The 114238-nt window shown below is 58.5% G+C and carries 114 protein-coding genes, 2 tRNA genes, 3 rRNA genes and 2 pseudogenes (2 of these 121 only partly in view); 93 read left to right on the top strand and 28 right to left on the bottom strand.

The window, feature by feature from the left end; all coding sequences use genetic code 11:
• Positions 1–137: the beginning of a TraB/GumN family protein gene (locus tag IPP35_07910; protein MBL0059020.1), read on the bottom strand. 892 nt of this gene lie to the left of the window's left edge; only the first 137 of its 1029 coding nucleotides appear in the window; the start codon lies at positions 135–137; its stop codon lies off the left edge, out of view.
• Between the two features lie 156 nt (positions 138–293).
• Between IPP35_07910 and IPP35_07915 the strand changes: the two genes are divergently transcribed.
• Both IPP35_07915 and IPP35_07920 read left to right on the top strand, forming a co-directional pair.
• Positions 294–479 carry a LysR family transcriptional regulator gene (locus IPP35_07915; protein ID MBL0059021.1) on the top strand — a complete coding sequence of 62 codons (186 nt, stop codon included), beginning with the start codon at positions 294–296 and terminating at the stop codon, positions 477–479.
• 21 nt (positions 480–500) lie between these two features.
• Positions 501–749 carry a hypothetical protein gene (locus IPP35_07920; GenBank protein MBL0059022.1) on the top strand — a complete coding sequence of 83 codons (249 nt, stop codon included), beginning with the start codon at positions 501–503 and terminating at the stop codon, positions 747–749.
• Positions 750–799: 50 nt separating this feature from the next.
• Here IPP35_07920 and IPP35_07925 read toward each other — a convergent pair whose 3' ends face one another.
• Positions 800–1267 (bottom strand): hypothetical protein, encoded by a 468-nt coding sequence (locus tag IPP35_07925; GenBank protein ID MBL0059023.1) that lies wholly within the window; start codon positions 1265–1267, stop codon positions 800–802.
• Positions 1268–1275: 8 nt separating this feature from the next.
• Positions 1276–3993 (bottom strand): hypothetical protein, encoded by a 2718-nt coding sequence (locus IPP35_07930; GenBank protein ID MBL0059024.1) that lies wholly within the window; start codon positions 3991–3993, stop codon positions 1276–1278.
• A gap of 177 nt (positions 3994–4170) precedes the next feature.
• Between IPP35_07930 and IPP35_07935 the strand changes: the two genes are divergently transcribed.
• Positions 4171–4503 (top strand): hypothetical protein, encoded by a 333-nt coding sequence (locus IPP35_07935; protein ID MBL0059025.1) that lies wholly within the window; start codon positions 4171–4173, stop codon positions 4501–4503.
• 1363 nt (positions 4504–5866) lie between these two features.
• On the opposite strand, the gene IPP35_07940 is transcribed toward IPP35_07935, so the two are convergent.
• Positions 5867–7360, bottom strand: a complete 1494-nt coding sequence (locus IPP35_07940; protein ID MBL0059026.1) for a recombinase family protein — start codon at positions 7358–7360, stop codon at positions 5867–5869.
• 2558 nt (positions 7361–9918) lie between these two features.
• On the opposite strand from IPP35_07940, the gene IPP35_07945 reads away from it, so the two are divergent.
• Together IPP35_07945 and IPP35_07950 are read left to right on the top strand one after the other, a co-directional pair.
• A complete protein-coding gene (locus IPP35_07945; GenBank protein ID MBL0059027.1) occupies positions 9919–10602 on the top strand; it encodes a hypothetical protein in 684 nt (227 codons plus the stop codon).
• A 237-nt stretch (positions 10603–10839) separates the two neighbouring features.
• Positions 10840–12102: a hypothetical protein gene (locus IPP35_07950; GenBank protein MBL0059028.1), complete on the top strand. Its 1263-nt coding sequence runs from the start codon at positions 10840–10842 to the stop codon at positions 12100–12102.
• A 373-nt stretch (positions 12103–12475) separates the two neighbouring features.
• Here IPP35_07950 and IPP35_07955 read toward each other — a convergent pair whose 3' ends face one another.
• Positions 12476–12775 carry a hypothetical protein gene (locus tag IPP35_07955; protein MBL0059029.1) on the bottom strand — a complete coding sequence of 100 codons (300 nt, stop codon included), beginning with the start codon at positions 12773–12775 and terminating at the stop codon, positions 12476–12478.
• A gap of 365 nt (positions 12776–13140) precedes the next feature.
• Here IPP35_07955 and IPP35_07960 point away from each other — a divergent pair, with 365 nt between their 5' ends.
• The 24 genes and pseudogenes from IPP35_07960 (at position 13141) to IPP35_08075 (ending at position 33645) form a co-directional block, all read left to right on the top strand.
• A complete protein-coding gene (locus tag IPP35_07960) occupies positions 13141–14076 on the top strand; it encodes a nucleotide-binding protein (GenBank protein ID MBL0059030.1) in 936 nt (311 codons plus the stop codon).
• Positions 14077–14089: 13 nt separating this feature from the next.
• Positions 14090–14782: an adenylate/guanylate cyclase domain-containing protein gene (locus IPP35_07965; GenBank protein ID MBL0059031.1), complete on the top strand. Its 693-nt coding sequence runs from the start codon at positions 14090–14092 to the stop codon at positions 14780–14782.
• A gap of 127 nt (positions 14783–14909) precedes the next feature.
• Positions 14910–15158 (top strand): hypothetical protein, encoded by a 249-nt coding sequence (locus tag IPP35_07970; protein ID MBL0059032.1) that lies wholly within the window; start codon positions 14910–14912, stop codon positions 15156–15158.
• A gap of 179 nt (positions 15159–15337) precedes the next feature.
• Positions 15338–15898, top strand: a complete 561-nt coding sequence (locus IPP35_07975; GenBank protein ID MBL0059033.1) for a DUF4410 domain-containing protein — start codon at positions 15338–15340, stop codon at positions 15896–15898.
• A gap of 103 nt (positions 15899–16001) precedes the next feature.
• The gene (locus IPP35_07980) at positions 16002–16775 is read left to right on the top strand and encodes a 1-acyl-sn-glycerol-3-phosphate acyltransferase (protein ID MBL0059034.1); all 774 of its coding nucleotides are present in this window, start codon (positions 16002–16004) and stop codon (positions 16773–16775) included.
• Positions 16768–17316: a hypothetical protein gene (locus tag IPP35_07985; GenBank protein MBL0059035.1), complete on the top strand. Its 549-nt coding sequence runs from the start codon at positions 16768–16770 to the stop codon at positions 17314–17316. The genes IPP35_07980 and IPP35_07985 overlap by 8 nt, the downstream gene beginning before the upstream one ends.
• Entirely contained in the window at positions 17313–17915 is a 603-nt protein-coding gene (locus IPP35_07990; protein ID MBL0059036.1) for a hypothetical protein, read from the top strand. Before IPP35_07985 ends, IPP35_07990 begins: the two co-directional genes overlap by 4 nt.
• A 318-nt stretch (positions 17916–18233) precedes the next feature.
• Positions 18234–19664, top strand: coding sequence for an acyl-CoA synthetase (locus tag IPP35_07995; protein MBL0059037.1), 1431 nt, complete (start codon positions 18234–18236; stop codon positions 19662–19664).
• The gene (locus IPP35_08000; GenBank protein ID MBL0059038.1) at positions 19649–20407 is read left to right on the top strand and encodes a glycosyltransferase family 2 protein; all 759 of its coding nucleotides are present in this window, start codon (positions 19649–19651) and stop codon (positions 20405–20407) included. The genes IPP35_07995 and IPP35_08000 overlap by 16 nt, the downstream gene beginning before the upstream one ends.
• Positions 20392–21324 carry a lipid A biosynthesis acyltransferase gene (locus tag IPP35_08005; protein ID MBL0059039.1) on the top strand — a complete coding sequence of 311 codons (933 nt, stop codon included), beginning with the start codon at positions 20392–20394 and terminating at the stop codon, positions 21322–21324. Before IPP35_08000 ends, IPP35_08005 begins: the two co-directional genes overlap by 16 nt.
• Entirely contained in the window at positions 21308–22822 is a 1515-nt protein-coding gene (locus IPP35_08010) for an aromatic amino acid lyase (protein ID MBL0059040.1), read from the top strand. Before IPP35_08005 ends, IPP35_08010 begins: the two co-directional genes overlap by 17 nt.
• Positions 22819–23334, top strand: coding sequence for an acyl-CoA thioesterase (locus IPP35_08015; GenBank protein ID MBL0059041.1), 516 nt, complete (start codon positions 22819–22821; stop codon positions 23332–23334). The genes IPP35_08010 and IPP35_08015 overlap by 4 nt, the downstream gene beginning before the upstream one ends.
• A 35-nt stretch (positions 23335–23369) precedes the next feature.
• On the top strand, positions 23370–24005 hold the full coding sequence (locus IPP35_08020; protein MBL0059042.1) for a hypothetical protein: 636 nt from the start codon (positions 23370–23372) through the stop codon (positions 24003–24005).
• Positions 24002–26329 carry an MMPL family transporter gene (locus IPP35_08025; protein MBL0059043.1) on the top strand — a complete coding sequence of 776 codons (2328 nt, stop codon included), beginning with the start codon at positions 24002–24004 and terminating at the stop codon, positions 26327–26329. Before IPP35_08020 ends, IPP35_08025 begins: the two co-directional genes overlap by 4 nt.
• Positions 26322–27520 (top strand): annotated as a pseudogene (locus tag IPP35_08030) (beta-ketoacyl-[acyl-carrier-protein] synthase family protein). Before IPP35_08025 ends, IPP35_08030 begins: the two are co-directional and overlap by 8 nt.
• Positions 27521–27681: 161 nt before the next feature.
• Positions 27682–28260 carry a beta-ketoacyl synthase chain length factor gene (locus IPP35_08035; GenBank protein ID MBL0059044.1) on the top strand — a complete coding sequence of 193 codons (579 nt, stop codon included), beginning with the start codon at positions 27682–27684 and terminating at the stop codon, positions 28258–28260.
• Positions 28242–28706: a hypothetical protein gene (locus tag IPP35_08040; GenBank protein MBL0059045.1), complete on the top strand. Its 465-nt coding sequence runs from the start codon at positions 28242–28244 to the stop codon at positions 28704–28706. The genes IPP35_08035 and IPP35_08040 overlap by 19 nt, the downstream gene beginning before the upstream one ends.
• Complete coding sequence (fabG, locus tag IPP35_08045; GenBank protein ID MBL0059046.1) at positions 28703–29428, top strand: 3-oxoacyl-ACP reductase FabG; 726 nt, start codon at positions 28703–28705, stop codon at positions 29426–29428. Before IPP35_08040 ends, fabG begins: the two co-directional genes overlap by 4 nt.
• A complete protein-coding gene (locus IPP35_08050; protein MBL0059047.1) occupies positions 29425–30717 on the top strand; it encodes a beta-ketoacyl-ACP synthase in 1293 nt (430 codons plus the stop codon). Before fabG ends, IPP35_08050 begins: the two co-directional genes overlap by 4 nt.
• Before the next feature lie 10 nt (positions 30718–30727).
• Positions 30728–31114, top strand: coding sequence for a hypothetical protein (locus tag IPP35_08055; protein MBL0059048.1), 387 nt, complete (start codon positions 30728–30730; stop codon positions 31112–31114).
• A 72-nt stretch (positions 31115–31186) separates the two neighbouring features.
• Positions 31187–32212 (top strand): class I SAM-dependent methyltransferase, encoded by a 1026-nt coding sequence (locus IPP35_08060; protein MBL0059049.1) that lies wholly within the window; start codon positions 31187–31189, stop codon positions 32210–32212.
• Between the two features lie 44 nt (positions 32213–32256).
• Positions 32257–32796 (top strand): DUF4823 domain-containing protein, encoded by a 540-nt coding sequence (locus tag IPP35_08065; GenBank protein MBL0059050.1) that lies wholly within the window; start codon positions 32257–32259, stop codon positions 32794–32796.
• Between the two features lie 17 nt (positions 32797–32813).
• Entirely contained in the window at positions 32814–32960 is a 147-nt protein-coding gene (locus tag IPP35_08070) for a hypothetical protein (GenBank protein MBL0059051.1), read from the top strand.
• Between the two features lie 343 nt (positions 32961–33303).
• Positions 33304–33645 (top strand): hypothetical protein, encoded by a 342-nt coding sequence (locus tag IPP35_08075; GenBank protein MBL0059052.1) that lies wholly within the window; start codon positions 33304–33306, stop codon positions 33643–33645.
• Between the two features lie 294 nt (positions 33646–33939).
• On the opposite strand, the gene IPP35_08080 is transcribed toward IPP35_08075, so the two are convergent.
• The 7 genes from IPP35_08080 to IPP35_08110 all read right to left on the bottom strand — a co-directional run bounded on the left by IPP35_08080 (position 33940) and on the right by IPP35_08110 (position 40469).
• Complete coding sequence (locus tag IPP35_08080) at positions 33940–34860, bottom strand: ATP-dependent Clp protease proteolytic subunit (GenBank protein ID MBL0059053.1); 921 nt, start codon at positions 34858–34860, stop codon at positions 33940–33942.
• Positions 34853–35038 (bottom strand): hypothetical protein, encoded by a 186-nt coding sequence (locus IPP35_08085; GenBank protein MBL0059054.1) that lies wholly within the window; start codon positions 35036–35038, stop codon positions 34853–34855. Before IPP35_08085 ends, IPP35_08080 begins: the two co-directional genes overlap by 8 nt.
• Positions 35039–35121: 83 nt before the next feature.
• Complete coding sequence (locus IPP35_08090; GenBank protein MBL0059055.1) at positions 35122–35964, bottom strand: hypothetical protein; 843 nt, start codon at positions 35962–35964, stop codon at positions 35122–35124.
• A 143-nt stretch (positions 35965–36107) separates the two neighbouring features.
• Entirely contained in the window at positions 36108–36575 is a 468-nt protein-coding gene (locus tag IPP35_08095; GenBank protein ID MBL0059056.1) for a hypothetical protein, read from the bottom strand.
• Between the two features lie 8 nt (positions 36576–36583).
• The gene (locus IPP35_08100) at positions 36584–38200 is read right to left on the bottom strand and encodes a hypothetical protein (GenBank protein MBL0059057.1); all 1617 of its coding nucleotides are present in this window, start codon (positions 38198–38200) and stop codon (positions 36584–36586) included.
• Positions 38201–38211: 11 nt separating this feature from the next.
• Positions 38212–39072 (bottom strand): hypothetical protein, encoded by an 861-nt coding sequence (locus tag IPP35_08105; protein ID MBL0059058.1) that lies wholly within the window; start codon positions 39070–39072, stop codon positions 38212–38214.
• Positions 39073–39650: 578 nt separating this feature from the next.
• Positions 39651–40469 carry a hypothetical protein gene (locus tag IPP35_08110; protein MBL0059059.1) on the bottom strand — a complete coding sequence of 273 codons (819 nt, stop codon included), beginning with the start codon at positions 40467–40469 and terminating at the stop codon, positions 39651–39653.
• Positions 40470–40549: 80 nt separating this feature from the next.
• Here IPP35_08110 and IPP35_08115 point away from each other — a divergent pair, with 80 nt between their 5' ends.
• On the top strand, positions 40550–40711 hold the full coding sequence (locus IPP35_08115; GenBank protein MBL0059060.1) for a hypothetical protein: 162 nt from the start codon (positions 40550–40552) through the stop codon (positions 40709–40711).
• Positions 40712–40881: 170 nt separating this feature from the next.
• Here the strand turns inward: IPP35_08115 and IPP35_08120 are convergent, their stop codons facing one another.
• Positions 40882–41052 carry a hypothetical protein gene (locus IPP35_08120; GenBank protein MBL0059061.1) on the bottom strand — a complete coding sequence of 57 codons (171 nt, stop codon included), beginning with the start codon at positions 41050–41052 and terminating at the stop codon, positions 40882–40884.
• A 149-nt stretch (positions 41053–41201) separates the two neighbouring features.
• Between IPP35_08120 and IPP35_08125 the strand changes: the two genes are divergently transcribed.
• The 13 genes from IPP35_08125 (at position 41202) to IPP35_08185 (ending at position 54607) form a co-directional block, all read left to right on the top strand.
• Complete coding sequence (locus IPP35_08125) at positions 41202–42623, top strand: hypothetical protein (GenBank protein ID MBL0059062.1); 1422 nt, start codon at positions 41202–41204, stop codon at positions 42621–42623.
• Positions 42624–42967: 344 nt separating this feature from the next.
• The gene (locus tag IPP35_08130; protein ID MBL0059063.1) at positions 42968–45094 is read left to right on the top strand and encodes a chemotaxis protein CheW; all 2127 of its coding nucleotides are present in this window, start codon (positions 42968–42970) and stop codon (positions 45092–45094) included.
• Positions 45091–45561, top strand: coding sequence for a chemotaxis protein CheW (locus tag IPP35_08135; GenBank protein ID MBL0059064.1), 471 nt, complete (start codon positions 45091–45093; stop codon positions 45559–45561). The genes IPP35_08130 and IPP35_08135 overlap by 4 nt, the downstream gene beginning before the upstream one ends.
• A 575-nt stretch (positions 45562–46136) precedes the next feature.
• The gene (locus IPP35_08140; GenBank protein MBL0059065.1) at positions 46137–47030 is read left to right on the top strand and encodes a hypothetical protein; all 894 of its coding nucleotides are present in this window, start codon (positions 46137–46139) and stop codon (positions 47028–47030) included.
• Positions 47027–47869 (top strand): protein-glutamate O-methyltransferase CheR, encoded by an 843-nt coding sequence (locus tag IPP35_08145; protein MBL0059066.1) that lies wholly within the window; start codon positions 47027–47029, stop codon positions 47867–47869. Before IPP35_08140 ends, IPP35_08145 begins: the two co-directional genes overlap by 4 nt.
• Entirely contained in the window at positions 47860–48243 is a 384-nt protein-coding gene (locus tag IPP35_08150) for a response regulator (GenBank protein MBL0059067.1), read from the top strand. The genes IPP35_08145 and IPP35_08150 overlap by 10 nt, the downstream gene beginning before the upstream one ends.
• Positions 48236–48670, top strand: a complete 435-nt coding sequence (locus IPP35_08155) for a chemotaxis protein CheX (GenBank protein ID MBL0059068.1) — start codon at positions 48236–48238, stop codon at positions 48668–48670. The genes IPP35_08150 and IPP35_08155 overlap by 8 nt, the downstream gene beginning before the upstream one ends.
• Before the next feature lie 6 nt (positions 48671–48676).
• On the top strand, positions 48677–49723 hold the full coding sequence (locus IPP35_08160) for a chemotaxis response regulator protein-glutamate methylesterase (GenBank protein MBL0059069.1): 1047 nt from the start codon (positions 48677–48679) through the stop codon (positions 49721–49723).
• Positions 49720–51021, top strand: coding sequence for a hypothetical protein (locus IPP35_08165; GenBank protein MBL0059070.1), 1302 nt, complete (start codon positions 49720–49722; stop codon positions 51019–51021). Before IPP35_08160 ends, IPP35_08165 begins: the two co-directional genes overlap by 4 nt.
• Positions 51008–51397: an Hpt domain-containing protein gene (locus IPP35_08170; protein ID MBL0059071.1), complete on the top strand. Its 390-nt coding sequence runs from the start codon at positions 51008–51010 to the stop codon at positions 51395–51397. The genes IPP35_08165 and IPP35_08170 overlap by 14 nt, the downstream gene beginning before the upstream one ends.
• 2 nt (positions 51398–51399) lie before the next feature.
• The gene (locus tag IPP35_08175; protein ID MBL0059072.1) at positions 51400–51762 is read left to right on the top strand and encodes a response regulator; all 363 of its coding nucleotides are present in this window, start codon (positions 51400–51402) and stop codon (positions 51760–51762) included.
• Positions 51759–52679: a protein-glutamate O-methyltransferase CheR gene (locus IPP35_08180; protein ID MBL0059073.1), complete on the top strand. Its 921-nt coding sequence runs from the start codon at positions 51759–51761 to the stop codon at positions 52677–52679. Before IPP35_08175 ends, IPP35_08180 begins: the two co-directional genes overlap by 4 nt.
• On the top strand, positions 52676–54607 hold the full coding sequence (locus tag IPP35_08185) for a response regulator (protein MBL0059074.1): 1932 nt from the start codon (positions 52676–52678) through the stop codon (positions 54605–54607). The genes IPP35_08180 and IPP35_08185 overlap by 4 nt, the downstream gene beginning before the upstream one ends.
• On the opposite strand, the gene tadA is transcribed toward IPP35_08185, so the two are convergent.
• Both tadA and IPP35_08195 read right to left on the bottom strand, forming a co-directional pair.
• Positions 54601–56748, bottom strand: coding sequence for a Flp pilus assembly complex ATPase component TadA (gene tadA / locus IPP35_08190; GenBank protein MBL0059075.1), 2148 nt, complete (start codon positions 56746–56748; stop codon positions 54601–54603). The genes IPP35_08185 and tadA overlap by 7 nt on opposite strands.
• Positions 56749–56799: 51 nt before the next feature.
• Positions 56800–57153, bottom strand: a complete 354-nt coding sequence (locus tag IPP35_08195) for a response regulator (GenBank protein MBL0059076.1) — start codon at positions 57151–57153, stop codon at positions 56800–56802.
• A 125-nt stretch (positions 57154–57278) separates the two neighbouring features.
• Between IPP35_08195 and IPP35_08200 the strand changes: the two genes are divergently transcribed.
• Complete coding sequence (locus IPP35_08200) at positions 57279–59201, top strand: DUF4105 domain-containing protein (protein MBL0059077.1); 1923 nt, start codon at positions 57279–57281, stop codon at positions 59199–59201.
• Here the strand turns inward: IPP35_08200 and IPP35_08205 are convergent.
• The gene (locus tag IPP35_08205) at positions 59179–60027 is read right to left on the bottom strand and encodes an alpha/beta hydrolase (GenBank protein MBL0059078.1); all 849 of its coding nucleotides are present in this window, start codon (positions 60025–60027) and stop codon (positions 59179–59181) included. The genes IPP35_08200 and IPP35_08205 overlap by 23 nt on opposite strands.
• A 103-nt stretch (positions 60028–60130) precedes the next feature.
• On the opposite strand from IPP35_08205, the gene IPP35_08210 reads away from it, so the two are divergent.
• Complete coding sequence (locus IPP35_08210; GenBank protein ID MBL0059079.1) at positions 60131–60604, top strand: DUF3015 family protein; 474 nt, start codon at positions 60131–60133, stop codon at positions 60602–60604.
• 12 nt (positions 60605–60616) lie between these two features.
• A complete protein-coding gene (locus IPP35_08215; GenBank protein ID MBL0059080.1) occupies positions 60617–61108 on the top strand; it encodes a DUF3015 family protein in 492 nt (163 codons plus the stop codon).
• A 147-nt stretch (positions 61109–61255) separates the two neighbouring features.
• Here IPP35_08215 and IPP35_08220 read toward each other — a convergent pair whose 3' ends face one another.
• The 7 genes from IPP35_08220 to rplU form a co-directional block, all read right to left on the bottom strand.
• Positions 61256–61771 carry a Spy/CpxP family protein refolding chaperone gene (locus IPP35_08220; GenBank protein MBL0059081.1) on the bottom strand — a complete coding sequence of 172 codons (516 nt, stop codon included), beginning with the start codon at positions 61769–61771 and terminating at the stop codon, positions 61256–61258.
• Positions 61772–61782: 11 nt separating this feature from the next.
• A complete protein-coding gene (locus tag IPP35_08225) occupies positions 61783–62202 on the bottom strand; it encodes a zf-HC2 domain-containing protein (protein MBL0059082.1) in 420 nt (139 codons plus the stop codon).
• Entirely contained in the window at positions 62199–62786 is a 588-nt protein-coding gene (locus IPP35_08230; protein ID MBL0059083.1) for an RNA polymerase sigma factor, read from the bottom strand. Before IPP35_08230 ends, IPP35_08225 begins: the two co-directional genes overlap by 4 nt.
• A 304-nt stretch (positions 62787–63090) precedes the next feature.
• Complete coding sequence (proB, locus tag IPP35_08235) at positions 63091–64182, bottom strand: glutamate 5-kinase (GenBank protein ID MBL0059084.1); 1092 nt, start codon at positions 64180–64182, stop codon at positions 63091–63093.
• A 7-nt stretch (positions 64183–64189) separates the two neighbouring features.
• Entirely contained in the window at positions 64190–65455 is a 1266-nt protein-coding gene (gene obgE / locus IPP35_08240; protein ID MBL0059085.1) for a GTPase ObgE, read from the bottom strand.
• Positions 65456–65608: 153 nt separating this feature from the next.
• Positions 65609–65896, bottom strand: coding sequence for a 50S ribosomal protein L27 (gene rpmA / locus IPP35_08245; GenBank protein MBL0059086.1), 288 nt, complete (start codon positions 65894–65896; stop codon positions 65609–65611).
• 1 nt (position 65897) lies between these two features.
• Complete coding sequence (gene rplU / locus IPP35_08250; protein ID MBL0059087.1) at positions 65898–66233, bottom strand: 50S ribosomal protein L21; 336 nt, start codon at positions 66231–66233, stop codon at positions 65898–65900.
• Between the two features lie 174 nt (positions 66234–66407).
• On the opposite strand from rplU, the gene IPP35_08255 reads away from it, so the two are divergent.
• The 6 genes from IPP35_08255 to IPP35_08280 all read left to right on the top strand — a co-directional run bounded on the left by IPP35_08255 (position 66408) and on the right by IPP35_08280 (position 73099).
• Positions 66408–67052 (top strand): radical SAM protein, encoded by a 645-nt coding sequence (locus IPP35_08255; GenBank protein ID MBL0059088.1) that lies wholly within the window; start codon positions 66408–66410, stop codon positions 67050–67052.
• Positions 67053–67220: 168 nt separating this feature from the next.
• Positions 67221–68165, top strand: coding sequence for a hypothetical protein (locus IPP35_08260; protein ID MBL0059089.1), 945 nt, complete (start codon positions 67221–67223; stop codon positions 68163–68165).
• A 226-nt stretch (positions 68166–68391) separates the two neighbouring features.
• Complete coding sequence (locus IPP35_08265) at positions 68392–68649, top strand: glycogen-binding domain-containing protein (GenBank protein ID MBL0059090.1); 258 nt, start codon at positions 68392–68394, stop codon at positions 68647–68649.
• Positions 68639–70576, top strand: coding sequence for a hypothetical protein (locus tag IPP35_08270; GenBank protein ID MBL0059091.1), 1938 nt, complete (start codon positions 68639–68641; stop codon positions 70574–70576). Before IPP35_08265 ends, IPP35_08270 begins: the two co-directional genes overlap by 11 nt.
• A 16-nt stretch (positions 70577–70592) precedes the next feature.
• On the top strand, positions 70593–72182 hold the full coding sequence (locus tag IPP35_08275) for a Do family serine endopeptidase (protein MBL0059092.1): 1590 nt from the start codon (positions 70593–70595) through the stop codon (positions 72180–72182).
• A complete protein-coding gene (locus tag IPP35_08280; GenBank protein MBL0059093.1) occupies positions 72179–73099 on the top strand; it encodes a response regulator in 921 nt (306 codons plus the stop codon). The genes IPP35_08275 and IPP35_08280 overlap by 4 nt, the downstream gene beginning before the upstream one ends.
• Before the next feature lie 86 nt (positions 73100–73185).
• On the opposite strand, the gene IPP35_08285 is transcribed toward IPP35_08280, so the two are convergent.
• A complete protein-coding gene (locus tag IPP35_08285) occupies positions 73186–74154 on the bottom strand; it encodes a hypothetical protein (protein MBL0059094.1) in 969 nt (322 codons plus the stop codon).
• 12 nt (positions 74155–74166) lie between these two features.
• Positions 74167–75459: a hypothetical protein gene (locus tag IPP35_08290; protein MBL0059095.1), complete on the bottom strand. Its 1293-nt coding sequence runs from the start codon at positions 75457–75459 to the stop codon at positions 74167–74169.
• A gap of 134 nt (positions 75460–75593) precedes the next feature.
• Between IPP35_08290 and IPP35_08295 the strand changes: the two genes are divergently transcribed.
• From IPP35_08295 to IPP35_08315, 5 genes are read left to right on the top strand one after another with little or no spacing between them, the layout of a single operon-like run.
• Complete coding sequence (locus tag IPP35_08295; GenBank protein ID MBL0059096.1) at positions 75594–76058, top strand: prepilin-type N-terminal cleavage/methylation domain-containing protein; 465 nt, start codon at positions 75594–75596, stop codon at positions 76056–76058.
• 47 nt (positions 76059–76105) lie between these two features.
• Positions 76106–77062 carry an RNA 2',3'-cyclic phosphodiesterase gene (gene thpR / locus IPP35_08300; GenBank protein ID MBL0059097.1) on the top strand — a complete coding sequence of 319 codons (957 nt, stop codon included), beginning with the start codon at positions 76106–76108 and terminating at the stop codon, positions 77060–77062.
• A complete protein-coding gene (gene mltG, locus IPP35_08305) occupies positions 77059–78114 on the top strand; it encodes an endolytic transglycosylase MltG (GenBank protein ID MBL0059098.1) in 1056 nt (351 codons plus the stop codon). Before thpR ends, mltG begins: the two co-directional genes overlap by 4 nt.
• Positions 78115–78132: 18 nt before the next feature.
• A complete protein-coding gene (locus tag IPP35_08310) occupies positions 78133–78936 on the top strand; it encodes a GNAT family N-acetyltransferase (GenBank protein ID MBL0059099.1) in 804 nt (267 codons plus the stop codon).
• A gap of 55 nt (positions 78937–78991) precedes the next feature.
• Positions 78992–79900 (top strand): sugar kinase, encoded by a 909-nt coding sequence (locus tag IPP35_08315; protein MBL0059100.1) that lies wholly within the window; start codon positions 78992–78994, stop codon positions 79898–79900.
• Here IPP35_08315 and IPP35_08320 read toward each other — a convergent pair.
• Together IPP35_08320 and IPP35_08325 are read right to left on the bottom strand one after the other, a co-directional pair.
• Positions 79897–80319 carry a hypothetical protein gene (locus IPP35_08320; protein MBL0059101.1) on the bottom strand — a complete coding sequence of 141 codons (423 nt, stop codon included), beginning with the start codon at positions 80317–80319 and terminating at the stop codon, positions 79897–79899. The genes IPP35_08315 and IPP35_08320 overlap by 4 nt on opposite strands.
• Positions 80309–81349 carry a hypothetical protein gene (locus IPP35_08325; GenBank protein MBL0059102.1) on the bottom strand — a complete coding sequence of 347 codons (1041 nt, stop codon included), beginning with the start codon at positions 81347–81349 and terminating at the stop codon, positions 80309–80311. Before IPP35_08325 ends, IPP35_08320 begins: the two co-directional genes overlap by 11 nt.
• 119 nt (positions 81350–81468) lie before the next feature.
• Between IPP35_08325 and IPP35_08330 the strand changes: the two genes are divergently transcribed.
• Positions 81469–81636, top strand: coding sequence for a hypothetical protein (locus tag IPP35_08330; protein MBL0059103.1), 168 nt, complete (start codon positions 81469–81471; stop codon positions 81634–81636).
• 248 nt (positions 81637–81884) lie between these two features.
• Positions 81885–83681 (top strand): hypothetical protein, encoded by a 1797-nt coding sequence (locus IPP35_08335; GenBank protein MBL0059104.1) that lies wholly within the window; start codon positions 81885–81887, stop codon positions 83679–83681.
• A gap of 42 nt (positions 83682–83723) precedes the next feature.
• On the opposite strand, the gene rfbC is transcribed toward IPP35_08335, so the two are convergent.
• Entirely contained in the window at positions 83724–84311 is a 588-nt protein-coding gene (gene rfbC, locus IPP35_08340; GenBank protein ID MBL0059105.1) for a dTDP-4-dehydrorhamnose 3,5-epimerase, read from the bottom strand.
• Between the two features lie 497 nt (positions 84312–84808).
• On the opposite strand from rfbC, the gene IPP35_08345 reads away from it, so the two are divergent.
• The 34 genes and pseudogenes from IPP35_08345 to secY all read left to right on the top strand — a co-directional run.
• A 16S ribosomal RNA gene (locus IPP35_08345) occupies positions 84809–86344 on the top strand.
• A gap of 105 nt (positions 86345–86449) precedes the next feature.
• Positions 86450–86523: transfer RNA gene (locus IPP35_08350), tRNA-Ile, on the top strand.
• A 108-nt stretch (positions 86524–86631) separates the two neighbouring features.
• A tRNA-Ala gene (locus tag IPP35_08355) sits at positions 86632–86704 on the top strand.
• A 188-nt stretch (positions 86705–86892) separates the two neighbouring features.
• Positions 86893–90267 (top strand): 23S ribosomal RNA (locus IPP35_08360).
• 162 nt (positions 90268–90429) lie between these two features.
• Positions 90430–90546 (top strand): 5S ribosomal RNA (gene rrf / locus IPP35_08365).
• The 16S, 23S and 5S rRNA genes sit together here with 2 tRNA genes alongside, the layout of an rRNA operon.
• Positions 90547–90794: 248 nt before the next feature.
• The gene (locus tag IPP35_08370; protein MBL0059106.1) at positions 90795–91334 is read left to right on the top strand and encodes a 50S ribosomal protein L10; all 540 of its coding nucleotides are present in this window, start codon (positions 90795–90797) and stop codon (positions 91332–91334) included.
• 61 nt (positions 91335–91395) lie between these two features.
• Positions 91396–91782 (top strand): 50S ribosomal protein L7/L12, encoded by a 387-nt coding sequence (gene rplL, locus IPP35_08375; GenBank protein MBL0059107.1) that lies wholly within the window; start codon positions 91396–91398, stop codon positions 91780–91782.
• A gap of 73 nt (positions 91783–91855) precedes the next feature.
• Positions 91856–95656, top strand: coding sequence for a DNA-directed RNA polymerase subunit beta (gene rpoB, locus IPP35_08380; GenBank protein ID MBL0059108.1), 3801 nt, complete (start codon positions 91856–91858; stop codon positions 95654–95656).
• Positions 95657–95659: 3 nt separating this feature from the next.
• Entirely contained in the window at positions 95660–99814 is a 4155-nt protein-coding gene (rpoC, locus tag IPP35_08385) for a DNA-directed RNA polymerase subunit beta' (GenBank protein ID MBL0059109.1), read from the top strand.
• Positions 99815–99823: 9 nt separating this feature from the next.
• Positions 99824–100210: a 30S ribosomal protein S12 gene (locus IPP35_08390; protein ID MBL0059110.1), complete on the top strand. Its 387-nt coding sequence runs from the start codon at positions 99824–99826 to the stop codon at positions 100208–100210.
• A 16-nt stretch (positions 100211–100226) separates the two neighbouring features.
• A complete protein-coding gene (gene rpsG / locus IPP35_08395) occupies positions 100227–100706 on the top strand; it encodes a 30S ribosomal protein S7 (GenBank protein ID MBL0059111.1) in 480 nt (159 codons plus the stop codon).
• A gap of 38 nt (positions 100707–100744) precedes the next feature.
• A complete protein-coding gene (fusA, locus tag IPP35_08400) occupies positions 100745–102841 on the top strand; it encodes an elongation factor G (GenBank protein ID MBL0059112.1) in 2097 nt (698 codons plus the stop codon).
• Between the two features lie 44 nt (positions 102842–102885).
• A pseudogene (gene tuf, locus IPP35_08405) lies at positions 102886–104084 on the top strand (elongation factor Tu).
• A 118-nt stretch (positions 104085–104202) separates the two neighbouring features.
• A complete protein-coding gene (gene rpsJ / locus IPP35_08410) occupies positions 104203–104529 on the top strand; it encodes a 30S ribosomal protein S10 (protein MBL0059113.1) in 327 nt (108 codons plus the stop codon).
• A gap of 32 nt (positions 104530–104561) precedes the next feature.
• Entirely contained in the window at positions 104562–105329 is a 768-nt protein-coding gene (gene rplC / locus IPP35_08415) for a 50S ribosomal protein L3 (GenBank protein MBL0059114.1), read from the top strand.
• Between the two features lie 9 nt (positions 105330–105338).
• Positions 105339–105989 carry a 50S ribosomal protein L4 gene (rplD, locus tag IPP35_08420; GenBank protein MBL0059115.1) on the top strand — a complete coding sequence of 217 codons (651 nt, stop codon included), beginning with the start codon at positions 105339–105341 and terminating at the stop codon, positions 105987–105989.
• A complete protein-coding gene (gene rplW, locus IPP35_08425) occupies positions 105986–106279 on the top strand; it encodes a 50S ribosomal protein L23 (GenBank protein MBL0059116.1) in 294 nt (97 codons plus the stop codon). The genes rplD and rplW overlap by 4 nt, the downstream gene beginning before the upstream one ends.
• 4 nt (positions 106280–106283) lie before the next feature.
• Positions 106284–107123, top strand: a complete 840-nt coding sequence (gene rplB, locus IPP35_08430; GenBank protein MBL0059117.1) for a 50S ribosomal protein L2 — start codon at positions 106284–106286, stop codon at positions 107121–107123.
• Positions 107124–107132: 9 nt separating this feature from the next.
• Positions 107133–107420, top strand: coding sequence for a 30S ribosomal protein S19 (gene rpsS / locus IPP35_08435; GenBank protein ID MBL0059118.1), 288 nt, complete (start codon positions 107133–107135; stop codon positions 107418–107420).
• 146 nt (positions 107421–107566) lie between these two features.
• On the top strand, positions 107567–107755 hold the full coding sequence (locus IPP35_08440; GenBank protein MBL0059119.1) for a hypothetical protein: 189 nt from the start codon (positions 107567–107569) through the stop codon (positions 107753–107755).
• Positions 107756–107831: 76 nt separating this feature from the next.
• Positions 107832–108668, top strand: coding sequence for a 30S ribosomal protein S3 (gene rpsC, locus IPP35_08445; protein ID MBL0059120.1), 837 nt, complete (start codon positions 107832–107834; stop codon positions 108666–108668).
• 2 nt (positions 108669–108670) lie between these two features.
• Positions 108671–109084, top strand: coding sequence for a 50S ribosomal protein L16 (gene rplP, locus IPP35_08450; GenBank protein MBL0059121.1), 414 nt, complete (start codon positions 108671–108673; stop codon positions 109082–109084).
• A 10-nt stretch (positions 109085–109094) separates the two neighbouring features.
• The gene (gene rpmC, locus IPP35_08455; protein MBL0059122.1) at positions 109095–109301 is read left to right on the top strand and encodes a 50S ribosomal protein L29; all 207 of its coding nucleotides are present in this window, start codon (positions 109095–109097) and stop codon (positions 109299–109301) included.
• An 11-nt stretch (positions 109302–109312) separates the two neighbouring features.
• Positions 109313–109606, top strand: coding sequence for a 30S ribosomal protein S17 (rpsQ, locus tag IPP35_08460; GenBank protein ID MBL0059123.1), 294 nt, complete (start codon positions 109313–109315; stop codon positions 109604–109606).
• Entirely contained in the window at positions 109603–109971 is a 369-nt protein-coding gene (gene rplN / locus IPP35_08465) for a 50S ribosomal protein L14 (GenBank protein ID MBL0059124.1), read from the top strand. Before rpsQ ends, rplN begins: the two co-directional genes overlap by 4 nt.
• Before the next feature lie 2 nt (positions 109972–109973).
• Complete coding sequence (locus IPP35_08470) at positions 109974–110291, top strand: 50S ribosomal protein L24 (GenBank protein MBL0059125.1); 318 nt, start codon at positions 109974–109976, stop codon at positions 110289–110291.
• Between the two features lie 111 nt (positions 110292–110402).
• Positions 110403–110993 (top strand): 50S ribosomal protein L5, encoded by a 591-nt coding sequence (gene rplE / locus IPP35_08475; protein ID MBL0059126.1) that lies wholly within the window; start codon positions 110403–110405, stop codon positions 110991–110993.
• 15 nt (positions 110994–111008) lie between these two features.
• On the top strand, positions 111009–111194 hold the full coding sequence (locus IPP35_08480) for a type Z 30S ribosomal protein S14 (GenBank protein ID MBL0059127.1): 186 nt from the start codon (positions 111009–111011) through the stop codon (positions 111192–111194).
• Between the two features lie 25 nt (positions 111195–111219).
• Complete coding sequence (rpsH, locus tag IPP35_08485; GenBank protein ID MBL0059128.1) at positions 111220–111615, top strand: 30S ribosomal protein S8; 396 nt, start codon at positions 111220–111222, stop codon at positions 111613–111615.
• A gap of 18 nt (positions 111616–111633) precedes the next feature.
• Positions 111634–112218, top strand: coding sequence for a 50S ribosomal protein L6 (gene rplF / locus IPP35_08490; protein MBL0059129.1), 585 nt, complete (start codon positions 111634–111636; stop codon positions 112216–112218).
• A complete protein-coding gene (locus tag IPP35_08495) occupies positions 112215–112580 on the top strand; it encodes a 50S ribosomal protein L18 (GenBank protein ID MBL0059130.1) in 366 nt (121 codons plus the stop codon). Before rplF ends, IPP35_08495 begins: the two co-directional genes overlap by 4 nt.
• A 24-nt stretch (positions 112581–112604) precedes the next feature.
• Complete coding sequence (gene rpsE, locus IPP35_08500; protein ID MBL0059131.1) at positions 112605–113135, top strand: 30S ribosomal protein S5; 531 nt, start codon at positions 112605–112607, stop codon at positions 113133–113135.
• A 22-nt stretch (positions 113136–113157) separates the two neighbouring features.
• Positions 113158–113637, top strand: coding sequence for a 50S ribosomal protein L15 (rplO, locus tag IPP35_08505; protein ID MBL0059132.1), 480 nt, complete (start codon positions 113158–113160; stop codon positions 113635–113637).
• 51 nt (positions 113638–113688) lie between these two features.
• A protein-coding gene (gene secY, locus IPP35_08510) for a preprotein translocase subunit SecY (protein MBL0059133.1) crosses the window boundary here: on the top strand, positions 113689–114238 show its start. Its footprint extends 788 nt past the window's final position; 550 of the gene's 1338 nt are visible here — the first part of the coding sequence; its start codon is at positions 113689–113691; its stop codon lies off the right edge, out of view.

The raw sequence follows: 114238 nt of genomic DNA on the forward strand, positions 1-114238 counted from the left end.
ACCAGGGCGGCGCGATACGTGAGGGACCTCGGGATCAGTTCCCCCAGGGATCGGGGGAAGAAAGGAACCTCCTGGCTGAATGACGGGGTTTTCGGTTCGCTGTCATCATGGGTGGGGTGGCTGGAATCGTGTGCCATGATCGTTCTCCTTTGAGACCGAGGTCCAAGAAGATCGAGTCGCCCATGATGTCGGAGGGAGGATGCTTTCGTCCCTGCCTCCATTGTAAGGGAGAAACATAGATAAATCAAACTAATAATATTGATAACTGATATAAAAACTGATAATCTATTGGCATGGAGATCCAACAGATGCGAGCGTTCTTGGCGGTGGCGAGCGGGGGCGGGTATTCCCGCGCAGCGGAGACCGTTCATCGGACGCAACCGGCGGTGACGGCGTCGGTGAAGGCGCTGGAACGGGAGCTGGGGATCGCGTTATTCGAGCGGCGCGGCCTTGTTGGCCGAGGCGGGCCCGGCCTATGAAGTTGGATTGGAGGCCGGGGGATGGGAGGCTATCAAGACCTACGCGGCGGGGGGGGCGTGGCGGTGGTTCCGGAACTGTGCCGGACAAAGGATGATCGCCGTCGCCTGGCCGTGCGAAGCACGGGGGACGTGTTCGGCCGGGACAGTTACGGAGTGGTCACCCGGCGGGGGATGGCGTTACCTCCCGCCGCTCGGGAACTTATTCGGTTGGTGGACCCGGGGTTTCCCGAGCTGGCGCCCAGGGGGGGGCAAGGCTTAGCTGGCCTATAGGAAAGCTCATCGCTTGGATCGAGGTTTGACGCGGACAATTTGAAACTATTCTAAACTTGGTTAAAGATTGTCTGGCAACCCGCCACCTCACCCTCCCACCAAGAACCACAAACCCAATCGGCACCCAAGTCCCGGTGGATGTCCAGTGGCTCATCAATTGTGAACTCAATAACTTTTTTAGCTCCTTTCTCCTCTGCTTGTATAATCGCGGCGGACGGAAGCCGGAGGAAATAATTTGAACCGCTACAGAATCCCAGAATAATCCCCTTTTTGGGATGGATCAGAGCGGGAGAGCCAAAGACAAGGCAACGAGAATCTTGGGGCAATGAAGCATTGATCACATCCCAAAGTCGTTGGACAACATCTGGATGGGAACCTTGTTTTAAATAGGGGTCATTTGAACTCCCGGGATTTGCCACCATGGGTATTTCAGGGGAGACGCCCTCTTTTAAAAAGGCAAGGGCTTTGAGATTTAGTGGATGGAAGGGATCCAGAGGCAACAAAATATTTTTGGTCATATCATCCTCTAGCGAGATGGAACCAGGTAGTCCCCGTTCTGCCGATAACCTGCAACTCGAAGTCGTCGAAGTTCTCTTGCAAACATGGATTCTCCAAAGGAATTCGTAAGAGTGACCGAGGTTTGGGGTGAGGCCAGGTAAAACCGTGCGCGACGATCAATCCCCCCTTGAATCCAAGCATCATTCACCTCAGGCGTCCAGCCCTTTCGGAGATTAAGGACCCTGTGCCCTGGAAATGCCTCTGCAACGGCAGTATCGGTGATGTTTCCAATCGTTATTATGTCTTTTGATTCATAGGCGGTTTTGTAAGCACGCCACCCAACATTTGCATCGGAAATGGATTTGAATTTGATAACCGAGGAAAGTTCATTCTTAGAACGGAAGGCGGAGGACAAAGCCCTGGGGCTACTTGGAAACGGCAAATGCCTAAAACCTTGAGTTGATCCAATTCGTTCAGGAACTAAAATGTGACCGCTCTCGCCCAAGTTCAAATTCCATCTATCCAACCCTTTTCGTATGGGTGGCAAGAACAAATTACGACCCTGCGCCCAAAGGTTTTTGGCACCGGAAATTAGTTTTGAATTAATAACATCGTCGGTAGAATTTACTTTTGGCGAGGCGTTGATCCTCATTCCGGCAATGAATGAACCGACAAATCCCCCGACCTGGGCGGATTCCTCGGGCACTCCCAACCCTTCCAACCCCGCTTGGACCGCCCATTGAGAAATCACTATTCCACCAGTAACAAGGGGTGCCGTTAAGGCGAAGTACCCAGCGAACGCAATCCCCACCAATTGGCACCCCAACAGGGCGGATTTGGAACCGTGATAGCCGACAGTGCCTATCACCTGGGTCAGGGCGGGATTAGTTTCGGAGAGGGATCCCAGGGTGGTGAAGATCGCCGCGTCCGCGCTCCGGGCTAAGTCCCTTCGCGTTGAACTGATGGGGTAGGTTAGAACCTCGTGCGCCATCGCCGCGAGATCGGTGACCATGGTGCGAGGCGCGGCCACGGTTAGGCGCGTGGCGGCATTGGATAGTGTGGAGGCGAAAGCCTGGGCCTCCTTTGCGCTCATTAGCCCCTGGGCCGCCATTTCCTCGAGGGCGTTAAACCCGGCGTCCCGATGGGTATCAATGTTTTGTTTGGCTTGGCTCATGTGCGCCCGTTTTAGAAATTCTTCGGATAACGGGTCCACTGGAACACCGGTTTGTTTTAGGTCGGCCTTGGGCGAAAGGTTCTTCATGGCCACGGTCAGGCCCCGGAGGGACTGCTGGAACTTTTTGAAGCTTTCCCCGGCCTGGGTTACCTCTTCCGTCTTTTGGGTGAGGTCACCCTGTTTGGATTCTAAGGTGGTTTGGATATCTTGCGCCTTTCCGTAGTCCCGAGCATTGAGGGCGGTTTGGACCGCCGCCTCGCTTTCCTTTACGGATTTCGAGGCTTGCTCCAATGCCTTCACCGAACCCTTCGGTTCAAAGCGGGATGGGAATGAGGTATCGGTCTGTTTTTCGATGTTGTTCATGAGCGCGTTGGCGGCACCCACGCTCTGCTCCACATCCTGGGCCGCCTTGGACGCCTGGGAAGTTATCCGGTTCGATTCCTCACGGCTGTCCTGTACGCTTTGTTCCAATTGTCCAACGTTTATGGGGGGGCGGCCCTGTTCCAGGTGAACCTTTTTGTCGCCACTTTGGATAAGGGCGCTATTGAGCCGCAGGATCCCCGCTTGCAAGGTGAATGTGGCATGGGAGAGAGTGGCGGGGCTTTCCAGCCCGAAACCCTGGGCCATGTCTTTCTCCAAGTGGATTTGGCCCCCCGGGAACTCGAAACGGCCGGACGCGCCTTCGGGCGTCGTTACCGTCCCCTTAAACGTCATGTTCCCTGGCTGGATGACCCCCAGCCCTTGGATTTTAAGAGGGGCTGTGACCGTCAGACGAGCGTTAGTTTCAAGGCGGGAGAAATCCACGCCCACGGGCGTGATCTTGTCTTTCTCCCCCACGAATGAGACCGGCAGGAGGGTGCCGTCCACCCGTTTGATGGGACCAAAGCTCTTCTCCCCGGCGGTCCCGGAAATCAGAGTCAAATTCTCTCCCTCCGCCTTGAACCGGGAACCCGGTTCCCAGCTCATGCCAAAAGCGTGGGTCTGGCCGCCATGGGTTTCAAATACCCCGTTGGGCTTTGCCTGGAGGTTGGTGAATTGTTGAGCCACTTTCTCCTGACTGGGCGATATCTTTAGCGTTTCCGTCGGCTTAAAAAACTTAACGACGGCCTGCCCGATGGCTTTGAACGGGGCCGCGAGGGCCTTGGCCACCACCTTCAAGACACCCTCCACCTTCGCTAGGAACCCCTGAGGCCGGGCCATGGCTTGCGCCTGCTTAACGACCTGGGGGACTTCGCGCTTTAAATCAAGTTTGACGGGCTCGAATTTGATGTTAGGTTTGAAAACGGGTTTGACCTCCGCAGGAACGAAAGGGACCGTTTGCGGTGCCATGGAGCGCAAGGCCAAGACGGTATTCAGGTTTCGGACTTGGAAGTCCAGACGTTGAGAAGGGGAATGGGTGTTGGGGCGGTTATAAGAGTCGTTGTAGTCCCGGGGTTGATAGGCGCGGGAACGGTCGTTATTCCCAGCGGCAACGGGAGAGGCGACAGAGGCGAATCCAAGGGCAAGGGCTAGGGAGATGGAAATACTTTTTGATAGCGCGGAGTCAGAGTGGGAAGAGAGGGGTCGGCGCATGGTAAAACTCCCGAAGAATTAAGAAGGTAAGTGTATGGGATTGTAGCACGGCCACTTTAAATGTCAATCACAAAGATAATGAGGCGGCAAAGGATGAGCACGCACGAGAAAAGCTGAGATGACTCTGGCTAGGGCGTTTGGATGCCGCCGCCGGGTGTTGGGTGGGGAAGGAGCATTGTGAACAGTAATCCTCTCCGCCCCGCGACGATGGCCGCGGGAAGTAAGGTGGTGTTTCCCTGGGGGGTGTGGGGGGCCACCGGCCAGGCAGACCCCCATAATCCCCCCGCGGACAGCCACGGGGTTTGTGGCTGGCCGTGGGGGGAGGGGGGGCGGTTTGCCTGGAGCGCCGCCAGCGGTGCCGTGCGGGCCGAAGTGCGGCCTGCGCGGCGGCGCAATGGGGCGGCGCTTGCGGTGGCCACCGTTGAGCACGGGTTTTTTGTGACCCCGAGTAGCGAGGCTCTGAACGATAAACAGGCGGGGCGGTGGCGGTGTTTGCCACCGCGGCAGTAGGCGGGGGAGCGGGCCCACGCGCGCGGCGCGACGGCGAAGTGTGCCGTGCCTTGGACACAAGGCTGGGCCCGCGAGTGGATTGTCAATTCGTCCCCGGGGACGAATATATAAGTGCCCTCGGCTGGTTTTCCTACCTTTTGCGCGCGCCAGGACGAGGAGGCCGAGGGCCAACCCTTAAGACTTGTTAGGTTTCCCGAGCCCCGGAGCGGAGGGCGGACCCCTCGCCAGTGGGCAGTGGCCCCGCGCCACACAGACCCAGCGCACAACGGCCAATCAGCGACAGCCCCCACGTGCGGGGCCGCGGACTGCACCTCGGAGCCCGGGGTGAGGCGAACCTCCCGGAGCGGAAGGCGGCACGGTCGCGGGGGCGACGGAGCGGAGCGGCGGCGGCGCGAAGGGCCGACGCGGCGGAGCGGCCCCGGGGGAGAGCGAACCCACCGGAGCGGCGGCTGGGGTTCTCTCCCTCTGGGAGCGAATCAACCGCCAGCGTGGCGGGGCGAGGCGAAGCCGAGCGGCTTTTAAACGCCGGAGCAGGCCCCGAATATATCTCCCAGGGCCGGGACAGACGAACCAATTGGGCGGGGGTGGAGCGAACCTAACGGAGCGCGGGCGGTTCAGTCGCGGGGGCGACGGAGCGGACTGGCCCCGCGCACGTGACCGAGCCGTGGGAGGCGAGGAAATGGTTGGAGGCCGCTAGGCCGGAAACCACGACTAGTGCGGGGCCGGGGAGCGACCGGGTTTGGGCGGGATGGGGCTTTTCGGCGGGAACAGCGAGGGGCGGTGTTTTCGCGGGACCAGCTGGGGGGCTCTTCTTTTCCCGGCGGGACATCAAGGGATTTCCCCGGAGGAACGGGAGCGATTCACTCTTTGGGGCAACGGATCGGAAGTTTGAAAGGTTGAAACGGCGGAGCGATCCCCGACCGACGTTGTGCCGAAGCGGGCGACGTTTCCGCATTCCACCTTGGCGACGAACCAAATGAAGCGGGCTCTTTGCTGAACGTGGGAAAGTGGGCGGGATTGGATTGTTGAAGCGGGACAGTGAACGGACCAGAGGATGGGCCCCGCATGGGGGACTGTGTCCCCGCTGTGTCTCTCTACTAACGCGGACAAATAGAACGGCCCTGCCGGGCGCCGCGATAGCGGTCAACGGTCAAAAAAACGAACGGCAAAGGCGCGGCACCACCTGCCGCAGTGGATGGGAGAGCATCGCACCCCCTCTACACATGCGTCAGGGGGGAGGCCATTCACGGCCTCCCCCCTCCATTCGCAACAGGTCGATCGATCCCCAACAAGGAAGGCCGCACGTTGTAGTCGCCGGTCAGGCGATAGTTTTGCCAATAGTCGTGGGCGATATTTGGGATTGTTATATCGATGGTTGGCGGCCGACTGGAGCCACTCCACTTTTTGCATTCGTTCCAACTTCAAGGTAGGGCCTGTCTCTAATTTCGAGACAGGCCTTTCTGTTTTGCGGGCGGGCGAACAAACGGCGGGCGGCGGGCACGGAGAGGCGGCGGCATCGAGCGAAGAATCTCCCGGTTTTCCGTCGGAATCGGAGACACTTGAACCGAACCGTGATCGTATCCTTGGAATAATAGATTTTCTCCACCCCTCGGCGAACGGCCAAGGCTTTTTCAATTCCGGTTTTGCGCGCGCAATTTTCTATATGCCGTTGGAGTGAATTTTGGAGCATTTCAGGGGTGAGCCGGTCCAAATCGTGGGGCGGTTCGACCCCGGTTAGCTCGGGCTGTTCGGGGGCGTTTTTGAGGGAAAAAAGCATTTGGCGGAGATGGACGGGGTCTTTGGAAAGTCTTAAAAGGTGCTGGTGGATCACATGTTCCAGCCTGGCCGCGCTGATCTGCCTTGAGGAACAGGCGTTCCATCCTTTGTGGCGCGTGGCGGTGCACCGGTAGTAAAAATATCGATGTTTTTCATTTGGCCCCTTTTTGTCCGTAAAAGTGGGGCTCATGATGGAATGGCACTCCCGGCATTCAATTATTCCGGCATAGGGAAGATGATGGTAAGTCGGGTTGGCCTGCCGTTCTTTGAATGGCGATTCTTTCTGAATCGTCCTGACGAGGTTAAAAAGGTCCTCTGAAATAATGGCTTCGTGCCGACCAGGCAGGATGGTTCCCTTGTAAGGAACCTTTCCGGCCGCCGCAGGGCTTTGGAGCACCGCACACACAAAAGAATCGGAAAGTTTTCTGTCATGCCATTTGTCACGCAGGGCGGCGGCTACCTGCTGAACGGATCGCGTCTCCGCAAATCTTTCAAAGATAAACCGAACCACCGGCGCGCTCCGTGGGTTCAACACAAGGTGCCCTTTTTCCTTAAGATATCCGTAGGGCGGGCGGCCACCGTTGTATAGCCCGCGCTTGGCCCGCTGGGCAAACTTGTCTCGAATTCGCTCGGAAGCAAGCTCCCGTTCGAATTGAGCAAAAGTCAGCATGATATTTCTTAACAGTCGCCCAGCGGGGGTGGCGGTGTCAAACCGCTCCGTCACTGAAATATACCCCGTATTGTGCGCTTCAAATAATTCGATCAACTGGTAAAAATCGCGTGGAGAACGGGTGAGGCGGTCGATTTTATAGGTGATCACCATATCCAGCTTGCCGGCTTGAACGTCGGAGATAATTTGTTGGAGGCCGGGACGGGCAGTGTTCGCTCCGGTAAACCCCGGATCAGAATACACCTGAGCCACTGAAAAGCCTTCCTGGCTTGTGATAAACGAGCGAATTCTGTCTTCCTGAGCATCGCATGAGTTAAACTCAACCTCGGCTTGTTGGTCAGTAGAAACGCGGGTGTAAATAGCGCACCGAGTGGTTTTTGTTTTAGGCGTGTCTATGGAGTTCGGTTTCATGTAACGGTCTCCTATTGTGGAATCAGCGGTATTTGTGACGTTCAAACTTTGCCAATTCAAGCTCATTCAATAACCGCAAAAGGGCATCGGCCAGTTGGGGGTCTGATTTCGCGATTTGGGATAACAGATCCATAACGGTCTCCTCCGGGCGGATCGGCAAACCTTTGGGCGTTCGAATTGGCACACCGGATCATCCTTTCTGAACTATGCTTAACGAAAGGCTCGTTTGTATAATACTAGTATAGCCCCAGTAATGCCCTATGTCAAATGAATGTTTTCTTGTAATCTCCCTTTATGGCATCCACGAAAAGCAAGACGAAATCAAAAGGCGGTTGGGGATATTACAAACGTCTAAAACACCCCATGAAAGTAGTGGTCGTCTTTATTTCCGAAGAGGCCCATGCCCGATTAAAAAGAAAAGCCTTTCTTGAGGAAAGAACATTGCAAAAGGTGGCTCGGAGGCTTATTGAAGAGGGAGTAAAGAACGTCCTTCTGGCTGGAAAGGGGAAGAAGGAAGACTAAAAAACCATTTAGCCTGCGCAATATTTTGCTCGTCATTTTTTGAAAATATTTATTCAGCCGCGATGATGGGCCGGTGTTCGGCCCGTTGGCGCGGCTGAATTATTTATTTGACACCTCCTCAGGGCCGGGAGGCGGGCCGACGAATGGCTGTGGGGACTTTTGTCGTAATGGCGCGAGGAGACTTTTCGGGCATTGGTTACTGAGGGCGCTCCTCATGGCTGTGTTGTTGGCGGATCTCCCCTTCACGGCGGGGAGGGGAGGAAGGGGTGGGGAACACATCAGGGGTATCCCTTGCCCCGCCGGGGCGAGGGAGTGGGAAAGGGAGTGGGGTACCCCCCGAGAGGGGGCGCGCGCGGTGTTGGAATTGAAAAAGCCTTGGCCGTTCGCCGAGGGGTGGAGAAAATCTATTATTCCAAGGATACGATCACGGTTCGGTTCAAGTGTGTCTCCGATTCCGACGGAAAACCGGGAGATTCTTCGCTCGATGCCGCCGCCTCTCCGTGCCCGCCGCCCGCCGTTTGTTCGCCCGCCCGCAAAACAGAAAGGCCTGTCTCGAAATTAGAGACAGGCCCTACCTTGAAGTTGGAACGAATGCAAAAAGTGGAGCATACAGTTAGGCCGCCAACTCTCAACCTACTGCTGGCCAACATAGCACATGATTACTGGGAAAACTATCGCCTGACTGGCGACTACAACCTGCGGCCCTCCTAATGGGGATCGTACGACCTGTTGCGAATGGAGGGGGGAGGCCTCGAATGGCCTCCCCCCTGACGCTTGTGTAGAGGGGGGTGCGATGCTCTCCCATCCACTGCGGCAGGTGGTGCCGCGCCTTTGCCGTTCGATTTTTTTGACCGTTGACCGCTATCGCGGCGCCCGGCGGGGCCACTCCAATTCATCGTTCCGGTAGAGAGAGAAGAGACACAGCCTACAGCGCTGGGCCACCGCTCGCGGGCGCAAGCCCGCGCCCGCTCGTCCGTCCCGCTTCGACAACCGTGCCCTTCCCTTCGTCCCCGGCGTTTAGCCAATCGCGCAGTTCCTCCCCCGGTTGACCGGTCCGACCATGTCGTTTGCTTCGGTTCGGTGCGATTGCCAATCGTCCGGCCCAGTTCCGCTTCCGTCCCTTGGTCGGCGGGAAAAGAAACAGCCCCCCGCTGGTCCCGCGAAAAACAGAGCCCCCGCTGTTCCCGCCGAAAAGCCGCTCGGCCGCGCCGCCACGAAAAGCACGCGGCGGCCCCGCCTCGCCCCGCTGTGCTGGCGGTTGAATCGTTCCCCGACGCGACTGAACCCACGCGGCCCGCTCCAACAGAATCGCCGTCCCCCGGGTCGCTCCCCGGCCCCGCACAAAAAACGGGCGCGGGACCAGTCCGCTCCGTCGCCCCCGCGACTGAACCGCCCGCGCTCCGTTAGGTTCGCTCCACCCCCGCCCAATTGGTTCGTCCCTCCCGGCCCTGGGAGATATATTCGGGACCTGCTCCGGCGTTTAAAGCCGCTCGGCTTCGCCTCGCCCCGCCACGCTGGCGGTTGATTCGCTCCCAGAGGGAGAGAACCCCAGCCGCCGCTCCGGTGGGTTCGCTCTCCCCCGGGGCCGCTCCGCCGCGTCGGCCCTTCGCGCCGCCGCCGCTCCGCTCCGTCGCCCCCGGGACCGTGCCGCCTTCCGCTCCGGGAGGTTCGCCTCACCCCGGGCTCCGAGGTGCTGTCCGCGGCCCCGCACTTGGGGGCTGTCGCTGATTGGCCGTTGTGCGCTGGGTCTGTGTGGCGCGGGGCCACTGCCCACTGGCGAGGGGTCCGCCCTCCGCTCCGGGGCTCGGGAAACCTACCAAGTCTTAAGGGTTGGCCCTCGGCCTCCTCGTCCTGGCGCGCGCACGCTTTTGACGATGCTTGTCTGCCCACAAAGCCCGACACGTGGAACGTGGCGGGTTTGTGGTGCTTTCGGCAGTTGTTCGAATGCCATTCTTGGTCCTCCGGATCGGTCCTCAATTTCATAAACTTACGGTGCCGTCAAAAAAGCAATATTGAAAGAGGAATCAGCCCCGCCAATGAAAAACGTCCCAGTCGTCGGCAAATCCATTGACTCCAACGAGTATGAGCGCCTTATCAATGACCTTCGCACCATCTGGGAAACAGGGAAAACCAGAGCCAAACGAGCAATTGTGAAGGAGGCTCTTCGAGCCTATTGGGAAATGGGGGGAAGGATCGAGCAGGAACAACTGACGGAAAATGCGGGCTATGCAAGGTCGGTCATGCAACGGCTGGCCAAGGACATCAAAACCGATATGACCACCCTCTACCGGTGTGTCCAGTTCCACGAGACATACAAGACCGTCCCGGAGACCGAAGTCCTTGCCTGGGCTCACTACCGGGTCCTACTGACGATCAAAGATCCCAAAGAGCGGGAATATTACACGGTCCAAGCGGAAAAAAACGATTGGACCCGGGACCAGCTACTGAGGGCCGTTCAGGGTGACAGATACGGAGAAGGAAAGAAGGGAAAAAAGGCGAAGCAACTCCCCCGCCCAATCGGCGCAACATACGTTTTCAAGGCGATAGTGTTGGACGTCGTTGATGGCGATACTTTGGTCCTCGATGTGGATTGTGGCTTCGAGATCAAAAGAAGGAACGGATCCGCCTGGCGGGAATCGACTGCCCGGAGATCACCACGGAGGAAGGCCGCGAAGCCGCCGAATACGTCCGCACCCAACTGTCCCGCGTCCCCTTCGTGATGCTCCGCACCACCAAGGTGGACATCAACGGCCGATTCCTCGGCCACATCTTCTATTCGCTGGATGAGACGATGGACAAAGACGACATTTACCGTGAAGGTGTGATGCTAAACCAAGAGCTATTGGACAAAGGATTTGCGAGGATATATTAAGTTTTATGGGCCTCCCCAATGGCAAAGTCTATTTCTCTTGCCTGAGGTGCTTTTTCAGGAATTCTAAAAAGGAGCGTATTTGTCAGTGCGCCCGATTTCGCTGTTCGACAAATCATTTCTGCAATCATTGAACGCCTCGGAGGCAATGTGGTTTGATCACCTCTTCCTGGCTAACATATGCCCTATTTTCTATGTCGAAACGCTTGCGGATTTGGAGAAAGAGCCTGGTGGGGGGAGAACCCCTGAGAACGAAGTTCGGATAATTTCCGATAAATTCCCTGAAATGCATGGGGCCCCAAATATTCATCACCGCTCTTTGGTCATCAATGATTTGATGGGACACGCCATATCAATGAGTGGGAGCATTTATGTGGCGGGGGGAAAAGTTGGTCGAGTAGATGCGAAAGCAGTTACCATGTTTGAACATTTTCCGGAGGCAACTGCATTCAGCCGTTGGCAGGACGGCAACTTTTTGGAAGTGGAAAGGACCTTTGCAAGGGTTTGGCGTGAGCAAATGGCGAATCTCGAACTAAAGAGCCTGCTCCCTTTGATCAAAAAATTACAGATTGAAGCGAAGAGCTGCAGGTCTTTGAAAGAATCGTGCGATTTGGCTCGTCTCTTTATCGAAGACCCCGCCAATAAACTTACGTGTATGAAACTGATCATTTTCTTTCAAAAGCTGGAACAGGATTTGGCTACAAGAATATTTCAGAGATGGGAGTCGGGTGGTAGTCCACCAATAAGCCAGTTTGCTCCCTATGCGGCCTATGTTTTAATGGTAGACCTTTTTTTCCTAATTTCTCTCGCCGCCAGTCAGATATCTGTAGATAGGCCATCAAATAGGATGGATATCGGTTATTTGTTCTACCTGCCTTTTGCAATGATGTTCGTTTCTTCAGATCGTTTGCATCAAAGGTGTGCCCCATTGTTTTTGAGGGACGATCAGTCGTTTGTCTGGGGGCTCGATCTAAAAAGAGATCTGGGCGCAGTTAATTCCTATTTCATGAAGTTACCTGATAATGAAAAGGAAAAGGGAGTGATGTCATTCGCTCCGATTCCCCCTAAAGGCTTATGTCCCTTGGTTGACTCTCTGTATGACAAATATTTGATAAAGGATTGGAGAAACGTTCTTGGGAATTCACTGATAAATAAAAAGGAAAATGGAAAGGAAGTGGCAAAGAGGATCCATTCTCTGGTGGATGCTATTCAGGATGCCCCTCATGACCCCTCATTGCATTTATCGGAGGAACCTGACTGTTTGATAATAAAAAGGAAAGTCCATAAAGAGAGGGCCGGGTGGTTCCAACTACCCAAAGATATGGCTCCTAGTAAAGGGGAAAATTCTTAAACCTCTTTGACGCGAGAGCGTAGGGGGAGGGGGATTTTGTAAAGGTGGCGTTGGTTCGGGGGGAAAGACCTATGTCCCCGACAGGGGCTTCAGGGATAACGATTGATGTGGTGGGCAATCGCGTGGCGGCCTAGGTGGGAGTTCCGATGGAGAAGTTTCGGAGCCCTGGGAAAAGCACGGCGGAGGGGGTGCGTGGCCGGTTGTTGCTGGCGAATATAGGGGTGACGGCGCTGGGGAAGACAATGGTTGAAATAGTGGATTACCTTTGAATCAGTCAGCTGGCGGTGAGCCAACTGTATCGTTGCGGAGAGGCCTGGGCCAAATAGAATGAGGCTGTTTGGAGAGCCATCGCAACGGAATAGTTATATATTTATCAGGACGTCCCCAATGGCCGCGTCGCGGGTTGGTAGGCAATGGCGTCCCCAGCGAAGCTGACCATGAAATCCCGGAGCGCACCGTAACCCAAAGGCCCGCCCAGTCTCACCCGGCGGGAAAGTTCGTCCTCCATACCCTGCACCACGGGCGACCAGTAAACCGGTTTCAAAACAAGATCCTCGTTCGCCGCGCCCGCGTTGGCAAACCGTCGCCGAATGTCCGCGATCATCCCGTCGGCGAAGTCCGCCGGAGTATTCCCCACGCCGTGAATAATGGCCACCGCGATCTTCTGTCCCATAATGCGCGAACCCTACAAAATCCCCGCTTGACCGTGCCCGGCTCGTGCGATAGAATCCCCGCATCTCCCAAGACAAAACAGAGGCCCCATGCGCAAGATCAAACGATACGGCTGGCTCCCGGATTTACCCGACCAACGCGACTTCCTTTTCGCCGCCCCGCCGATCAAATTGCCGAAGAAGGTTGACCTCCGCCCCCAGTGTCCGCCCGTTTATGATCAAGGCCAGCTCGGTAGTTGCACCGCCAACGCCATAGGTGTCTCCCATCAGTTCGGTCAGATGCGGCAGGGCGGAGGACAACCAATTAATGCGACAAATGCAACGTCCGCTTTTCTGGATTAGTCGGTAGACTGGGCCTTCTCGAAATATGCCAATAAAAAGCAATCTTGCGATACTTCGACGGTTTAAGGGTAGGGGCGGCGTTCTCCGTAGGGCTGAAGCCTTCCGAAGGCAAGTTCTCCTATCGGGAGAAATCAAAGCGGCGAGAGAAATCGCCATGTGCGCCAATCTCCAATCCCTTTCTCCAGGGAATGAGATCATGACACAGGGCGGGCAGGACAATGAAATTTATTTTGTCCTCAGTGGTTCGGTGGAAGTTCTTGTGAATGGTCGTCAGGTTGGAATTCGAAAAGCCGATGAGCATGTTGGGGAGATGGCGCTTATCGATATAACCGCAACTCGAAGCGCAACTGTCAAGACAATTGAACAGACCGTCGTTGCGAGGGTTTCTGAGAAAAAATTTTCACGGATTGCAAATAAATATCCCGGTGTGTGGAGGCAACTGGCTGTGGTTGTTGCCAAGCGGTTAAGAGAGAGGAACAAGTTCCATACTCCGCCGCGGAACGAACCTGTTGTTTTCATTGGGTCGTCGTCTGGGAAGGGCCTCCCCGTCGCCCAGACCATTAGCAAATATCTGCAACGATGCCCTATTGTGGTGCACCTGTGGACGAATGGTGTGTTTGAAGCATCAAAGACAACAATTGAGGATTTGATGCGGACAGCACGTGAGACGGATTTTTCCGTTCTCGTATTCACCCCTGATGATGTCACTAGAAGCCGTGGGGTTTCTCTGGGTGCGCCGCGCGACAATGTAATTTTTGAAACAGGACTATTCATGGGCTCGTTGGGCCGAGAGCGGACGTACATTGTTACTCCGAAGGAAACGAACTTGAAGCTTCCAACGGACATTTTAGGCCTCTCGCGTTTGACGTATGAATTGCGGAGGGGCAGGAGTATGGCCCGGAACCTACAGCCTGTATTAAGGAAACTGAAAGCTCTCATTCGGAAATTTGGCCCCATATGATAAAGGAGCCTATATGAATACCGGTGATATTTTGAAAGAAGTGGACGAGATCTTAAGTAGCAAGTGGGCAATCAGGGAAGGTAGAAAGGTGCCTGAGGCATCTGATATCCAATTGGGGAATGATGCCATAACGCTGGCAGGGACTGTGTTGTATGCAGACATGAGTGACTCAACAGAATTAGTGAACGGTTATAAACCCTGGTTTGCGGCCGAGATTTACAAGTCGTATCTGGTAGGCGCCTGCCGGATTATCCGTGCGAATGGAGGGGAGATCACCGCTTTTGATGGCGATCGGGTGATGGGCGTCTTTGTCGGAGACCAGAAGAATACATCAGCGGCGAAGGCTGCCCTAAAAATTAACTTCATCGTTAGGAAAATTAATGATGCGATCAAGGCGAAGTTCCCAACCACCTCTTTTATACTCCGCCAAAAGATTGGCATTGATACAAGCGACCTCTTTGTGGTGAGAACCGGTATCCGCAATTCAAATGATCTCGTATGGGTGGGGCGCGCGGCGAATTTCGCCGCAAAAATGTGTTCCATTAATGAGGCTGGGTTTCCCACATTCATTACGGAACAGGTATTCAACAAATTGGCTGATGAAACAAAATTCAGTGGAAATCCCAGGCGGGCCATGTGGGAGAAACAAATTTGGCAGGAGTTTGGGATCGTGATTTACCGTTCAAACTGGTGGTGGAAGCCTTAAATCTTAGCATCCATTAAGGTGGTAGCGTCGGCGCTCTTCTTCAGCGTTTGGAAAAAGGGGACGGAGTTTCTTTATTGACTTTCGCTCGCGCCCATTGCACGCTTGCCTGGTAGTCAAAAAGACAATTATGTCCCCAACATTTTCCTGTCCGGATATTTCCACGGACGAAGGCCGCGAAGCCGCCGAATACGTCCGAAACCAGCTCGCCCGCGTCCCCTTCGTGATGCTCCGCACCACCAAGGTGGACATCAACGGCCGCTTCCTCGGCCACATCTTCTATTCGCTGGATGAAACCATGGACAAAGACGACATTTATCGTCAAGGTGTGATGTTGAACCAGGAGCTATTGGACAAAGAATTTGCGAAGTTATATTAGGTTGACATTCTCGGGGTGCCTCCCCGCGCGAACCAAAAGCGCTTTGACAGCATGACGGAAGGGGGTGTGTAGTGGGACATTGTATGCCGGGGATGCGACGTCCCCCTTACGAATTTGTTACGCTGGCGTTGAAAATGCCTTGTTCAGGAAGCCTTAAACAAACTGAGGAGATATTATTTATGATTCAACGTAAAATACTTGGAATCGGATTAATTGTTGGAATGCTCGGGGGTTTTCTCACTGTCACTGGGTGTGGAAAGGTTCATGTTCGAAAAGCAGTCTGGTCTTCTGATCTTCATCTTTACGACAAAGTCTATATTACGGACGTCAAGGTCTACTCTGAGGAAGAATCGGCCAAAGGCAACAAAGATCTCCTTGCTAAAATCGAGGAATGGAAAACTTATGCCCGAAGTGAGATGGAATCCTATGTTAAAAATAGCCGATACCAGCTCTTGCTTACTCCCCCGACTGAGAAAGACAGGGTGTTGTTGGTGAAGCTGGACATAAAGGTAACCTATGGGAACAAGGCGTTGCGGTATTGGGTGGGGTTCGGGGCCGGGTCTGGAGGAGTGGATTCTCGTTTAACGGTCACGGATAGCCGTACCGGTGAAAAAAAGTTTGAGGTGACTGGAGATAGCGATCTCAGCGTTGGCGCTTTTGGGGGAAACATGGAGGCCGTTTTAAAGAGCAATATTAAAAGCTTGATAGAACAATACCCAAAGAGACCTTTGGCAGAATAATCCCTAAAGGTTTCTCGCCATAAGACCCAGAAAAGGATCAAAGGGGGCGGATCGGTTTATTGGATGATGCGGCGGGTGGGCCCAGGAGTGGATCGGAAACCCTATGAAAGCTTGCTGGCGGAAACGATGGTTGATTTTGGTCCACCTGCTTGGGTTTGGCTTGTTCGGCTTATCCTCCATTATCAGTGGGTGGACCCTGTTTCCGGTTCTGGCACTTTGGCCGGGGTCCGCCAATGATCGAAGAGACCGAGTCCAGCGGGTCATCCACATTTTCTTTCGATGTTTCATCGACCTTTTAGAATGGTCGGGCGGGATGAAACCCCACAAAGCGACCGGGTTTGGCTCCCGAACCGGCCCCCAGGTGGTGGTCGCCAACCATCCGACGCTACTTGATATTGTGTTCCTCTTGGCACATATGCCCCAGGGAGACTGTGTGGTGAAAAAGGAACTGGGGAATAATCCCCTGATCGCGCCCATCCTCTGGGCGGCAGGGTACATTCGAAACGCGGACGGACAGGAAGCGCTTCAGGAAGCGGTCACACGTCTCCAGGCCGGCCGCCGCGTCATTTGGTTTCCGGAAGGAACCCGTTCTCCCGAGAACGGACTGGGCCCCTTTCACCGGGGGTTCGCCCACGCAGCTCTGCGCGCCGGTTGTCCTGTGGTTCCCGTCGTGATACAATGCCGGCCACGCGCCCTCGGACGGAGGCATCAACCGATATATGATATTCCTTCCGAACCCTTTCGGTTGACCCTCCGGATGGGGGATCCTATATGGACTCCCAGGGAACAGAACCCAAGCCGATCCCCGGCCGTCACTGCCCGCGCGATATCGTTGGAAGCGGAAGATTACTTCAGGAGTGAATTGACGCATGCCTGACACAAAACTTGAGCAGGAAATTAAGGAGCTCATCGTCAGTTCCCTGGCGCTGGAAGACACTACACCCAAAGATATCAAAACCGATCAACCGCTTTTTGTGGAAGGGTTAGGGCTTGATTCCATTGACGCCCTGGAGCTGGCCATGGCCCTTTCAAAGAAATACAAGATTCAAATGGACGGGGGGACCCAGGGGTATCGAAAACATTTCGCCTCGGTGGCCTCCCCTGGCCGCCTTCGTTGCCCAGAAAAGGAAAAGCCAATAAATATGCCCACAAAAGAGGACGTCGCCCAACGCATCGAGTCCATTTTTGTGAATGACTTTGGAGTCAAGAAGAATGCCATCCGGCCGACGGCGCGGCTGTATCAGGACCTAGGGCTTGATTCCATTGACGCCATTGATCTGGTGGTCAAGTTGGAAATGGAGACCAAGCTTCGGTTGAAAGCGCCGGATTTGCGGTCCATCAAAACATTTCAGGATGTGGTGGATATTGTGACTGACCGTCTCAAAAATCAAAACCTAAAAAATGAGGTGAAATCATGAACCAATGGCGAACAATCACAGCGTTATTTATGGGCGTCGTCTTGTTTTCGCAAAGCGCTTCCGCCGTTCAGTCTTTTACTGTCGTTGAGAAAACCAAGGCCCCTTCCCTTGATCTTTATAAAGATTGGCGCGCGGAGGCAATAACCAACACTCCCATGGGAGAAGACGAAAAGAAACCCCTGCTCTCTTCCTCCGAAAAGGCGGATTGGGAAAAACGTTTAAAGTCGGCGGAAAACAAACGGACGGGCCTGATCACGGGCGGCGTCATCGGCATCGCTGTGGGGGTGGGATTCACCATCAGTGGCTTGAAAGATATTAACGACGCGGGGAACACGCCGGGATGCACAAAAGACGGATTCGACATCCTTTGCGCCGATGCCGAAAGCACGAATGCCGCGCAGGATAAACTTGACGACGGGCGGATGAAACTACTCGCCAGCATCATTTTTGAAGGGATTGGAATTGGATTTGGAGCCTGGGGAATTGCCACTTCGCCAAAAGTCAACCGATTGCGTCGGGAAGGGAAAGAGAAGGGATTTGTGATGGAATTTTCTCCTGTCGGGGATGGTGGAAAGCTCGCCTATTTCCGAAAGTTTTAATAGGGGGCGGACCAGAGCGTGGGACGTTCGGGCACCTTCCTCCCTCTACACCGCCTCCTGGCGGTCGGACATGGTCCCGAAACGGTAGCGGCCTACGATCAAGGGCAGCCGGTTTTATGGAAGGAATTAGAGCGTCGCGCCGACGCTGTGTGCCGACACGTCAGGCGCGAACAAGGGAAGCGTTGGGGGCTTGCTTGCGATTCAGCCGTCTCCTTTGCCGTGGGTCTCCTCGGACTTTGGCGGGGGGGAGTCCTTCCTGTTCTTTCACCGTCGAGCCGAGCGACTCCAGGAATGTTCGGAAAGGGTATCCGGGGGATTTTGACCGACGCGCGAGGCCGGTTCCCAGGCGCCGTCATCCTCCAGGACTTAAAAGGCGGGACACGCCGACCCACGGCCTCTTTCCGGACCAGGCGGGAAACGGGGGTAGAACTTAGGACATCCGGTTCCACGGGAATCCGAAAAAGGGTCTTTAAACCATTGACTGTTTTGGAGGCGGAACTCTCGGTTCTGGAGTCCACTTTCGGAAACGAGCTTCATGGAGCGGGCATTGTCGCCACGGTGTCCCCGCACCACATTTACGGGCTTCTTTTTCGCATCCTTTGGCCTCTCTGCGCCGGCCGGCCATTTTTGGGGGAGACGCCCTTGCTCTGGGACGATGTTCTGGAGGCCAAATCCGTTTTTGAAAAATGGTTATTGGTCTCCTCCCCCGCTCACTTGGCTCGGGTGGAATCACTGAGTTCCGACGCCGCCTCCGGTTGTCGCGCTGTTTTCTCCTCCGGCGGGGCCTTGACGCCCCTCGAGGCGCGTCAAGCTACCAAACGCCTGGGAACCTCGGTGACGGAGGTGTTTGGTTCGACAGAAACGGGGGGAATCGGCTGGCGAAGGCAACCCGGACGGAAGGATTCCACGCATTGGACGCCCCTGGAGGGAGTTCAGGTGAACGAAACGCCTGCGGGACTGCTTCAGGTCAGTTCCCCCTGGAGCGGAGGCGTGTGTCTTACAGGCGATCGTGGCACCGTTGGCTCGGATGGGCGTTTTCTCCATCAGGGCCGCGCCGACCAAATCGTCAAGATTGCGGAAAAGAGGGTGTCTTTGACTGAAGTCGAAAAACGGCTCATGGAACATCCCTGGATTGACAGAGCCGTCGCTCTCTGCGCCAAGCCAGGGGCCACCCCCCGCGCTTTAAACGCGGGGGTCAGTCTCTCTCCATCGGGACGAAACGCTTTGGCCCGAGAGGGTCGTTCACGGTTTTCTTCCACGCTCCGATCGGCCCTGCGTCGCCGATTGGACGACGCGGCGGTGCCAAAGTATTTTCGTTTTTTGGATAGGCTCCCCATGGACGCGCAGGGGAAGGTATCGAAGGAGGCCGTGGAAAGGTTATTCCTCGTCGCGTATAACCCCGCCTGCACGGGTCCCCTGAAACTTAAGACGTCGACCGTCGGATCCCGTCGCGAGGTGAACTGTCGCGTTCCCAAGGAACTGGGGTATTTTGAAGGCCATTTTCCGCGTTTTCCCGTGGTTCCGGGAGTGGTGGAACTGCAATGGGTCATGGACGAAGCCTCCCGGTGGAAAGGGAAGCTCCCTCCGCTGAAGGCCGTGGAGGGTCTCAAATTTAAACAGTTTCTTGAACCAGGCCAAACTTTTCGCATCACTCTGGATTGGAAAGAGACGGCCGGGGGGCCGGTGCTTTCTTTCTCCCTGGCGGAGGGTAACGTTCTCTTCGCGGAAGGCCGTTGCCGGTTTTCGTGAGCGGTCCGCGACACTGCATTGTTATCCCCGTTTACAACCATGGGGAAGCCTTGGCCAGAGTGTTGGACGGTTTATCCCCGGCCGGTTTGACGTGTTTCCTGGTGGACGATGGAAGCGACGACGCGACCCGGTCCCTCCTGGCCGGTCTCCCCGGGCGATTCCCCTGGGTGGTCCTTGTGACCCTTCCCCGGAACCAGGGCAAAGGGGCGGCCGTTAAAGAAGGGTTGCGCCGGGCGGCGGAGGCCGGATACACCCACGCGGTGCAAATGGATGCGGACGGCCAGCATGACCCCGGCGATGTGCCCCGCTTTGTGGAGACATCTCTCCTCCATCCGGAGGCGCTGGTCTTGGGGTATCCCCTGTTCGGGCCGGACGCTCCCCGTGGCCGGTTGTATGGGCGGTGGGTGTGCAAGCTTTGGGTATGGTTGGAGACGCTTTCTTTCTCCATCCGAGACCCCCTGGTCGGGTTCCGGTGTTATCCGTTGACCCCGATCCTGGATATGATGCGGAGCGAACATTTGGGGAACAGGATGGATTTCGATCCGGAGGCGGCGGTGCGCTTGTCGTGGCGCGGTGTGCCCATCGTGTCCATTCCGACCCGTGTCCGCTACCCGGTAGGCGGCGTGTCTCATTTCCGACTCTGGGCCGACAACTGGGACATTACTCGTATGAACACACGGCTCTTTTTTGGTCTCTTGTTTCGCGGACCATCGCTATTAATACGAAAATGCCGGAAAAAGTGACAGCGGGCCATCGTCCGGCGTGGCTGGCCGTGGCCGAGACGGGGTCCCGTTGGGGCATGGGGATCACGGCCTGGGTGCGGCAGGTGTTGGGATATCGGGTGGCGAGGGAAATGTTGCGCCCCATCGTTCTCTATTATCTGCTTCGGCGGAAAGCTGTCCGGCGATGGTCAAGGGCTTACTTAACCCGCGCCCTGGGTCGTCCGGCCGGGTTTCGTGATGTTTTTCGCCAGGGGCTTTCCTTTGCCACCGCGATCTTGGACCGTCTGGATTTTTGGCGAGGACGTTGGGACGCCTATCACTTCGACATTCACGTCCCGGAAGATGTGGCCGCGATCGGGCGACAGGGAAAGGGCGTGGTTTTTTTAAGCGCGCACCTGGGCAGTCACGATGCCCTGCGGGCTTTGATTAACCGATGGGGATGGAAACTAAACGTTGTCATGTATCGGGGGCATTCACCGTTGATTTCTGAACTTTTTCGCCGTCTGACTCCCGCGCGGGAGGTGGGCCTTATTGAAGACGAGCCGGGCAGTCCCGATACGGTCCTCCGACTCCGGGAAGCGGTGGCCCGGGGCGAATGCGTGGGACTTTTGGGAGACCGTGAGCCGGCGGGCGGCGGTGGCCGGGGGATGGAGGTTCCCTTCTTTGGGAGGAAGGCGATCTTTCCCTCCACCCCATTTTTGTTGGCGGCCCTTTTGGAGTGCCCCGTGTTTTTGGCGCTCGCCGTTTCCACGGGGCCCCGCCGTTACAGCATCCACGTTGAAAGGATCATTGATCGCATCCCGCTTCCGCGGGGTGAGAGAGAACAGGTCCTGCAGGGCGTGGTTCGCCACTTCGCGGAGCGACTCGAATATTATTGCCGTCTTTACCCCTACGAATGGTTTAACTTCTATGACTTCTGGAATGAAGAAAACGCTTAACGCCGGCGGTCATCGCTGGACGATCGAGGATGTCCGGCAGGTGGCGCGTGGGCGGGCCCGCGTGGCGTTGCCCTCCCGAGGGCCCACGCGCCGTTTGGTGGAGGCCGGGGCCGCCTATCTGGAGCGGTTGTGGCGAGAGGGAACCCCCGTCTACGGGGTGACGACCGGATTCGGCGCCTCCGTTGATCGGCCCGTTCCCCGGGAACTCGTCCTCGAACTGCCTCGGCAAATGGCGCGCTTTCACGGGTGCGGGCTGGGGGCGATTCTTGATGAGGAAACGACGTTGGCCGTGTTAACCGTCCGGCTGGTGTCCTTGGCCAAAGGGTATTCCGGCGTGCGTTGGTCTCTCCTCCAACGATTGGTCTTAATGATCAACCGCCGTCTGCTCCCCTTGATCCCGGAAGAAGGCTCGGTGGGCGCCAGCGGGGATTTAACGCCGCTTTCCTACCTGGCCGCCGCCCTTATGGGGGAAAGGCAAGTCCTGTGGCGGGGACGGCGTGTGCCGGCCCGACGGGCGCTCCGGGATTTGGGCGTTCTCCCCATGACCCTGCTTCCCAAAGAGGGTCTGGCGATCATGAACGGGACCAGCGTCATGACGGGGATCGCCATCCTGGTGTACCTGCGCGCGACCCACATTGCCCACTTGGCCTGCCAGGCGACAGCGCTCACTGTGGCGGCCTTGGGGGGGAACCCGGGCCCCTTTGATGCCGACCTGTTCCGGCTCAAGGACCATCCCGGTCAGACCCGGGCGGCCGCTCGTATCCGGAAGATGTTGCGGGGGGTGGGCGGGCTATCGCACAACGGCCGCCTACAAGATCCCTATGCCGTGCGGTGCGCTCCCCATGTCATCGGGGTTTTGGAGGACGCGCTGGACTGGTCCCGCCACTGGATCGAACGCGAGATGAACGGCGTAAGCGATAATCCTCTGATCGATGGAGTAAAAAAGAAAGTGCTTCACGGGGGGCACTTCTATGGTGGGCACATCGCCTTCGCCATGGACGCCCTTAAATCGGCGGTGGCCGGCGTGGCCGACCTGCTGGATCGCCAAGTGGCTCTCCTGGTGGATGTGCGGACAAACCACGGCCTCCCGGCCAACCTCACGGGCGCGACCGAATCCCGGCTACCTGTCAATCACGGGCTGAAGGCCCTCCAAATCTCCTGCTCGGCCTGGACCGCGGAGGCGCTCGGATTGACCATGCCCTCCGCGTCCTTTTCCCGATCCACGGAATGCCATAACCAGGACAAGGTAAGCCTGGGGACCATATCCGCCCGAAGCGCGCGGCGCGTGGTCGAACTGACAGAACAGGTGACGGTGGGGTCTCTCCTGGCCGGGGCGCAAGGGATTGAGTTGCGATCGAAATTGTCCGGTCGATCCATTCCGGGGAGTCTCAACGACACGCTTCACGCTGTGCGTGGGAGGGTTCCCTTTCTTAGGGAAGACCGCCCCTTGGACAACGATCTTCACTCTCTGCTTTCCTGGATAAGGGCGTTGCCATGAGAGAGAGAAAGGTCCGTTTCGTTTCCGAGGTGCCTTTTTGCGATGTGGATTCCCTGGGGGTGGTCTGGCACGGGCGATATCTTAATTATTTTGAATTGGCCCGCACGGCGCTCTTCCGGCAAGTCGGTTTTGATATCAAAGAGATGACCCGCTCCGGATACGTTTGGCCGGTCATTGAGGCTCATTGCCGCTATTTGTCGCCCCTGCAATATGGGGACCGCTTTGCGGTAGACGCTCGCTTCGCGGACATTCAACATCGGGTCAAGATCGAGTATACCGTCACGGGTCCCGGGGGACGCCGCGTGGCCAAGGGGCACACCGTTCAGGCCGCCGTGCGGGCTAAGACGGGGACCCTGGTATTGAATACGCCCGACGTTCTTCTTCACCATCTTTCTTTGTGGAAGGAAGGCACTTTGCCGAAATCCATAAACAAATCCCCCCGCACCCCCCTTTCCCAAAGGGGGGATCCGCCAAAACTTCGTCTGAAACGCCGTCGAGGTCAAAGAATCTAGTGGTGCGACCGGGTTGGTCGGCGATGGTTGTCGCGATGGGTTTAAGTGTTGCGGCCGCCGAATTCGGTGGTTCTCCCCAGGACCCGGCGCCATTGCTCGGCCAGGTGGCCGAGGCTCTTCGGTCGGTAGAAATGGTCGAGGCGTCGTTTATCAGCGACCAAATACTCCCACCGCTTGAAAAACCGCTTCGCAAGGAGGGGTTTATTCGGGTGGCACCCCGACGGGGGATTTACCAGCGATTGGATAGGCCCTTGGCGCAAGAGCTTTTGATCCTCCCGGGAGAATTGTGGGAACGGCAACCACCGGCCCCCTGGCGACGGATCCAGACAGGGGGGGTTGCAGAAGCCCACGTCATGACCGACGCGCTCCTGGCGCTCCTCTCCGGCGACGCTGACCGCTGGACGGACCTTTTCCTTTCCCATCAGGAAGGATCGCTGGAAGAGTGGCGACTTTCTTTTGAGCCCCGCCCCAAACACCCGGTGGCGAAACATTTGCTTCGTATCGAAATGTTCGGTCGGGGACCTTTGTTGGATTCCCTGTCTCTGTACCTCAAAGGCGGAAGTCAGGAAACGATGAGGTTTTCGGACCAAAAAATCATTTCCGAAGCTACGGCCGCCCAGTGGAACCTTTTCTCCTCGCCCCCGGATTCGGGGCCTCGCCCAACGCCATGAACCAATGGGCTGTCTTGGCCGGGCGGGCTTGGTTGGCCATCGTCCTATTGGCCGGGTTGGACGTCGGGGTTCGCCTGTGGAAGGGCCCTTTCGCCGAAACAAATATTTTGGCCCTTTTCCCGGAAAGCGAACGGGATCCTTTCCTTCAATCTGCCTCTGAAATCGCCGGGGAACGGTTTGGCCGGACCCTAGCCTTCCTTATCTCGAACCCAGACCCGGAAAGCCTGGAAGAGTCCGGGAATGAATTGGTCGGCCGTCTTCAGAAAAGCGGTCTGTTTTCGGAGGTTTTTGCGAAGGTGGGGAGGGACAATGCGCGGGCGTTTGCGGATTTCTATTTTCCCCGGAGATATGAACTCCTGTCTCCGGAGGACCGGCTGGCGTTGGATCACCCGGACGGAGCCCATGTCCTCTTAAACCGAACAATGGCCCTTCTGGCCGGGCCCATGGGGCCCGCCCTTTCGCCTCTCCTCCGGAAGGATCCTCTCCTCTTTTTTCCACGTCTCATAAAATCCTGGGCTTGGTCCATGGGAGAAGGCGGGGGGGCGGGGCCTCCTGAGTCACGACGGCTCATCCAGGCGGAGTTGGCTGGCAACCCCATGACCACCCCCATCCAGGAAAGAATCGCTTCTCTTATTGAAAGTCTTCGCCGGGAGTGGAGCGGAAAACGGGGCGACACCCGGCTGGACGTCGCCGGCCTCGCTCTGTTCGCTCGCGCGGAGCGGCAACGTCTCCAACAAACCATTCAACAGGTTACGCTCATTTCTTTAGTGGGCATCCTTCTTTTGGTCACCTGGTTTTTTCGATCCCTTCGGCCCTTCTTACTGACGGTGGCGGCCTTGGGGGCCGGCACGATGGTGGCCTGCGCGGTTTCGGTGAGGGTATTTGGGAGCGTTCACGCGGCGACCTTGGCGTTTGGGTCGAGCCTCCTGGGAGTGGCGGTGGATTACGCTTTGCATTACTTTTCTCACCAGGCTACATCCCTCGGCGAACGGCCTATGGAAACGGTGGCGGCGGTGCGCCCCGGGATATTGATGGGAAGTCTCACGAGCGTGATCGGATACGCGGCCTTGGCCCTTTCGGGATTCCCCGGATTGCGGCAGATCGCTGTTTTTTCCTGCGTTGGCTTGGCCGCCACAGTGGTATCGGTGTTTCTCTGGTTCCCCCATTGGACAATTCCCAAGAGGACGCGACGCGGGAATGGATTCCTTCGTTTTTGGGAGTCAATTCGGACCTGGGGATGGAAAAGCGGCGTCCGACGGTGGGCCTTGATCGGATTCCTGGGAGTTCTCTTGGCCGGGGTGGCCCGGGTGCATTTCGATGACGACGTGCGGCGTCTCCGCTCGGAAGACGCGGATCTCTTGGCCCAGGAAAACCGAATTCGTTCCCAGGGGGGAGACCTGGATATCGGGCGTTATTTGTTTATCCAAGGCTCCTCGCAGGAAGAAATCCTGACCCGCCAGGAACATCTGGAGGTCCGGCTCGGACAAATGAAACAGGAGGGAATGCTCAAATCGTTTCTGACCCTGGCGCCTTTTCTCCCCAGCGACCAGCGACGACTGGAGACACGAAAACGGCTGGCGGACCTCCTCTCACGCGAGGGAGAAACGATCCGACAGTCTCTCCGATCCTGGGGGGTCCCCCGAAAAGCCATTCAGTCTTTTTTTGCAGATGCGCGCGAATCCGCTCCTGACCCGTTTCCCATGGAAAAGTGGCAGTCGTCCCCGGTTTCCCAAGGACTCAAAACCCTTTGGCTGGGAAATCTTCCCGAAGGGATGGGATCAATGGCCTTGCTGGGGGGGGTGAAGGACGAAAACACTTTACGCCGCGAGGTGGCGAATCTTCCCGGTGTAACCTATTTTGATAAATTGGGCGGGTTTTCGGAGCTTTTGGGACGGTATCGTCACCGGGCTTTGTTCCTAGGATGTTTCGTCTACATTGCCATCTTTCTGATTGTCGCAGCGCGATTTGGCTTAAAAAGTGGGATCCGGGTCACGGCGCCCTGTCTCCTGAGCGCCGCCGTGGTCATGGGGGTGCTTGGGTGGACCGGAACCCCGGTGTCTTTTATTCATGTGTTGAGTGTGATATTGGTGATGGCCATGGGCATCGACTATTCCATCATTTTTGAAGAAATGCGACGGTCCAGGCTCGCCCCCTCCGGGGCGGTCTGGGGCGTAACGCTTGCCGCCGCGACCACCATTATTTCATTTGCCGCGCTGGCCTTTTCGAAAGCGCCCCTATTAAAAGCGGTGGGCGCAACAGTGGCGGTCGGCATCACCTGTTCCTATTTGTTCGCCACCGTTTTTTCCCAACCCCCCCATGATTGACGAACGGCTAATCCTTTCGACTATGGGCCTCGTGTGCTCCCTGGGAGTGGAGGGAGACGTTGTCTGGACGACGTTGATGGACGGAAGCACCTCGGCTTTGGTCGAAGATTCCGACCTGTGGCCGGGGCGACGGGTGCTGGTTGGGCGGGTCCCTGGACCGCTCCCGGAAATTCCCGCCTCTCTTTCCCGTTTCCGTTGCCGCAACAACCAGTTGACCCTGTCCGCCCTGAAACAAATGGAACCGGCGACCACCGCCGCCGTCGCACGCTACGGCCCTTCCCGGATCGGTGTGGTCATGGGGTCCAGCACCTCCGGCATCGCGGAAACAGAATTGGCCTACGCCCATTGGCTGGACGGGGGACGTTACCGGAACAATTCAACTATGCTCAGCATGAAATGGGAAGCGTGGCGGAATTTGTCGCGGAATTCCTCGGCCTGACCGGACCGGCATTTTCGATTTCGACTGCCTGTTCTTCCGGCGCCAAGGCGTTCGCCTCGGCGAAAATGCTTTTAAAAAGTGGAACCTGTGACGCCGTCTTAGTGGGAGGAGCGGACAGCCTTTGCCGAATGACAGTGCAGGGGTTTGGGGCGCTCGCCTCTCTCTCGGGCTCCCCGGCGAATCCCTTGAGCCGCCACCGCAACGGTCTTAATGTTGGGGAAGGAGCCGCGGTGTTCCTTTTAGAACGGGGAAGCGGCGGGATAGCTTTGCACGGGGTGGGGGAATCCTCCGACGCCTATCATCTCTCCGCCCCCGACCCGGAAGGGAACGGAGCGCGTATCGCCATGGAATCGGCCCTGGCCGATGCCGGGATGTCGGCCGAGCAGTTGACATACATCAACCTGCATGGAACCGGAACGATTCAAAACGACCGCATGGAAGCCAAAGCCGTGGCCACCCTGGGTTTAACTATTCCCGTCAGTTCCACCAAGGGGTTTCACGGCCATGCCCTGGGGGCGGCCGGGGCGATTGAAGTCGGACTTTGCTGGTTGGCGCTCGCTCACGGCCAAGGGAAACGGGTGCCCCTTTTGCCCCATTTGTGGGACGGCCAGAGAGACCCGGATCTTCCGCCTTTGCGGGTGGCGGGGCGGGGGGAATGGGTTGTCCCGCCGAGGGGGAAAGCGCGGTTCCTTAGTAATTCTTTCGCGTTCGGGGGGAACAACGCCGCCGTCATTGTGGGAAGAGACCTGTGACAACCTGTGCCCTCCCAACGGTCAAGGTCGCGGGCTGGTCGGCCCTCGCGCCAAGGGACTCGCTCTCCACGTGTGAGACGTCTTTGCCTCAAGATGTCCGAGCTCTTTTTTCTGACGGGCCTGGAAAACTGCCCTTTGTCGATCCACTCCACCGACGCCGAATGAGTCTTTTGGATCGACTGGCGATGGCGGCGGCTTATGAATGCCTTGGCCAAGCCAGGACCCCTCCGTCGGAGGTTCGGCTGGTTTTTGGGTCTCGTCATGGGGAAACCGGCGTGCTCGTCGGACTTCTCAAATCCATCCACCAAGGCGACGCCCTGTCTCCCACGGCTTTCAGCGTTTCGGTGCATCACGCCTTTACCGGTTTTTTCAGTATGATAGCGGGCAACCGGCATTCCTCCCGGGCCATCGCGGCGGGGGAAGAAACATTTTGTTGCGGGTTCTTGGAGGCGGTGGGGCAGTTGATGGAGGACGAAACCCCCGTGCTGTTCGTGACCGCGGAAGACGCGTTGCCAACGCCCTTTGGTCCTCTGGTGCGTTCGCCGGAGCCAGCCCATGCGGTCGCCCTGCTTCTCACCCGGGCCGGGCCGGCAGACCGGGGAATCTCTTTGTCCATCGTTCCAGGGGGAGAACAAACAGGTTCAGGCTGGCCCGTTGGGGACTTTCTCTTTTGGCACCGATCGGAGGCATCTGACCTTCGACTTTCATTTGGAGCGCGCACATGGGCGTGGGCCCGTTGACTCTGCCTCTATCGGCGGCGGAGGTGGTCCCGCACCTCGGGGCCATGGTCCTCTTACGGGATGTGGTGGCCCACGGACCTCGGCATACCGTCTGCGACGCGGTGGCGCGGGAAGGCGCTCCCCTCGTTTGCCAGGGGCGGTGGCCGGTGTGGGTGTCCATCGAACTAATGGCCCAAACGGTGGCGGCCCATTCAGGAATGATAGGACGGCGAAAGGGCGGGGATCCGGAAATTGGATTTTTGATTGGCGTTCGTCGATGCGCTTTCGACGCGGATGGCTTTGCCGTGGGGACAATACTTCGCGTCGAGGTCACCTGGGTTTGGGGGGATGATCGCTTGTTTTCATTTGAAGGGGTTGTTCGCAGGAGAAAAGAGGAGAAACCATTGGCGACCGCGCAACTGAATTTGTTCAAACCCGCCCCCCAGGACATCGGAGCACGGTCTTGAAGCGCCGGGTCTTGGTCACAGGGGCCAGCGGAGGGATTGGCCGGGCGGTGGCGGTGCGCCTGGCCCAGCACGGTTTTCAAGTCACGGTCCATTACCGGACCAGCCGCGCCGCCGCCGAAGAAACCCGTGCGCTCATCAAAAAAAAAGGAAAAGAAGCCGCCCTTTTGTCTTTCGATGTCTCCCGCCGCGCCGAAACGCGCCGGGCCCTGGAGAAGGATTTGACGCAACACGGCCCCTATTGGGGAGTGGCTTCTTGCGCGGGAATCACCGCCGACGCGCCTTTTCCGGGCCTCACGCCAGAAAACTGGGACCAGGTTTTGGATACCAATCTCGGGGGGTTCTACAACGTGCTCTCTCCCTTGATCATGCCAATGATTCAAACCCGTGACGGCGGACGCGTGGTGGCCCTGTCTTCTGTGTCCGGAATTATGGGAAACCGGGGCGAGGTCAATTACAGCGCGGCGGAGGCCGGCATTATCGGTGCGGTCAAAGCGCTATCCAAGGAACTGGGAAAACGCCGTATCTCCGTGAACAGCGTGGCTCCCGGCCTGATTGAATCAAAACTCACGCGGGACCTCCCTCTGGAGGAAATGCTCGCGTTGGTGCCCATGCGGCGGATGGGGAAACCGGAAGAAGTGGCGGCCCTGGTGGCCTTTCTTTTCTCACCGGAAGCAGACTATATCACCGGCCAGGTGATTTCCATTAACGGCGGCTTAATTTGACACGTCGCGTAGTCGTCACCGGGATGGCGGGCATTTGCCCTCTCGGGCAGGACTGGCCGTCTGTTCGCGAGCGGTTGCGTTCTCTGACGGGGGGTGTTCGGCGCATGGACGAATGGGACGCCATTGAGGGGCTTCAGACGCGACTGGGGGCCCCGGTGACCGACTTCGTCGTGCCCGACACGTTCGAACGGCGAAAAATCCGGACTATGGGCCGGGTGGCTCTCCTGTCCGCCCGTGCGACTGAACTGGCGCTCCGGGAGGCAAAACTTCTCGATCACCCGGCCCTCACCGATGGTTCGACCGGTATTGCTTTCGGGTCCACCGCCGGGTCCCCAGTGGCGGTGGAAGACTACTTTGAAAAAATTCATGTGCAACGCGGCGTGAGAGGGTTGTCCCCCAATACCTATCTCCAGATGATGAGCCACACTTGCGCGGCCAATCTGGGCCATTTTTTCGGCGTCAAAGGCCGCATCGTCACCACCTGTTCCGCCTGCACTTCCGGAAGCCAGGGGATCGGGTATGGCTACGAGTCGATCCGGGATGGCCGCCAATTGATTATGATTTCCGGCGGCGCGGAAGAATTGCATGTGTCGGACGCCATCACCTTCGATGTTCTGTTCGCCACTTCCACCTCCAATGATCGCCCGGACCGGTCTCCCCGCCCGTTTGATAAAACCCGGGACGGGCTGGTGGTGGGGGAGGGGGCGGGAACCCTGATTTTGGAAGAACTGGACCATGCCCGGGCCCGGGGGGTTCCCATTCACTCCGAAGTCGTGGGATACGCCACCAATTGCGACGGGGAACACATCACCAACCCTTGCCGCAAAGGAATGGAACGCGTGATGCGAATGTCCTTGGCGTCGGCCGGGCTGCAACCGGATCAAATTCAATACGTCAACGCCCACGGGACCGCCACGGAAGTCGGGGACATCGCCGAAGGACAGGCGACGGAACAGGTGTTTGGGCGAGCCGTTCCCATTAGTTCGCTGAAAGGTTACATGGGCCACACATTGGGCGCTTGCGGCGCCCTGGAAGCCTGGATCACAATCCAAATGATGAAAGAAGGCTGGGTCTGCCCCACATTGAATTTGACCGAACCGGACGAGCGGTGCGGGAATCTTGATTTTATTCGGGGATCGATCCGGGAAATGCCGGTGACGCTGGCCATGTCGAACAATTTCGCCTTCGGCGGAGTGAACACATCCTTGATCTTCAAGAAATGGGAAGGGGGTTTAAGGAATTGTCTTTCTCGCGGTGCCCGGTGGCCCGCACTTTTTTACATTAAATAGGAGGCCTTAAATGAAATGGATGCGTGTGGCATTGTTGTTGCCGTTGTTGTGGGGGTTCGTGGGGTGCGCGTATAAAAGCCAGCTGGTGCACAATGTGAGTATGGATGTGCCCGCGAAGGTGGATGCGCGTCCGGCCATTTTGAAAACGCTAAAAATTTACCATTGGAAAGTGATCGCGGACAATAACGGCGTGATTGACGCCAAACAAGAGAAGGACGCTTACTACGCCATCGTCCGAATCACCTACACGAAAGACACCGTGGCCATTAAACACTTGGAGAGCCAAGGGATGCGGTACACGAATGCCAACGGGGAAGAGCGAATCCATACCCATTACAACACTTGGGCAAACAATCTGGAGAAATCCATCAAAATGGAAATGGCGCCCATCCAATAACTTTCCTTCTCTCTTCCTATGGCCGGACGCCTCGCGTTTTTTCAGACTCGACCGGGTCGGGCTCAGGATGCGTTGGCGCAAGCCCAGCGCATCGCCTGGGGGCCGATGGCCTTTCAGGCTGTGGACGCGCTTCAACGCCTGGGCCTCTTGAGTGTTGCGGAGAGCAAAGGCGAACGAGGCCTCACCATCGCGGAGGCGGCCCGTGCGGGGCGCGTGCCGCCATACGGCGCGCGAGTTTTGTTGGAGGCTGGTCTTGGGTGCGGGGTGTTTTTTCTAAACGGTCGAAATCGTTTTGTCTTGACGAAAACCGGCCTTTGTTTCCTCTACGACCGGATGACCCGGGTTAATTTGAATTTTATGCGGGACGTCTGTTATCACGGCGCCGCCTCGCTGGAAAAATCCGTTCGGCGAGGAAAACCGGAAGGGCTCAAAGCGCTCGGCCCTTGGCCCACGATTTACGAGGGCCTCTCAAAACTGGATCCCCACATCCAAAAAAGCTGGTTTGCCTTTGACCACTTCTATTCCGACGCGGCCTATTCCCACGCGGCCACGCAAGTCTTGGCCCGCCACCCGGCGATGGTCTATGATGTGGGGGGGAACACCGGTCGGTTCGCTTCGCTCCTTTGTCAAACCGATTCCTCCGTCCGTGTAACACTCTTGGACCTGCCCGGCCAATTGGCGAAGGCAAAATCTTTCTTAAAGGGGGAGCCGTTCCAGACCCGCATCTCCACCCACCCGATCGACGTTTTGTCCAAAACGCCATTCCCGAAAGGCGCCGACGCTGTCTGGATGAGTCAATTCCTCGACTGTTTCTCGGAAACAGAAATTGTTTCCATCCTCAAAAAAGCGAAACGATGCCTTCGTCCGGGAGGTGAGATATTCATTATGGAACCCTTTTGGGACCGCCAGGACCAGGAAATGGCTGCCGTGAGCCTCCTCATGATATCGCTCTATTTCACCACCATGGCTAACGGAAACAGTCGCATGTATCGCGCCTCCGACATGCTACCCCTGATCCACCGCGCCGGCCTAAAAGTCGTCAAAGACCAAGAACACCTCGGCCTCTGCCACACCCTCCTGACCTGTATTGAGAAATAAGGCCAGGATTAGGGGACGAACGCAGAAAATATTGGAGGAAGAAAATGAAGAATATGTTTTTTATCTTATGCATATCGTTTCTTACCGCCTGTGCCAACACCCACTCATTTATAAGGAACAGTCCTGTCGAAATAATTTCACTCAACCCAAAAGGTTCCGTATTTGTTGCCATTCCCGATGACGGGGCATATGGCAACCGGAGATATGAGGGCTCCGGTAGAAATGCTTCACAAATTATTTGCTCAGCATTTCTTAAACACTGTAGATCTGTTCAAAAGGCGAACACAAGAGAGACATTTGAGGAATCAATGCGTTCCGCTACAAAAGGAGGACACAAATATCTGGTTTTTCCGACGATCCTTCATTGGGAAGACCGTAGCACGGAATGGTCAGGGAAACCGGATCGTGTTGAGGTTAAAATCGACCTTGTCGATATTAATTCCGGAGAATCGTTAGATTCGGTAATTGTCAAAGGAAAAAGTGGACTGGCAACTTTTGGTGGTGATCACCCTCAAGACCTGCTTCAAATCCCAATTGAAGAATTTGTTGCATCCCTCTATGAAGCGAGTCATGCGCAAAATTAGGTATTGAAGGGAAAGACGTGCCGCTCTTCACCTACAGTGGCGTTTCCTTTCTTATATTGAACGTTGCCAGGCGGTGCGGGTTGTCCACGCAATATGAGGGTTGGAGGAGCATTATCAAAAGGCCCCATTCGCACTTTTCAACATGTTGTTTATATGATCCGTGAGCGGCTCCGGAAATCAAATCAAGAAATGCCACCTTTAGCTGCAAGAGGTCCGACCATTAATATGAGAGAGAACGAAAAATATTCAGGGCGGCGGGCCGCTTTTCGGGTGTTGGCATCGGCACTGTTGATCATAGCCTTCCCATTCTTGGTTTACGAGGGCATGAAGAATTTGAGTCCCCGAGTCCTGTCCTTCCTACTCCTATCGTTATTTTCCGCCCGAATCGTTTCCACTCTCCCCTCGAATGGTGGGCGCCGGATTCTGTCTGCTTTGGGCGGAATGGCCCCACTCCTGATCCCTTTGGGGTGGGGCATCATTTTCAACGACCAAAGAGGGGCGCAGTTGATGCCTGTGTTCGTTTCGGCCGCGTTGCTTTTTTCATTCGGGCGGACTTTGTGGAATCCCCCAACGATAATAGAACGGTTCGCACGTCTCCAAGTGGTTGATTTAAGCGATGCGGAGGTTCGATATTGTCGGAAGGTCACGATTGTGTGGTGCTTCTTTTTTTCTGGGAACGCCCTGGCGGCCTTGCGAATTGCGCTGTTTGGCACAATGGACGAATGGCTGATCTATAACGGCGTTCTCTCTTACCTTCTCGTGGGAACGCTCTTGGCAGGGGAACACGTCATCCGCTGGTGGCACTTTCCCCACCGGGCGCCCACCTTTTTGAGGAAAGTGTTTTCATGATTCCTTTAACCGCGCTTGGTTGGCTCGCAGAGCGACCTTGGCAGTGCGCGTTTCCTCCTCTAGGGAGGATTCTTTTTCACATCGGACTTTGACGAACACGCGGCTGGTCTTCCCCTTTGGCTCTGCGAAGCTACCGGACGGTGATTCCTCGATAAATTAAGGCCGAAGGTTTGCTGGTAATCCTGAAAAGGCCCACTCTCCAGCTGTTCGCCATGGGGGCCATGATTAAGAAACAAGGGCCGGCCTGCCAATAACAGGATGTCGCCAGTCCGCAGGAGCCCAGGGTTCGAAGTGCTATTTCTGATTCACTTGAATGAACCAGCCTTTCCCCTTGTGGTTCTCCACCATCTTGACGCAGTTCGTAACACCAAATGTCACGGCGGCGGCGTGAAAGACAGTCAGTACGCGATCTTGGAGCGTCTGATCGTTCTCTAGTCTTTCGACCTTCAACCCCTTTGCGAGGGCCTCGTCAAAACTGATCGGATGCCCGTGAGTCTTGTGGTGGTGGGCGTCACCTAGCCAATATGCGATGGAGTCAGCCTTTTGCTTCGCATTTGCATCTCCGCGAAACATGCTCTGCTGCATCCAGTCGCTCACCTTCTCTTTGGCAAGAGTCAGTGTGTTTTGGCAGATGTTGAATATCCCTGGGGGATAGTCCTTCATTTTGCTTACCCACAGCGGTGCAACATGAGGCGTTGCTGTCACCTCGGCCTTTGCCTTGGCAAAGTCATCGAGAAGTGCCTGAGCTGGTGCCGTAAATGGTCCGTGTTGCGTAGGAAATGTGATTTGCGGATCGATCGGTCCGATAGCGGACTGCTTGCCCATCACGATTACATCGGCAGCACACGCAATCATGGTTGCAGCGGACATGGCATTCTGGGGAACGATGACACGAATGTGAGTGTACTTGGCTCTCAGGTAGTTCACGATTTGTTCTGCGGCTTCTAGTGATCCTCCTGGGCTATGCAAAATGAGATCAAGTTCAGTTCCCTTCAGCCCATTAAGCGCCGCCATAAATCCCTGTATGTCCTCTGTTGAAACCGAAAGCGTGACCGGAGGAACGCCCCCCTTTCCACTCGCATACGCGGATGCGTAAACAATGGTGTCGCGCTTCGTATGCTTGTGGAGCAAGGCAAGATACTTGTGTCGCAAAACATCCTGGCCAGCATTCTTATAGCTAAGAATCTCGTTTTGGATATCAGATCGATTAGGCATTGATCGTTCCCTCGTAGGAGATGTCCAGCATCACGGGATGCTCGACGTCAGTGCCCCGGTAGGCGTGATTAACGGCAGCCAGTAGCTGAGGGTCTATTGCAGCCTCCATGATTGCCAAGAGGTCCTTCTGTTCCTTCGCCAGGTCAGGCGGATTTGGGTTTGATGTGTCTGTCATCATTCTCTTCTCCTTCGAAACGACAAAGCTCACCGGTGCGGGCCGCTCGTGCCCGCACCCAATGGAGCGCCATTTTGGGCGTTAGTTCAATTGCTGCCTCCGTCGCCTTGCTGCTGGTACGCGGTGATCTTAGCTTCAAAGTGTTTCGCAAGACGCTGAGACACATAGAAAAGAATGAAAAACAACATGATCGTCAGAACCATTGCCAACAGAACTACTGCAGGGCGCGAAAAGGGAATGGCGGCACTCGGCGGCACGAGGAAGGATATGAGTTGGAGAATGAATGCCACAACGATAATGACACCCCCAAACAAGTATTCGGCCTTCTGGGAGGCAAGCGCGTGAACCATAAACGGGTTTTGGCCAACGTATGTGCCTGAAAGATCGTCCATAGTTGAGACGGTCTGCTGCATGACACCAATGGTGAAGAACAGAGAACCAATAACGCCTGCACACGCGGCGACAATCTGGATAAGCGTTGATGTCATCATAGTTGCGTCCAATATATGGATCACATTTTGTCCCAAGATGCATTTGGAAGGCCGTAGGTTTTGAGGATATCCAGTGCTTTCTGAGAAATCACAAGACGATGGGCGTTCCCGAGTCCAAAATCGCCCTCTCCGGGCCTGCCGGTTGGCTTTAGCCAAAGAAAAGGGGAGCCTTGTTTCAGCATGTAAATCCTCAAATTCCTCTGAAGTTGATGTGGTCACTTTATCAAACACAACGCCTGTTGCGGCCGCCTTCTTTAGCCCGTCCGCAGCCTGTTGGGTAATAACGAAACAAGGAAAGCTTTCGAATAAAGCGTCACGGCGCCAATCATCAAAATAGTAATGAAGCTTTCGAACAACCGGGGGGTGACGGGAAGAGCCCATAATCGTATGCTCGCCTAATCCTCCAGCGACTTCTGGTTCAATGATGAAATATTTCAAGGCCGGTTCACTTTGGTGGCTGGAATAATTTGCCGATTGTCTTGTCAATCTCGATGAAGAGACGTTGTATACTTTGTGCGACAGACGTTCTGTATCGGTCCACCTTGATGGGGGTATGACCACGGACAATCTGAAAAAAAAATCTAAACTTGGTTAAAGATTGTCTGGCAACCAGCCACCTCACCCTCCCACCAAGAACCACAAACCCAATCGGCACCCAAGTCCCGGTGGATGTCCAGTGGCTCATCAATTGTGAACTCAATAACTTTTTTAGCTCCTTTCTCCTCTGCTTGTATAATCGCGGCGGACGGAAGCCGGAGGAAATAATTTGAACCGCTACAGAATCCCAGAATAATCCCCTTTTTGGGATGGATCAGAGCGGGAGAGCCAAAGACAAGGCAACGAGAATCTTGGGGCAATGAAGCATTGATCACATCCCAAAGTCGTTGGACAACATCTGGATGGGAACCTTGGTTTAAGTAGGGTTCCTTAGAACTTTCAGGAGTTGCCACCATGGGTATTTCAGGGGAGACGCCCTCTTTTAAAAAGGCAAGGGCTTTGAGATTTAGTGGATGGAAGGGATCCAGAGGCAACAAAATATTTTTGGTCATATCATCCTCTAGCGAGATGGAACCAGGTAGTCCCCGTTCTGCCGATAACCTGCAACTCGAAGTCGTCGAAGTTCTCTTGCAAACATGGATTCTCCAAAAGAATTCGTAAGAGTGACCGAGGTTTGGGGTGAGGCCAGGTAAAACCGTGCGCGACGATCAATCCCCCCTTGAATCCAAGCATCATTCACCTCAGGCGTCCAGCCCTTTCGGAGATTAAGGACCCTGTGCCCTGGAAATGCCTCTGCAACGGCAGTATCGGTGATGTTTCCAATCGTTATTATGTCTTTTGATTCATAGGCGGTTTTGTAAGCACGCCACCCAACATTTGCATCGGAAATGGATTTGAATTTGATAACCGAGGAAAGTTCATTCTTAGAACGGAAGGCGGAGGACAAAGCCCTGGGGCTACTTGGAACCGGCAAATGCCTAAAACCTTGAGTTGATCCAATTCGTTCAGGAACTAAAATGTGACCGCTCTCGCCCAAGTTCAAATTCCATCTATCCAACCCTTTTCGTATGGGTGGCAAGAACAAATTACGACCCTGCGCCCAAAGGTCTTTGGCACCGGAAATTAGTTTTGAATTAATAACATCGTCGGTAGAATTTACTTTTGGCGAGGCGTTGATCCTCATTCCGGCAATGAATGAACCGACAAATCCCCCGACCTCGGCGGATTCCTCAGGCACTCCCAACCCTTTCAACCCCGTTTGGACCGCCCATTGAGAAATCACTATTCCACCAGTAACAAGGGGTGCCGTTAAGGCGAAGTACCCAGCGAACGCTATCCCCACCAATTGGCACCCCAACAGGGCGGATTTGGAACCGTGATAGCCGACAGTGCCTATCACCTGGGTCAGGGCGGGATTAGTTTCGGACAGGGATCCCAGGGGGGTGAAGATCGCCCCATCCGCGCTCCGGGCTAAGTCCCTTCGCGTTGAACTGATGGGGTAGGTTAGAACCTCGTGCGCCATCGCCGCGAGATCGTTGACCATGGTGCGAGGCGCGGCCACTGTTAGGCGCGTGGCGGCATTGGATAGTGTGGAGGCGAAGGCCTGGGCCTCCTCCGCGCTCATTAGCCCCTGGGCCGCCATTTCCTCGAGGGCGGTCAACCCGGCGTCCCGATGGGTATCAATGTTTTGTTTGGCTTGGCTCATGTGCGCCCGTTTTAGAAATTCTTCGGATAACGGGTCCACTGGAACACCGGTTTGTTTTAGGTCGGCCTTGGGCGAAAGGTCCTTCATGGCCACGGTCAGGCCCCGGAGGGACTGCTGGAACTTTTTGAAGCTTTCCCCGGCCTGGGTTACCTCTTCCGTCTTTTGGGTGAGGTCACCCTGTTTGGATTCTAAGGTGGTTTGGATATCTTGCGCCTTTCCGTAGTCCCGAGCATTGAGGGCGGTTTGGACCGCCGCTTCGCTTTCCTTTACGGATTTCGAGGCTTGCTCCAATGCCTTCACCGAACTCTTCGGTTCAAAGCGGGATGGGAATGAGGTATCGGTCTGGTTTTCGAGGTTGTTCATGAGCGCGTTGGCGGCACCCACGCTCTGCTCCACATCCTGGGCCGCCTTGGACGCCTGGGAAGTTATCCGGTTCGATTCCTCACGGTTGTCCTGTACGCTTTGTTCCAATTGTCCAACGTTTATGGGGGGGCGGCCCTGTTCCAGGTGAACCTTTTGTCGCCACTTTGGATAAGGGCGCTATTGAGCCGCAGGATCCCCGCTTGCAAGGTGAATGTGGCATGGGAGAGAGTGGCGGGGCTTTCCAGCCCGAAACCCTGGGCCATGTCTTTCTCCAAGTGCATTTGGCCCCCCGGGAACTCGAAACGGCCGGACGCGCCTTCGGGCGTCGTTACCGCCCCCTTGAACGTCATGTCCCCTGGCTGGATGACCCCCAACCCTTGGATTTTAAGAGGGGCTGTGACCGTCAGACGAGCGTTAGTTTCAAGGCGGGAGAAATCCACGCCCACGGGCGTGATCTTGTCTTTCTCCCCCACGAATGAGACCGGAAGGAGGGTGCCGTCCACCCGTTTGACGGGACCAAAGCTCTTCTCCCCGGCGGTCCCGGAAATCAGAGTCAAATTCTCCCCCTCCGCCTTGAACCGGGAACCCGGTTCCCAGCTCATCCCAAAAGCGTGGGTCTGGCCGCCATGGGTTTCAAATACCCCGTTGGGCTTTGCCTGGAGGTTGGTGAATTGTTGAGCCACTTTCTCCTGACTAGGCGATATCTTTAGCGTTTCCGTCGGCTTAAAAAACTTAACGACGGCCTGCCCGATGGCTTTGAACGGGGCCGCGAGGGCCTTGGCCACCACCTTCAAGACACCCTCCACCTTCGCTAGGAACCCCTGAGGCCGGGCCATGGCTTGCGCCTGCTTAACGACCTGGGGGACTTCGCGCTTTAAATCAAGTTTGACGGGCTCGAATTTGATGTTAGGTTTGAAAACGGGTTTGACCTCCGCAGGAACGAAAGGGACCGTTTGCGGTGCCATGGAGCGCAAGGCCAAGACGGTATTCAGGTTTCGGACTTGGAAGTCCAGACGTTGAGAAGGGGAATGGGTGTTGGGGCGGTTAAAAGAGTCGTTGTAGTCCCAGGGTTGATAGGCGCGGGAACGGTCGTTATTCCCAGCGGCAACGGGAGAGGCGACAGAGGCGAATCCAAGGGCAAGGGCTAGGAGATGGAAATACTTTTTGATAGCGCGGAGTCAGAGTGGGAAGAGAGGGGTCGGCGCATGGTAAAACTCCCGAAGAATTAAGAAGGTAAGTGTATGGGATTGTAGCACGGCCACTTTAAATGTCAATCACAAAGATAATGAGGCGGCAAAGGATGAGCACGCAGGAGAAAAGCTGAGATGGCTCCGGCCAACCGGGGGAGGATCCGCGCGATTGGCTACACGCCGGGGACGAAGGGAAGGGCACGGGTGTCGAAGCGAGACGCGACGAGCAAGCGCGGGCTTGCGCCCGCGAGCGGTGGCCCCGCCGGGCCCCGCGATAGCGGTCAACGGTCAAAAAAATAGAACGGCAAAGGCGCGGCACCACCTGCCGCAGTGGATGGGAGAGCATCGCACCCCCCTCTACACATGCGTCAGGGGGGAGGCCATTCACGGCCTCCTTGGGTCCAGAGGCCCCAAGGAGCCCGGCCCGGTTTCAACCGGGCGTGCCAAACGTCCGCCACTGGCGGACGGCACCCCCCTCCATTCGCAACAGGTCGATCGATCCCCAACAAGGAAGGCCGCACGTTGTAGTCGCCGGTCAGGCGATAGTTTTGCCAATAGTCGTGGGCGATATTTGGTATTGTAATATCGATGGTTGGCGGCCGACTGGAGCCACTCCACGTTTTATTCGTAGCGAACTGAAAATGAGGGTCCGTTCCCAACAAGGGGCCGGGCCTTCTTTCATTTTCGGGGGGACAAACGGCGGGCGGGGCGGAGAGGCCGGGTGCGGAAACGGAGGGAGACGATCCCGTCGCCTCTTTTCCGTCGGTGGAGAGGCCCCAGCGGAAGCGGACCGTGATGTTGTCCTTTCCGTAAATCACCTTTGCGATGCCTTGCCGAACGGCCAACGACTTCTCAATCCCGGTTTTGCGCGCGCAATTTTTCACATGCTTTTGGAGTGTCTCCTGAAGTATTTCGGAGGTCAGGTTTTCCAACTGTTGGGGCGGTTCGAACCCGTTTGGGTAGGGTTTGTGCAATACGTTTTTGAGTGCGAAAACGTGATTCCGCAGATACAGCGGGTCCATGGAAATTCTCAATAGATTTCTGTAAATCATATCGTCCAGGCGGTCGGCGCTGATCTGGCGTGTGCCGCAGGACCGCCAGCCCCGATGGTTTGTGCTGGCGCACCTGTAATAATGGTATCGCCGTTGGCCGGAGGGGCCGGTTTTGTCTGTGTGTGTCGGGCTCATGCTCGAACCGCATTCAACGCATTGGATGAGCCCGGCGTAGGGGAGGGCGTGGTAGGGCGGGGCGGGGGGCCACCGTTGGAATTGGAAGCGTACTTCTTCCGGGGGTCACGATCGGAGCCGGTGCCGTGATATTGCCGGGATCCGTTGTCAAGTTAAATACGAACATCCCTGCCGGCGAGACGTGGGGAGGGGTTCCCGCTAAGCGCATCATGGAAGCCCCCTTCGAGTCCAAAATCCTTTAGAATTCGGTCTCCATGTCATTAAGACGGATGATTCAAAGACGAACGAAAGAGGCGGCGCGGTTTGCCGGTGCGGAGGTGCAAGACCCCCGCCTGAAAAAAGACGACCATCGACCGATGGCGGTGCGGAACACAGAAGATCTTTCCGACAAGAACGCTATACTTCGTGCGGGTTAACGGGATTCGCTCTCCAGGACAATGGACACGGACTTCAGTTTGGCGGGGAGGGGTTTCGGCTGTTCGAAGTTGGTGGCGTAGGTCCAGTCGTCATAAGAAAAAGAAACTTTGTAGCACCGAGCGACTTCTTTTCCGTCGAACTTTATCAGGAACCCGCCATCGGCCATCGGAGAAACCTCCTCGCATTTTTTGTTAAGCCTGTCCGCCCACAAGAGATCCGGTGAGATTATATACAATCCCTTTTCGGGGTGACGGGACCGGCTTCGAACAAATAACGATCATGTCCAAATACGTTTTTGGCAAACGAGGGGGGGGAATGCGGCGTCGATGGTTTCCGGGTTTATTCCTGTTTTGTCTGCTTCGTCCGCTGGCGTTTGCCTATCGAGGGGAGGTGGAAAACATTCCGCCGCGGTCGTATTTTGAGACCGTCCGACGGGAATTGGAGGGGGCCCGAACGTCCATCACCGTGGTCCTCTACCTTTTCTCCCTCCAACCCAATGAATCCCGCTCCCAGGGGTTTAAACTGGCGGAATCCCTCAAGAAGGCCAAAGATCGCGGCGTGGCCGTGGACGTGGTGTTGGACCAAAATTTCGATTTCGTCGGGGAAGAAGGGGCTTCGGTGGCGGCCAAGAACCTGGCGGCCTACACCTATCTGAGAAAGAACGGGATCCCGGTTCACTTTGACGATGCGGCCACCTATACCCACGCCAAGGCGGTGATCGTGGACGGGGAAACGGTGATCGCGGGATCTTCCAATTGGAGCCGGGCCGCTTTCGAAGTGAACGAAGAAACCAACGTTTTGATCCGATCCAAAGAAACGGCCCGGGATATGCTGAAAACGCTCCGGGCTATTCGGCGGGAGGAACCGGCCGATCCTGGGCCCACCGTCCCCGTCCCAGCCGAGTTCCTATTGAACCCTGAATTGTTTGGGCGAATGGTGAGCCAACCGGACGAACGGGCTTTCGATACCTACCTCTTTCTTCTTCGGCAGGCCTCTGATTCCATCCGTTTGGATTATCAGAAAGCGGCGGACCATTTGGGGATTGAATCCATGGGGCGCGAGGCTTATCGGAGGCAAATCAATAAAACGTTGGAAAAACTTCAAGACCGTTACGGGCTCATTTCGGTTTCGAAACGTTTTAACGCGGAAGCGGAAATAACCCTGTCGCCTCTCCCGGCCCAGGAGGTCATGCGGGTGCCCGCGGCCTATTGGGATTTGGGGTGGAACCGGCGATTGAGTTTCGCGGGAAAGGCGTTTTACCTGGTCCACCAACGCGAATCCTCCCATTCGCCCCTGGAGCCTCGGTGGTCCATGAGCCTTCAATCGCTGGCAAGCCGGTACGGCGCGTCCCCGTGGTTCATCAGCCAGGGCGTGACGGACCTGCGCAGGAACAATCTTTTGGAAGTGGAATACGACGAAGCGGGCTTGAACGGGCCGGGGGACCGCGCCCCGAATATTTACACGCTGAACCCCCTTTACGACCCCAAAGAACTGGACCGGTCCCTGGCCGACCTCCGTAATCGATATGGGGCGGCGAAAGTCGAAAGGGCGCAGAAAGCCGCTTCGTTGGTTTACGAAGATTGTTACTTCCTCGGAATACAACGGCTTGTGGAGCTGGAAGACCGTTACGGGCCAGAGCGTATTCAGCGGGCTATGGAAATGGTGGGGGCCAAAAGCCCGGACAATCCCAAAAGAACCATGGGCTACCTGATCGCGACGATCCGGGGGCTGGATTGATCTTCTGATGGACACGGTGTGCACGCATCCATGGCGGAGATGATTGGGTTGAGTCAACAGGCCCGAAAGCGAAGCACCGATGAATCGTTCCAGCCATCGGAAAATTGATGGCTTGGGAACGTTCCCTCCAGCGCAAGCTAATTAACCAAATGCATCCCCACAACCTGGTTCCCTCTCCCGCCTTTGAGGCGGGAGAGGGAAAATCCTGAAAATAAAATCGACAGACACGAGTTCGGATGACGCGGGAAAAGGGGGAGGAACAAAAAGCAAGAACAATTTCTAAAAACCATTGACATTTGTCATTTTGGGCCTAGACTTGGGGGGAACCGGGGGGCAGACCCCCGATGAACCCTTTTGTGACAAACGACCAGGACTTCATCAAGGATTTCCTCATCGAGAGTTACGAAAACCTGGACAAGGTCGACGCTCTGTTGGTTCGGCTGGAAATAACTCCCGGTTCTTCCGAAACTCTGGATGAACTATTTCGGGCCTTCCATACCATCAAAGGCACCAGCCGCATGTTCGCTTTTGAGAAAGTAGAGGCCCTCACCCATGAGGGTGAGGATTTCCTGGCGAAACTGCGGGACGGTCGGCTCCGTTTCAACGCCAAGATCATCGATTCGCTTCTGGCCATCGCCGATAAAACCCGTGCTCTCTTGGGCGTTATTGAGAAAACCGGTGGCGAAACGCCCCCGGGCGCCGGTCCGAACTCCCCACCCTCCAACGCTCCACCCTCGACAGTTCAACCGACAGAAGACGATTTATCCGAGGAACCGGCGGCCCTGGCCGACAGCACCTTGCGGGTGGATGTGGCGGTCATGGACCGGCTCATGGCCCAGGTCGGGGAACTGGTGCTCAGTCGAAATCAGATCGTGCAACGCGCGGCGCTGGACAAGAATCCCCGAACCCAGATCGCCACGCAACGGTTGAATTTCATCACCTCCGAACTGCAGGGCCACGTCATGAAAATGCGGCTCCAACCCATCGCGGCGCTGTGGAACAAAATGCCCCGGTTGGTGCGGGACCTTTCCCTCCGGCTGGGGAAAGAGGTTCGTTTGAACACGACGGGGGCGGAAACCGAATTGGACAAGAAAGTCCTGGAATCCATCAAGGATCCCCTCACCCATTTGCTTCGGAACGCCCTGGACCACGGCATCGAAACGCCCCGCGAGAGGCGGGCGCGGGGCAAGGCTCCCGAGGGGCTCGTGAGCCTTCGGGCCCACCACGAGGGCGGGGTGGTGAAAATCGAAGTGGCGGACGACGGCGGGGGCATCGATCTGGCGCAGATCCGCCGGACGGCGGTGGAAAAACAATTCATCACCGCGGAAGAAGCGGCGGGACTCGACGAGCGGGAAACCATTAAACTTCTCTTCCGGCCGGGGTTCTCCACGGCCAGCGCGGTCAGCAAAGTGTCCGGCCGGGGCGTGGGGCTGGACGTGGTCAAAAGCAACGTTGAACAGATCGGCGGCACCATCGAGGTTCAAACCCAGTTGGGCCACGGCACGGTGTTTCATCTCAAGATCCCCCTCACCCTGGCCATCCTTCCCGCTCTCTTGGTCACCCTGGGTTCAGACCGCTACGCCATTCCCCAGGCCAGCCTCTTGGAACTGATCCGCCTGAAATCACGGGCCGGAGGACCTTCTCTGGAATGGATCGACGGGTCGGCGGTATTCCGACTGCGCGGGAAACTTCTCCCGGTGATTTTCTTAAAACAGGTCTTGGGGGGAGAGCCCCCCGCCAAGGACCGCGCCGACATCACTCTCGTGGTCCTCCAGGCCGGGGAAAGGGCCTTCGGTTTGGTGGTGGACCGCGTGACGGACACGGAAGAAATCGTGGTCAAGCCCCTCGGCCGCCACCTCAAACGCGTATCCGTTTTCGAAGGCGCCACGGTTTTGGGCGACGGAAAAGTGGCGCTTATTTTGGACGTGGCCGGCCTCGCTCACACCGCCCACGTGCTGGCGGGCACGGAAGAATCCGGCTTTTTCACCCCCGCCTCGGCCGCTCCCGAGGCGGCCCCGGCGGTGGAGGCATTCCTCATCGTGCGGGGACCCGACGACGGCCGGGTGGCTCTCCCGTTAAGCCGCGTCGCGCGGCTGGAAGAATTTCCCGCCACGGCCATTGAGCGGGCCGGGCCGGAGGAAGTGATTCAGTATCGCGGGGGGCTCCTTCGGTTGGTTCGTCTTAATTCCGTGCTCAAAGAACGACGGGGGGCTCCGCGCCGGGGGGCCGAACCCGCGCCATCGTCGGCCCTTCAGTCCGTGGTCGTCTGCGGGAAAGAAGACCGTTGGTTGGGTATTTTGGTGGAGCAAATTCTGGACATCAGCGAGGAGCCCCTGGTGGCGCGCGCCGCGGGAAAGCGTCCCGGGGTGGCGGCCACGGTGGTGCTTCGCGGGCGCGTGACGGAAATCCTCGATGTGGATTCCCTCCTCGCCCGGGCGGATTCGGTCCCCGCCCCTGGAGCGGGCCTGTGAGCGCCCGATGCACCTTCCATATCGGACCTTTCTATTTCGGGATACCCGTGGAGGCCGTCCAGGAGGTTCTGCGCGGGCAGACCCTCACGCCCGTGCCTTTGGCTCCCCCCGCGGTGAAGGGCCTTTTGAACCTGCGCGGGGACATCGTCACGGTCATCGATCTTCGGGAAACCCTGGGGATCCCCCATACAGGCGCGGGATCGCCCCCTCTCCACGTGCTGGTCCGGGACCGAGGCGAAGTGGTCAGCCTGTGCGTGGACCGCATCGGCGAGGTGGCCGAGGCGGAGGATTCGCTTTTCGAATCTCCGCCGGAGACCCTCCAGGGGACGGCGAGGGAATTGATTCGCGGGGCCTATAAACTGTCGGATCGACTGCTTTTGGTTTTGGACGTATCGAAGGCGATGGAGACGGCCGAACGAGGTTCGTCGGCCGGAAGTTCCTCTACGGGAGGTTTGACATGCGAATGACACTCGTTCAAAAAATTTACGGAATCAGCGCCTTGGGTTTGGCGTCCACGTTTTTGGTCAGCGCGGTGATCTTTGTGGGTTTCGCCATCCTGGAATCGGGGCTCAAGGAAGTTTCGGGCATTAATGCCGCGCTTCGAAGCCACATGGGCACCGACATGATGCACGACGCCGTTCGTGGGGACGTGCTCTCGGCCCTCCTGGCCCAAACCGCCGGGGAACGGCGGCGGGTGGAGGAAGACTTCAACCGGCATGCCGTCCAACTGATTTCCTACGCGGCGGAAAACCGGGTTCGCGGCGCCACCCAAGTGCTCCGGGAATTGGCGCAAACCATCGAGGAGCAGGTCCGCCGCTACGAATCCACGGCGCGGGAAATCGTGGCGTCGGCCGGGGAGCGACCGGCCGAGGCGCGAGCGCGATACCCGGCCTTTCGGGAACAGTTCTTAAGTTTGGAATCGGCCCTCGAAAAACAGGGAGATTTAATAACGGACGAAACCCGGGGAATCGAACGCAATCGTTTGCTCCACGCCTCCCGGGGGCGTTGGACGGCCATCATCCTTTGCTTGCTGGTGCCTCCGATGCTTTTCCTCGCGGCGTTCTTCTCCGCCCGGTCCATTCGGCTGACGCTTTCCCAAACGGCCCGGGTCCTTCAAGAGATTGCCGTGGGGGACGTGGAGGCGCGCCTGGCGTCGTCCGGTAAGAACGCCCAGGAAACCATGGCGCAGTCGGCCAGCGTGTCGGCCTCCGCGGAAGAAGTTTCTAAAAGCAACCAGACGGTGGCCACCGGAGTGGAGGAAATGGCGGTGTCCATTCGGGAAGTGGCCAAAAGCGCCCATGAGGCGGCCCAGGTGGCCACGGCCGGTGTCAAAATCGCGGAAGCCACCAATGCCACCGTGGCCCGCTTGGGGGAGTCCTCGGCGGAAATCGGCAAGGTGGTGGACGTCATTAACGCCATCGCCGAGCAGACCAATCTGTTGGCCCTGAACGCCACCATCGAGGCCGCCCGGGCCGGCGAGGCCGGCAAGGGGTTCGCGGTGGTCGCCAACGAGGTGAAGGAACTGGCGAAGGAAACCAGCAAGGCGACGGATGAAATCCGACAAAAAATCCAGATGATCCAAAACGACACCGAAAGTTCCGTGAAAGCCATCGTGGAAATCTCGGGGATCATCAAACAAATCAATTCCTTCCAGGGAACCATCGCCGGGGCGGTGGAGGAGCAGTCGGCCACCACCAGCGAAATCGGCCATTCAGCCGCCGAGGCCGCCCGGGGGTCCGTGCAGATCGTTCAAAGCATCAGCGAAGTGGCGCGCATGGCCAAGGCCACGGTGGCCGACACGGAAACCATGCGCCAGTCCGCCGCCTCGCTCCGGGACAAAATGTCCACGGAACTGGAGAAGGCGGTGGGCCGGTTGGAAGGGAAAAGCGCGGCGGATCTTTTGGCGTTCTGGCGTTCCTCCGGAGGGCCGGTTTGAAAGCAAACGATTTCCTGTTCATGCGCGAACTGATGCGCCGGGAGGCCGGCGTGGCGTTGGAGGACGGAAAGGCCTATCTGGTGGAATTGCGCCTGCGCCCTTTGGCCCGGGAAGCGGGGTTGGTTTCCCTGGAGGAGCTCGTGGCCCGATTGCGTTCAAGTCCGGTGAATGGGCTTCATCGCCAAGCGGTGGAAAGTTTGTTGTGGCACGAGACCCGCTTTTTTCGCGACGAGAACACCTTTGATCTTTTGCGGCGTTGGCTCTTGCCCCAGCTCCTGGAGCGGGTTTCCAACAAAAGGCCCTTGGCGTTTTGGTCCGCCGCCTGCGCCGGGGGCCAGGAACCCTACAGCCTGGCTCTCTTGCTCAAAGAGGCGCTTCCGGAAGGAACGCCGTTTCGAATCCTGGCCACGGATATTTCCGAGGCCGCCTTGGCGCGGGCCGAACGCGGGGTTTACAGCGCCCTTGAAATGAACCGGGGATTGCCGTCGGGCTTGCGGGACCGGTACTTCACGCCCGAAGGGGGCGAATGGCGGATCGCCGAGGAGGTTTGGCGGCTGGTGGAGTTCAAAAAGGTCAACTTGGCCCGGGATTGGCCGTCCCTGGGGGACATGGACGTGATCTTCCTAAAAAACGTCCTGATCTATTTCGACCTGGAAACCCGCCGCGAGGTTCTGGCCCGGGTTCGGAAAACCCTGCGGCCGGGAGGGACACTTTTTCTCGGAGGGACCGAACTCGGGTGCATGAGCGATCCCGCTTTTCAACTTGTTCAACGGGAACGCGCCTGGTGCCATCAACTTCCCCTGGACCCGGGGGGAAAAAGGAAGGACGCATGCGATTAAACATCCTGGTGGTGGACGACAGCGGCGTCATGCGCAAAATGGTGCTCCGCGCTTTGACGGAATCGGGTTTGGATCTCGGGACGGTGTTTGAGGCCGCCAACGGGCGGGAAGGTTTGGCGGTGATCGAACGGGAGAAGCTGGACGTGGTCCTCCTGGACATCCACATGCCGGTGATGACGGGGGAGGAACTGTTCCGTCTTCTGAGGTCTTCGCCAAAAACGAAAACCCTTCCCGTGGTCTTTATTTCCAGTGAGTCCAGCTCGGCCCGCATTGAAACGCTTATGGAGATGGGCGCGGGTTTCATCCACAAGCCCTGGACCGCGGAAGACTTTCGCGCCCAGATCCTGGCCGTCACGGGAGCCGTTCGTGAATGATCGGGACGATTTTCTTTATCGGGCCGCCGTGGAGACCTTGGAAAGCCTTTGTTCGATGGTGCCGGTTTTGGACTCCCCCCGGGCGGCCGCTCCTCGGGAGGCCGCCGTGGGCGTCGCCTTTGAAGGGCCCCGCCGGGGGCGGCTGGATTTGGCGTTTCACGGGAAAGCCGCCACGGACGTGGCAGCTCGCCTGACCGGAGAAGCGCCGGAGAGCCCGGACGGACAAGACGCCCTGGCGGAGGTGGCCAATGTGATTTGCGGCAACGTCCTGCCGGCCCTGTTCGGGTCCGAGTCTTTGTTCCGCATGGGTCGGGCCGACCCCGCGCCGGATCGGGAACGCGCCGGGTCCGGACCGCTGGCGTTTGCCCGCGTCCCGTTTCCTTCGGGCTTGGTGGAATTGCGGGTATGGGTGGAGGAGGAGCATTAAATTCTTATGAAACCGGTGCGGGTTCTTATCGTGGACGATTCCGCCGTGCTCCGCCAGCTTTTAAGGGAAATCGTTCAGTCCGATCCGCGGTTGATGGTGGCCGGGGAATCGGCGACCGGGGAAGACGCGCTGGCGCGCCTTGATGAGGCGGCGCCGGACGCGGTGACGCTGGACGTGGAAATGCCGGGATTAAGCGGCCTGGACGTGTTGGACCGCTTGCGGCGACGGCGGCCCACCCTGCCGGTGGTGATGTTCAGCCACCTCACCGAACGGGGTTCCCGAGCCACCTTGGAAGCCCTCTGCCGCGGCGCCTCCGATTACACGCCGAAACCCACTCCGTCGGAGGGGCTCGACGCCGCTCGGGCCGCCATTCGAACCCAGCTCATCCCGAAACTTTTGGCTTTGGTGAAAAACGGTTCTTCCGACGCGCCGGCCGTCCCGCCGCCGCGCTTGGTCAAACCCCGGCACCGGCCGGAACTGTTGGCCATCGGCGCCTCCACCGGCGGACCGAACGCCCTGTCCCAGCTCCTGAAAGGCCTGGGGAAAAGGTTTCCCATCCCCATCGTCATCGTTCAACACATGCCGCCCATGTTCACCCAGTGGCTGGCCGAGCGGCTCACGCGGGAATCCAGTTTCCAAGTGCGGGAGGGCGAGGCGGGCGGGGCCCTGGAACCCGGGGTAGCCTGGTTGGCGCCGGGAAATCGGCATCTGGTGGTGAACCTTTCCGGCGCGCGGCCGCGGGTGGACGTGACGGAGGATCGGCCGGAAAATTCTTGCCGCCCTTCTGTGGACGTGCTTTTCCGGTCCGTGGCCGCCCTGGGTCCTCGCGCCTTGGGCCTCGTCCTCACCGGTATGGGACAGGACGGGTTAAAGGGAGCCCTGGCTTTGCACGACGCGGGGGCCGCCGTTTTGGCCCAGGACCAGGCCACGTCGGTGATCTGGGGGATGCCCGGCGCCGTGGCGCGCGCGGGGTTGGCCGAAGAAGTCCTGCCCTTGGACCAAATGGCGGCCCGTGTTCGGGTCCGCCTGGGAATGGAGGAGGAAACCCTATGAAAGTTTCGACGCAGATCCAAGCGGCTTTGGCGTGCGTTCTTCTCACGTCGGCGGGCCTCACCGGTCTCGCCCTCTGGGGCACCACACGGGCGCTGGAACGAACCACCACCTTTGAACGAGCCAACGTGGCCGCATTTCACCGCGCCGCGGGACTGCATGAACGGGTGCGGAACACGTCTTTGTTTTTGCGCGATCCCGTGGTGAGGGAACTCGAATGGCAGGCCAAGGAAAGCGAACTGCGCGTGAGCCAGGGCGTTCGGGCCCTGCGCCAGGAACTCTTTCTGTTCCGACGGTTTGCGGTGATGGCCGGGGTGTTTTCGGTGGTCCTGATGTCTCTCTTGGCGTGGGCGGTGGCCCTGCTCGTGGTCCACCCGGTTTCGCTCATGGTCCGCGCGCTTCAAGAATCCTCCGACGCCGGGGGCCCGGCGGGAAAAATCAGCGGCGACGTGGGTGTCCTGGCCGAATCGTTTCAAGAGTTCGTCCATCGCGTGCGCGCTCGTTTGTCTCCATTGGCCGACGCCGTGGCCCTCATGAGCCAGGAGTCCTCCGAATCGGCCCGCCAGGCCAACGCCGTTTCGGAAATGAGCGCGCGCGTCAACGAGAGCGTAGCCCTGGTGGCCGCGTCGGTGGAAGCCATGGACGCACGGTTCAACGGGGTGTCGCTCCGGCTGAACGGCGTGGCCCAGAGCACCGCCGACGCCGTGGCTTCCGCCCAAACGGCGGACGCCGCCGTCGCCGCCTTGAGCCGCCAGGGAAGCGAAATCCGCCGCATCGTCGATCTGATTCAAAACGTTTCGGGAAAAATAAACCTGCTGGCGCTGAACGCGACCATCGAGGCCGCCCGGGCCGGGGTGGCCGGAAAGGGGTTCGCCGTGGTGGCCGGCGAGGTGAAAGAACTGGCGAAAAAGACCTCTTCCGACGCCGCCGAGATCGCCCGCATCGTCGCGGTGTTTTCCGCCGATACGGGAAAGGCGTCCAAAGCCATCGGCGACATCACGACGACCATCCAGGAGATCAGCGGGGCCCAGGGCGAGGTCACGGAGTCCGTGCGGGAGCAGTCGGTCACCCTTCACGAGATCGGCCAGTCCCTGGCGGACGCGGCTCGCGGCACCGGGGAAATCGCCCAGGGGGTCGCCCAAGCGGCCCGCAGTTCGGAAAGCATGTTGCGACGAATCGCCCACACCGCCGGCGCCGCCGCGACCCTGGCCCTGATGACGGAAAAGCTGGAAGGGTTGATTCGAAAACTCAAGCGGCACGCGCCGGGCCAAAACCAGGAGGGGACCCATGGAAACCGATGACGCGCTACTGCAAGAATTTATCCGCGAGTCGGTGGATAATATCGCTCTGGCGGAAAAGGCCTTGGCGCAACTGGCCGCCGATCCCGCGGACCCGAAGGCGGGAACGCCCGTGTTTCGGGCCGTGCACACGCTGGCGGGGACGGCCGGATTCTTCGGTTTTGAACGGCTGGGCCTTTTGGCTCATGAGGGAGAACGATTTCTGGGACCCTGGCGGGACGGAGTTCCTCCCTCGCTGGAACGCCGGAATTTGGCCGCCGAACTCTTGGACGCCATTCGGGGCGCCGTGTCCCGGGTGGCGGCGGGCGGCCCCGAAGGGCCGGAGGATTTCAAGGCGCTCCGGGCGCGCCTCCGCACCGCCGCCCTGGCGGAGGCCTGACCGTGCGCGCGCTGGTGGTGGACGATTCCCGCGCCATCCGGCTGTTGTTGCGCCGGATGTTGACCGAACTGAACCACACGGTGGTGGAAGCTTCCGATGGAAAGGAAGCGCTGGCTCTGCTCCGGGGGGGCGAACGGCCCGACGTGGCCTTGGTGGACTGGAACATGCCGGAGATGGACGGCGTGGCGTTGATCCGCGCGGTTCGCTGTGATCCGGCCTTGAGCGCGGTCCGGCTCATGGTGGTCACCACCGAAATGGAAGTGGGGCGCGTGGCGGAAGCTCTTGAGGCCGGGGCCCAGGATTATATTTTGAAACCTTTGACCATCGAGAATCTCAAAATAAAACTGGCGGGGGTGGGGGCATGACCCGTTCCCGGGAATCAGCGGTCTCTCCGGGGCATGGGTCCACGGTGTCGGCCGCGGACATGGCGTATCTGGCGGATCTGGTTCGCCGGGAAGCGGGGATCATGCTGGCGCCGGACCACGGCGTTTTCGTTGAATCACGGTTGGCCCCCCTGGTGTGGCGGGATCGCTTGCCTTCACTGGCCGCGCTGGTGGCCGAATTGCGCGCGGCGGCGCCGGGGCCCCGCCATCGGGAAGTGGTGGCGGCCCTGGCCATACCCGAAACAAACTTTTTCCGGGACGGACTTCCCTTTGAACTCCTCCGCCGGGTGGTTTTGCCCTGGCTCATGGAACAACGGGCGAATGAACGGCGGCTCTCCTTTTGGTGCGCCGCGGCCGCCACGGGCCAGGAAGCCTACAGCTTGGCCATGCTTTGCCGGGAACAGAAAGGCGTTCCTTCCCCCTGGGTTTGGGAAATCCTCGGGACCGACCTATCCGAAGACAACGTGCGCCGGGCGGCGGCGGGGATCTATTCGGAATCGGAGGTTCGCCGGGGTTTGGACCCCCCCCACCTTTCCACCTATTTTGAAAAACAGGGAAAGGAATGGCGGGTGAAAGAGGATCTCCGCGTCCTGGTCCATTTTCGGCCGTTCAATTTGGTCGCTCCATGGCCATCTCTTTCCTCCATGGATTTAATCCTCCTCCGGAACGTCACCATGTATTTCGATACGGCCACCCGCCGAACCGTTTTTTCCAAGGCCCACGAGGCGCTTCGCCCTGACGGGTTCCTTCTTTTGGGAGCGGGCGAAACGGCCCAGGAGGCCGGGGACCTTTTTGATCTCTATCAATGGAACGGCGTCGCTCTCTACCGGCCGCGCGGCGCGCCTTCCGGTCCACGGGAATTGGCCGCGGAATCTGTCAACCGTTCGGGGGCCCTATGAGCGACGATTATTCCGGCACAGGAAGTTTTGTTGTTTTTGACGGCGGAGGGGCCGTGGTGAAGGCCAGCGCCGAGCTGTCTCGTTGGCTCGGCTACGGCGAGTCCGAACTGGTGGGCCAGCCGGCGAAACTGATATTAGGGCGCCGGGCTCCCGACCTTCCGGACCTGGACTCGCTGGAAAAAGCCTTGGGTGGAGGGGGGCCCGTAAGCCTTCTGGCTCAGGACGGGCGAGAGGTTCCCGTTCGGATCACCCTCAAACGGACCCCCGCTCCCATCGGCAACGACGTGTGGTGCGTACTCACGGCTGAGAACGTTCCTGTTTCTCGCCCGGCGGCGCCGAAAACTCTGGCGGCTCCCAAAACCTCGGCACCCCCGCCCCCCCCGCCCCCCGCGCCGCCGGCCGTTCCGCCGAAGAGTTCCTCCCCACCGGCGGTGTCCGTCCCCGCGGCCCCCCCGACGCCCGTTCGCGCCTCCGCGCCCGGGGCTTTTTTGACGCCGACGTTCCTCGTCAATATGAGCCACGAATTCCGCACCCCTTTGAACGGCATCGCCGGTACGGTGGCCATGCTGGCCGAATCGCCGCTTTCCCCTCGGCAGAGGGATTGGGTGAACCTGCTTCGGCAATCCACGGCGTCGCTCGTGCAAGTGATGACGAACGTTCTCGATTTTGCCCGGATGGAGGGCGACGACTTGACTCTCCGTTGGACGGATTTCTCTCTGAACGGCGTGTTGGAGGAGGTTCTGCGTCCCGCCGCCGAGGCCGCCCGGTTCAAGGGACTGGGCTTCCAGGTGACACGTCCGGAAACGGACTTGGTTCTTCGCGGGGACCCTGAACGCGTCCGCCAGGTGTTCGCCCAGTTGGTGGACAACGCCGTGAAGTTCACGGACAAGGGCGAGGTGTCGATCTTGGTTCAAAAGGAAAACGAAACCGAGCGCGATCTTCAACTCCGGTTCGTCGTTAAAGACACGGGGCCCGGCGTGCCAATGGCGGACCGCGCGAAACTGTTCAACGCTTTTTCCCAGCTGGACGGGTCTTCGACCCGCGCCCACGACGGGTTGGGGTTGGGTTTGGCCGTGGCCCAGAGGCTCACCGCCTTGATGAAAGGAACGCTTCATGTGGAAGGAGAGGAGGGGCAGGGCGGCGTGTTCGTGGCGGTGCTCCCGCTGGACAAATCCGACCGCCCCCTCGTGCCGGCCCCGGCGCCGGTGTCCGGGAGCCGAGCGGCGGCTCCCTCGCTCCCTCGGCGCCATTACCGAATTTTGATCGTAGAGGATAACGCGGTCAACCAAAAAGTGGCGCTCTTGCTGTTGGAAAAACTGGGATACACGGCGGAACTGGCGGACAACGGCCAGCAGGCCGTGACCGCCTTTGAGAACGGGGTGTTTGACCTCATCTTGATGGATTGCCAGATGCCCGTTCTGGACGGTTACCAGGCCACCATCGAGATGCGAAAGCGGGAAGGCCAAAAACGGCACGTCCCGATCCTGGCGGTGACGGCGAACTCTTCCGACGAAGACCGCGAAAAATGTTTCGCCTCCGGCATGGACGAATACATCACCAAACCACTTTCCATCGACCGCCTTTCTTCCCTTCTCGCCAAATGGGACGTGTCGGTGGAGGCCGAGGCGTTGAACGGTTTAAAGGATTTGGGGGCCGAAACCTTTCCCCAGATTCGGGATCAATTCCTCACCCAGTCCCTGGAACAAATGGATCAGCTGGGCAAAGCGGTGGCGGCGGGGGACTGGAAGGCGGTCCACGCGCTTTGCCATAAAATCAAAGGAAGCAGTGGGACCTTCGGCGCGGTGCGGATGCAACGCCTCTGCCGACGGGGGGAGGAAGCCGCTTCCCAGGAAAAGGGGAAGGATCTCGCGTTCCTCGCCGACGCTCTCCGGGAGGAATTTGAGCGCGTTCGGTTGTTCCTTCAGTAAGAGCTGAGGGCGGCGCGGCGGAACACCGCGCCGATGCGGGCGAGGATGATGCCGGGTTTGACGGGTTTCGCCACGTAATCGTCCGCGCCGAGGGAGATGGCGTACTCCTGGCTCCGGTCGTCGTCCGTGGCGGTCAACATGATCACCGGAAGCTTGACCATCCCCATTTTTCGCCGAAGCATCCTGAGAACGCCGAACCCGTCGATTCCCGGCATGTCCAGGTCCAGGAGCATGAGGTCCGGCGCCTTTTCGGCGGCCATGGCCAAGGCTTGGAGGCCGTCGGCGGCTTCTTCCACCACATATCCCTGGGTTTCCAGCGTTTTGCGGACAATGGTTCGAATCAGCGGATCGTCGTCCGTCACGAGGACCCGAAGTTTTGGCGTGTCTCCCACCGCGGCGTCCGCCGGTTTTGGGTCCGGGGATTTATCCGCGATTGATTTCCGAATTTCCAATTCGAGATAGGGCTGGACTTCGGAGAGCGTGGTGTCCCCCGAAGCGAGGTGCCAGAGGGCGTCGGCGTGGAAGGTGTGAATCGCGTCGGTTTCCAGGGCCACTCGATGGAGTTCCAGGGGCGACGCGCCGCTCAAAATCTTTTTCTGAACCTCTTCGTTGATTTCCAAAAGTTCCACCAACGCCAAGCGGCCCCGGTAGCCCGAGAAATTGCACTCTTCACATCCCGAGGCGCGTTGGTAGGCGGGATCCCCGTCTTCGGCTTTAAAGGCGGCGACGACGGCGGGATCCCAGGCCTTTTCTTCCACGGGTTTCCGGCAGGCGGGGCAGAGCCGCCGAACCAGGCGCTGGGACAGGATAAGTTTCAAGACCGGCGCGAAGCGTTCCGCCGCCAGGCCCATGTCGATCAGTCGGTTAAGGCCGGCGAAGGCGTCTTCGGTGTGCAGGGAGGAGACCACGATCCGGCCGTTCCCCGCCGCTTGAAAAGCCACGTTCGCCGTTTCCGCGTCCCGCAGTTCTCCCACCAACAAGAGTCGGGGTTCGTTGCGGAGCGCGGCGCGGAGCGCGGTCGCGTAGTTTAACCCCAATTTTTCGTTCACTTGCACCTGGGGGATGCCCGGAATTTTGAATTCGATGGGATCTTCGACGGTGGCGGATTTCGCTCCCGCGGCGTGCCAGGGGGTGAGCAGGGCGTAGAGCAAGGTCGTCTTCCCGGACCCGGCCGGGCCGGTGACCAAAAGGGCCCCCTGGGCGGCTTTGCCGAAATCTAAAAGTTTTTCAATCAAGGCGGGGCGGAACCCCAGCGTTTCCAACGGGCGGGCCGCCACGCGCTCGTCCAGAACCCGAAGCGTGAGTCGTTCCCCGGTGACCGACGGCCGCGTGAAAAGCCGCAGTCCCACCTCGCGCCCGGCCACGCGCAGATTCACGCGCCCTTCCTGGGGTCTCAGGTGTTCCGAGACGTCGAGGCCCGCCAGGGCTTTGAAACGCGTCGCAATAGGCCCCTCCGCCATGGGCTTGGGGAGGGTGAGAATGGTGCGGAGCATGCCGTCGATCAGGAAGCGGATTTCGCTGGCGTTTCGCCCGTGTTCCAGGTGGATTTCGGCGGCTTCCAGGGCGACGGCCTTGGTGATCACATCGTTGACGAACCGCTCCATGGTTCCCGCGGCGTCCAGGCTTCGGTTCACTTTTCCATCGACGTCGACGACCTCCATCGTCTCGTCCATGTCCAGCTTTTCGATCAAGTCCACCATCCGCATGTTGTCGGAGTAGCATTCCGCGATCAGCGCTTCGATCTTTTCCGGCAAGGCGAAACAAGGTTCCACTTCCCGCGCCGACATCAGCCGCACGTGGTCTTTGGCCGCGGCGTCCAAGGGATGCCCCATGGCGACGGAGATGACGTTGTTATTGAGATGGAGCGGCAGGAGCTGAAGGTTTTCGCAGACGGAAGGCGTGAGCAGAGAAAGCGCCATCTTCTCCACGTTTTTAATGGAGAGGTCGATGCAGGGGATGCCGAAGGTTTCCGTGACGGCGGCGGCCAGCTGGTCCCAGGTCACGGTTTTTCCGCGCAGAAGCGCCTGGGCCAAAGAGGGTTCGCCGGATTTCCGGATTCCGTCTAAAACGTCGGGCGGAAGGCCCAACGTTTCCACGGCTTTCAAAATCCAATCGTCCTTGTATCGAGGTTCGGTTGTCATCGTGAAGAGAGACGCAAAGCTTATTTCTCCTTTATTTTCGCCAGGGACCGATCATTTCACCAGGGCCAGCAAAGATTCCATGGTGTACGGTTTGGAATGGACCGAGGCCGCGCCCGCGGCTCGGAAGGCGGCTTCTTCCGGGCCTCCCGCATCGTGCCCCGAATAAATGGACACCGGAATCGACCGCGTGGACGGATCGCGTTTCAAGGTCTTCAGCGCTTCCAGGCCGCCCAACACCGGCATCTCCGCGTCGAGGATGATGAGATCGGGTTTTTCCGCCCGGGCTTTCTCCACGGCCACCGCCCCGTTCGGAGCGTCCACCACCGTGTGGCCACCTTTTTCGAGCATCGCCCGCGCGATCTTCAGCAATAGCGCGGAGTCGTCCGCGATCAATACTTTGGCCATGGGCCTCCCCTCAATATTTCCCGCGGGGCCCACGGGCCCAGGGGGGTCGCGATACTGAAGCATAAGTCCAATCCGGCCGTCCCGCAAGGGGAAAATGAGCGGCTGGATTTGGTACATTGGGCCCCATGAAACATCGTCCATGGATTCCCGCTCTCTTTGTTTGTCTCCTGGCCGGGGGGCTGCGGGCGGAAGAAAAGGCGGATTCCGCCTATTTGGAAGATCGGCTGGCCGTGGCCCGGTCGGAACACCTGAGCCAAACGGCGGAATGGCGCCGTTTGGGCCATTACCGTCACGGGATCTTCGGTTGGACCAGCGAACAGGATGGTCCGGACTTTTTCCTTTCGCCCCGGGGAAAGCGGGACCCTGAGGCGGAACTGGAGGCCACGATCCGGGCCTTCTTTGCTCCCGCGTCTCCCGATACGGAGAAAACCTCCCATGCCCAGTGCCATTTTCCTGCCCGCTACGCTTGGCTGAAAGGACGGCTGGCCTTTGACCCCGCGCGACTGCCGGAACAGGCCTGTCCCCGTTTCGAATCATGGCGGGAACGGCTCGCGCCCGGTTCGGTTTCGCTCATTTTCGCCTCGGCCTACCTGTCCAATCCCGCTTCCATGTACGGCCACACCTTTCTGAGGTTGAATCGAAAGGACCGGCCTGAAACGGAACGGTTGAACGATTATTGCGTGAATTTTGCGGCGGACACGCCCACCTCCAACGGGGTGGTGTTCGCCGTGAAGGGCCTTTTCGGAGGTTACGCGGGGATTTTCTCAACGATCCCCTATTACATGCAGGTCCAACGCTACAACAACATCCAAAGCCGGGACCTGTGGGAGTATGACCTTGTTTTGAGCTCTGCGGCGTTGGATCGGTTGGTCCGGCACCTCTGGGAGATGGGCGGCGCCCGGTTCGATTACTTTTTCTTAACGGAAAACTGTTCCTACGCTCTCCTCCCCCTGCTGGAGGCGGCCGATCCGTCGCTCCGCTTGTCGGAGCGGTTCCACGTGAAGGTGATCCCGGTGGACACCGTGCGCGCGGTTTTGGATTCGCCGGGACTCGTGGGGGAGCGGCGGATGCGTCTTTCCCAAACCCGTTCGGTGTTGGCCCGGCGGAGCCTTCTAACTTCCTCTGAGGTTTCCGCGGCGGAACGGATCGGGCGGGAAAAAGAACCGCCTTCTTTTCCCAGCGTCGCCGGGCTGGTGCCGGAACGCCAGGCGCTGGTCCTGGATGCCGGGTTGGACCTGTTCCGATACCGGCATGGGTTCTCGCGCTTTCAATCCACCCAGGCCAACGAGGCCGAACGAAGGATCCTGATCCGGCGGGGACAAGTGGCGGTGGACCCCGGCCAGGTGCCGGAACCGCCCCTCTCCCCCGACGCGCCTCCCGAGTCGGGCCATCGGACCGGCCGCATCGCGCCCGGCCTTGGGCGAAACCGGGGGATCCTTTTTGAGGAGCTTTCGCTTCGCCCGGCGCTCCAGGATTTTTTGGACGATCCCACCGGGTACGTCCCCGCCAGCCGACTGGAAATGTTCCACCTCATCCTCCGCCACCGGGAGGACCGCGACCGCGTGTACGTGCAACGGCTTGGCATCGTGGACATTCAATCCATGCCGCCACTGGATTCTTGGGTGAAGGCCCCCTCCTGGAAAGCGTATTTGGGTTTCGACGCGGCCGAGGACCGGCCCCGCGCCCCCGAAAACGCCCTGGCGTTCCGGGCCGCCTACGGCAAGGGGGTTTCGGTGGGGAACGCCGGGCCGGGCGGGGTTTTGGGTTACGCCTTGGGGGAGGGGGAGTTCGGAGCGGGACCGGTGTTCGACCAGGGGTTCCGGACGGGTGTGGGGGCTACCGCGGGTCTTCTCTGGCGGCCGTTCCTCCGGGTGCGGTTGTGGGCCGAGGGCGGGGCCTGGCGGTACTTCTGGGGAGACGTGGACGGCGTGCCCCGTGGAACCGTGGGAATTTCTGTTGATGCGACGAATCGACTGGGGTTTCGAGCGCGGTTCCGCCGGGACGGCGAAGCGAGGGAAACCCTGTTCAGTTTGGCGTGGTTTCTTTGAACGCCTTTTCAAAGAAGGCCGCGATCGTCGCTTCGTAGGCTTGTCCGGCTTTGCGGCGGCATTCCATGTGGCCCGCGTCGGGGATCAACCAAAGTCGTTTGGGTTCGCGCGCCCGGGCGAACAGTTTCTCCGACATCCAACTGGGCACCACGCGGTCGGTGGTGCCGTGAATAAAGAGCAGGGGTCGGGGGGATATCTTTTCCACCCAATCCCAAGGGTCTAATTTCCGACGAACGAAAAGCGGCGGGAACACCCAGGCGAAGGGCCAGCTGATCACGCTTTGTTTCATGGCGTGGGCGGCCGCGGCCCGATAAGTGGTGAAGCAGGCTTCCAACACCACCGCCTTGACCTCGGGTTCCTTGGCGGCCACCACGCTCGCCACCGCCGCCCCAAGGGATTGGGCGAATATTCCCACCGGAGCCGTGGACAGGGCCAGGGCCCAACGAACGCTGGCCTGGCCGTCTTCGATGGTGCGGGCTCGGTTCGGCTTTCCTTCCGAAACCCCGTAGCCCTGGTAATCAAACACCAACACGTTGAAACCGCGCCGAACCAAAAAATAGCTGGCTGGGAAATGGTTGGACACGTTCGCGAAGTTTCCATGGAAGTGAACGATGGTCCCCAAGGCCGGCCCCTGGGCGGGAAAATGAAGGGCGGAAATCATTCGTCCGTTGGCCGTGGGGTAGCTGACCAGTTGGCAGGTCAGGCCGAGCTTGTCCGGATCGGCGTAGAGGACGCGGTTGGGGTAATAAAAGATGCGTTCGACGCCGCAGGCCGTGAGGGCAAAGAGGGCGGCCGCCAGAAAAAGATGGATGCGACGGGGGAACATGCCCCCACTTTGCCAAAAACGGAGAGGTCCCGAAAGCGTTTGCAGGAGTCTCCGGATTCACTACAATGTTTTCATTGTTTTTAAAACGATTAAGGAGGAACGGATGAAGAAATGGATTCTTGTGGCCCTGGCGTTGACGCCCATGGCGTCCTTTGCCGGGAAAAACCACCCCATGGGGGGGTGCGGGTTGCTCTATATGGCGGGGCTCCGTGAAAACAAACCAGGCCCCCAGATCGTGGCGTCCATTTTCAACGCCTCGATGGGCACCCAGACCTTCGGGATCACGTCGGGAACGTCGGGATGCACGGAAGAAGGGCTGGTGGCCTTGAGCGTGGAGACCGAAGTCTATGCGGCGGCCAACTTCAAAGATCTCCAACGCGAGATCGTGGCCGGCGGCGGGGAATTCCTCGTGGGGTTCGCGGACCTGCTGGGCGTGCGCGCCGAGAAACGGCCGGAACTATTCCAGGTCCTGCAGGAAAAATACACGTCGCTCTTCCCTTCGGCGGATTCCGGCTCCCTGGAAATGTTGAACGCGCTCAGACAAGAACTGGCCCAACGGCCGGATCTTTTGGCCTAAGGAGGAGATCCCATGAAACGAATTCTTGCTATCTGTTTGATCGCCCTCCCGTCCATCGCCCTCGCGGCGGGGAAGGCCAAGGGCCCGAATTACCCCATGGCGGGGTGCGGTTTGGCTTATGTGTTGTTCTCGAAAGACAACAACACCCAGGGCGTCCAAATCCTCGCCGGGACCACGAACAACCTTTACGGCACCCAGAGTTTCGGCATCACCTCGGGGACGTCGGGGTGCGCGGAAGGCGGGCTTTTCACCGCCAGCCGTGAAAGCGAAGTCTACGCCGAGGTCAACTTCCGCCAATTGCAGTCGGAGATCGCCGCGGGGAAAGGCGAGTATCTGAACGCCCTGGCCGGGCTCCTTGGGGTGAACGCGGAACGACGGACCGAGTTCTTTCAACTGGCGCGCGTGCGCTACTCTTCCCTCTTCCCGTCGCCCGACGCGGGGTCCACGGAACTGTTGGAAGGGCTGACGAAAGCGCTTCAGGACCATCCGGAGTTGATGGGATAATAGCCTTGCGGTTTGGGCAAGAGCATTGCCCTATGGAATAGCGGCAGATCGCCCGATGAATCGGGCAACTACGCCGTCATAAGAACATATTAAAAGAGGGGGGAGCGGCGCGAGCCGCTCCCCCCTCTTTATGTTTCTGGAGATCTTTTACTTTTTCGGCGGGGCTTCCTCTTCGAATTCGGGGTCGCCCATCCCCTCCGGCGGACCCTCGTGACCTCGTCCGGGCGTCCAGCCCTTCTTTCCCGCTTCCCGACCGGGGCGGAGGGCCATGAACTTTTTGAACTGGTCGGGGGTCAATATTTCCCGGACTCTTAGAATTCCCTCCAGGCGGAGATCCGCGAGTTTTCCATGGACCTCTTTTAACTGATCGTTTAACTGATGGACGGCGTTTTTGTCCAGGGTGGGTTTTTCAAGTTCGGTTTTTATCGCTTCGCGTTTTTCTTTCATGGCGGTCCACAGCTGTTTCATTTCGGCGCGATGATCGCGGCGGTGGGCTTCCAGCTGTTTGACCTGTTCATCGCTCAGTCCCAACTCCGTTTTCATCTTCTCGCGCATTTCGGCGCGGTCGCGGCGGGTCCCGCTCGTGGATTCTTTTGGCGCGGCGGCCACCCAGGTTCCGAGGAACCCCAGGGCGAGCCACACTCCTGCTTGTTTTAATTTCATGGCGAACCTCCTTAAAGAAAGCTTGCTTCTATTTCCGTGCCGAAACCTGCTTCTTCCTCGGGGTTACCCGAATAGGTGAGATCCATGGAGAGGTCCGCGCCAGTGGTCGGCCGGGGACCGGAGGAGCGGGGGAGGGCCAGGAAAAGGGCCCCGGCAAAGGCCAAGCCGCCGGCCCAGGCCCAAGGGCGCAGGCCCAGAGGGGCGCGCCAGGACGAACGTTCAGGGTTTTCCACCTGGGCCATGACGCGCTCCGCGAATCCGGCGGGGGCGGGGACGTCTCGGAACGGGAGGAAAATCAGCTCCTGCTTTTCCAAAACGTCCCGACAGGCCGGGCATTGGGCCAGGTGCGTCCGGACGGCGGCGCTTTGGACGGGGTTCATTTCACCGTCCCGGTAGGCGAAAAGCGTTTCGATGGGCAGGTCGTGGGTCATGGGTGGTCTCCGCTTGTTTGGACGACGCGGGATTCGGAAAAGTGTCCCGCGGCCAGGCGTAGGGATTCCCGCGCCCGGCGGAGGCGGGATTTAACGGCGTCCAATGAGAGTTTGAGCGCGGTGGCTAGTTCGTCATAAGAAAGTCCCTGGACCTCGCGGAGGGTGAGAACAAGGCGATCTTCCGGGCGAAGCTGATCAAGAACCTGCCGCGCCAGGTCGGTCTGTTCCGTCTCCCGGGGGGGCGCCGGGGTTTCCCCCGCGAACTCGCCTCGGGTTTCAACCATGGCGTCGAGCGATTCCGCGGGGCGTCGGGAACGCGCTTTCAGGAGGTCCAGGGAATGGTGGTAGGCCACGCGGTAAAGCCAGGTGCTGAAAGAAGATTCGAAGCGAAAATCCCCCAGGCGGCGGAACACCTTAATAAAGATTTCCTGGGCGGCGTCTTCGGCGTCGGTGGGGTTTTTCATGAGGGACAGGCAAAGGCCGTACACCCGGTCTTGGTGGAGGCGGACAATGTCCACGAAGTCCTCGGGGTGGCCCGAGAGGATGCGCTGGATGATTTCTTGGTCGTTCGTTGGGGTGTTCATGGGCCTACCATTATAGACGATGGGGGGTGGGGAAAAGTGTCGGGGATCAATGCTTCAGCTTTGACCCCTGTTTTTCTTAGACCTCCCCCTGGCCCCGGATCAGCGGCCATGCCGCCCCAGGTGCCCGGTGCTCCGCACCGGGCCCTCCTTGGGAAGGAGGGGGGAAAAAGAAGCAGGGCGGGGCGCCGTTTGGGCGGCTGATTGGGAAGGCGGGGGGAAAAAGAAACGGGGCTTGAATGGGATGAATGGGCTTGTCTTGGGGGTTCCCTCCCCTTTACAAGGGGAGGGGGAGGGAGGGGTGTTTTTAGAGCAGGACGAGGTTGTTGCGGTGGATGACTTCGGCGGGGGCGGGGCGGCCTAGAAGAGGTTCGATTTCGGCGGAGCGGCGGCCTTGGATTTTTTTCAGGTCGGAGGCGTTAAAAACGGTGAGGCCTCGGGCCAGTTCTCGGCCGTCGGGGGTTACCACTTTGACCGTGTCGCCGGCACTGAAGGCGCCTTCCACTCGTTTAATTCCGCTGGGCAACAAGCTTCGCTTGTTTTCCGTTAAGGCGCGGACGGCGCCTTCGTCCAAGTGCAAGGCGCCCCGGACTTTTCGGCCGAAAGCGATCCAGCGTTTGCGGGCGGAAAGGGCTTCCGGGCTGGCGACGAAACGGGTGCCCACGCCTTTGCCCTCTAAAATGTCCCGGACGATGCCGGGTTTTCGGCCGGAGGCGATCCAGACCTCGACCCCGGAGGCCATGGCGAGCCGCGCGGCGGAGAGTTTGGAGGCCATGCCTCCCACGCTTTTGGCCGACCCGGTGCCCGCCTGGACCAGGGCTTCGATGTCGGGGGTCACTTGGAACACTTCGGGGAGAAGCCGGCCGTCGGCGCCGGTGCTGGTGAGCAGGCCGTCCACGTCGGTCAAAATGAACAGGTGGTCGGCGTCCATTTTGGCGGCCACCAGGGCCGAGAGCGTGTCGTTGTCCCCGAACTTAATTTCCTGGGTGGCGACCGTATCGTTTTCGTTGATGATGGGCAGGACGTGCCGCTCTAAAAGCGCGGTGAGGGTGTTTCGGATGTTGAGGTATCGTTCCCGGTCGTCGAGATCGGCCCGCGTCAATAGGATTTGGGCGATGGTCACGCCGGCGGGGGCGAAGGCCCCCTTGTAGGCTTCCATCAGCGCCACTTGGCCCACGGCCGCGGCGGCTTGTTTATCTTTTAAGAGGGTGGGGCGTGCTTTCCAGCCGAAGGCGTCCATGCCGGCCCCGATGGCGCCGGAGGTCACGAGGATCGGGGCGTAGCCCTTCTTCGAAAGGTCGACCAATTCCTGGGCCAGCTCTCGGATGCGGGGGAGGTGGAGCCCTCCCTCGGGCCTGCTCAAAATGGCTGTGCCGACCTTCACGACGATTCGTTTCATGTTCGGGTTACCGCCGTTTGAGCGAGGGGCTGAAGGGAAACTGGTGATCCCCCACGGTCACGAGATCGCCGGGCCGGGCGCCTTCCCGGGTCAAGGCCGCCTCCACGCCGATTTTGTTGAGAATGTTTTGGAACCGCGACAGGCCTTCGTCCTGGTGGAAGTTCGTCACCGCCACAAGCCGGGCGACCTTTTTGCCCGTGACGAGCCATGCGTTCTCGCCCAGCTTTTCCACCTGGTAATCCGGTTCGATCACGATGTCCATGGCCTCTGGAACGAAAGCGGGGGGAGGCGGCGCCACCTTGAGGGCTCGGGTCACCGCCACCAGGAGTTCCTTAACGCCTTTTCCCGTGGCCGAAGAGAGGGGAATAATTTTTTCTTTCTTGCAGGACCGTTGGAACGCCGCCAGGGCTTTGTCGGCTCCGGTCAAATCCATCTTGGTGGCGGCGACGATTTGGCGGGTGGCCGCCAGGCGTTTGGAATGGGCGGCCAGTTCTCTGTTCAGCGCCCGGAAGTTTTGGGCGGCGGTTTTTCCGTCGAAGCCAAAGACGTCCACCAGATGGATCAAGACCCGCGTCCGTTCTACGTGGCGAAGGAACTCGTCGCCCAACCCCTTGCCTTGATGGGCGCCTTCGATGAGGCCGGGGATGTCGGCGATGACAAAGGTGGAGCCGCCCACGTTCGCCACCCCGAGGTTGGGCGTGAGCGTCGTAAAGGGGTAGTCCGCGATTTTGGGCCGGGCTTGGGTCACCACGGAAAGGAAGGTGGACTTGCCTGCGTTCGGGAACCCCAACAAACCCACGTCGGCCAGGAGCTTCAATTCCAGGTTGAAATGGAAATCCTGGCCGGGCTCGCCCTTTTCCGAAAGGTGCGGGGCGGTGTTGATGGCGGTTTTGAAGGTCACGTTGCCGCGGCCGCCATGGCCGCCTCGGGCGGCTAAAAAGCGGTCTCCCGGCGATTTGAGGTCGGCCACCCGTTTGTCGTCCCGGAACAGAAGAGTGCCGGGAGGCACGCGGATGATGAGGTCTTCCCCGCTGGCGCCGGTTTGGTTTTGGCCCCGGCCGTTCTCCCCCGGCACGGATTTAAAAAGGGGACGATAGGTGAAATCGTAGAGGGTGTTTTTCTGGGGGTCGGCTTCGATCCAGACGTCGCCGCCCTTGCCGCCCGATCCGCCGTCCGGGCCGCCCATTTCGACATATTTTTCGCGGCGGAAAGAGAGGCAACCGTCCCCTCCCTTCCCAGACACCACATGAATTTTGGCTCGATCAATAAACATGACAGGCTCCGAAAATGACCATCTCTTTACCGTTCTCGCCCAGCCGAAGGTCGCCCCATAAATGGGGCAACGACAAACGGGTTGCCCTTCCGAAAAAGACAGACCCCAAGGCTCGCGGGAGCCTTGGGGTCTTGGAAAGAAACGTCGCCGCGCTTAAGCGTTTGTTGGAACGGGGTAAACCGAGACGCATCGCCGTCCGACCCCTCGTCGACCGGGAGTTCCCCGCATCCACTCGAACTTCACGATGCCGCTGATTTGGGCAAAAATGGTGTCGTCCTTGCCCTTCAGCGTGTTGTGGCCCGGAGCGATGGGACTGCCCCTCTGCCGCACGATAACGGACCCGGCATGAATTTTTTCCCCGCCAAAAACTTTGACCCCCAGGCGTTGTCCTGGGGAATCGCGACCGTTGGAGGTAGACCCTTGGGATTTTACGGATGCCATATTACGCTCCGGCGCTGACGGTTTTGATCAGGACTTCGGTCAGGTTCTGCCGGTGGCCCTGTAGTTTTTTGTAACCCTTCTTGCGCCGTTTCTTGAACACCAAGACTTTCTTGTCCCGAAACTGGCGGACGACTTGCCCGGAAACGGTGGCCCCGGCAACGGTGGGGCGACCCGCCTCGGCTTTGTCGCCGTCCTTCAAGAACAGCACATCCGAAAATGTCACGTCTTCGCCCACGTTTTGCGTGAGCTTCTCCACGTGGACCCGCTGGCCGGGGATGACCCGGTATTGTTTGCCGCCGGTGCGGATCACGGCATAGGTGGTGGTCGGTTCAGTCATATCGAGCGCCAATAATAAAGAATTTCCCAAAAGGTTGTCAAGGGATAAAAGAAACCCACCCGCCGCCTTAGAGAAAGAGAGGCGGAAGAAAATGGCGTGGCGGGAGAAGCCTTTCAAATCGTTCCCATATGATATACTAATTTCTCGGATGAAATTCAAGTTCCGTATTCTTCCATGACCGATTCCCTTTCCTCGCCCCGCCCCGTTTCCCTCGTCTACGAGCACGACGGGGGGCTCTACGTCAATTTGACGAGCCGGTGTCCCACGGCCTGCGTTTTCTGCATCAAATTTTCCTGGGAGTACCAGTACCACGGCCGGAACCTCAAACTTCCGGGAGAGCCCACGGTGGCGGAAATCCTGGCGGCGGCGCCCGCGGACCTTTCCTCCTATCGCGAAGTGGTCTTTTGCGGGTACGGGGAGTCCACCTACCGAATCGCCGAGATGAAAGAGTTGGCTGTGGCGTTCCGCCGCCGGGGGGCCAAGCGCCTTCGCCTCAATACGGTGGGCCTCGGAAATTTGATTAACGGGCGGGACATCACCCCGGAATTGGGAACTTTTTTGGATACGGTCTCCATCAGTTTGAACACCACGGATCCGGCTCACTACGTGGAAATCATGCGGCCTCTTCCCGCGTTCCGGGACCGCGCCCTGGAGAGCGTGAAAGAGTTCATCCGCCTTTGCGTCCCCCAGGTGCCGGAGACGGTGGTGACGGCGGTGGAGATGCCCGGCGTGGATTTAGCGGGGGTCCGGGCGGTGGCCGAATCGGCGGGGGCTGTTTTCCGCGCGCGGCCCCATCTCGATAAAGACGAGGAGCCGTAAATTTCTGGAACACGGTTTCCGGTTCGGCGGATCGGCGTTCTGGCGGACGATTTTTCGGGGGCCGGAGACGCCGCCCTGGCTTTTGAGTCGGCCGGGTGGCCCACGGAAATTTGGGTTCCCGCGGGCCGTCGGCCCCGTTCGCCGGCTCCCCGGGTTCGGGTCTGGATTTTGGACACGGAATCTCGCGGCCTTTCTCCCCGCGCCGCGGCCGGCCGGGTTCGCCGGGCCTTGGCCGCCCTGGCCCACTGGAAACCGGACTTCATATTTAAGAAAATAGACTCGACCTTCCGGGGCCCTGTGGGGCCTGAACTGGCCGCGTTCCTGGGAGCTCTTCCACCGGAGGGAGCCGTGCCCTTGGTGGCGGCTTTCCCTAAAATGGGCCGCACCACGGTGTCCGGGCGCCATTTTGTTAACGGCGTGCCGCTTCATCGGACCGATTTCGGAAAGGATCCCCGCCATCCGGCCCGGACGAACCGGGTGGAAAAGATTCTCGCGCTGTCCGCGGGCCTGCGACGCCGGGTGTGGGTTCCCGATGTGACAGACGCCAAAAGTTTGGCCGCGGCGGCGGGCCGGGCGATCGAGGGTCGAGCGGCGGCGGGGTCGGCGGGGTTTGCCGCGGCCATTGTCAAAAAATGGGGCCCCCCGGCTGGTGGGAAAACGCGCGGGCCGGTTTTGCCGACGGTTCGCGGATCGGTGGCGGTGGTGGTGGGGTCGGCCCATCCCGTGTCCGCCCGGCAGGCGGACCGGCTGGAAAACGGGAACTTTTCCCGGGGGTCGGTCGTCTCTTTAATACGAGGGCCCGCTCGGCGAGGGTCCCCTTCCGAAATTTTGGCGGGACTGGTGGCGCGGGCCGCCGCTTTGGAAAAAAAGAATCCCCTTCGCCGCTGGGTCGCCACGGGGGGGGAAACGGCTTTTGCGTTGGCGCGAAGGTGGAAGGCGTCCCGTTGGCGGGTGGTGGACGCGGTGGAGGCGGGGATCCCCCTGTGTTGTTCCTTGGGGTCGAATCCGCGCCTTTTGGTGATGAAGCCCGGGGGGTTCGGTTCCCTGGAGGCCCTCGGAAAAGCGGTCCGTCGATTGACGGAAAAGGAAGTGTCTTTTGGAAGAAACGCGTAAACCCGCTCCCGCGGGGCCGTCCCTTTCCCGAACGCCGCCCTATTGGGCCACGGCCCTTTTTCTCTCAGCCGCCGCGGCCGCCCTGTGGGTTCCCGGGCGGTGGGCGGTGGCGAGCGCGCGGTCGTTTCATGAAAGCCGCGCGTTCACACCGGCCTGGCTGAGCGGCGCGGACGGGGCGGGTCCTTCGTTGTCGGCCCGACCGCCCACGGAAATCCGGGCGGCCTCTGTGGGTCCACGGCCGGTGGCTTTCCGCCTACTGGCTCCGGCGGCCCAGGAGGTTTACCTGGGCGGATCCTTCAATGATTTCGACGGGTCCCAGCATCCTTTGACCCGGGGCGAAGACGGGGTGTGGGAAACCACCTTGGCGCTGGACCCGGGGCATTACAGCTACAAGTTTAAAGTGGACGGGCAATGGAGGCTGGACCCTACGAACCCGGAGAAAACCCCGGAACCCAAGGAAAGCTCGCTCATCGATGTCTATTAAAAAACAAGCCTTTTGGTGCGGGGGAATCCTTTTGTTGGGGTTGGCGGGGTGTTTGGGACCGATGCCGCCTCGGGTGAGCCCGGTTCCGCCGCCCGTCCCCGAAGTGGTTCCCGTCCCCGTTCCTGGTCCGGTGGAAATACCGACGGCGGAGAAAGGCCGGTTGGCCGCTCTTTGGGTGCCGGGGCCACGGACGGACGCTCTCGCCTCGGCGCGGTTCCTGGCCCAGCGGCCAGACCTTCGGGTGACGGTCCTTTTTCCAGACCACTTCTTTGGACCCGACGAGAAATCCAAGGAGGCGAAAATTCTTTTTCGGACCCTGGTTTCCTCTAAACAAATCGAAGTCGTCTTGACTCTGCCGGACCGGCCGGTTCTGCCTCTCTTGATGGACACGGAGAACGCGCGCGCTTCTTCCCCGACCATCGCGGCCCTGCCCCCGGTCTTCGCGTGGCCGGACGACGTGGTGGACCAAATCGGGTTCGCTCGGGAGAGCTTTCGGGGACGTTGGCGTGCGGCGCCCATGGGCATCCAGCTTCCCTGGGACGTAGCGCTGGGCCCGGAGTTCTCTCTCTTGGCCCGGTTCAAGTTGCGGTGGGCGCTGGTTTCTTCCTCGGGCCCGCTCCCGTCGGTGATAGAAGAGTTTAAGATTCCCGTCATCCGCCCCGCTCTTTTCCCCTTCGGGCCGGCCCCGCGGAAGGAATGGTTCAAAGCCAACCTCCAGCCCATCCTCGTGTCGTCGGGAATCGGCGGGCCTTTTCAAATCGGCGCCGTGGAGGATTTGGCCGTTTTGGAAACCTTGGCCGGCGGGCCGGGCGCGGCGGCGTGGGTGTTGATGTCCGAGGCCATGGCCGAGGGGCCGCCGCCGGGAATCGTTCGATCCACCGCCTCGTCGGTGGATTTCACTCCCTGGATCGGCGACGCCGAGGAGAACCGCGCCTGGGAACTGTTGGGCGGCGTGCGGCGCTCGGTGAACGAATACCAGAATTCCGGCGCGGCGAACCTCCGTTCTTTGGACCTGGCCAAACGCACCTTTTACAGCGCTGAAAGCGGAACGTTTTTTGATCATTTCGGGGCCGAGCGGGAGACGGCCCGCGAGGAAGATTTGAAACGCGATTTCATGGCCACGCTCAGCCAGGTCTACCGTCTGATGGGCCAACCTGTTCCGCCGGAGATTCGCCAGGGATTCGCCCGGGGCGGGCGCGCGGGGCCCGCGGGGGAAGAGGCCGACGGCGGGTTTGAACGGGTCGGGACCGCCCTCCGCTGGCGGGACCCGGCGAACGATGACCGGGGGCCGGGGGACTACTTTTATCCTACCGGGGCCCAGTTTCCGACGGGGGCCTGGGACCTGCGGGGCTTCGAGGTTCAGCCCGCGGAAGAGGACCTGACCTTTGTTTTTGAATTCACGGCGCTTCCGAACCCCGGCGGGGCGCCGGGCGGGTTCTCTTTGCCGCTCATCGATGTCTACATGGACATCAACCATTCACCGGGCGCGGGTTCCCAGGAACTGTTGCCCGGGCGGCCCGGCATGGCGGAGGCGGGAGACGCTTGGGAATATGCGCTTTCGGCGGACGGCTGGGGAGCCCGCTTGTTTCAATCCGCGCCCGGCCAGACGCCCCGGAGCCTTGGGTTCTTCACGGTGGTGAAGACGAGCGCCACGGCTTTTTCAGTCACTATCCCGCGACGGTACTGGCGGGGGGAACCGGAGGCTTGGGGTTTCGCGGTGGCTGTCTTCGGGCGGTCGCCCGGAGGGGCCGTTCCCATGACGGTGGCGGTGGAACCGTCTCCCTCCAGTTTCGGCGGCGCCATGGCCGGCCGGGCCGCGCCGCCCTATATCGATTTGCTCGTTCTCGAAGGAGGGGTGCAACGGAGAATCCTCGGCGCCTACAAGGCGGGCCAGGATATCACCCTTCCTTTCGTTCGAGCCGAATAATAAGAAGGAGGTTGTCATGAACTCTCCCGCTCCGCGGTCCGATCGCTTTTTGATTTTGCTCCTCATCGCCACGCTGGCGCTCTCGGTGTTCTGGTTTTCCGAGCGGCGGGGGGAGACCGGGATTTCCTCCCTTTGGTCCGCCGCCTGGCGGCCCGCCGGTGAGAAGGAAGGAAAAAAAGCGGACCCCGTTCCCGTCCAGGGGCCCGTGCTGGATCTTCAAGACTCATTCGCGCGGGTCGCGGCCCAGATCAAGCCTTCGGTGGTGAGCATCACCGCCACGCACATCGAAACCTTCCAAGCCGCGCCGGACCAATATTATTTCGGAGATCCCTTCGAGGAATTTTTCCGGGAATTCCAAGGCTTGCCGTCCCGGCCCCGCTCCTCGGCCCCGGCGCCTTCCCCGCGCCAATTTCAACGTCGCCAACAGGGCATGGGGTCCGGCGTGGTGGTGGATCCCCGTGGTTACATTTTGACCAACGAACACGTGGTCCGGGGCGCGGACGAATTGACGGTCACCTTCCAGTCCCCGGAAGAGAAAAAGTTTGCGGGCAAGGTGGTGGGGTCGGATCCCCGCACCGACTTGGCTGTCGTCAAGATTGAGCCCAAAGGGTCGCTTCCCTACGCCTCCCTGGGCGATTCGGACAAGGTGCGCGTGGGGGACTGGGCCATCGCCATCGGGAGCCCCTTCGGGTTGGAACAGACCCTGACCGTGGGCGTGATTTCCGCCGTGCGCCAATCCCTGAACATCGAGGGGGTCAACTACTCCGGGCTTCTGCAAACGGACGCGGCCATCAACCGCGGCAATTCCGGCGGGCCTTTGGTGAACATCCGGGGCGAAGTGGTGGGAATCAACACCGCCATCTACGCCCCCACGGGTGTCTTCGCCGGGATCGGGTTCGCCATTCCCGCCAACCGCGTGAAAGATATTCTGGACCAGTTGATCGAGAAGGGCCGCGTGGTTCGCGGCTGGATGGGGGTTGAGATCCTCGCCGTCAACGACGTGTTGGCCAAACAGTTCGGACTTCCGAAAGCCGAGGGCGTCATGGTCAACAGCGTTCAACCGGATTCTCCGGCGTCCAAAGCGGGGTTGGAGCGGGGAGACGTCATTGTGAAATTTAACGGCCAGGCCACCCCCACCCCTGAAACCCTTCGGGACTTGGTGGCGCGGACGGCGCCCAAGAAAACGCTTCCGGTGGAGGTGATCCGCGATCGGAAAGCCAAAACCCTTTCCTTGACGACGGCTGAAACGCCGCCGGATCGGGAAACCCCGTCCGGCGACGGCGACAAGGAAAACGGCGCCGGGCCAGAGGCTTCGGCCGCGTGGGAGGGCGCCCGGTTGACGGCGCTCACCCCGGACTTGGCCGGGCGGTTGGAAGTGCCCGCCGGCACGGCCGGCGTGGTGGTGGCCGCCGTGGAGCCGGGCGGGTTGGCTGAACGCCTGGGTTTGGAACAGGGCGACGTGATCCTTTCGCTCAACCGTCTACGAACGCCCACGCTCGCCGCGTTCGAAAAAGTTTCGAAGTCCGTTTCGGAAAAAGAGGGCGTGCTTCTGGACATCCTTCGTCGAGGCCGAGCCCTGTTCCTGAGCTATCGCGACGGGCAATGAACGACACCCGGGCCCGGGTCCTGGTGGTGGAAGACGATCCCGCCACGGCGGAACTTTTGAGCTCGATCCTGGGCGAGGAAGTGTACCGGATCTCTTTGGCGACCAACGGACCGTCGGCGCTTCAACGGGCCAGGGAGGAACGTCCCGACCTAATCCTCTTGGACGTGCTCATGCCGGGGATGAGCGGGTTTGAGGTGTGCCAGAGACTTCGACAGGATCCGGCCACCTGTCTTTTGCCCATCGTGATCCTCACCGCGCTGGGCGAGACGAAAGACCAGGTGACGGGTTTCAAGCTCGGGGCCGACGAATACATTTCCAAACCCTTCAATCCGGCGGAACTGCTGGCCCGGGTCGAACGAACTCTCCGACGGAGCCGCGAAGGATTGGCCGCCAACCCGCTCACGGGGTTGCCGGGCCGCGTGGCGATGGAGGAGGAAATCCGCCGGCGCGTGGCCACCCGGGAGCCTTTCACCGTGGGGCGGATGGACCTGGAAGGGCTGAAAGAATTCAACCGGGCCTACGGGTTTGAGCGGGGCGACCACGTGATCCGCCTGGTGGGCATGATTCTTAAAAGCGCCGTGGTCGAGTTGGCCGATCGGAACGATTTGGCCGTGCAGTTTGGGTCCGCCGATTTCGGGTTCGTGTCCACCCCGGCGCGGGCCGAGGTGGTGGCCGCGCGGGCCCTGGAGAACGCCGATGTTTTGTTGGTGATGCAATATGACCAGGCGGACCGAATGCGGGGGCGGCTGGACCGCGAGGGCGGGCCGCTCATGGCGCTCAAGGCGGGGATCGTCGACGTTTTTCCCGGCGGGCCCACGCACACGGCCCCCATCCAGGACGCCGTCCGCGATGCGCTCCAAGAAGCCCATGGGTTTCCGGGCCCCCACCTGATCCACCGCACCGCCGTTCTTTCCTAAGACCTGTCGATTAGTGTATGGGGTTCGCCGTTTGAGTATAGTATAATACTATAGGGCGTCCCCTGGTTGGGGGACAGCTGGGAAATTTAGGGGAGCGAGGCGAACCCTCGGGCCGCTCGGCGACCCATCCAAACCGCGAGGGTCCATACCGATAGGATCGTCAGCCAAAGGCCGGTGCGGAATAGTTTTGGGCGAAAGAGGAGTTTTGCGGTCCAGGGGCCTTCGGGCGTGCGGAGGGTTTGGAAGGCGTGGTTGGCGCGCTGGATCCGCGTTGGTTGGCCGTTGACGAAGGCTTCCCATCCTGGGAAGAAGACCCCGCTGTAAACCAGCCAGCCCGTTCCCTGCCCTTCCGCTTCCACGCGGCCCGGCCCCTCGCGCCAATGTTCGAGAACGCCCCGGCCCGCCGCCTCGTCATTGGCTTCCTCCAAAACCACCTCGTTTTTTGGGTTCCAAGGGCCGAAAAGATAATTCAGTCGGTCGGCGGAATCAGCCCGGACCACCGCCCTTGGAACCAGGGTCAACCGCTCCAGGGCTCCGGGACGGGCGTAGAGGAGGGCATTTTGCCGACGGGCGATTAATTGGGAGGGCGGCGGAAGCGTTTTGGTGGACATCATTCGGGAGGCGCCCAGAAAATCCAGCGCCGGGCTTTCCCCCGGGAGGTCCGGAACCCCGCGGCGAAATTCCGTGAACGACCTGAGGCCGAAAACCTCATAGCCCCAGGTTTGATGGGCGCGGAAGGGAAGGGGGACGCCGGGGTAAAGGGCCGCCCGACCGCTTTGGTAACCTTCCACAAGATTGGTTCCGGCCAACACCTTGTCGCTCTTCATGGTGATTGGACTCACGCCGAATCGATGGGGGGAGACCGCCATCTCCCGGGCCAGCGGGAGAGCGTTGTGGAACAGCGCGGCGGGGCCCGTGGGTTGGAGGGTGCGGCCGAGAGCGGCGAGCTCCAAGAGCGTGAAACACCACAGAGCGGCCCAGCGTTTCCGACGGGAAAAAAGCCATATTCCGGCGAAGCAAAGCGCGGCGGCGGCCGAAATGGCTCCGGCCTCCATGGCCCAGCGATCCTAGGCCGGGTTCAGGGTGGCGAGGCCTAGGAGCCAGCGAAGAGCGAGCGCGCGGATCCCGGTGAAAAAGGTGAGGCCCAGGCTTATGCCGAGGAGCCCCAGGGTGACCAGGGCCAAGAGCGCGTTCCTGCCGCGCCGCTGGTGGGCCCCTTCCGTGGACCAGAGGGTTAGGCAGAGGAGGCCCAGGACGCTGGCGTTGGCAAAATGGGTCAGGTAGCGGAACCCCGGCACCAGCGACCTGGCCCATCCGAAAAAAGGTTCCACTCCAAAAGCCAAGATCCCGGCCGCCAGGGCCACGGTGCCCAGGGTAAGAGTTTTTCGGAATGGGGTCCGAAGGATTCCAACGATGGAAAGCAGGCAGACGCCGGTCCCCAGAAAAAGCGTGCTTAGCCAACTTCGCTGGATCGGCCAGAATTCGGGGCCGAAGGGGACCTGTTGAAACACCAAGGCCGTGGTGTTCGTGATCCAGGGCACCCACAGTTTAAGGAGAAAAATGGGCGCCAACGAGAAGTGCCTCGCTTCCGCCGGGGAGAGCGCGGCGCGGAAGGATTGCCGTGCCATTTCCCAGGACGGCAGGATTTGCGCCAGGGACAATAGGATCCCTGCGCCCAGGGCGACCCCGACCCAGATCAAGGGCGACCATCGGGCTGTCCACCGATGAAACGGCCGACGGGTAATGGCCGCGTGGGCTGCCCCGGCCACGGCCAAGAAAACCCCGTAGTGGACAAATTGGACATAACCGGCGGTGAATGCCAAGGCAACGCCCACCGACAGGGCCACCCAAAATTCCCCCAGGCCCAGCAGAAAGAGTAGGGGGAGAAAGGGGAGCGTGCCCACGGCGCTGGGAAATTCCCACTGGCTCACGGTGAACCCGCCCCAGGCGAAGGCCAGGGCGGCCAGGGCGGCGGGAGCATGGAGGTGGGCTTGCCCCGGATTTCTTCTCCCCGCCCATCGCCGGGCCAGAAGGTAGGTGAAAAAGAAAAGGAGGGCCTGGCTCAGGAACAGAAAAAGGCCGTTGGCTGTGGTGAAGGGAAAAATCCAAAACAGCGCCGCCGTGGGGTTGAAGAGCATGATTTGTGGATTTCCCACGAACAGTTCCCCGCAGGCGGAATAGGGATTCCAGAGAGGAAACCGTCCCGCTTGGATTTCCTGGGCCGCGTAGGTCAGCCAGGGTTGAAAAGAGTAGGTGATGTCTCCCACGAAGTGGGCGTTGCCTTTTAACAGAGGATAAAGAAAGGCCAGTGCGGCTATCAGAAAAAGCGCTCCGGCCCGTTTCAGTTCCCGCGCGGTCATGGGGGAAGTTTAGGACATGCCCAAGACCGCCGCAAGGCGGAGTGGGCCGCGGGGTCTCACGGGAAGAAAACCCTTGAAAAAATCTGGGGGTGGTAAACTTAAAGGGAAGAGGGGTATTTGGGCTAGGGGGAGACATGTTGACCTTGCGAGGTCGGTCCCGGGGGTTCACGCTGATCGAGCTAATGCTCGTGGTGGCCATTATCGGGCTTTTGGCGGCTATCGCCATTCCCAAGTTTGGAGACGCGATCATTCGGTCAAAAGAGGCGGCGGTGCGGGGGCATATGGGGGCCCTGCGGAGCGCCATTTCCATTTACTATGCGGACAACGAAGGCTTTTTTCCAAAAGTTATGGGTTTACAAGGAATTATGCCAGGATTAAACGTAGGAAATAAATACCTCACAGCGATTCCACCCATCAAAATTCCAACGGCCCCAATTCACCAGAACAGCGATTTAATTTGCAGTACATTTTTTGGCGAATGGGCGTGTGCAGGGGGTGTGCTTGGTGAGACAGTGTGGTTATTCAATCCGAGTATGGGAGTCCTCGTTGTCAATTGCGGTCATCCAGATTCCCGAGGCGTGATTTGGAGTATTCAGTAAACTGATTTTCCGTTGCGTGGGCAGAGCAGCTTTGATATTTTGACCTGGTGAGACTGTTTGTTTCGGTTCCCGTTCCGCTTGGCGCGTCCAAAACTCTGTTCGATGGGCTATCGGCTCTTCGCCAGGAGTTTCCTTCTGCCCGATGGGTTCAACCGAAGCAATTCCACTTCACTTTAAAATTCCTAGACGAAACAGACGAGGGCCGTCTGGCTGAGTTGGTTTCGGTCCTGGGGCCCGTGGCTTTGGGGCACAAAATATTTTCCATTGCTTTGGCGTGGTTCGGAACGTTTCGGTCGGAAAAAGGCGCCGTGTTTTGGGCGGACGTTGGTAGTGGGCGCGGAGAATTGACGGATCTCGCGGCGTCGGTGGAAAATGCACTGGGGCCTTGGAAGACCGAGAACCAGCCCTTCGTTCCCCACCTTACGTTGGCGAGGTTTGATGGTTCTCTGCCGGAAATCCCTGCCCCGTCAAAGGGCGGCCCTAAGACAACCTTTCTGATTAATCGGATGGCACTCATGCAAAGCGTTTTAAAAAGCGGTGGGGCGGAGCATCGGATTTTGCGGGAGTTTCCATTGGCGGCGCCGGGGGGTGTGGCGTTGGGCGTGGATTGGGGGCGCCGTCGGGTGGGGGTGGCGGTTTCCGATGAGTTGGGACGGATGGCGCACCCTCTCGCGACGTTGGAACCGAAATCCCTGGCGGGGTTGGTTGGCGAATTGGCGGAGCTGGCCCGGGTCAGGGGGGCCCTTACTCTCGTGTTGGGGCTTCCCAAACACATGAACGGGTCGGAGGGCGAAAGCGCCGGCGCTGTTCGGCAGTTGGCTGGGCAACTTGAAGAGGCGGGGTTAAGTGTGGTTTTGTGGGACGAGCGGTTGACCAGTTGGGAGGCCCAGGGTCGTCTTCGGGAGGGTGGGGGCGGACGGGGCGACAAGGGCCGGGTGGACCGCGCGGCGGCGGCGCTCCTGCTTCAAGCCTATTTGGATCGAGAGCGGGGGGGGGTATCGTGAAGGAAGGTTTCTTTCGCACGTCGTTATTCGTCGGTATGGGCGCCATTGTCGCGCTCGTGGCCGGCGTCCTTTTTTTGAACAGTCCGCCCTCGGGTGCGAAAAGCGGGTTGGTGGAAATCCCGGCCGGCGCCAGCGCCCGCGCCATTTCCCGCCAACTGCGGGACGACCGTCGGGTTCGTTCGGCGCTTTGGCTGGAGTTTTTGGCGCGGGTCCTTGGGGCCGACCAAAACCTAAAGGCCGGTGCCTACAGGATTTCCGGTCCGAAACGGGCGGACCGGCTCCTTCGGGATTTGATCGACGGTCGGGGCGCCACGGTGCGGGTGACCATTCCCGAGGGATTCGCCCTTTGGCAGATCGCGGAACGCCTGGAGGTCGACGGGGTGTGCCGCGCCGAGGATTTCAAAACGGCGGCGGGTGCGAGCGAAGGATTTCTTTTTCCGGAAACCTATTTTCTAGACCCGGGGACGCCGGGCGAAGAGGTGGTTCGGATCCTGAGGGCTCGTTTCTCTTCGGTTTGGCGGGAGGTGTTTCAGGCCGCGATGGAGACCGGGGCGGTGCGGGTTTCTCCCGATCTTGCGGCCGCGCTCGACGGCTTGCCCGAGGGTGTTTTCCTTCTTGCGGACGGCCGGAGATGGACGGTGAACCACGCGGTAACCTTGGCTTCCCTCATCGAGCGGGAAACTCACCGGCCGGAGGAAAGGGCTATCGTCTCCGCCGTCTACCACAACCGGTTGAAAAAGCGCATGCGTTTGGAATGCGACCCCACCGTGCAATACGCCTTGGGGGGGTGGAAGAACCCGCTTTATAAAAAAGATCTTTTGGTGGAGAGCCCCTACAACACCTACCGGCGTTATGGCCTGCCTCCCGGGCCCATCGCGAGCCCGGGCCGGGCTTCCCTGGCGGCCGCGCTGGCGCCGGCGGCGGCGGACGCTCTTTATTTTGTGTCCGACGGGGCGGGGGGGCACCGGTTTTCTTCCACCTACGAGGATCATCAACAGGCGGTGCGACTTCTCCGTCGAACCTTAAGAGCGGGCCGAAAACAGGTAAAATGATCCCATGGACGTTTTGCGTTGGACGATTTGTCGGGGCGGTTGGGGGCGCGGCATAGAAGACTTTCAATTCTGGGCGTTCGTTTCCTTCCCGGCCTGATTTTTGTGCCGATCCTTAACGTTCGAAACTTACGGTTCGGATTGGCGGAAGGGCCGACCTTCCTGAGGGCGATCCATCGGCTTCGCCACGACGTGTATGTTCGGGAATTCAGGTTTTTCGATCCTGTTCTCTACCCCGACGGCATTTTGGCCGATGAATTCGACGGAATGGGGATGCATGCCGTGGCGGCGCAGGGCGAGGACGTGGTGGCCGCGCTTCGGCTGGCGCTTCATTCGGAGCGGGGGTTTCCGTTACAGGGGGTTATTCCAGAGTTTAAGGCGCCCAAGCCCCCCGAGCAAACCGGCGAGGTCAGCCACCTTGTCATCGCCAAAGCGTTCCGTCGTCGTCGGGAGGACGGCCTTTATGGGGCGGAATCTTATCTCAAAATAGCTCAGGGGGGAATTCTTCCCAATGCCGGCCCTCTATCGGACCATATGAAGAAACGGTGGGGGCCCCTTCTCACCCTTGGGTTGTTTAAGGTTCTTTACCAGCACTCCCGCCGCCTCGGGTTGGAGTCTTGGCTCATGCTCGCGGAACGCTCGCTGTACCAAGTTTTGAACCGCTATGGCCTCCCTTTCCGCCAGGTGGCCGACCCTTTGGGCGGGCCCGAGGGGCCCCGTCCGTGTCTCCTTCTTCTGAACGATTTGGAGAAAAGTCTTCGACTTTTTGATCCGCGTCTTTTTGCGGAATTTACCGACGGCTTGGAACGGGAGTACCGCCCTTGATAAAATGGGGTCCTGCGGCCGTGGTGTGTTTCTTCGATGCAAAAGGAGAGTTTCGATGAGCGTTGTGGTCGTTGGTTCGGTGGCATTGGATTCGGTGAAGACCCCGTTCGGGGAACGGACAGAGGCTTTGGGCGGGTCGGCGGTTTATTTTTCCTATGCGGCAAGTTTTTTTTCCGACGTGCAGTTGGTGGGCGTCGTGGGGCGGGATTTCCCGCAAAAATATCTGAACCTGCTTCGCCGCCGGAAAATCGATTTGGACGGCCTGCACGTTGTTGCTGGAGATACCTTCCGCTGGTCGGGTTACTACGAGTATGACTTGAACGAGGCAAAAACCCTCGATACCCGATTGAACGTTTTTGAGAAGTTTTCCCCCGATCTTCCCGCGAACTACCGTTCGGCGGACTGCGTGTTTTTGGCCAACATCGATCCCGACCTGCAACTGCGCGTTCTTCGCCAGGTTCGGCGGCCGAAACTGGTGGCCGCGGATACCATGAACTTATGGATCTCCACCAAGAAAGAACCGCTAAAAGCCCTCTGTCGGGAAATCGATATCTTGATTTTAAACGATGGGGAGGCGCGGCAGTTGTCGGGGCGGGCCAGCTTGATTCAGGCGGGGCGACTTATTCAGTCCTGGGGGCCTCGGTATGTGGTGGTGAAAAAAGGGGAACATGGGGTACTGCTTTTTTCCAAACGGAATGTGTTCAGCGCCCCCGCCTATCCTTTGGAAGAGGTTTTCGATCCCACCGGCGCGGGCGATACTTTCGCCGGAGGTTTCGTGGGATATTTGAACAAGTCCGGAAACCGTTTGGATGAGGGAACCCTTCACCAGGCTCTCTTTTACGGCACCGTCATGGCCAGTTTTACGGTGGAGCGGTTCTCGCTGGAACGCCTTCTCACCGTCCGCCCCCCGGACATTCGTCGCCGGCTGGCCCTTCTTCACCACATGTCCCGCCCTCGGGATTAAGAAACCTTTAGATCCAGAGGGAATAATTCCCGCCAATATCTCACCATCAAGGTGAGGTTGAGGGCAATGCCCACCACCGCCCCTTCTGGGGACAGCGTATGGAGTGTGTTCACCCCGAGGACCAAATACAAGACAAGGAATAGACTGCACGCCAGCAACAGGCGTTGTGGCGCCCCGGGTACCTTTCGATGCAAATTTACGGCCCCATAGATGAGGAACCCGCCCAAGACCATGTCCATGAGGGGCATGGCGGCAAAAAGAGCCACCATCATCCAACGGATTCCGCCCCCGGGGTCGCGATAAATCGCCATAACCAAATGCACGATTTTCACAAAGGCGGAACCGAAAAGGATAATACCCAGAATCGCGGCGAGCGTGACGGCCGCCCGATGTGTTCCGCCGCCCGTTTTAGCGCCCATGGGTCATTTCTTTTCGGAAAAGGTCGAACAGGCCGCGCGCATAAATGTCGTTCAGTCGCGCGCCGGGGTGTCCGTCGGCGGGGTTCACGTGGAGCGATTCCTCTGGCGGAGCCGCGGCGATTTCCTTCAAAAATCCAACGGTGATGAAACCGGCCCTCTCCGCCGCGCGACGGGCCTGTTCTTCCCAGGCCAAGGCGAACCGAAGGTTTTCGTCGGGGTGCGACAGGTCGGAGCCGTGGTGTGCCACGGTCAAAACGGCGAAAATGGGCGGGGCTAACTTTCGTCGGCGGGACCAATCGACGATGTCTTCCAGCGCCCGGGTGAACCCTTTCCACTCCGGCGATTCCGGGTTGTAGACCCGGGCGAACTCCTCGTTGCCGGTGGGGATTGTTCCTGTCCGTTCCGCCACAGTGTAAATCCACGAGTGGACCCGCCCGCCCACGAAAGGAAGACCGGCCCACTCCAGTCGCTGTTTCACGAAATTGATCCAACCGCTGTGGCGCGCGTTAAAGGCGTCCCGTTTCTGGCTACGGTCGGCGCCGCCCGGTTTGGGGTCGTTGTTGCAGAACCCCACCAGGATCCGGTCGGGGTCCACCTGGGGGCCGAGCGCGTTCAAGATGTCGCGTTCTCCGCCGGTATCCACCCCTTGAATACCGAAATTGAGCACCTCGATTTTCCGGCGTGGGAAGGCCCCACGAAGGAGCGTCTGCAGTCTTTCGGTATAACGTTCCTCCTCCGCCAACCCACGGCCAAAAGTGAAGGAGTCCCCCAGCGCCATCACGCGGTAAGTTCCCGCCGGTTTCGGCAGATCGAAATCCCCTCCCCGGAAGTACCGGCCCTTATATTCCAATCGGGTGCGACGGACCGGATGGCCCCAGGTGTAGAAAATGCCGTCTTTATAACCGTCGAAAGGGAGCCCCCTCCCCGGGTCTCGAAAAGCCCAGAAGGCTTCAAGACCATGCAAGAACCCAGTCCAAAGGACGGCATTCCAAGCAAAAAGGATGAGGAGGCGCGACGACCGCGGAGTCATGGAAGTGGTTTTACTAACAATGAGTGAGCTGACTGAATCACGGCCCTTATTTTACCTTTTTCGATGGTTTCGTCACGAAGCGGTTGACGACCCAGCGCTTTGGATGATATGGTGTCCTCATGGGAATTCAAGAAAAAGCGGACATTTTTCGAGAGCTCCTCTCTTTTCTTTGGAAAGAGAAGCTGTGGTGGCTCGTCCCACTGGTGGTGGTTCTCGTGGCGTTGGGAAGTCTCCTTCTTCTGGCCCAGGGATCGGCGATCGCTCCCTTTATTTACACGTTTTTTTGAGAATGGCCCCGCTCCGGAAGATTTGGGCGTGGTGGAAACGGGTGGCCCGGGCCATCGGTGTTTTTCAGACGCGCCTTCTCCTCACGGGTTTCTACTTTTTGTTCCTTTGGCCTTTCTCGCTTATGATGGGTCGACGAAGGTTTTCCCGAGCCCCTCTCTCGGTGGGAACGGCGTGGACGCCGCGGCAAGGAACTAGTCGCACATTGTCCGATCTGACCAGGCAATTTTAGGGATCCCCCACTCTCCCCATGAATATCCTCGGGATCAGCTGTTTCTACCATGATGCCGCGGCCGCGTTGATCCGCGATGGCGTTCTCGTCGCCGCCGCCGAGGAAGAAAGGTTTTCCCGTCGTAAGCACGACTCGGGCTTCCCATCCTTGGCCATCGATTTTTGCCTTCACCAGGGAGGGATCACCACCCGGGATTTGGACTACGTGGTTTTCTATGAGAAGCCCTTCCGGAAATTCGAACGCCTCTTTTTAACCATCCTCAACGGCTATCCGCGGTCCGCCGGCGTTTTTCGGGACGCCATGACCTCCTGGCTGGATGAAAAGTTGTGGATCAAATCTCTCCTCGTTGAACGACTAGGGGTTGATCCAAAGAAAATTCTTTTCTCGGAACACCACCTCTCCCATGCCTCAAGCGCCTTCTTTTGTTCTCCTTTTAGGGAAGCGGCGATCCTGACGGTGGACGGCGTGGGGGAGTGGAGCACATCGACCCTGGGCCGCGGAACCGCTTCTTGGGACGGCCAAGGAGAGAATCGGATTGATCTTTTCTCTGAACTGCGTTTCCCTCACTCCCTGGGGCTCCTTTATTCCAGTTTCACCGCCTTTCTTGGTTTTGAGGTGAACGAGGGCGAATACAAAGTCATGGGAATGGCGCCTTACGGCCGCCCTTTATATGTGGACAAGGTGATGAAACTTCTGCGGCTCTTTGACGACGGGAGTCTTGAACTCGACCTCTCCTATTTCAGTTTTCATTACCATCGGGAGCGATCCTTTTCCAGCAAGTTCGTGAAGTTGTTCGGCCCCCCGCGCGACCCCCGCGCCCGTTTTGTCACGACCCAAACCAGCCTTTACGATGATCCGATCCCCCCGACCAACGCGGAAATGGACCTCAATCAATACTATGCCGACGTGGCCGCCAGCGTTCAGCGGGCCACCGAAGAAATAATTCTTAAAATGGCTCGGCATCTCCATCGGGTCACGGGGTTAAAGTCCCTCTGCGTCGCTGGAGGGGTGGCGTTGAATTCTGTGGCCAACTATCGGTTACTAAAGGAAACGCCGTTTGAGCATATCTATATCCAGCCCGCCGCGGGGGACGCGGGCGGAGCGTTGGGCGCCGCGCTTTACGTCGAACATGCAATCCTCGGTCGGCCCCGGCGATTCGTGATGGATCACGCGGCGTGGGGGCAGGCCTATGGCCCGGGAGAGACGGCGGACTTTCTTCGGTCTGCCGGCGCGGCTTTCAAAACCTTGGAAGAGGAAGACCGACTGATCGACCGGGTCACCGACATGCTGATGGCGGGAAAGGTGGTGGGGTGGTTCCAGGGACGGTTTGAGTGGGGGCCTCGGGCCCTTGGCCATCGGTCCATCTTGGCCGATCCCCGACGGCTGGATATGAAAGACATCGTCAACATCAAAATAAAATTCCGGGAGCCCTTCCGGCCGTTTGCTCCCTCCGTCGTGGAGGAGCGCGCCGCGGAGTTTTTTGATTTTCCGGACCCCCCTCTTCACTCACCGCCTCGCTTCATGCTGATGGTGGCGCCGGTCCGGCCGGAGAAGCGCGCCTCTCTCCCCGCCATCACCCACGTCGACGGGACGGGCCGTCTTCAGACCGTGGTTAAAGAAACGAACCCCCTTTACCATCGCCTCATCGCTCGATTTGGAGAAGCGTCCGGAATTCCCGTATTGTTGAACACTTCGTTTAATTTGAGAGGAGAACCGATCGTGACAACGCCGGAGAACGCGTTCCGCACTTTTATGGCGAGCGGGATGGACGCGCTGGTGATGGGGTCGCAAATCGTGGTCAAGGAAGGATCGTGAAATCCCCGTCGTTCCCGACCCCACAATGTGCGAACGAAAAATTTAACCGCGGATTTGGTCTTGGCTGTGTTCGAGCGTTCCGACGTCCATTGGGGCGATCGATCGGAACGGAGGGGCCGCGTTGTCTTTCGCGGAGACCTGTGCACGGGCGGGGTCCACGGGCCAGGGGATGTTTAATTCCGTGTCTTTCCAGTGGATCGAGCCTTCGTCGGCAGGGGAGTACGGGGCCGTGCACTTGTAGAAGAAGACGGCGCTCTCGCTCGTGACGCAGAACCCGTGGGCAAACCCCGGGGGAACGTATAGAGCGCGAGCATTCTCCGACGAAAGCGTCTCCGCGTGCCAGTGCCCGAAGGTCGGTGACCCCTTTCGAAGATCCACCGCCACATCGAAAACGGATCCTTCCAAAACGCGGACCAGTTTTCCCTGCGCGTGGGGAGGTTTCTGGAAGTGGAGCCCCCGCAGGGTTCCTCGGACTGAATAACTCACGTTGTCTTGCGGGAAATGCCGAGGCAACCCAGCGGACGCAAAGGCCTCTTCTCGGAAGCTTTCAAAGAAATATCCCCGCGCGTCTCGGTACACGAGCGGCTCGATCAGGAGCAGGCCGTTCAAGGGAAGCGTTCTTGTTTCCATGGTTGTCTCCGTCGATAAATTTTGCGGTCGCCCGCGCGGCCGGTTGTTCTGGAAAAACTTTAACTTTTTTACAAAGAAAGTTCTTGACACATTTGCAGGCTTGTGGTAAATTCCCCCCAGTCACAAAGCGCGCGGCAAGCGCTGAACCGAGTTCGTAACTTGATCGGTCGATCCCACCCGAGGATCGAATCCAGAGGATAGGACCAGGATCCTTTGACAGGGGGCACTTGTGTCCCTTGGGATTTTTTTTTATAATCGGGCCAATTTCGTAGTTCAGTTCTTTGACATTTCCAAATAGCCATTCGCGCAAGCGGGTGAGCGCCCCAAGCGAGAGGTTCCCTAACCAAGGGGACCCGACGTGGGTGCTCCTCGATGCCGATTGGTAAACGACGTTCAGGTGTGAATAAAGCTTGTGCTACAAAGTATAAGCAATTCCACAAGAGCCGTAAACCAAACCTCATAAGTTTGAGTCGTGCCCGCAAGGGCGCGGCCACAATCTTACGGAGAGTTTGATCCTGGCTCAGAGTGAACGCTGGCGGCATGCCTAACACATGCAAGTCGAACGATCTTTGGCAGTTTATCGTCAGAGGTAGTGGCAAACGGGTGAGTAATACGTGGACAATCTTCCCTCGAGCGGGGGATAACTCCGGGAAACCGGAGCTAATACCGCGTGAGACCACGTCCTGGCATCAGGATGAGGTTAAAGCTCCGCAAGGGGCACTTGAGGAGGGGTTCACGGCCTATCAGCTTGTTGGCGGGGTCAAAGCCCACCAAGGCGACGACGGGTAACCGGTCTGAAAGGACGACCGGTCACAATGGCACTGAGACACGGGCCATACTCCTACGGGAGGCAGCAGTGGGGAATTTTGCGCAATGGGGGAAACCCTGACGCAGCGATGCCGCGTGGAGGACGAAGGTCTTCGGATTGTAAACTCCTTTTATCGGTGAAAAATAACCATGTGAATAACATGGGTTGATGGTAGCCGGTGAATAAGCCACGGCTAACTTCGTGCCAGCAGCCGCGGTAAGACGAAGGTGGCGAGCGTTACTCGGAATTACTAGGCGTAAAGCGTGGGCAGGCGGCTCGATCAGTCTCTTGTGAAAGCCTTGGGCTTAACCCAGGGAGGCCAAGGGATACTATCGGGCTTGGATGTGGGAGAGGAGACTGGAATTCCCGGTGTAGCGGTGAAATGCGTTGATATCGGGAGGAACACCAATGGCGAAAGCAAGTCTCTGGACCACTATCGACGCTCATCCACGAAAGCTGGGGGATCAAACAGGATTAGATACCCTGGTAGTCCCAGCCGTAAACGATGCTCATTAGGTATGGGGGGTATCGACCCCTCCCGTGCCGACGCTAACGCATTAAATGAGCCGCCTGGGGAGTACGGCCGCAAGGTTGAAACTCAAAGGAATTGACGGGGGCCCGCACAAGCGGTGGATCATGTGGTTTAATTCGACGCAACGCGAAGAACCTTACCTGGGCTCGAACGGCCGGTAGTAGTTCCTGTGAAAGCGGGAACGAACCGTCAAGTCGGTTGTCGGCCGAGGTGCTGCATGGCTGTCGTCAGCTCGTGTCGTGAGATGTTGGGTTAAGTCCCGCAACGAGCGCAACCCCTATCCTATGTTGCCACCCGCGCAAGCGGCGCACTCTTAGGAGACTGCCTCGGATAACGGGGAGGAAGGTGGGGACGACGTCAAGTCCTCATGGCCCTTATGTCCAGGGCGACACACGTGATACAATGGCGACTACAGAGGGATGCGAAATCGCAAGATGGAGCCAACCCCACAAAAGTCGCCCCAGTTCAGATTGTGGGCTGAAACTCGCCCACATGAAGGCGGAATCGCTAGTAATCGCAGATCAGCAGGCTGCGGTGAATACGTTCCCGGGCCTTGTACACACCGCCCGTCACACCACGAAAATCCGTTGCAACAGAAGTCCTGGCCTAGCCAGGCCCAAGTTGTGATTGGTGATTGGGGTGAAGTCGTAACAAGGTAGCCGTACGGGAACGTGCGGCTGGATCACCTCCTTTCTAAGGAGTATTTCAGGACGCTTCGGCGCCGCTGAAAGAGGTCGATCGTCGGTTGCGCCCAAGGGGCGCTCACTGGCTTGCGAAAAGGCATTTGGAAATGATATGGGGCGGATAGCTCAGCTGGTTAGAGCACACCCCTGATAAGGGTGAGGCCGGTGGTTCGAGTCCACTTCCGCCCAGGTTTTAGGGTGGATTGGGTTCTTAAATCGGTTTTAGTGAAAGTGGGCTATTCTTGTAGAAAACGCTGGGTTTGCCCCAACTATTTAGGGTTTATCTCTTTTTAGGGTGGGGCTGTAGCTCAGCTGGGAGAGCGCCTGCTTTGCAAGCAGGAGGCCGCCGGTTCAATCCCGGCCAGCTCCATTTATTTTAAAAATTTTTGCAGTTCGCCGGTTCCTGGTTGAATTTTAGGCCACGAACATAAGGCGGGTCTTTGACATACGAATAGGAAAGTCAAGCGTCTAATCGTAGTTGTATCGAGCTTCAAAAATGATTGGGTGCAAATCCCGATCGTTTCGAGTAGCGCGATGCGACTGAGGATACAAAGATGCGGCTAAGTTACTAAGAGCGCATGGTGGATGCCTTGGCGCCAGAAGTCGATGAAAGACGTGGCCAGCGACGATACGCTCCGGGGAGGTGCAAGCAACCTTTGATCCGGAGATCTCTGAATGGGGAAACCCTTCGCGGTGACAAATCGCGAAACGTAGGCGGAAATGCCTTTGGGAAACTAAAGGAGGTACCGCTTTCGAGACAACCCAGGGAAGTGAAACATCTCAGTACCTGGAGGAAAATAAATCAAACGAGATTCCCTCAGTAGTGGCGAGCGAACGGGGAACAGCCTAAACCCAACCTATGTTGGGTGTTGCAGGGCTTGTCCGGTTTAGAGCCGGTGAGTAAAAAATCGCTTCGTTAGTTGAACGTGCCTGGAAAGGCCGACCAAAGAGGGTGAGAGTCCCGTAAACAAAAGCGAAGCGGCTCACGATAAGTTCCTAAGTAGCGCCGAGCACGTGAAATTCGGCGTGAATCCGGGGAGACCACTCTCCAAGGCTAAATACTCTCTGGCGACCGATAGTGCACAAGTACCGCGAGGGAAAGGTGAAAAGGACCCCTGACGGGGAGTGAAAAGAACCTGAAACCGTGCGTTTACAAGCAGACGAAGAGCTATGCCCTGCAAGGGGAATGCTCGACGTCGTGCCTGTTGAAGAATGATCCGGCGAGTTACTGTTGCATGCAAGGTTAAGGACCCGAGGGTCCGGAGCCGTAGCGAAAGCGAGTCTTAACGGGCGACAAGTATGCAGTAGTAGACCCGAAGCCAGTCGATCTAACCCAGGACAGGGTGAAGTCACCTTAACCGGTGATGGAGGCCCGAAGCGTTGACAGTTGAAAATGTCCTGCATGAGCTTGGGTTAGGGGTGAAAGGCCAATCGAGGCTGGTGATAGCTGGTTCTCCCCGAAATAGCTTTAGGGCTAGCGTGGAGCGATGACCGTGTGAGGTAGAGCACTGGATAGTGTAGGGCCGAATACCTCGGTTCCGAATCTAACCAAACTCCGAATACATACGGGAAAACTCCGCAGTCAGTTCACGAGGGCTAAGCTTCGTGCGCAAGAGGGGAACAACCCAGACCGTCGACCTAGGTCCCAAAATTCAGGTTAAGTGGTTAAGGATGTGATTTGACTTAGACAGCGAGGAGGTTGGCTTAGAAGCAGCCATCCTTTAAAGAGTGCGTAACAGCTCACTCGTCAAGTTGAGTCGCGCCGAAAAAGTCCGGGGCTCAAACCTGGTACCGCAGTCACGGCTGTGAGGTGGATTCGTCCATTTCACGGGGTAGGGGAGCGTTCCGTTCTAGGATGAAGGCACACCGATAGGAGTGCTGGACGAAACGGAAGTGAGAATGTCGGAATAAGTAGCGATAAGGTCTGTGAGAATCAGACCCGCCGCAAGCCTAAGGTTTCCTTGTTTAAAGTTCGTCTGAACAGGGTCAGTCGGTCCTAAGTCGAGGCCGAAAGGCGTAGATGATGGGCATCAGGTTAATATTCCTGAACCACATTATGTGGGTCACACCGAGGGGGGACGCAGAAAGGTAAGCCAGCCGGCAGAAGGTTACCGGTCCAAGGTCGTAGGGAGGTTCTCCAGGCAAATCCGGAGGGCCGTTAATCCCGAGAACCGAGTGCGAGCGCGTCGCAAGACATGCGAAGTGGCCCAACTACGCTGCCAAGAAAATCCCCGCGGTTACTGCATAGTGTGTCCGTACCGCAAACCGACACAGGTAGGCGAGGAGAATATCCTCAGGCGCGCGAGCGAACTCTCGCTTAGGAACTCGGCAAACTGGCCCCGTAACTTCGGAAGAAGGGGTGCCTGGTGCTTTGACCCCGTACAGGGGAAGGGGCGCTAGGTCTCAGTGAATGGGGAGCCGCGACTGTTTAACAAAAACACAGCACTCTGCTGAAATCGCAAGATGATGTATAGGGTGTGAAGCCTGCCCGGTACCGGAAGGTCATGGGGAGAGGTCAGGGTCCGCAAGGGCCCGAAGCTTTGAACTTAAGCCCCGGTAAACGGCGGCCGTAACTATAACGGTCCTAAGGTAGCGAAATTCCTTGTCGGGTAAGTTCCGACCTGCACGAATGGCTTAACGAAGGCTCCGCTGTCTTGGCGAGAGGCTCGGCGAAATTGTGGTATCCGTGAAGACGCGGATTACCTGCGGTCAGACGAAAAGACCCCGTGGAGCTTTACTGTAACTTGTTATTGCGTTTTGGGACTGGATACGTAGGATAGGTGGGAGCCTTTGAGATCTCGCTTTCGGGCGGGATGGAGGCGTCCTTGAAATACCACCTTTTCGGTTCTGAGACGCTAACCCCGTGCCGTATATCCGGCCGGGGAACAGTAGCAGGCGGGCAGTTTAACTGGGGCGGTTGCCTCCTAAAGAGTAACGGAGGCGTTCCAAGGTTCTCTCAGGGCGTATAGAAATCGCCTGTCGAGTGCAAGAGCAGAAGAGAGCTTAACTGCGAGGCATACAAGCCAAGCAGATCGGAAACGAGGATCTAGTGATCCGGTGGTTGATTGTGGGATTGCCATCGCTCAACGGATAAAAGCTACCCCGGGGATAACAGGCTTAACCAATAATAGGCCCCTGTGTTCGTGAGGACACAGGATAAAAAACTAGGCTTACAACGGTGAAACCCTACATTCTGAAGTTTAAGAGACATGCGAATATGGTCGCACGAAGATGTGAATCTTCGACAGAATAGGGCAATACCGTGGGAACCTTCGACGACAAGTCGAAAGGTCCTGTAACGACTGTGCCACGCCAAACGGCGTTGCAACGATCTCCTGCGTACTAGGGTTTCGTTCGGCACGACTTTGGTTCACTAATTCACCGAGCCGGTGGGTTAAATATACGACCAAGGTAACACGCCTAGCCCCTGCCTTCGGCAGGGTGATGATATAGTCTGCACCCAATGGAAATTGGGAAATATGTGTATCGGATCCAAGAGCCCATATCGACGATCCGGTTTGGCACCTCGATGTCGGCTCATCGCATCCTCCCGCTGGAGTCGGTGGGAAGGGTTTGGCTGTTCGCCAATTAAAGCGGTACGTGAGCTGGGTTCAGTACGTCGTGAGACAGTACGGTCTCTATCTACCGTAGGCGTAGGACTTTTGAGAGTGAGTTGTCTCTAGTACGAGAGGACCGAGATGAACGCGCCTCTGGCGTACCGGTTGGCCCACCCGGGCCACGGCCGGATAACTACTGCGCGGACGGGATAAACGCTGAAAGCATCTAAGCGTGAAGCCCACCTCAAGATTAGAAGTCCCTGTTCCCTTGTGGAACCTAAAGGCCTCCAATAGACTATTGGATTGATCGGTGGGGTGTGGAAGTGGGGTAACCCATGAAGCTAACCCATACGAATCGGCCGTGAGACTTAGCCGCATCTGTGTATCCAACGATGAGACAATGACAGTCTTTCAATATGGGTTTCGAAAGAAACCCATGGCGTAAGATTGGTATGTGCTTGACTTTCCTATTGGTGTGTTACGACCGACAATGAGTTTGATTTGAAAATTGAAAGTAGAAATTTTCGGGGGCAGAATTCCCGGTGCTTCTCGTGATGGGGCCACACCCGTTCCCATTCCGAACACGGCCGTTAAGCCCATCCACGCCAATGGTACTCGGACCGCAAGGTCCCGGGAGAGTAGGTCGGTGCCGGGAACTGTGCCCCTGAAAGTTTGATTCTTTTGAAATAATGTTGTAGAATTGCCACGCGATTTCGAGACAGTTCCTTAAGTCTCCTTTTCATTCAAGCGGCAAAGACCGTAGGGGCCATGGGCCTGCAGAAGAAACGGTTGTTCAGGCCCGAGGCTAAATTGATCCCTTCAAGGGATCGCCCTACCGAGGCGCGATGAAGAAAACACTCTTCACCGTCCGGGGGGAGTGTTTTTTTATTTTTGAGGACTAAAATGCCAAGCGTAAGAAAAGACCGCGAAGACGCAGTTGCAAAATTGACCAAAGATTTCGACGGCCTGCAAGGGTTGGTCGTGGCGGGATATGTGGGGGTGAAGACCCAAGAGCTGAACGAGCTCCGAGGGAAATTGCGTCCGCATCAAGCGCGGTGTCAAATCGTCAAAAACCGTTTGGCGAAGATCGCGCTCCAGAACAAAGGGATCTCCGTGGGGTTTGCTGATTTCTTTAAGGGCCAATCGGCGCTGATCATTCAAAAAGGCGACGCCGTCGCGGGCTTGAAAGTTCTCGTGGAGTTTGAAAAGACCCACGCCAACATGAAAATCCGAGCCGCCTACCTTGACGGAAAAGTGGTCAAAGGCGGCGACTTAAAAACCATCGCTTCGTTGCCTACGCGCAACGTGTTGTTGGCACAACTTTTGGGGCAGTTCCAGGGCCCGCTCACGGGGTTCGCCAGGCTGTTGCAGGCCGACCTTCGGAATTTGGCCGTGTTGTTGAATCAAGTCGCTAAGAAAATGGAAAAGGGCGGGGCCGCGTAAGCCCCATTCAAATATGCGGGGACGAAAGTCCCCACGGGGCGACTGCCCCCTCGGAGGAAATATGGCGAAGTGCACCGCAGACGATGTGATGGAATCGATTGACACTTGGACGATCTTGGACGTCCACAAGCTCGTGAAGGGCTTGGAGGAAAAATATGGAATCAGCGCCGCGTCCGTGGCTGTTGCGGGCGCAGCGGCTCCCGCCGCCGGCGGCGCCGCTCCCGCGGCCGAAGAGAAGACCGCCTTTGCGGTGGTCCTCCAAGGGGCGGGGCAGCAAAAAATCAACGTGATTAAAGTGGTGCGCGAGTTGACCGGTCTGGGGCTGAAAGAAGCCAAGGATTTGGTTGAAGCCGCTCCCAAGACGGTGAAGGACGGGCTTTCGAAGGACGCCGCGGAAGAAATGAAGAAAAAGCTGGCGGACGTGGGTGCGACGGTCGAAGTGAAATAGAATTTGATTTGCGATAACCGTTTCTTGATGATTCCATCGAGAACCAAATCCCAAAATCAAAATTGGTGAACTAATGAAAAAAACAAGCTTCGCTCGTATTCGTCCGACCATCGAACTGCCGCCGCTCCTGGAGATGCAGACGCGGTCCTATGAAGAATTTCTTCAAAAGGACGTGCCGCCCTCCGAGCGCAAAATCCAGGGCCTCCAGGCGGCCTTCATGGACGTGTTCCCCATCACGAGTACCGACGAAGTTCTCTCGCTGGAGTTCATGCACTACGCCCAAGGCCAACCGCGATACACGGTGAACGAGGCCTTGGCGAAAGACGCCACGTATTCCGCGCAACTGCGCGCGTGGCTTCGCTTGGTGCAAAAACAGCCGGGCGGGAAACCCAAAGTCCTCACCGAACAAGAAGTCTATTTCTGCGACCTGCCCCTCATGACCACGCCCGCCACCTTCATCATCAACGGCGTCGAGCGCGTGGTCGTCAGCCAGTTGCACCGATCCCCCGGAGTCATTTTCGAAGAAGACGAAGAGAAAAAAATCTCTTCCTATGGAAAGAAGCTTTTCTTCGCGCGGCTCATTCCTTACCGCGGCGCCTGGGTGGAATTTGAGTTTGATTTAAACAACGCCATCTTTGTCCGTATCGACAAAAAACGGAAACTTCCGGCCACGACGATTCTCCGCGCCATGGGAATCGAAACGGACGCGGAAATTCTCTCTCTCTTTTACGAAACCGAAACCCTGGCCCTGGGCGATCTCCAACCGGAAGAAGTGGTGGGAAAGATCGTGGCGAAAGATTGCGTCGACACCACTACCGGCGAAGTGGTCATGGAGGCCAACAAAGAAATCACGCGCGAGGCGTTTCTTCGCCTCCAGGACCGCAAGGTTCGCTCCATTGACGTGTTGAAAACAGACCCTCAAGTCAACGACGTGGCCATTCGCAACACGCTTTTGAAAGACAACATTAAAACGCGCAAAGAGGCCATCCAAGCCATTTACCGTGTGGTGCGCGCCCAAGAGTTCATCGTGCCTGAACAGGCCGAGAGCTACTTGGAAAACATGCTTTTTAAGTCGATCCGAAAATATGATCTCACCAAGGTGGGCCGTTTCAAGATCAACCGCAAGCTGATGCCCTTCCTGGAAGCGTTGGCGGAACGAAAAGACATTAAGTTCGAAGTTCCCAACGACCGCCGCCGAACGTTAGCCCGGGAAGACGTGATCGCGACGCTTCAATATCTCATCCTCTTGAACAACGAAGCCTCGACCCATACGTTTGGCAAAACCACGGTCAAGGTTGAAATCGACGACATCGATCATCTCGGCAACCGCCGGATTCGGTCGGTGGGCGAACTTTTAGAAAATCAAATCCGCGCCTCCCTGGCGCAGATGGCGCGTTTGGTGCGCGAGCGCATGAACGTCCAAGAGAACAACTTGCTCACGCCTCGAACCCTCGTCAACGCTTCGGCGGTGGTGGCGGCCGTGCGGCGGTTCTTTGGTTCCTCCCAGCTTTCGCAGTTCATGGACCAAACCAACCCGCTGGCCGAGATGACCCACAAACGGCGCCTGTCGGCGCTGGGCCCCGGCGGCTTAAACCGGAAGCGCGCGGGTTTCGAAGTGCGCGACGTCCATCACACCCATTATGGTCGGCTGTGCCCCATCGAAACGCCGGAAGGCCCGAACATCGGTTTGATCACGTCCCTGGCCTGCTATGCCCAAATCAACCAATACGGTTTGATCGAGACCCCTTATCGGAAAGTCGTCAAGGGTCACGTGACCAACGAGATCGATTATTTGACGGCGGACAAGGAAGACAATTTCGTCATCGCCCAGGCCAACTCTCCCGTGGACAAGAACAACCGCTTTACGGGCGACGTCATCGCCTGCCGGCATAAGGGCGATTTCCCCCAGAAGACGGCGGACGAAATTGATTACATGGATATTTCCCCCGTTCAAGTAGTCTCGACCTCCGCCGCGCTGATCCCCTTTCTGGAACACGACGACGCGAACCGAGCGTTGATGGGATCGAACATGCAACGCCAGGCCGTGCCTCTCTTGTTCCCCACCCGCCCGTTGGTGGGCACGGGGATCGAAGACCGTGTGGCGAGAGACTCCGGCGCGGTGGAAATCGCCCGGCGAGGCGGCGTGGTGCTCTCTTCTTCCAGCGACCATGTGGCCGTCTGGTCGGAAGGGGGCAAAGGCGGCGTGGATCTTTACCCGCTCCGCAAACACGCCCGCTCCAACCAAGATACATGCCTCAACCAGTTGCCCTGCGTGAAACAATTCGACAAAGTGAAGAAAGGCGACGTGCTGGCCGATGGTCCAGGCACCCAAGACGGGGAACTCGCGCTGGGCCGGAACCTGCTGGTGGCCTTCATGCCTTGGGAGGGATACAACTTCGAAGACGCGATCCTCCTGTCCGAGCGCTTGGTGCGGGACGACGTGTTCACCTCCATCCATATTTCAGAATTCCAAGTGGAAGCCCGAGATACCAAGATGGGTGCCGAAGAAATCACCAAGGATATCCCGAACGTCGGAGCCGAATCCCTGGCCAACCTCGACGAAACGGGGATCATTCGCGTCGGTGCGGACGTAGGCCCCGGCGACATTTTGGTGGGCAAAGTGGCTCCCAAAGGGGACCAACAAACCACCCCGGAAGAACGGCTCCTCAAGGTCATCTTCGGGAAAAAGGCCGAAGACGTGATGGACGCGTCTCTTCGTGTGCCGCCCGGCGTCACCGGAAAGATCCTCTCCACGAAAATTTTCATCCGCAAAGAAAAGATGGCGAAAAAGGATGAGAACAAGAAAATGAAGGAAATCGATCTTGAGATGGAAGCCAAGATCGAAAGCATCCGCGCCGACCGGAAATCCCAAATCGTCGACGTCCAAGAACGGCAAGACGCCGGTTCGCTCTCCAAAGGCGAAGCCGCGGAAATGAAGAAAATGTTCGAAGATTTGGCGGAACGATTAATCGACGAGGCGAAAAGCCGCGCCGCGCGGGACAAAGAGAATTTCAAAATGGGCGACGAGTTGCCGGTCACCGTCAACCGCGTCGTTAAAGTTTACATCGCTTCCAAGCGGAAAACCCAGGTCGGCGATAAGCTGGCCGGCCGGCACGGAAACAAAGGTGTGGTGGCCAAAATTCTTCCGCCGGAAGACATGCCCTATATGCCGGACGGAACCCCCATCGACGTGGTGTTGTCGCCTCTCGGCGTGCCGTCCCGTATGAACGTGGGTCAACTGCTCGAGACGACGTTGGGCTGGGCCGCGAATATTCTGGGGGTGGAAACCGTCACTCCGGTGTTCGACGGCGCCAAGGAAGAGCAGGTTCGGGAATTGATGCGTGAAGCCAAAAAGAAGTTGCTGGAAAAGGGTTGGCGGGAAGAATGGTTGCCGACGGACGACGGGCGCATCGCGCTTCGGGACGGGCGAACGGGCGAACTGTTTGCCAACAAAGTCACGGTGGGCTACATGTATGTCCTCAAGCTCGCGCACTTGGTGGAAGACAAGATTCACGCCCGATCGACCGGCCCCTACTCGCTCATCACGCGCCAACCCCTGGGCGGAAAGGCTCAGTTCGGCGGGCAGCGTTTTGGTGAAATGGAAGTGTGGGCCGTGGAAGGATACGGCGCCAGCCACACCCTCCAGGAATTTTTGACCGTCAAATCCGACGATGTGCAGGGTCGGACGAAGATGTATGAAGCCATCATCCGGGGCGACGTCGCGACCGAGCCCGGGGTGCCCGAAAGTTTCCGGGTCTTGGTGCGGGAACTTCAGTCCTTGGGGTTGAATGTGGAGCTCACGAAAGCGGACAGCGCCCCGGCGGTTGAAGGCGCAACGAAACCTACGGCTAAAGAAGCCGTGGCGAAGGAGTAACCGGTGACGACCCTTTTTGCGGAACGAAAAAAAGAAGTGAAGAAAAAAGCCCCTGGGAACGTGAGTTTCGCGGGGTTTGACGCGGTGCGGGTCACCATTGCCTCGCCCGAGCAAATTTCTTCCTGGAGTTTCGGCGAGGTCCGCAAGCCCGAAACCATCAATTACCGAACCTTCAAACCCGAGCGCGACGGCCTGTTTTGCGAACGGATTTTCGGCCCGGTTCGGGATTGGGAGTGCAATTGCGGAAAATATAAGTTCATCAAGTACAAGGGCGTGGTCTGCGACCGTTGCGGCGTTGAGGTCACCGAGTCCAAGGTCCGCCGCGAGAGAATGGGGCATATCGAGCTGGCGGTCCCCGTCGCCCATATTTGGTTCCTGCGGAAGTCTCCGTCTCGCATGGGGACCCTGCTCAATTTGAAACTCTCGGACATCGAGAAAGTGGTTTACTACGCCCGTCACATTGTTTTGGCCGAATGGAAAGACAATGACGGCAAGGTGAAATTCAAAGCCCGCCAGCTTTTGACGGACGAGGAACACCACAAGGCCAAGGAAGAAACGAAAGGCAAGGTGTCCGTTGGAATCGGAGCCGGCGCCATTCGCCAGCTGTTGGAAGAGATCGACGTGAAGAAAGAGGCTTTGGAAGCCCGCGTTCAGTTGAAGACCGCGGCCTCGGAAGCCGAAAAAACGCGCCTCATCAAACGCCTGAGGGTGCTGGAAGGGTTCGTTCGGTCCGGCACTCGGCCGGAGAACATGGTGATGACGGTTCTCCCGGTGATTCCGCCGGACCTCCGTCCCCTGGTGCCCCTGGAGGGCGGACGGTTCGCCACCTCGGACTTAAACGATTTGTATCGCCGCATCATCAACCGGAACAATCGGTTGAAACACATCGAGGGCCTGCGCGCCCCCGAGGTGATGGTCCATAACGAAAAACGGCTTTTGCAGGAAGCGGTGGACGCGCTGTTGGAAAACGGCGTGCACGGCAAAGTGGTGGTGGGCGCCGGAAACCGTCCCCTCAAATCCCTCTCCGACATTCTGAAAGGAAAACAGGGTCGGTTCCGCCAGAACCTGCTGGGCAAACGCGTGGATTATTCGGGCCGGTCCGTCATCGTCGTGGGTCCGAACCTCAAACTTCACCAGTGCGGACTGCCGAAAGAAATGGCGCTGGAACTCTTTAAGCCCTTCATCATCCATGAACTGATGAAGCGGGAATCCTGCACCCTCCGCGCCGCCAAACGGATGCTGGAACGCGTGAAACCGGAAGTCTGGGACATTTTGGAACAGGTCACGAAAAACCACCCGGTGCTCTTGAACCGAGCCCCGACGCTCCACCGTCTCGGCATCCAAGCGTTCGAACCGGTGCTGATCGAAGGCAAGGCTATCCAGTTGCATCCGTTGACCTGCGCCGCTTTCAACGCCGATTTCGACGGGGACCAAATGGCCGTGCACGTTCCTCTGTCGCTGGAGGCCCAATTGGAAGCCCGGCTTCTGATGATGGCCACCAACAACATCCTCTCCCCCGCTTCGGGCCGTCCCATCGCGGTGCCCGCCCAGGACATGGTGTTCGGATGCGCTTATCTGACGAAAGAAAAAGCCGGGGTTCCCGGCGAAGGGAAAATTTTCAGCAGTCGGGAAGAAGTGATTTCCGTCCAGCAAATGGAACAGATCGACCTCCACGCGCGGATCAAAGTGCGGGGCGTGACGCCGCTCGTCGAAGAGGGCCTGGCCGACAAAGACCTCCACAACGCCTCCAAATGGAAGAGCTACACCACCGTGGGCCGGGTGATTTTCAACAGCGTGGTCCCGTCGGAACTCGGGTTTGTCAACACGCCGGTATCGAAAAAAGAACTCGTGGGCCTGGTGGACCGCTGTTACCGAGAGTTGGGCGTCAACCGCACCGTGATCTTCTTAGACGAGGTCAAACGCCTGGGCTTCCGATTCGCCACCGTGGCCGGCCTTTCCATCTCCATTTCCGAAATGCACATTCCGAAACTGAAGGACGAGCTGGTGCGCAAAGCCCGTCACGAAATCAAAGAGATCGAGAAGCAGTCCAAGGGCGGCGTCATCACCGATTCCGAGCGTTACAACAAGATCATCGACCTGTGGACCCACGTGACCGACCAGATCGCGGACGTCATGTTCGACGAAATGAAGAAAACCGAACAGGAAGTGTATAACCCGAAAGAAGGCAAGTTCAATTCCGTCTTCATGATGGCGGACTCCGGCGCCCGGGGAAGCCGACAGCAGATCCGGCAGTTGGCCGGTATGCGCGGGTTGATGCAGAAACCCCAGAAAAAAATCACCGGCGCCGTGGGCGAAATCATCGAATCGCCCATCATCTCCAATTTCCGCGAGGGCCTGACGGTTCTCGAATACTTCATCTCGACTCACGGAGGTCGAAAAGGCTTGGCCGACACGGCGCTTAAAACCGCGGACGCCGGCTACCTGACCCGCCGTTTGGTGGACGTGGCCCACGACATCGTGGTCTACACCGAAGATTGCGGCACCATCAACGGCATTCGGATCGGCACGATCCGCTCCGGCGACGACATCATTGAACCTTTGGAAGAACGCTTGGTGGGCCGTTTCACCCTGGACAACGTGGTGAACCCAACGACGGACGAGCTCCTGGTCAAGTCCGGCGACATGATCACGGTGGCCCAGGCCAAACAAGTGGCCGCCGCCGGCATCGACCGGATCCGGATCCGCTCGGTGTTGACCTGCGAAGCGACCTACGGCGTCTGCGCCAAATGTTACGGCTTAAATTTAGCGAACGGTCGGCGGGTGGAAATGGGGGAAGCGGTGGGCGTCATCGCGGCCCAATCCATCGGCGAACCGGGAACCCAATTGACCCTTCGAACCTTCCACATCGGCGGAACGGCCAGCCGCGTGATTCAAAAATCTCAAGTGGTGGCCGAAAAAGGCGGGACGGTCAAGTTCCTGAACCTCCGCACCATTAAAAACCGGGAAGGCGTGTTGATTGCCGTTTCTCGGACCGGCGTGTTGTCGCTTCGCGAAGCCGGCGGCGCGGAAAAAGAGCACTACGACATCCCTTACGGCGCCCGGATCCGCGTGGCCGAAGGCCACAAGACCGAGGCGGGTGAAATCCTGGCCCAGTGGGACCCCTACTCGCTCCCCATCATTTCGGAATACGAAGGCACGGTGAAACTCCAAGACGTGATCGACGGAATCACCATGCACGAAGAAAAAAACCGCATCACGGGCCTGATCGAGCGCGTCATCATCGAACATCGCGCGGAACAGCTTCAGCCCCAGGTTTTGATCAACGAGGCGGGAAAACGCAAAGCCGGCTATCCCCTTCCGGTGGACACGAACATGGTGGTCCACGACGGAGACAAAGTGGAGCCGGGCGACGTTTTGGCGAAGATTCCCCAGGAAGTTTCAAAAAGCAAAGACATCACGGGGGGGCTCCCCCGGGTGGCGGAACTGTTCGAAGCCCGGAAACCGCGCAACTCCGCGGTCACCTCCGAAATCGACGGGGTGGTCAAATTGGGCCAAACGGCCCGCGGGGGAATGAAAGTCACCGTGACGAACGAAGACACGGCGCTGGCCCGCGACTACAATATTCCCCAGGGCAAACATTTGGTGGTTTACGAAGGCGACCGCGTGGGCGTGGGCGAACCTCTCACGGACGGCGCGGTGAACCCCCACGACATCCTCCGGGTGCGGGGCGCCAAAGAAGTCCAGGAATTCCTGGTGAACGAAATCCAGGAAGTCTATCGGCTTCAGGGCGTCGGCATGAACGACAAGCACATCGAAATTATTGTGCGCCAGATGCTGTCGAACGTGCAGATCACGAAGTCCGGGGATACGGATTTCCTGGCGGGCGAAACCATTTCGAAGACGCGGTTCAACCGGGAAAACAAGCGGGTCCAGGAAGCGAACGGAGAGCCGGCCGAGGCCCAGCCCATTTTGTTGGGAATCACCAAGGCGTCGCTCTCGTCGGATTCCTTTGTCTCGGCGGCTTCCTTCCAGGAAACCACCCGCGTTCTGACGGACGCCGCGGCCCTGGGCCAGTCCGACCCCCTGCGGGGTCTCAAAGAAAACGTTATCATTGGGCATCTCATCCCGACGGGTTCCGGGTTATACGACCGGGAACGCATGAAAAAACAAAAAATCCGCGCTGAAAAGGCGAGCTAGGAGAACCCCATGCCCACAACAAGCCAATTGGTGCGAAACGGCCGCGAGCCGATGGTTTATAAAACGAAAGCGCCGGCGTTGCGCTCTTCGCCCCAACGCCGAGGCGTCTGCACCCGCGTTTATACCACGACGCCGAAAAAGCCGAACTCGGCTTTGCGGAAAGTCGCGCGCGTGAAATTGTCCACCGGAATGGAAGTCAGCGCTTACATTCCTGGGGTCGGCCACAACCTTCAAGAACACTCCATCGTCCTAGTGCGGGGCGGGAAAGTGAAAGATTTGCCCGGAGTTCGCTACCACATCGTGCGCGGCCCGCTGGACGCCACCGGGGTCACGGATCGAAAGCAGGGGCGCTCTAAATACGGCGCCAAGCGGCCAAAAGCCGCGGACAAAAAATAGGCAAAAGGGATAGACGATGCCTCGTAAAGCTCTTAAACCCCGCGAAAAACGCGGAATTCCGGACCCGGATTTCAAGTTCGGATCCGTCCTCGCCGCCCGTTTCCTCGGACGGATCAACTTCATGGGGAAGAAGATCACCGCGGAAAAAATTTTTTACGGGGCCATGGAACAGATCCAAAAGAAAAGCGGTGAAGATTCCATGACGGTTTTCAACCGGGCCATCGAAAACGCGCGCCCCCTGCTGGAGGTTCGCCCTCGGCGAGTGGGCGGAGCCACCTACCAGGTGCCCAACGAAGTTCGTCCGGAACGGGGTCAGACCATCGCCTTCAAATGGATTTTGCAGGTCGCGCGGGGAAAAGCCGGAAAGCCCATGGCCACCCGGTTAGCGGAAGAAATTCTGCTTTGCGCCAAAAAAGAAGGGCCCGTCATGAAAAAGCGGGAAGATTCCCATAAGATGGCCGAAGCCAACCAAGCCTTCGCCCACTACCGCTGGTAACCATAAAATTGAAATTCAAAGACAGGGAATAATTTAAAATGCCCAGGCAATTTCCGTTAGCGAAAGTTCGCAACATCGGGATTACGGCCCATATCGACGCGGGGAAGACCACCACGACCGAGCGGGTCCTCTATTACGCGGGCCGGATCCACAAAATCGGCGAAGTCCATGACGGCAACACCACCATGGATTGGATGGAACAGGAGCGCGAGCGCGGGATCACGATCACCTCGGCCGCCACCTATTGCCGCTGGCGCGACTGCCAAATCAACATTATCGATACTCCGGGCCACATCGATTTTACGGCGGAAGTGAACCGCTCTCTCCGGGTTTTGGACGGCGCGGTGGTTCTTTTGGACGGGTCCCAAGGGGTGGAACCCCAGTCGGAAACCAATTGGCGGTTGGCGGACCAATACCATGTGCCCCGCATGATTTTCGCCAACAAGATGGACAAAGTGGGCGCGGACTTTTATGACTGCGTGAAATCCGTTCACGACAAATTGGGGGTTCAAGGCGTTCCGATCCAGCTCCCCATCGGGGCTGAAGGCTCCTTCAAAGGCATCGTGGATTTAGTGGAAATGAACGCCCATGTGTGGGACGGCGAAGAGTTGGGCGCTAAGTTCGAAATCACCGAGATCCCGGCCGACCTGAAAGAGAAGGCGGTTCAGTTCCGGGAAGGCCTGATCGAGGCCTTGGCCGACCACGACGACGTTTTTGCCGCCGCCTTTTTGGACGGGAAAGAAATTTCCAAAGAAGAGATTAAGCGCGTGCTCCGTAAAGCCACCATGACCGGAAAATTTTTCCCCATGATGTGCGGTTCGTCCTTCAAGAACAAGGGCGTGCAACCCATGCTGGACGCGGTGTGCGATTACCTGCCGTCGCCTTTGGACGTCCGGCCCACCATCGGCCACGAACCCAACAGCGAAAAAGAGCTGGTCCGGGAACCCAAAGACGACGCGCCCTTCGCCGCCTTGGCGTTCAAAATCCAAAGCGACCCCCACGTGGGCAAGGTCACTTATTTCCGCGTGTATTCCGGAATGATCAAGTCCGGGTCCTACGTGTTCAACGCCAACACGGGCAACCGGGAACGGCTGGGCCGCATTCTTCGCATGCACGCGAACAAGCGGGAAGAAATCGACGAAATTTACGCGGGCGAGATCGCCGCGGGCGTGGGATTGAAATCCGTGATCACGGGCCAAACGCTCTGCGACGAAGAAGCGCCGATCATTTTGGAGTCCATGAAGTTCCCGGAACCCGTCATCTCGGTGGCCATCGAACCGAAATCCAAGGCCGACGAAGAAAAGATGGGCATCGCCTTGAACCGGTTGGCGGAAGAAGATCCGACGTTCCGGGTTCGGACCGACACGGAAACGAACCAAACCATCATCGCGGGCATGGGCGAATTGCACCTGGATATTTTGGTGGACCGCATGAAGCGGGAATTCAACGTTCAAGCGAACGTGGGCCAGCCCCAAGTGGCCTACCGCGAAACGTTCCGCAAGAAGGTCGAATCCGAAGGAAAATATATTAAGCAAACCGGCGGACGGGGCCAATACGGACACGTTTGGCTGGAGTTGGAACCTCTACCGCCGGCCTCCGGGTTCGAGTTCGTCGACAAGATCAAGGGCGGACGCGTTCCCCGGGAATACATCCCCGCCGTGGAAAAAGGGTTGCGGGAGTCTTTGGAATCCGGGCCGCTGGCGGGCTATCCCATGGTGGATTTCCGCGCCACGCTCACGGACGGAAGTTTCCACGAGGTGGACTCCAACGAAATGGCGTTTAAGATCGCCGCGTCCTTGGCGCTCAAAGACGGCGTGCGCCGCGCGAGCCCGGTCTTGATGGAACCCATCATGCGGATCGACGTGACGACCCCGAAAGACTATCTGGGCGACGTGATGGGCGACTTGATGCGCCGCCGCGGAAAGATTGAAAGTCAGGAAAACAAAGGCAACGTGACCATCATTCACGGCCACGTTCCCCTGAAGGAAATGTTTGGATACGCCACGACGCTTCGTTCCCTTTCCCAGGGCCGGGCCAGCTACAGCATGGAGCCCAGCCACTACGAAGAAGCGCCGCGCAATATTCAAGAAGAGATCGTACAGAAGTTCCAGGGCGCAGTGGCCGCCGGCCGCTGACGAGTGGCCGGACGGTTTTGAAACGATAATCAAGGAGCACGAAAATGGCTAAACCCAAGTTTGAGCGAACCAAGCCTCACGTGAACGTGGGGACGATCGGACACGTGGACCACGGGAAGACGACGCTGACGGCGGCGATCCTTCAAGTTTTGTCGAAGACGGGGAAAGCGCAGATCAAGTCGTACCAGGACATTGCGAAGGGCGGAACGGTGCGTGACGATTCGAAGATCGTGACGATCGCGGTGTCGCACGTGGAATATGAGTCGGACAAACGGCACTACGCGCACATCGACTGCCCCGGCCACGCGGACTACATTAAGAACATGATCACGGGCGCGGCGCAGATGGACGGAGCGATTTTGGTGGTGTCGGCGGCGGACGGGCCCATGCCGCAGACGCGGGAGCACGTGCTGTTGGCGCGGCAGGTGAACGTGCCGAACCTGGTAGTGTTCCTGAACAAAGTGGATTTGGTGGACGACCGGAGCTGTTGGATTTGGTGGAGATCGAAGTGCGGGACCTGCTGAACAAGTATGAGTTCCCCGGGGACAAGATTCCCGTGATCCGCGGATCGAGCCTGAAGGCGATGCAGGGAGACACGGAGTCGGAGATCGGGGAGAAAGCGATCTTGAAGTTGGTGGCGGCGCTGGACACGGCGATCCCGGACCCGAAGCGGGAGTTGGATAAGCCGTTCCTGGTCTCTGTGGAAGACGTGTTCACGATCACGGGGCGAGGGACGGTGGCGACGGGCCGTGTGGAGCGGGGCCGGGTGAAGGTGGGGGACAACGCGGAGATCGTGGGCCTGCAGGACACGAAGAAAGCGGTGGTGACGGGAATCGAAATGTTCCGGAAGGTGATGGACGAGGCGCAGGCGGGAGACAACGTGGGGATCCTTCTGCGTGGAATTGAAAAGGACCAGGTGGAGCGGGGCCAGGTGATCTGCGCGGCGGGAAGCATCAAGCCGCACAAGAAGTTCAAGGGGCAGGTGTATATCTTGAACAAAGAGGAAGGCGGGCGACACACGCCGTTCTTCAGCGGGTACCGGCCGCAGTTCTACGTGCGGACGACGGACGTGACGGGGAATTTGAAGTTGAAGGCGGGCGTGGAGATGGTGATGCCCGGGGACAACGTGGAAGTGGAAGTGGAGTTGATCACGCCGGTGGCGTTGGAGAACGGCGTGCGGTTCGCGATCCGGGAAGGCGGCCACACCGTCGGCGCCGGCGTCGTGACGGAAATCCTGGAGTAAGGTATGGGAACCCAACACTTGAACGGGGATCTTTACGCGGGTCGTTTTCTGGTGACCCTGAGCGTGCGGGATTTAAGGACGGCGGCAGGGTTCGAATGCGCCTTCTCGGTCAATTAAAGTGACCACCGCCGCCTCCATCCCGCAACAGAAGATTCGCATCCGGCTTCGGGCCTACGACCATCGGATGTTGGACGATTCTCTGGCGAAAATTGTTGAAACCGCCCAGCGCACGGGCGCGACCTTGGCGGGGCCGGTGCTGTTGCCGACTCAGATCAAACGCTATACCGTCAACCGCTCCGTGCACACCGACAAGAAGTCTCGGGAGCAGTTCGAGATGCGCATCCACAAGCGTCTCATCGATATCCTGGAACCGACGGCCAAGACGGTGGAGGAAATGATGAAGTTGGATCTCCCGGCCGGCGTGGATGTGGAAATTAAACTTTAGCTCTTTGGAAACAAAGAGCAGGGAAAACGACAATGTCTGAAACAACGCAAGAAGCCAATACGACCGAAACAGCGCCCGCCCCCGGGCGGAAGCCGACGCCTGCGCTCAAGATGATTCTGGCCAGGAAGCTGGGGATGACCCGGGTTTTCAACCCCAAAGGGGAGATCGTTCCGGTGACGGTCCTTGAAGCGGGGCCCTGCCCCGTGGTTCAAGTAAAAACGCTAGTGCCCCACGGCTACACGGCGATTCAAGTCGGTTTTGGTTTCGCTAAAGCCAAAAATTTCGGAAAAGCGGAGGCCGGCCATTTCGCCAAAGCGGGTGTGGCGCCGACCCGCTGGTTGGAAGAGTTCCGCGTGTCTGTCATCGAAGGGTTCGAGCCCGGGATGGAAATTCGGGTGGACCAGTTCGCCGCGGGCGATGTGGTGGACGTGGCCGGCGTGAACAAAGGGAAAGGATTTGCCGGCGCCGTCAAACGGCACCGCTTCAAGGGCGGTCCCCAGACGCACGGACAGTCCGATCGCTGGCGCGCGCCGGGGTCCAGCGGCCGTGAACGAGTATGGCCCGGAAAACGGGGCCCCGGCCACATGGGGTCCGAACCCAGCACCGTCCAACGCTTGAAAGTGGTGGGCGTGGACTTGGAAAAAAATTTGATGCTCATTAAAGGCGCGGTTCCGGGGCCCATCGGGTCTCATATTCGGGTCTACAAGACCACGCGCCCAAAACGGGCGAGCAAAGGCGCCCCCGTGGTCGCCAAGAAATCGGTCAAGGCCCCAGCCAAGACCGCGCCGGCTAAAAAGTAAGAGGGACCCATGCTGACCGTAGACGTTTTGAACGCAAAAGGGGAAAAAGTGGACACGGTGAACCTGTCCGACGAGCTATTCCGAGTGAAGGCTTGTAAGACCTTGGTCCACGAAGTGGTCACGGCCTATCTCGCCAACGAGCGGCGGGGGACGCACTCCACGAAAACCCGCGGGGAAGTTTCCGGCGGCGGATTGAAACCTTGGAAACAAAAAGGAACGGGAAACGCCCGGGCGGGATCCAACCGGTCGCCACTCTGGCGCCACGGCGGAATCACCTTCGGCCCGAAACCGCGCTCCTATTTTCAAGCGGTTCCCCCCGCCAAGCGGCGGTTGGCGCTGAAGGCGGTCCTCTCTTCTTTCGCGAAGGACGGGAAGCTTCGGGTGATCGACGGTTTTTCCGTCAACGAGCCGAAAACCAAAAAGGTGGAAGAACTCGTCAAAGGGTTCAAGCTGGGCCCCAAATCGGTTCTCGTGGTGGACCAGATTAACGAAACCTTGAACCGCGCGGCGCGAAATCTTCCGTCGGTTCGGATGCGGTTGGCCCGGGATCTGACCTGCTATCAGGCTCTTCTGGGCAACGAATTGGTGATCACCCGCGCGGCTCTGGATGAATTGAACAAGCGTTTGGGCCAAGGCGCGGCGGAAGAGGTGGTTTCATGAGCTTGAATTTCTCGCAAATTTTGCGGCGGCCTCTCGTCACCGAGCGTTCGACGCAACTGAAAGAAATGAACAAATTCGTTTTCGAGGTGGCTCCCGAGGCCACCAAGGGCCAAATCCGTGAAGTCGTGGAAGCCGCGTTCAAGGTGGACGTGGTCGGCGTGAACACCATGCGGATGCCGGGCAAGTTGCGGCGGCGGGGCCAGCGCTCGGGGTACCAGTCGGAATGGAAAAAGGCCATCGTCACCATTAAGAAAGGCCAGGACATCAAATACGCGGAGCCGCAGGGATAACCCTATGCCCATGAAAACGTTCAAACCCTATACGCCCTCGCGGCGGTTCATGTCGGTGGAGGATTTCAGCGACCTCACCAAAAAAAGCCCGGAGAAATCCCTGATGGAGCCCCTCCGCAAGTCCGGGGGTCGAAACAACACGGGGTCCATCATGGTGCGGTTTCGGGGCGGGGGACACAAGCGGCAGTTCCGGATCATCGATTTCAAGCGAAACAAACCGGGCGTGCCGGCGAAAGTGGCGTCCATTGAATACGATCCCAACCGCAGTTCGCGCATCGCTTTGCTATTTTATAAAGACGGCGAAAAACGTTATATCCTTCAGCCGGTGGGCCTCAAGGTGGGCGACACGGTGATGTCCGGCCCCACGGCTGAAATCACCGTGGGCAACGCTCTCCCCCTGGCCAACATTCCTTTGGGCACCGTGGTCCACGCGGTGGAACTCGTGCCCGGTAATGGCGCGCAGATGGCCCGCTCCGCGGGTTCCGAGATTCGGATCATGGCGAAAGAAAACGGGTTCGCGACCTTGAAATTGCCGTCGAACGAAATCCGCCTGGTCCCCGAGCGTTGCATGGCGACGATCGGGCAGGTGGGAAACACCGAACACGAAAATTTGACCCAGGGGAACGCCGGACGGAACCGGCACCGGGGATTCCGGTCCCAGGTTCGCGGCACCGCCATGAACGCGGTGGATCACCCGCACGGCGGCGGCCGCGGAAAAAGCAAGGGGAACAACCAGCCCCGCTCTCCCTGGAACCAGCCCGCCAAGGGCTACAAAACCCGGTCGCCCAAGATGCACCACTGGATGATCCTCCGACGCCGAACCAACGTCGCGGAACAAGCGTAAGGAGACCACATGTCACGCTCAAAAAAGAAAGGCCCTTTCATCGATCCCCGGGTGGTGGAGAAAGTCCACACCATGCGCAAGTCCGGAGACAAGAAACCCATTAAGACCTGGTCCCGGGCCTGCACCATCGCTCCCGATTTTGTCGGGGTCACCTTTGCTGTTCACAACGGCAAAAAACACACACCGGTTTACGTCACGGAACAAATGGTGGGCCACAAGCTCGGGGAGTTTTCGCCCACCCGTTACTTCCGCGGCCACGGCGAGGCGCATACGAAAGAAGCCTCGTCGAAAACCTAGAGGACGCCATGGAAACGATTTCTCACGCGCGTTTTGCCCGTTTTTCCTACCGCAAGGTGGGGCAGGTGCTCAAGCTCATCAAAGGGAAGTCCGTCGTGGACGCCATGGGGATTCTCCCGTGAGTGCCGAGGGTGTCGCGGGTTCTTGTGGGAAAAACCCTCAAGAGCGCCGTGGCGAACGCCGGAAAAGGCGCCGACCCGGCGCGGTTGAAGGTCGCCAAGGCTTGGGTGAATCACGGGCCGGCGTTGAAACGCGTTATGCCGAAAGCCATGGGTTCGCGCGCGATGTTCAAGCGCAAGACGTGCCACCTCACGATCGTCGTGAGCGACAACTGATGAAGGAGAATAGATTTTGGGTTTTCGGTTTTTGATGAATCATCAAAAATCAAAATCGTAAATCAAAAATAAATTTATGGGCAATAAAACACATCCCAAAGGCATTCGGCTCGGCTATATTCGGGAGTGGGACTCCAAGTGGTTGAACCTCAAGGAGATGCCCGCCCTGATTGAAGAGGATTTTAAAATCCGGAAGTTCCTAAAAGACCGCTTGAAACTGGCCGCGGTGTCCAAGATCGGGATTGAGCGCACGGGGAAGTATCTCCGGGTGAACATTTACACGGCGCGGCCGGGCCTGGTGATCGGCAAAAAAGGCGCCGACATCGAAGGGCTGCGAAACGTCGTGGAGGAAATGACGGGGCTGAAGACCGCCGTTCAGATCATCGAGATCAAACGGCCGGAAATCGACGCCCAACTGGTGGCGGAAGGCGTGGCCATGCAGTTGGAAAAGCAAGTGGGTTTTCGCCGGGCCATGAAGCGTTCCATCGAGCGCGCCATGCAAGGCGGCGCCCTGGGCATCAAGATCATGGTGGCGGGGCGCCTGGGCGGAGCCGAAATCGCCCGCACCGAATGGCAAAAAGAGGGCCGCGTACCGCTTCAAACCTTCCGGGCCGACATCGATTACGGAACCACCGAAGCCCGCATCAAGATGGGCACCATCGGCATCAAAACCTGGATTTTCAGGAAAGAACTTTTCCAAAAAACCGACGCGGACCTGATGGCCGAAGTTCGGGTGATCGAGGAAAAAGAAAAGGAAGAACTGGCCAAAAAAGCCGAAGCGGGATTGCTCACGCCGGAACCGGTGATTTCGGCGGAGCCCACCGTTGAGGCGGAAGCCATCGAGGAAGAAGTGATGAGCAAAATTCAAGCGGAAGAAGACGAAGCGAAAAAACGCGAAGGGAACGTGGAATAGCCATGTTGATGCCTAAGCGCGTTAAATACCGAAAATCTCATCGGGGTCGGATGAAAGGCCGGACGAAGGCCGGCGGGTTCGTGTCTTTCGGCGAATTCGGCCTCCAGGCGTTGGAATCCCATTGGATCACGGCGCGCCAAATCGAGGCGGCTCGAATCACCCTTTCGCGCCAGTTGAAAAAAGGGGGAAAGGTCTGGATCCGGGTTTTCCCCGATAAACCTGTTTCCAAGAAACCGGCTGAAACCCGGATGGGAAAAGGAAAAGGCAACGCCGAGTTTTGGGTGGCGGTGGTGAAGCCGGGCCGGATCCTTTTTGAAATCGAGGGCGTCGATGAAGCCCAAGCGAAGGAAGCGATGAGGCTGGCGGGGCACAAACTGCCGATTTCCGTCCGGCTGGTGAAGCGGGACCATTTCTAGGATAAATCCCATGGCCAAAAAAAAAGACGACGTGCAATTTTCGGAACTGACGAAGGAAGAGTTGCAGGTGAAGGTGGCGGAAGCGCGCGAAAAGCTCTTCCATCTGAAATTTCAAAACACGACCGCGCCGTTGAAAAACCCGCGGGAAATCCGGACGACCCGGCGAAGCATCGCACGGGCGCTGACGTTCTTGCGTCAAAAGGGAGTCTCCGCGTGACCGAGCCTAAGATGGAACGCGATGATCGGAAGGTGCTGGAAGGCGTGGTTCTTTCGGACAAGATGGACAAGACCCGCGTGGTGACGGTGGAGCGGCGATTGCGCCATAAGAGTTACGGGAAAGTCCTGACCCGGACGACGAAGCTCTACGCGCACGACGAAAAAAACGAGAGCAAAGCGGGCGATCACGTGGCCGTGATGGAAACCCGCCCTCTTTCCAAATTGAAACGTTGGCGGTTGGTCAGCGTGATTAAGCGCGCCCAGGAAGGGAAGTCCGTGGAGGAAGCGCTGGGAGGAACCCCGTGATTCAAGAACGAAGCATATTGCGTGTGGCCGACAATTCGGGAGCTCGATTGGTTCGGGTCTTTCGGATGCACGGCGGATCCCGCCGGCGGTACGCCTATTTAGGGGATTTGGTGACGGCCTCGGTGCAGACCGCTCTCCCGGATTCCAGCGTCAAGAAGGGCGAGGTGGTCAAGTGCGTGGTGGTTCGCACGCGGAAAGAACGCCCCCGTCCGGACGGCAGTTACGTGCGGTTTGACGACAACGCCGCGGTTTTGATCGACGAGAACGGGGAGCCCAAGGGAACGCGTATTTTCGGTCCCATCGCCCGGGAGCTCCGGGAACGGAACTATTTAAAGATCATTTCTCTCGCTCCGGAAGTGGTGTAACCATGGGCCTCTCTCCGATTCGAAAGAAAGACAAAGTTCGCATCCTGGCCGGAAAAGACCGTGGCAAAGAGGGCGAAGTGATCGAAGTGGATCGCACGAAAGGCCGCGTGCTCGTGGCCAAACTCAACATGGTCAAGAAGCACGCCAAAGGCACGGCTCAGGCCCCGGGTGGCATCCAAGAGAAAGAAGCGTTTCTGCCCCTGGGGAAAGTCATGTTGGTCTGCCCCAAATGCGGAAAGGCCACCCGGTTTAAGAGCGGCGCCATTTCGGATGGAACGAAAGCCCGCGTTTGCCGCCAGTGCGGCGAGATGGTCGGCTAAACGGATTTCGCCCCATCAACGATTAAGCTAAAATAAGGTCCGGAAAAACTCTTAAAGTGGTTTTCCCGATGGTCCCCGTGGTTTTGGGAATTTCTGAAGTGAGGGTGTTCGATGTCAAACGTTGAAAACAAACGAAGTGAACCTCGGATCAAGGCGGCGTATCGCTCCGCGGTGGTGCCGGAAATGATGAAACGTTTTAAGTGGACCAACGCGCTTCAGGTGCCGCGGTTGATGAAAATCGTCGTCAACATGGGTCTTTCCGAGGCCCGGGAAAACGCCAAGGTCGTGGACTTGGCGGCGGAGGAAATGAGCCGTTTCACGGGGCAGAAGGCCGAAGTCCGCCGAGCGAAGAAAGCCATTTCGAACTTCAAGCTCCGCGAAGGGATGCCCATCGGCGTCCGCGTGACGCTCCGGTCCGACCGGATGTGGGAGTTTTGGGACCGTTTGGTGAACATCGCCATGCCGCGGATCCGGGACTTTCGCGGGGTGGATCCGAACCGCGGTTTTGATGGGCGGGGAAATTACAATTTAGGCCTCACCGAGCAATACGTTTTCCCGGAGATTGATCTGGACAAGTCCGACAAATCGCGCGGAATGAACATCACCGTGGTGACGAACGCCGGAAAAAACGAGACGGCGTTACAGCTGTTGACCCTTCTCGGGATGCCTTTCAAGCGCGACAAGAACGCCGCGCTCAACTAAGGAGTCGACCCTATTATGGCCACTACCGCGTGGATCGCGAAAATGCGCAAACCTCAGAAATTCGCAGTCCGCTACCGCAATCGGTGCCGGCTGTGCGGCCGCCCCCGGGCGTTTTACCGGGACTTCGGCCTCTGCCGAATTTGTTTTCGTAGCCTCGCCCTGCGGGGGGAAATCCCCGGCGTGACGAAGGCCAGTTGGTAAGGAAGGACCGGATGAAGGGGAACCTATGAGCAATGATCCGATCAGCGACATGTTCGCCATGATCAATAACGCCAACCACAAGTTCTTGGAACGGGTGGACTTGCCGGCGTCCAGCGCCAAAAAAGACATCGCGCATCTTCTGCGGGAAGAGGGCTATATCGCCGACTACAAAATCCTCCCGGACCGGAAGCAAGGCGTGTTGAGGCTTTTTATGAAGTATCAGCCGAACAAAGTTCGCGTGATCCAAGGGGTTAAGCGTGTGTCCCGGCCGGGCCTGCGGGTTTACCGGGGATACGAGGAACTCTTGAAAATCCGCGGGGGGTTGGGAATGTCGATTGTTTCCACGTCCCAAGGGCTGATGACCGACCACCAATCCCGCAAGCGGAAGCTCGGCGGCGAAGTGATCGCGAAGATCTGGTAAAGGACGCGGAATAAACCCATGAGCCGTCTAGGAAAAAAACCAATTCCCATTCCGGAAAAAGTAAAAGTCTCCATTCAGGGCCCCACGGTGGACGTGACGGGGCCCTTGGGGCAAATGAAGCGCACGCTCCCCGACGGGCTCACCGCCCGGATGGACGGCACTGCCCTGATCATCGACCGAAGGAACGACAGCACGTCCCAGAAAGCCCTTCACGGAACCTTTCGCAAATTGCTGTCCAATATGGTGGAAGGGTCCTTGACCGGGTTCACCAAAGAGTTGCGGATCGGCGGCGTGGGTTTCCGGGCCCAATTGACCGGAAACAATCTCCACATGACGCTGGGCTATTCCCATCCCATTGATTACATCGTTCCGGCCGGCATCAAAGTGACGGTGGACGCGAAACAGACCACCGTGGTCGTCGCCGGGCCCGACAAAGAGCGCGTGGGCCAAGTGGCCGCTGAAATTCGCCGATTCCGTCGGCCCGGCGTGTATTGGGCCAACAACGAACCCGTGGGCATCCGTTACGCCACGGAACACGTCCGACGCAAGGCCGGCAAGGCCGCCGCGGGCGCGGCAGGTCCCGCGGGAGGAGCGAAGAAATGACCATTAAGAGCCCCCATGAACGTTTAGCGTTCCGACGTCTGCGCACCCGGCGGAAAGTGTTCGGCACGGCGGTGCGGCCGCGTCTTTCCGTTTATCGCGCCCAGAGGCACATGTATGCCCAGCTGGTGGACGATGTGGCCGGAAAGACCCTCGTGTCCGTGTCGAGTTTGATGGAAGATTTGAAGAAGACGTTAAAGACCGGCGCCAACGTGGAAGCCGCCCAAAAGGTCGGCCAATCCATCGGCGAAAAGGCCAAAGCGCTCAAAATCGAGCAAGTTGTTTTTGATCGGGGCGGCCGGGCCTATCACGGACGCATTAAGGCCGTGGCCGAGGGCGCGCGCGCCGCGGGTCTCATCTTCTAAACCGGATTTTAACCAGGAGTCCATGTGACGAGAATTGATGCCAACAGTCTGAATCTGAAAGAAACGGTGGTGACCATTAACCGCGTCGCCAAGGTCGTGAAGGGAGGCAAGCGCTTCTCGTTCAGCGCCTTGGTGGTGGTGGGCGATGGGGCGGGCCATGTGGGCGCCGCCATGGGAAAGGCGAAGGAAGTTCAAGCCGCCATCCAGAAGGCGGTTTCCCACGCGAAGAAATGCATCGTCAAGATTCCGTTAAGAAACGGGACGATCCCCCACGAAGTCACCGGCGTTTTCGGCGCGGGAACGGTGTTGCTGAAACCGGCCGTCTCGGGAACCGGCGTTATCGCGGGCGGCAGCGTCCGCGCGGTGGTGGAAGCGGCGGGGGTGCGGGACATTTTGAGCAAATCGCTTCGAAGCACGAACCCCTTCAACGTCGTCTACGCGACGCTGGCGGGTTTGAAAGATCTCGAAACCTGGGAACAATCCTATCGCCGCCGCGGAAAAGAATTCCGCACGGCCGCCGCTCCGGTCGCGCCGACGACCGCGGCCGCCCAATAACTCTTTAAAGGGACCCCCCATGATTCGCTTGCATGAATTAAAACCCGCTCCCGGTTCCCGCCATCGCCGAAAAATCGTCGGACGCGGTGAAGGGTCCGGACACGGAGGAAAAGGTTCGACCCGGGGTTTCAAGGGGCAAACGGCCCGTTCCGGCGATTCCCACATGAAGCAGGGTTTCGAAGGCGGCCAGATTCCGCTCATCCGTCGCGTTCCCAAACGCGGTTTTAAAAACACGGCTTTCCGAACTTTTTATTCGCTGGTGAACGTGGGGGACCTGGAAGCGGTTTTCGCGAAAGCGGGGGAAATCACCCCGGACACCCTCCGCACCGCCGGGCTCATCAAGGGCCGAAACCCCGTTAAAGTCTTGGGCGACGGAGATGTCACGAAGGCCTTCGTCGTCAAAGCCCAAGCGTTCTCCGCCTCGGCCAAAACGAAGCTGGAACAGTCGGGCGGTCGGGCGGAAATATTGGCGGGTCCGAAAGTCTGGAAGCGAAAGGACTGATCCCATGTCTTCCTTCCCCCGTTCCGCGTCCGGATCGTCGCGGTAGAGTTCATGCAATCCTTCGCCGACATTTTCAAGATCCCGGAACTCCGCAAACGGGTGTTCTTTACGTTGGGGATCCTAACCATCTACCGGGTCGGCGTGGCGATCCCGATCCCGGGGATCGATGCGGCCGCTCTGCAAACGCTCTTTAAAGCCCAAGCCAACAACTTCCTCGGGTTCCTGGATATGTTTTCCGGCGGGGCCATGAGCCGGATGTCGATCTTCGCCATGGGGGTCATGCCCTACATCAACTCGTCGATCATCATGAGTTTGCTCCAAGGCGCGCACGTCATTCCCTACCTGGACCGGTTGGCGAAAGAGGGGGAAAGCGGTCGGCGTCAACTGAACAAGATCACCCGCTATTTCACGTTGCTTCTGGCGATCATTCAATCGTTCGGGTTGACGACGTTGATCACCAAAATTCGTATCGGCCAGGACATTGCGGTCGTGCGGGAACCCGGCGCCCTTTTCGTTTTCACCACGGTTCTCACGCTCACCGCGGGCACTATTTTCATCATGTGGCTGGGCGAACAAATCACCGAACTGGGAATCGGCAACG

This window comes from Elusimicrobiota bacterium (assembly GCA_016721625.1).
Classification (GTDB): domain Bacteria; phylum Elusimicrobiota; class Elusimicrobia; order FEN-1173; family FEN-1173; genus JADKHR01.

Coding starts and splice junctions, on each gene's coding strand:
- IPP35_07915 (MBL0059021.1), top strand. CDS start 294: ATGGAGATCCAACAGATGCGAGCGTTCTTGGCGGTGGCGAGCGGGGGC.
- IPP35_07920 (MBL0059022.1), top strand. CDS start 501: ATGGGAGGCTATCAAGACCTACGCGGCGGGGGGGGCGTGGCGGTGGTT.
- IPP35_07925 (MBL0059023.1), bottom strand. CDS start 1,267: ATGACCAAAAATATTTTGTTGCCTCTGGATCCCTTCCATCCACTAAAT.
- IPP35_07930 (MBL0059024.1), bottom strand. CDS start 3,993: ATGCGCCGACCCCTCTCTTCCCACTCTGACTCCGCGCTATCAAAAAGT.
- IPP35_07940 (MBL0059026.1), bottom strand. CDS start 7,360: ATGAAACCGAACTCCATAGACACGCCTAAAACAAAAACCACTCGGTGC.
- IPP35_07945 (MBL0059027.1), top strand. CDS start 9,919: ATGAAAAACGTCCCAGTCGTCGGCAAATCCATTGACTCCAACGAGTAT.
- IPP35_07955 (MBL0059029.1), bottom strand. CDS start 12,775: ATGGGACAGAAGATCGCGGTGGCCATTATTCACGGCGTGGGGAATACT.
- IPP35_07960 (MBL0059030.1), top strand. CDS start 13,141: ATGCCAATAAAAAGCAATCTTGCGATACTTCGACGGTTTAAGGGTAGG.
- IPP35_07965 (MBL0059031.1), top strand. CDS start 14,090: ATGAATACCGGTGATATTTTGAAAGAAGTGGACGAGATCTTAAGTAGC.
- IPP35_07970 (MBL0059032.1), top strand. CDS start 14,910: ATGTCCCCAACATTTTCCTGTCCGGATATTTCCACGGACGAAGGCCGC.
- IPP35_07975 (MBL0059033.1), top strand. CDS start 15,338: ATGATTCAACGTAAAATACTTGGAATCGGATTAATTGTTGGAATGCTC.
- IPP35_07980 (MBL0059034.1), top strand. CDS start 16,002: ATGAAAGCTTGCTGGCGGAAACGATGGTTGATTTTGGTCCACCTGCTT.
- IPP35_07985 (MBL0059035.1), top strand. CDS start 16,768: ATGCCTGACACAAAACTTGAGCAGGAAATTAAGGAGCTCATCGTCAGT.
- IPP35_07990 (MBL0059036.1), top strand. CDS start 17,313: ATGAACCAATGGCGAACAATCACAGCGTTATTTATGGGCGTCGTCTTG.
- IPP35_08005 (MBL0059039.1), top strand. CDS start 20,392: ATGCCGGAAAAAGTGACAGCGGGCCATCGTCCGGCGTGGCTGGCCGTG.
- IPP35_08010 (MBL0059040.1), top strand. CDS start 21,308: ATGAAGAAAACGCTTAACGCCGGCGGTCATCGCTGGACGATCGAGGAT.
- IPP35_08015 (MBL0059041.1), top strand. CDS start 22,819: ATGAGAGAGAGAAAGGTCCGTTTCGTTTCCGAGGTGCCTTTTTGCGAT.
- IPP35_08020 (MBL0059042.1), top strand. CDS start 23,370: ATGGGTTTAAGTGTTGCGGCCGCCGAATTCGGTGGTTCTCCCCAGGAC.
- IPP35_08025 (MBL0059043.1), top strand. CDS start 24,002: ATGAACCAATGGGCTGTCTTGGCCGGGCGGGCTTGGTTGGCCATCGTC.
- IPP35_08035 (MBL0059044.1), top strand. CDS start 27,682: ATGAGTCTTTTGGATCGACTGGCGATGGCGGCGGCTTATGAATGCCTT.
- IPP35_08040 (MBL0059045.1), top strand. CDS start 28,242: ATGGGCGTGGGCCCGTTGACTCTGCCTCTATCGGCGGCGGAGGTGGTC.
- IPP35_08055 (MBL0059048.1), top strand. CDS start 30,728: ATGAAATGGATGCGTGTGGCATTGTTGTTGCCGTTGTTGTGGGGGTTC.
- IPP35_08065 (MBL0059050.1), top strand. CDS start 32,257: ATGAAGAATATGTTTTTTATCTTATGCATATCGTTTCTTACCGCCTGT.
- IPP35_08075 (MBL0059052.1), top strand. CDS start 33,304: ATGCCTGTGTTCGTTTCGGCCGCGTTGCTTTTTTCATTCGGGCGGACT.
- IPP35_08080 (MBL0059053.1), bottom strand. CDS start 34,860: ATGCCTAATCGATCTGATATCCAAAACGAGATTCTTAGCTATAAGAAT.
- IPP35_08085 (MBL0059054.1), bottom strand. CDS start 35,038: ATGATGACAGACACATCAAACCCAAATCCGCCTGACCTGGCGAAGGAA.
- IPP35_08095 (MBL0059056.1), bottom strand. CDS start 36,575: ATGACCAAAAATATTTTGTTGCCTCTGGATCCCTTCCATCCACTAAAT.
- IPP35_08110 (MBL0059059.1), bottom strand. CDS start 40,469: ATGAGCCCGACACACACAGACAAAACCGGCCCCTCCGGCCAACGGCGA.
- IPP35_08120 (MBL0059061.1), bottom strand. CDS start 41,052: ATGGCCGATGGCGGGTTCCTGATAAAGTTCGACGGAAAAGAAGTCGCT.
- IPP35_08125 (MBL0059062.1), top strand. CDS start 41,202: ATGCGGCGTCGATGGTTTCCGGGTTTATTCCTGTTTTGTCTGCTTCGT.
- IPP35_08130 (MBL0059063.1), top strand. CDS start 42,968: ATGAACCCTTTTGTGACAAACGACCAGGACTTCATCAAGGATTTCCTC.
- IPP35_08140 (MBL0059065.1), top strand. CDS start 46,137: ATGCTTTTCCTCGCGGCGTTCTTCTCCGCCCGGTCCATTCGGCTGACG.
- IPP35_08150 (MBL0059067.1), top strand. CDS start 47,860: ATGCGATTAAACATCCTGGTGGTGGACGACAGCGGCGTCATGCGCAAA.
- IPP35_08160 (MBL0059069.1), top strand. CDS start 48,677: ATGAAACCGGTGCGGGTTCTTATCGTGGACGATTCCGCCGTGCTCCGC.
- IPP35_08165 (MBL0059070.1), top strand. CDS start 49,720: ATGAAAGTTTCGACGCAGATCCAAGCGGCTTTGGCGTGCGTTCTTCTC.
- IPP35_08170 (MBL0059071.1), top strand. CDS start 51,008: ATGGAAACCGATGACGCGCTACTGCAAGAATTTATCCGCGAGTCGGTG.
- IPP35_08180 (MBL0059073.1), top strand. CDS start 51,759: ATGACCCGTTCCCGGGAATCAGCGGTCTCTCCGGGGCATGGGTCCACG.
- IPP35_08185 (MBL0059074.1), top strand. CDS start 52,676: ATGAGCGACGATTATTCCGGCACAGGAAGTTTTGTTGTTTTTGACGGC.
- tadA (MBL0059075.1), bottom strand. CDS start 56,748: ATGACAACCGAACCTCGATACAAGGACGATTGGATTTTGAAAGCCGTG.
- IPP35_08195 (MBL0059076.1), bottom strand. CDS start 57,153: ATGGCCAAAGTATTGATCGCGGACGACTCCGCGCTATTGCTGAAGATC.
- IPP35_08200 (MBL0059077.1), top strand. CDS start 57,279: ATGAAACATCGTCCATGGATTCCCGCTCTCTTTGTTTGTCTCCTGGCC.
- IPP35_08205 (MBL0059078.1), bottom strand. CDS start 60,027: ATGTTCCCCCGTCGCATCCATCTTTTTCTGGCGGCCGCCCTCTTTGCC.
- IPP35_08210 (MBL0059079.1), top strand. CDS start 60,131: ATGAAGAAATGGATTCTTGTGGCCCTGGCGTTGACGCCCATGGCGTCC.
- IPP35_08215 (MBL0059080.1), top strand. CDS start 60,617: ATGAAACGAATTCTTGCTATCTGTTTGATCGCCCTCCCGTCCATCGCC.
- IPP35_08220 (MBL0059081.1), bottom strand. CDS start 61,771: ATGAAATTAAAACAAGCAGGAGTGTGGCTCGCCCTGGGGTTCCTCGGA.
- IPP35_08225 (MBL0059082.1), bottom strand. CDS start 62,202: ATGACCCACGACCTGCCCATCGAAACGCTTTTCGCCTACCGGGACGGT.
- IPP35_08230 (MBL0059083.1), bottom strand. CDS start 62,786: ATGAACACCCCAACGAACGACCAAGAAATCATCCAGCGCATCCTCTCG.
- proB (MBL0059084.1), bottom strand. CDS start 64,182: ATGAAACGAATCGTCGTGAAGGTCGGCACAGCCATTTTGAGCAGGCCC.
- obgE (MBL0059085.1), bottom strand. CDS start 65,455: ATGTTTATTGATCGAGCCAAAATTCATGTGGTGTCTGGGAAGGGAGGG.
- rpmA (MBL0059086.1), bottom strand. CDS start 65,896: ATGGCATCCGTAAAATCCCAAGGGTCTACCTCCAACGGTCGCGATTCC.
- rplU (MBL0059087.1), bottom strand. CDS start 66,233: ATGACTGAACCGACCACCACCTATGCCGTGATCCGCACCGGCGGCAAA.
- IPP35_08255 (MBL0059088.1), top strand. CDS start 66,408: ATGACCGATTCCCTTTCCTCGCCCCGCCCCGTTTCCCTCGTCTACGAG.
- IPP35_08270 (MBL0059091.1), top strand. CDS start 68,639: ATGTCTATTAAAAAACAAGCCTTTTGGTGCGGGGGAATCCTTTTGTTG.
- IPP35_08275 (MBL0059092.1), top strand. CDS start 70,593: ATGAACTCTCCCGCTCCGCGGTCCGATCGCTTTTTGATTTTGCTCCTC.
- IPP35_08280 (MBL0059093.1), top strand. CDS start 72,179: ATGAACGACACCCGGGCCCGGGTCCTGGTGGTGGAAGACGATCCCGCC.
- IPP35_08285 (MBL0059094.1), bottom strand. CDS start 74,154: ATGGAGGCCGGAGCCATTTCGGCCGCCGCCGCGCTTTGCTTCGCCGGA.
- IPP35_08290 (MBL0059095.1), bottom strand. CDS start 75,459: ATGACCGCGCGGGAACTGAAACGGGCCGGAGCGCTTTTTCTGATAGCC.
- IPP35_08295 (MBL0059096.1), top strand. CDS start 75,594: ATGTTGACCTTGCGAGGTCGGTCCCGGGGGTTCACGCTGATCGAGCTA.
- IPP35_08315 (MBL0059100.1), top strand. CDS start 78,992: ATGAGCGTTGTGGTCGTTGGTTCGGTGGCATTGGATTCGGTGAAGACC.
- IPP35_08320 (MBL0059101.1), bottom strand. CDS start 80,319: ATGGGCGCTAAAACGGGCGGCGGAACACATCGGGCGGCCGTCACGCTC.
- IPP35_08325 (MBL0059102.1), bottom strand. CDS start 81,349: ATGACTCCGCGGTCGTCGCGCCTCCTCATCCTTTTTGCTTGGAATGCC.
- IPP35_08330 (MBL0059103.1), top strand. CDS start 81,469: ATGGGAATTCAAGAAAAAGCGGACATTTTTCGAGAGCTCCTCTCTTTT.
- IPP35_08335 (MBL0059104.1), top strand. CDS start 81,885: ATGAATATCCTCGGGATCAGCTGTTTCTACCATGATGCCGCGGCCGCG.
- rfbC (MBL0059105.1), bottom strand. CDS start 84,311: ATGGAAACAAGAACGCTTCCCTTGAACGGCCTGCTCCTGATCGAGCCG.
- IPP35_08370 (MBL0059106.1), top strand. CDS start 90,795: ATGCCAAGCGTAAGAAAAGACCGCGAAGACGCAGTTGCAAAATTGACC.
- rplL (MBL0059107.1), top strand. CDS start 91,396: ATGGCGAAGTGCACCGCAGACGATGTGATGGAATCGATTGACACTTGG.
- rpoB (MBL0059108.1), top strand. CDS start 91,856: ATGAAAAAAACAAGCTTCGCTCGTATTCGTCCGACCATCGAACTGCCG.
- IPP35_08390 (MBL0059110.1), top strand. CDS start 99,824: ATGCCCACAACAAGCCAATTGGTGCGAAACGGCCGCGAGCCGATGGTT.
- rpsG (MBL0059111.1), top strand. CDS start 100,227: ATGCCTCGTAAAGCTCTTAAACCCCGCGAAAAACGCGGAATTCCGGAC.
- fusA (MBL0059112.1), top strand. CDS start 100,745: ATGCCCAGGCAATTTCCGTTAGCGAAAGTTCGCAACATCGGGATTACG.
- rplC (MBL0059114.1), top strand. CDS start 104,562: ATGTCTGAAACAACGCAAGAAGCCAATACGACCGAAACAGCGCCCGCC.
- rplD (MBL0059115.1), top strand. CDS start 105,339: ATGCTGACCGTAGACGTTTTGAACGCAAAAGGGGAAAAAGTGGACACG.
- rplW (MBL0059116.1), top strand. CDS start 105,986: ATGAGCTTGAATTTCTCGCAAATTTTGCGGCGGCCTCTCGTCACCGAG.
- rplB (MBL0059117.1), top strand. CDS start 106,284: ATGCCCATGAAAACGTTCAAACCCTATACGCCCTCGCGGCGGTTCATG.
- rpsS (MBL0059118.1), top strand. CDS start 107,133: ATGTCACGCTCAAAAAAGAAAGGCCCTTTCATCGATCCCCGGGTGGTG.
- rpsC (MBL0059120.1), top strand. CDS start 107,832: ATGGGCAATAAAACACATCCCAAAGGCATTCGGCTCGGCTATATTCGG.
- rplP (MBL0059121.1), top strand. CDS start 108,671: ATGTTGATGCCTAAGCGCGTTAAATACCGAAAATCTCATCGGGGTCGG.
- rpmC (MBL0059122.1), top strand. CDS start 109,095: ATGGCCAAAAAAAAAGACGACGTGCAATTTTCGGAACTGACGAAGGAA.
- rpsQ (MBL0059123.1), top strand. CDS start 109,313: ATGGAACGCGATGATCGGAAGGTGCTGGAAGGCGTGGTTCTTTCGGAC.
- IPP35_08470 (MBL0059125.1), top strand. CDS start 109,974: ATGGGCCTCTCTCCGATTCGAAAGAAAGACAAAGTTCGCATCCTGGCC.
- rplE (MBL0059126.1), top strand. CDS start 110,403: ATGTCAAACGTTGAAAACAAACGAAGTGAACCTCGGATCAAGGCGGCG.
- IPP35_08480 (MBL0059127.1), top strand. CDS start 111,009: ATGGCCACTACCGCGTGGATCGCGAAAATGCGCAAACCTCAGAAATTC.
- rpsH (MBL0059128.1), top strand. CDS start 111,220: ATGAGCAATGATCCGATCAGCGACATGTTCGCCATGATCAATAACGCC.
- rplF (MBL0059129.1), top strand. CDS start 111,634: ATGAGCCGTCTAGGAAAAAAACCAATTCCCATTCCGGAAAAAGTAAAA.
- IPP35_08495 (MBL0059130.1), top strand. CDS start 112,215: ATGACCATTAAGAGCCCCCATGAACGTTTAGCGTTCCGACGTCTGCGC.